The following is a 108,532-nucleotide window of genomic DNA, read 5'->3' as shown; positions in this document are numbered from 1 at the left end:
GGCTCGGCATCGAGCCCGAGGCGATGGGCAAGTATCAGCGCGTGCTCACGGGCCCGGCCGAAGTCATCTAAGGGCCAGCCGGCGGTACTGCACAGGCATCAGTCGACAAGTGCGCGCTTGACGTCTTCCTGCAGACTGCGCAGATGCGCGCGCATCGCCGCGCGCGCCCGTTCGGCATCCCTCGCGCGCAATGCCGAGATGATCTCGCCGTGCTCTTCATGGTTTTCACGCTGGCGGTGCAGCGGGCTGTGCAGCCGGAACAGCCGTGCGTTCACGCGCAGTTCCTCGACCAGGCGCGGCAGCACCACATTGCCGCTGGCCGATGAAATGAGTTGATGGAATCGGTCGTCGAAGTGCCAGTGCTCGATCTCGTCATGCACCCCGGCGTCGAGGGTCTTTAGATCGGCGTCCAGTTCATCGAGCTGCGCTTCGGTGATCTTGTCGACCGCCAACGCGATGGCCTCGCACTCGATGATCTCGCGCGCCCGCATGCAGTCGAAGTACTCCTTGGTGCCCAGCGCGCGCACCGCGTATGAACGCGCGTCGCGTCGTACGAGCAACCCTTCGCCGGCAAGCCGGACGAGCGCTTCACGCATCGGCGTGCGCGAGATCCGCAGCTCGTCCGCCAGGCGCCCTTCCTGCAGCGGACTGCCCGCCGAAATCTTGCGATCGAGGATCAGCGTGCGCAGGCTCGCATAGGCCTGCTCGGCCAGGCTCGCGGAGCGGACTTCGAGCGGCGCGATGGTGATTGTGGCTGGCTGAGCCGGGCTGGGAAGGCTTGGCATGCGGGAGAAGTTGATTGCCACGAAAGGTGGGGAAACGCCTGGAAGGCCAGCCGCAACGGAGCTGAAAGCTTCACAGCCATTTGGCGAGCGGATTCTCGGCGTTGGGTGCGCGCGGGCGCAGGCAGGGCTGGAACTGTCCCGCACCTGCTTCCGCCGAGAACACGCCATTTTCCCATACCACCCGTCCCCTCGAAAGCGTGATTCCAGGCCAGGCCCGCATCTTCATGCCCTCGTAGGGCGTGTAGTCGGCCGCATGGTGGAGCATGTCGTTGCGGATGACTTTTTCGTGGCCCTCTTCGAACGTGTCCCACACCACCAGGTCCGCATCGCTGCCGACCGCGATCGTGCCCTTTTTCGGATACAGCCCGTAGAGCCGTGCCGGGTTGGTGGACGTGAGTTCAACGAAACGGTGCACGTCGATGCGCCCCGTCAGCACGCCTTCGCTCATCAGCAGCGGAAGCCGGGTTTCGACACCTGGAATGCCGTTGGGAATGCGGTCGAAGGACGCATCCTCACCGGCGACGCGCTTGCCGTCGCTGCCATGGATGTTGAAGGGCGCATGGTCGGAAGAGAAGATCGTGAAAAGGCCGCTCGAAAGAGCATTCCAGATGAACTGCTGGTTGGCCTTGTCGCGCGGCGGCGGGCTGCAGATGCAGCGTGCGCCGTGCATCGGATCGTCGGGGTTCACGCCCAGGTCTTCCGCGCTCAGGAAAAGGTACTGCGGGCAGGTCTCGGCATGGATCGGCAACCCGCGCCCGCGCGCCCAGTGAATCTGCTCGACCGCCTCGCGGCCCGAGACGTGGACGATCAGGATCGGTGTATCGATCAGCTCGGCCAGCGCAATCGCGCGGTGCGTGGCTTCGCGCTCCACCGCCATCGGCCGCGAGCTCCCGTGATAGCGCGGCGCCGTCAGCCCGGCATCGAGCAACTGCTCGGTGAGCCAGGCGATGCAGTCGCTGTTCTCGGCATGGATCATGGTCATCGCGCCGTGCCTGCGCGCCACCGCGAGCACCTCGATGATCTGCCGGTCGTCGAGCTTCAGATCGTCGTAGGTCATGTAGATCTTGAACGAGGTGTAGCCCTTCTCGATCAATGCCGGCAGCTCGCGCTGTGTCACGTCCTTGGTCGCGTCCGCGACGATCAGATGAAACGCATAGTCGATCACCGCCTTGCCATCGGCGCGCCGGTGATAGTCGTCGACAGCTTCCTGCATGCTGCGCCCCTTCTGCTGCGCGGCGAACGGCAGTACCGTGGTGGTGCCGCCGCAGGCCGCCGAGCGCGTGCCGGTGAAGAAGTCGTCCGAGAAGCGCGAGCCGTCGCCGGTCGGCTGGTCGAAGTGGCAGTGGCCGTCGACGCCGCCGGGCGTCACCAGCCGGCCGGCCGCGTCGATCTCTCGCGCGGCACTGCCGTCCAGTCGATGGGCGATGGCGCTGATGCGCCCGTCGCGCACACCGATGTCGGCGCGGTAGCGGTCGCCCACGGTGGCGATGTCGGCATTGCGAAGAATCAGGTCGTAGGAGCTCATCGTCGGGTCCCGGTCAACGTTGTTCGAGCACGGCATCGGCCACCACCGGCGCGTCGGCGGTGGTCGTGCCGTTGCGGTAGGCGCGGCCGTAGTGGCGCTCGATGCGGCGCTGGATGAAATCCCACGCCGTGGTCATCAGCAGGTAGTAGATGGCGGCGACGATGAACAGCTCGAGCACCATGAATTTCTCCTGGATCAGCACCTGCGTGCGGCGCAGCAGTTCTTCCATCGAGATCACCGAGGTGATCGAGGTGGTCTTGAGCAGTCCGTTGATGCTGTTGCCAAGCGTCGGGATGATCAGCCGCATCGCCTGCGGCATCACGATGTAGCGCATGCTCTGCGCACTGCTGAAGCCCATGGCGCGCGCCGCGTTGGTCTGGCCCACCGGCACCGACTGGATGCCGCCGCGCACCACCTCCGCGAGGTAGGCGGCCTCGTTGAGGATCAGCCCGAGCAGCGCCGACTCGATCACCGACATCTTGAGCCCGAGCTGCGGCAGCCCGGTAAAGATGATGATCAACTGCACCAGGAGCGGCGTGCCGCGGAAGACCCAGATGTAGAAATGCGCCGGTGCCACCAGCCAGCGGTGGCGCGACAGGCGGGCCAGGGCCAGCGCACATCCAACGACCAGGCCGCCCGCGATCGACGCGAGGGTGAGCCAGAGCGTGGTGAGCGCGCCGTTCAGGATGTACGGATTGAACAGGTAGTCGGCAAACCCCGACCAGCTCCAGCCTTGTCCCATGGACTTTCCCTCTCGAACTCAGTGGTGGTGCGGTGCGCTCAGCTGGCGGGGCCCTTGACGACGACGGCACCGTCGATCGCCTTGACGCCGTATTGGTCGAACAGCTTCTGGAAGCTGCCGTCGGCCTTCATGTCGTTGAGCGCCTTGGCCATCGCAACCGACAGGTCCTTGTTTTTCGCGGCCAGCGCCACCGGGGTCGGGAACAGGCCGCTCAGCACACGATCGAAATCGCCGCGCTTCTGGTACTCGGCACCGGTGGAGTCGATCGACAGCGCCACCTCCACCTGCCCCGCGCGCAGCGCCTGGAAGGCCATCGCGAAGTTTTCGAAGGTCCGGATGGTCATGCCCTTCATGCCCTTGTCGGTCAGCTGCTTGTCGAGCTCGCGCGCCTTGCGCTCCTCGAATCCGCCGAGCTCGACGCCGATGCTCTTGCCCGACAGGTCCTCTGGCTTGCTGATCTTGAGGGGGTTGCCGCGCGCGGTGCTGATGCTGATCGCCTGGTCCTCGTAAGGCAGCATCTGCATCAACTTGGCACGCTCGTCGGTGTAGAAGATGCCGGTGTTGATCACATCCCAGCGGCCCGCCTGCAGGCCGGGAATCATGGCTGAGAACTCGATGCGCACATATTCGGGCGTCAGGCACAGGCGCTTGGCAATCGCTTCGCCGAGTTCCACCCGCATGCCCTTGAGGGCGCCGGTCTGGTCGACGAACTGCATCGGCGGCAAGGTCGGATTGACCGACATGATCAGGGTGCCCTTCTTGATCAGCGCCGAGTCGGGCACTGGCGACTTGCAGGCCTGGGCGTTCGCGATGCCCATGCCGAGGATGAAAAGAACCGTGGCCGACGTGAGAGCGGGAAGCAGTTTCATGGTGATTTCCTGGTGGAGATGGAGCGAGGCGCGAGATGGGGGATTGAAGGAAAGGACGGGCGCTCAGGCCTTGATCGAACCGAGCAGGCCGAGGCGGTCGAGCTCGCGCCGCAGGTCGATGGCGTCGGCTTCGGGCAGCGGCAGGCGCGGCGCGCGCGGCTGGCCGACCGGCAGGCCCATCATTCCGAGTCCGTGCTTGGAGGCCGCGACATAGCGATGGCCGCCGACCCAGCGCACGATTGGCAGCATTTCCTTGTAGAGGGCGAGGGCCGCGGGCATGTCCTGCTCGTCGGCGACCAGCTCGAACAGCCGCGCCGACATCTTCGGAATCAGGTTCGAGCAGACCGCGACCCAGCCCTGCGCGCCCAGCCAGAACGACTCGTAGCCCAGGATGCCCGCGAACACCGTCATGCGGTCGCCGCACAGCTCGATGATGTCGCGCACGCGCGTCACCTCGAGCGTCGATTCCTTGATGTACCTGCAGTTGTCGATGCGCGAGAGCCGCGCCACCAGTTCCGGCTTGAGATCGACGTTCGCCGTGGCCGGGTTGTTGTAAACCATGATCGGCACGCCGATCGCCTCGCCAACCTTGCGGTAGTGCGCGAACAGTTCGTCGTCGGTGGGCGTGCTGTAGAACGGCGGAATGATCATGACGCCGTCGGCGCCCATGCTCTCCGCCTCGCGGCTCAGCCGCACGCACTCGTCGGTCCACTCGGCGCCGGTGCCGATCAGCACGGGCACGCGTTTTGCTGCCGTCTGCACACAGATCTCGATCACCAGCTGCCGCTCCTCGGCCGTCAACGACAGGAATTCGCCAGTGCTGCCCAGGGGAATCAGCCCGTGGATCCCCTCTTCGATCTGCCAGTTGACGAGCCTCTTCAGGGCCGGAACGTCCACCTGCTTTCCGTCGGCGGTCATGGGGGTGATGAGCACCGTATAGGTGCCTCGGAACGCTGTCATTCCAGTCCTTGTTGAAAAATTGGGGCGACGAAGTATTTGTATACGTTCAGTATACGTATACATTAGACCATGTCCAAGTGGTTTTTTGCTTCGCACCTGTTTCAATGAGCGCCCGACTGACCCATTCCTCCATCGCTGCCGGCGGACGCCCGATCCGCTTCTGGTACGACGGCCAGCCCGTGGACGGACTCGAAGGCGAAACGGTGGCTGCCGCCCTCGCGGCGAGCCATCTCCGGCAGATGCGGCACACACGGGGCGGCGGACGCCGCGGCCTGTATTGCGGCATGGGCGCCTGCTTCGACTGCCTCGTGACGATCGACGGCCGGGCCAGCCAGCGCGCCTGCCTGACGAAGGCCGCCGACGGCCAGCAGATCCGCTCGACCATGCCGGCGGGGACGCCTGCGGATCCATTGACGCCGCTGGCACCCGACGCGGGGGCCCGGCCGCTGGAGCGCGAGGTCGACGTGCTGGTGATCGGCGCCGGCCCGGCCGGCCTCTCGGCGGCACTTGCGGCCCGGCGCGCGGGCGCCGGCGTGCTGGTGCTCGACGAGCGGCTGCAGTCCGGCGGCCAGTTCTTCAAGCCGCTGGCACCGTCGCACCAGGCCGCGGCGCCGCCGGACCGGCAGTTTGCGGACGGCCTGGCGCTGGAGCGCGAAGTGCTCGCCGCCGGCGTCACGATCCGGCAGGACGCGCAGGTCTGGGCCGCGTTTTCGCCGCACGACGTCAGCGCGCTGATCGACGGGCAGGCCACCCACATCCGATGCCGGCAGCTGGTGATCGCGCCGGGTGCCTACGAGCGGCCGGTGCCCTTCCCGGGCTGGACGCTGCCGGGCGTGATGACCACCGGCGCCGCACAGACCCTGGCGCGGGCCTACCGCGTCGCGCCGGGACAGCGCGTGGTGATCGCCGGCAACGGACCGCTCAATCTGCAGCTGGCTGCGGAACTGCTCGCCGGCGGCGCCCAGGTCGTCGCAGTGCTCGAATCGGCGGCCCGCCCGTCCGCGCGCGACTGGCGCCAGCTGCTCGCCGCCGCCCGCACCGCGCCCGATCTGCTGCGCCAGGGCTGGGGCTACCTACAACAACTGCGCGCCCACAAGGTCCCGCTGCTGTGGGGCCATGCAGTGGTCGGCGCCGAAGGCGCGGCCGAGCTGCAGGCGGTGCAGGCGGCGCGGCTCGACGCCCACGGCCGTGCCACGCCTTCCCCGGCGCTGCGCTTCGAGGCCGACACGCTGTGCCTGGGCTACGGCTTCATCCCCTCGACCGAGCTGGCGCGCATGCTCGGCTGCGAACACCGCCTGGCCGACCGACACCTGGGCTACCTCGCGACCGTGACGGGCACCGACGGCGCCACCAGCCTGCCCGGTGTGTTCGTGGTCGGCGACGGTGCCGACATGGGCGGCTCGCGCGTCGCATTGGCGCGCGGCACGCTGGCGGGCACGGCGGCGGCACGCAACATCGGCCTGACCGCCTCCGAACCGTCCGGTGCCGGGGACCGGTTGCGCCGCGCCGAGCGCTTCCAGCAGGCGCTGTGGTCGCTCTACCGGGCGCCGCCCGTGGCGCTGGCCACGGTCAGCGACGACACGCTGCTGTGCCGCTGCGAAGAGATCAGCTTCGGTTCGGTGCGCGAGCAGATCCGGGCCGGCCGCGACACGCTGGCCGCGCTGAAGCGCAACACCCGGCTCGGCATGGGCCGCTGCCAGGGCCGCTATTGCGCGGTCACCGCGGCCCGGTTGATCGGCGAGATGACCGGACGCCCGACCGCGGTCGAGCAGTACTTCGCGCCGCGGCCGCCGGCCAGGCCGGTGCCCGCGGGCGCGCTCGGCTTCGAGAAGCCCGAATGGGGCGGCCACAAGCCGGCGATCACGCCGAACCTCGCACGCCCTGTGGAGCGCGCGCCCTTTCACATCCTCCGCACCGACGTGCTGGTGATCGGCGCCGGCGTGCTCGGTTCCTGCCTGGGGTACTACCTGGCGAAGGCCGGCCAGGACGTGACGGTGGTCGACCGCGACGACATCAATCTGCAGGCCTCGGGCGCCAACGCGGGAAGCCTGCATGTCCAGCTGCTGTCTTTCGACTTCGGCGCCAAGGCGCAGCAAGGTGGCGGCCCGGCCGCGGCCACCCTGCCCCTCGGCCCGATGTCGGTGCGGCTCTGGCAGGAGATCCAGGCCGACTGCAGCGAAGAAGACCTCGAGATCAAGATCACGGGCGGGCTGATGGTGGCCGACAGCGAGGCCGGCATGCGCTTCCTCGAGGCCAAGGCCGCACTCGAACGCAGCCATGGCATCGACGCGCAAGTCATCGACGGCGCTGAACTGCGCCGGCTCGCACCCGCGCTGTCCGGAAAACTGCTGGGCGCCGACCTGTGCCCGATGGAAGGCAAGATCAACCCCCTGCGCGCGACCTATGCGGTGGCCTCGCGCGCGCAGCAGCAGGGCGCGCGCTTTCTGCGCGGCTGCGACGTGATGCGCATCGAACGCCGGCCTGGCAGCGGCGCCGGCTTCGTCGTTCACACCTCGCGCGGCACCATCCACGCAGGCCGCGTGGTGAACGCCAGCGGCGCCTGGTCGAGCACGGTCGGCGACATGCTCGGCATCAGGATTCCCGTCAAGGGCGCGCCGCTGCAGATGATCGTGACCGAGCCGGCGCCGCCGCTGATCAATCACCTGGTCGCGCATGCCGACCGCCACCTGAGCCTCAAGCAGGCGGCCACCGGCGGCCTGCTCATCGGCGGCGGCTGGACGGCCGCCTTTCACGAGGGCATGCGACTGAACCGCGCCGAGCGCGACAGCATCGAAGGAAGCCTCTGGGTCGCGCGCCAGGTGCTGCCGGCCGTGAGCGGGCTGCACATGGTGCGCTGCTGGGCCGGCATGAACGTCAACATCGACGGCGCGCCGATCATCGGCGGCGTATCCGGCCTGCCCGGCTTCTACAACGCCGTGACCTCCAACGGCTACACGCTGGCACCCATCACCGCTCACCTGGTGGCCGACCTGATCGTGCGCGGCCGCACCGACATCGACATCACTCCTTTCCACATCGACCGCTTTCTTTGACGCCATGACAGACCTTTCAACCTCGCGCGACACGCTGCGCCAATTCATCGACACCCATTTCGACCATCAGGTCCAAACCCTCGCGCGGCTGGTGCAATGCCCCTCCGACAACCCGCCCGGCGACTGCGCCCCGCACGCCGAACTCACGGCCCGGCTGCTCGAGGCCATGGACCTGAAGGTCGAACGCCATCCGGTGCCGGCCGCGTTTGCAGAGCAGCACGGCATGCGCAGCGTGACCAACCTGATCGTGCGCGAGCGCTTCGGCGACGGGCCGGTGATTGCACTCAATGCACATGGCGACGTGGTGCCGCCCGGTTCAGGCTGGAGCGGTTCGCCCTATGGCGGCGAGGTGCGCGACGGCTGGCTGTACGGCCGCGGCGCCGCGGTCTCGAAGTCGGATTTCACGACCTATGCTTTCGCGATGCGTGCGCTCAGGCAGTTGCAGTCGTCGGGCGCGCCGCTGGCCGGCACGGTCGAGCTGCACTTGACCTACGACGAGGAAACCGGCGGCATGACCGGCCCCGCATGGATTCTTTCGCAGGGCCTGAGCCGGCCGGACTACGTGATATCGGCCGCGTTCTCGCATCACGTGGTGGTGGCGCACAACGGCTGCCTGCATCTGGAAGTGACGCTGCGCGGCAAGTCCGCACATGCGGCGAGGCCCGACACCGGCGTCGACGCGATCGAGGCTTCGGCGACCTTGCTGCCGGCGCTCTACCGCTATCGCGACCAGTTGGCGCAGCGGCCCTCGCAAACGCCTGGCATCACGCATCCGACGATGGTCGTCGGCCTGATCGAAGGCGGCATCAACACCAACGTGGTGGCCGACGCGCTGAGCCTGCGGATCGACCGCCGCATCGTGCCCGAAGAAGTGCCCGAGGACGTCGAGGCCGAACTGCGCCAGGTTATCGAGCAAGCCTGCAGCAGCCTGCCCCGCATCTCCGTCGAGATCCGGCAGATCCTGCTGGCCCGGCCGTTCGCGCCCGCCCCCGGCGCACAGGCCTTCGCGGAGCTGATGTGCCGCGAAGCCAGCGCCGTGATGGGCAAGCCGGTCACGCCGATCGGCGTGCCGCTCTACACCGATGCACGGCTTTACAGCGAAGCCGGCATTCCGACCGTGATGTACGGCGCCGGTCCCGCGTCGCTGCTCGAAGCCAACGGCCATCGCGCCGACGAGCGCGTGCCGCTCGATGAACTGCACAAGGCGACCGTCGTGGTCGCCAACACGCTGCTGCAACTCCTGACCCAGCCGGAGAAATCACTGCTCGGGCCGACGCCATAGCCAGATCGCGACGGCCGCCATGAAGAGCGGCGCGCCGATCTTCACGGCGATGGGTGCGCCGGTGGCAAGCAGCACCAGCGCGCTGAAGGTCATCATCACGGTCGCGGCCCACTTCGCGCGGCGTGGCACCGCGCCTCTTTCCTGCCATCGCCGGATGTACTCGCCGTAGCGGGGGTGTTCGAGAAGCCAGCGCTCCAATGCAGGCCAGCCGTGGCCTGCCGCCCAGGCGGCCGCGAGCAGAAAGGGCACCGTCGGCAGAACGGGAAGAAAGGCGCCGAGCAGGCCGAGGGCGACAAACACCAGCGCCAGCACGCGCCAAAGCAGCCTCGCGACGGGACCTTGGGGCCGCATCAGGACGCGTGCACTCCGAAATGATCTGCGGGGGAGTGCGAAGCGAGCATCGCGGGATGGTAAGCCAACGGTCCGCCCGGACGATGCGCTTCAAGCGGTATCGGGCCCGCCATCCTGGTTCCAGTAGCCGCCGTTCATCAGGCTGGCGCGCACCATGGCCCGGGCGCGATGCAGCCGGCTTTTCACCGCCTCCACGCTCAGCCCCAGGCTTTGCGCGACCTCGGGGGCGGTCAGCTCCTCGACGTCTCGCAGGATCAGCGCAACGCGATAGGCTTCCGGGAGCGCGGCAATCGCTTTCGTCAGGTCCAGGCGAAGGTCGGTCGGAATCCTCGGTGCCGCCAGTTCGTCGGCCAGCGGCTCCGACAGCCGGCCCTTTGCCGCGCTGCGCCTGAAGATCCGGTAGCACTCGCGCTCGATGATCCGAAACAGCCAGGTGGCAAAGGCGGCCACGGTCCCGAGCGTGCCGATCTTCCGGTGCAGCTGCCACAGCGCCACCTGCACGGCGTCTTCGGCGTCCTCGCTGTTGGCGCAGGTGCGGCGTGCAAAACGCTTGAGATCGGGCTGGCATGTGCGCAGCAGCTGCGACAGCGCCCGTTCATCCCCCGCACAGGCAGCCTCGATCAGCGGCGCGGACGCGCGAATCATTTCAGCGGCCCGACGGCCCTGCGGCCGAGCATTGCGCAGGCAGGGCAGAACCCGACCACGGCCGTGGCGCCAAGCATGCCCGCTGTGGCGACGCCCAGCGCCCGGAGCACTCCGGGCGGCAGATAGTAGAACGCGCCCAACGCGGCGATGACGCCCAGACACAGGCGGATCGCGCGTTCCCAGGCCGGGATGTTGCGTTTGAGATGAAACACGTTGCAGCTCTCCAAATGATGTTGACCCCTGCATGGAGGGCCGCGCGTGGTGCAAAGGATTCAGCGGAGGAAAGAGAAATTTACAGGCGTGTCGAGGGGAGCTCCGGCGCCGCTTGGCGAAGGATGTTGCAGTCGCGCGACGGCCGGAGACCCCCGATCTCTGTGACTTATTACCGAAGTTCACCTTTAGAAACATTACATTTGAAAATGAGAACTTAATAACTCACACAAATGTATTTTTCTCGTTACACTGCGGTCTCCCTTCCGCCTCCACCTAGCCCAAAAGCATTCATTTTCATGAAAAAACTTCTTCTGATCGCCGCAGCGGCCGCCACCCTGGCTCCCTTCGCCAGCCAGGCCGAATCCAATTTCGTGACGGCCTCTGGCTCGACCACGCCGGCCGCCAGCGCCAAGCTCGACTTCAAGATCGTCGTTCCGAAGGTGCTCTTCCTGCAGGTTGGCACGGGCACCAGCATGGCGGACAACACGACGGTGGATAAGCTCACCTTCACCGTGCCCGCAAGCGATATCGGTAACAGCACTGCGGTGGCAGGCACGGGCGGCGACCTCTCCGCCGGCGCCGTCACGGTTCGCGTGCTCGGCAACAGCGGCAACGTCACCCTGACCAATGCGACCACGGGCCAGCTCAGCAACGGCGTGAGCGGCGACCCGACCGTGCCGTGGACCGACATTACCGTGACGGCCGGCGCATTGTCGGCGACCACGACCGGCTACACCAACGCGGCCATCGCCCATCCGCCGTTCAACAACGGCGCTACCGGCGGTGCGTCGGCAACGGCCACCACGCTGACCGCATCGGGCGGCCTCGTTCGCCGCGAAGGCAGCTGGACCTTCGCCTATGCCAACACGTCCGTGATGCCGGCCGGCACCTACGGCGACACGACGGGGAACAACGGCCGCGTGACCTACACCGCGACCGCCCCCTGAGCGCCAGCACGACCTTCCGATACGCGCAGCTTTCGACACACGACGACCGAAGGCGGGCTGTTCCCGCCTTCACGGTTTGTCGAGAACGAGCGGCATGAAATCTTCGTCATTCCCGCTGTCCCGCGCCCAACGCGCCCTGCTGGGGCTCGCCTTGGTGTGCGGCGCCTGGCTGCCCAACGCGCACGGCTTCACGGTCGGCATCACGGCCGGGCAGCGCGCGCTGTTTCTGCAGGTAGGTGTGGGCACCATGACGGGCGCCTCCTTCAACAGCGGCGGCACGCCAGGCAACAACTCGACGGTCAACAGCGCATCGGTCACGGTTCCGGCGGCCCAGCTGGGCACGGGCGCAGCACAGCTCATGACGACGGACAGTACGGTCACGGCCAGTCCCTGGGATGGGCTTGCTTTCTGCACATCGCCCGCCACCACCGGGCAGGTGTATGTGGGCGGATTCTTCCGCCGGCCCGGGGTGGGGAGCGGAGGCAACGAAGCCATATTGACGGTCACTACGCCGGCCGCCCTGATCAACGGCAACGGCGACACGATTCCGTTCAGCAGGATTGCATGGACCTCTTCGGGCATCGGTGACGCCACCGCGACCATCCCGAGCGGCACTTTCGTCGGCGGCTCGCAAGACTTGCTGACCGTCAGCCGCAACACGTGGTTCGAGAGCTGTCTCGCCTTTCGCTACCTCAATTCAGAGATCGTCCCAGCCGGCACCTTCACCGGCACGGCGACCTTCACGCTCACGGCCCCATGAGAGTCCAACGCACGCTTGCCATGCTGGCCGGCCTGCTGGCGCTGGGGGCAGTGTTCCCCGCCGCTGCCGCCACCTTCCGCATCGACGACACCGGCACCTTTGCAAGCCAACCGGTTACGCAGATGCGCTGGCGCCAGCTGGCACCCGGCCGCGCGGGCGACCACACGGTGGAGGGCCGCGTGCCCGTGTCGCTGCGGCTCAACCTGTCGCAATGGCTCAACCGGCCCGCGCGCATCTACCTGTCGCTGGCGCCGACCGACGGCGAACAGCTGGTCGCCACGTGGCGCACGCAGGGCCGCCTGCTTCCGGGCACGGTCCGCGGGGGCGGCCGCACGCTGGTGTTCGAAGGCGTGGTGCGCGACTCTTTCCTGCAGGAAAGCATCGTGATCGATCTCACGGCTGATGGCCGCAAGGTCGAACACGCGCAGTCCCTGCAATTCTTTTTCGAGATCGAGGTATCCCCGTGATGCGCCGAGCCGCAATTCTTTTCCGTGGCCGCTGCGCGGCCGTTTTTCTGCTTGGGGCCCTGGCGATGGGTACGACGGCGCAGGCACAGTTTTCCCTTGCCGTGTCGCCGCCGCGCTTCGAGCTGTCGACCAAGCCCGGCGAGCGCGTGCGCGAGGTGATCGAACTCACGCACCGCGACACGCCGACCGGCGCCTACAAGCTCAAGACAGCCGACTGGACCTTCCGCCCGGATGCCTCGGTCGATTTCAGCGACGAGTTGGTGCCGGGCAGCTGCCGGCCCTGGGTGGCCATCGAGCGCCGCGAGCTCAGCATCACGTCCGGACGCCCCTACCGCTTTCGCTTCGAGGTGACGCCGCCGGCCGACGCGCCGCCGACCGAATGCCGCTTTGCGGTGTTGATCGAAGGCCAGCAACCCGCGACGGCCCCGGGCGTTCCGGTGGCGCTGGGCGCGCGCATCGGCGTCATCGTCTATGTGGCCGTGGGCAACGTGGCGCCGGTGCTGGAGCTCGTGGGCAGTTCGGTGCAGACGATCGACGGGCGTCCCACGCCCATGCTCAAGATCCGCAACACGGGCACCGCCCATGGCCGCCTGGCCGGCTTTCTCTCGGGCACCGATGCGGGCGGAACGGCACTCGAGCTACAGGCCGGCACCACGCCCATCATGCCCGGCGAAACGCGCGACATCGCGCTCGCGGCCAACAAGCCCGGCGACACCGAAACCACCGTCGCAGTGCGTTTCCCGATCACCATCGCCGGCAAGCTGGAGTGGGGCAAGAGCGGCTCGCTGCCGATCAATCAACGCTTCGCCCCATGAGGCGCTGGCTCCGTTACGGCGCCCTCGGGTTGTGCGGCGCGGGGCAGGTGCTGGGCGGCACATCCGCATGGGCGCAGCCCGAAGCGGCGCAATACATCGACCGCGTGCTCGACGACAGTCCGCAGGCCGCGCCGATCGATGAGCCCCAGGTCCAGGGCAGCGGCTGGCCGCGCGGCTGGACCATCGAGGGCCAGTCCACCCAGCAAAGTGGGTCCGCGCGCTCACGCAACGATTCGCTGCTGTTCTCGGGCTACCTCGACACGCCCGACTACGGCACGCTTTCCGCCAACCTGAACCTGAACCGAAATTCCGTGCCGGTCAGCGGCATTGCGCTCTATGGCACCACCGGCACGCCGGTCACGCAGGTGCCATACACCTACCTCAGCGGCAGCACCTGGCGCATCGACCAGCGCGCCATGCCTTTCAACGGCGGCTGGTTTGGCAACAACAGCATCGGCAACATCAACATGGCGAGCACGCCGCTCGCACGCGGTGTCGGCCGGGTCTACCTGCCCAGCCTGCCGATCGAGGGCGCGTCGCTCAGCATCGAGCAGCCGGGGCGGACCATATTGAATGCGTCGGCTGGCCGGCTGGGCTATTTCGACGGCATTTCGTCTCAGGGCTTCACGTCCGGGCGGGGCACCGCGGCGGGCGCCGGGGCCCAGACCCAACTGAGCGGCAGCGACGGGCCCTACGCGCTGGGCCGCACCGATGCGGCGGTCCAGTTGGTGGAAACGCGCAATTTCAACGCCAACGGCGTGTCCGGCTTTGCCCAGGACACCCGCTCGGTGTGGAGCGCCGTCTCCTGGCAAGGCCAGGCCCCCTGGGCCGAGTCGGTCGGCAAAGGCTATGGCGGTGTTGGCGAACGCGTGGGCGGCCTGCGCGTGCAGGCCAACCTGGCGCACAGCAACGGGCAGCCCTCCGACGCCTCGTCACGCGCAGCGCGCGATTCGGCCACCGGCGGCTGGGTCGATGCGACCTGGCGCACGGAGCTGATGCAGCAGAGCGCATCAGTGTTCTATTTTCAGCCCTCGCTGCGCTGGGGCGGCGACTCGCTGCCCAGCGACCTGCGGGGTGCCTCGTGGCGCGGCGACGTCTCCTCCCGCCAATGGCAACTGGGCGGCAACATCGAGGTGAGCGACAGCGTGAGCGGGCTGCAGCGCCGCTCGCTGTACGGCAACCTCTTCGGCCGCTTTCGCTTCGATTCGCGCGACTCGATCTCCGGCAACGTGGCCGCCCGCACCGGCAGTTATGCCGCCCAGTCGGCGCAGCTCACCTGGGAACACAAGTCCGACTGGGGCTACAGCCAGTGGCGCACCGACGTTGCGCACGGCACCGACCTGCGCGTGCTGCGCACCGGCGTCGACCACGCCTGGGCGGTCAGCGAGGACCAGACGCTCTCGACCTCGCTGGCCTACGAGCAATCGCGCCAGGCCGGGGTCGATTCGCGCACCGTGCACTGGGGCGTGCTCGGCAGCACGCCGCTGGCCGCTGGCGCCCGGCTCGACCTGAGCCTGCGCGGCAGCAACGGCATCGGCGACACCGATTCGCGCTTCTTGAGCGCCAACGCGCGCCTGAGCTGGCCGCTGGGCCTGGGCTGGTCGTTCATCGCCCAGTACGCCGCCTCACGCGGGCAGGAGTCGCTCAACCCGGCCGTGGTGTCCGCACTGACGACGGCCATGCAGCAGGCCGTGCGCGTGCTTCCCTCCAACCGCTCGTTCATGGTGGCGCTTCGCTACGAGAGCCGCGCGGGCGTGGCCAGCGCACCGATCGGCGGCCTCCCGGGCGCCGGCGCGGGCAAGCTCGAGGGCTATGTCTTCTTCGACCAGAACAACAACGGACTGCGCGAGGCCAGCGAAGGCGGCGTTCCGGGCGTGACGGTGGTGCTCGACCGCGGCTACGTGGCCCGCACCGACGCCCAGGGCCGCTACAGCTTCCCCTCCGTGGCCGCCGGCAGCCACCAGATCGAGCTGGTCCAGGACAACCTGCCCCTGCCCTGGAGCAGTGCCGGTTCCCCATCGCGGCGCGTCAACGTCTACGTGCGAGACGCCGCCATGACCGACTTCCCGATCCAGAAAGACCGGTGAATCCGACGAAAGGCAGTTGCGCTCACCGCGCGTGCTGTATTTACTTGCCCCTGCGGTCTTCACTTTTGAAGCCCGCTGCCGATATACGAAGGTCGGGCATCGCCAAGATGCCTGCAGCCCAGTGTTTTTCGGGGGGTAAACCTTATGTCCGGGAGCAGGATATTTACAGGGGTGTGCATGGAAGGCGCCCTGTCCGCATTGCTTCTTCTGCCGCCTGCCTGCGCGGCGGAGACCATGCCCGGGGCGACGGCCGTCAGCGCCACGCGCCAGCTGAGCTTCAAGGTGGTCGTGCCCCCGGTAATGCGCGTGGTGCAGGTCACTCCTCTCAAAGACGGCTACGAATACCGCATCTGGACCAACACCAGATCAGCCTCTTTCAACGGCCGCGAGTACCACTTTTCCAGGGTGGGCGAGTACACGCTGAAGGTGCCCTCGTCCCCGCGCGGGGTGTACCTCATTCACGGCCTCTGAACCCCCGGACCGCGGTTACCGGCGACAGTCGGCGCCGGGTTGCCATGGCCGCGCAGGGCCGGCACCAGCCATTTCACAGCCTGCATAGCAAATGAAGACCTCCTATTGGACCCGCATGTGCGAGAACTGCGGGCACGGCCGGCTGGTGCTGCAGCACGACATCACGAATCATCGGATCTATGCGCACTGCGAAGACTGCGAGATGGGATGGCTGCGCGCAGCCGACCAGGCCGACGTCAGCAAGGGATTCCTGGCGATGCTCGGCGATTTTGGATCCGTGGATCCGACCTTTGACGAGATCGCCCGGTCCGAATGGGTGGACCATGTCTGCGGGTCGTTCGACAAATGAGGGAGAAGTCGCCTAGGACGTGACAGCAGTCGTCTTCGGCATGGCCCCGCGGTGGAGAGGCAACCAGAGCGTGAAGCGGGTTCCGGCGCTGCTCGACTCCCAGCTCACGGTGCCGCCGATGGCCGATGCGCGCCGCTCCTGGTTGCGCAGCCCCCGGCCACTTCGACGCAGGGCCTCGTCCACGGCGAAGCCCGCCCCGTTGTCTTCGATCACCACGCGCACGCCCTGGCCATCCGTGGCGGTACTGAAGCAGATGCTGGTGGCCTGCGTGTGGCGCAGCACGTTGGCCACGCATTCCTGCATGATGCGCAGAATGTGCAGCGCGCTGCCCGGGTCCAGCCACGGCAGCGCTGGCACCGACTGCACTTCCCAACGCAGCGAGAGTCCGGCGCTCTCGATGCGCGGCGCCAGGCGAAAACGCAAGGTCGCCAGCAACAGCAGCAAGTCGGCGTCCACGCTTTCCATGGAGTCGATCGCCAGCCTCAGGTCCTCCATGCAGCCCTTGAGCACGCCCGAGACCTCGACCTTGTTCATGGCGCCCTGCTCGACCGAACGGATGGCGCTGATCAGCGACGAACCCAGCCCGTCGTGCATGTCCTGCATCAGGCGCCGCCGCTCGGCACCGAGCATGTGCTCGTTCTCGATCACGCGCATGCGCTGGTAGCTCTGCTCCAGCTCGGCTTCGCGCGCTTGCAGGCGCTGGGCCAGACCCTTGTTCAGCCGGGCCACCTCGGCAAACGCGCCCGTGTACAGCTGGAACATGATGTACGAGAAGATGAAGAACAGGCCGATGATGGCGTAGGGCGAGGTGTACACGCTCTCCGGGCTGACCAGGTTGTTCTGCAAGAGCCCGTCGTACGAGGTGAAGGCGACCGCCAGCACGGCCCAGCCCGCCACCAGCCGCCCCTCGGGCAATTTGGCGCGCAGCGCCTTGCGCATGTTCACCGCAAAGATCAGCACCGCCACCGGCAGCACCATCAGGTTGAGCAGCGGCGTGAGCAGATACAGGCTGGCGAACGACGCATGAGGCAGCGTCGCGATGCTGCTGGCCGCCGCCAAGGCCACCGAAGAACGGGTCAGCCAGGCCGAGGGCTGCTGGTGCAGGCGCTGCAGAAACAGGTGGATGAGAATGATCAGCCAGAGCAACGAGGCCACGGTGATCCACTCGAACCACTCATCCGAGATCGGGAGGTTCTCGCCGTTCACGTAGTAGTGAAGCGTACGCAGGAAAGCCATCGTCGAGATCGCAAAGAACAACAGGTAAAGCGATTCGCGCCTTTTGCCCAGCCACACCGCCAAGGCGAATGCACCCACCGCGAGGAACGCGGCGCTGCCCATGAACGGCAACTGCACCTGCAGCAACTCGCGCGCCTGGTAGCGCCAGATCAGCGAGTCCTTGTCGCCGACCCATACCGTCGAAAATCCGCTCCCGCTGCTGCGCAGCCGGTCGACGCGAATCAGCACGGACGCCGGGGACAACGCATGGGCCGCTGCATTCAACGGCAGCAACAGCGGATGGTTGTAGGCGTTGTGCACGGGGCTGCCATGCGATTGATAGAGCAGCATGCCGTCGCCATACACCGCGATGTGGCCCAGGGTCTTCCAGCGCGGAAGGTAGAGAAAACGCTGCCGTACCGACGGCGCCAGCTGGGCCAGATCGATGCGGTACCAGTCGGTGACGGTTCGCTCGCCACCCGTCGACGTGGGCACCAGTTCGCGACTGGCCGTATGCGGAAGAGCGACCGTCTTCCACCCGACACTCGGCAACCCGGCATCGTCCGCACGCCGCGGAGGGGCGGAATAGCCCGAACCGGAAATGGAGAGCAATTCGGCCTGGGTGATGTGAAGAACGCTGTCGCCCTGCTGCACCTCGTCAGCGGCCGGTGGCTCATTCGCGTGCGCGCAAGGCAAGGCTGCCAGCGGCAACGCCAGCCACAGCTTTGCCATCCACCGGCCCGCCCACCAACCACCGCTGCGGCCGGGCTTCATGAATTGCGTCTGCCTTGGAAGCAAGCATCGACCGCCACCATCGCGACGCGAAGAGTGTGGTGGCCCAGGGCAACGGAAGATGCTTTCATCAGGTCACAATTATGTGCCCGGCCAAACCAGGCGCTTATCGAGTGGGCGGATCTGCTTCGGCCCCACGTCTGGTACAAAGCCGCATGAGCAGCGTCCCACTCGCGGCCTCCCTCGTCGATCTCTTGCTTGGGCTGGAACTCGGAGCTTCCGACAAGGCCGCTCGCGATCGCTGGTCGCTCGAGGGCGTCACCTGGCAACCCAAACAAGACGGCGTAATCGGAGTCGGCGCGCGGCAATTCGAGGCGAGCGCACTCCGGCTTGCTTCGGGGGCACTGGTGCTGGAGATCGACCGCATCGTCGTGCATGAATTGGTGGCGCAGCTGCGGACCGATGCCGGCCCACCGCGTCTGTCTGCCATCCAGGCGGTCGAGGCAGAGCTCTCGGGCGTGAAGCTGCATGGCCCGTTGACCGTGCCGCCGCCGATTCGCGCCGCGTGGGACGCCTTGCGGAGTGCGGGCGCGGCCGCACCCGACACGCCGCCGGCCGACGCGTGGAGCCTCGGCCCGCTCGGTGAGGCAGACGGCACGGTCCGCGGAGAGATCACCGACGCGCATCTGCTGTTCGATGCCGAGGTGACGGTGCCGATACGACAGGGGCAGATCGACTTCAACGATGCGACGGTCGAGCATCTGGGCCCGGATTCGCGCATGGGCGTGAGTCGCCTGGGCCTGTATGTCGATGCGCCGAATGGGCGCAGCTATCTTTATCAGTTCGCATCGGCACCGCTCGCGGGTGTGGAATTCGAACGCCGCGGCGCGTTGCTGAGCCCGTGGGTCTCGGAACGCGGCAAGCTGCAGCTGAAGGCTTTCGCCGAGACGATGCTGCGCCAGAGCGGTGGGGGCCAGGGCCAAGGACTGACGGAACAGGCGCGCCTGTTGCTGGGCCGCACCGCGATTTCCGGCGAGGTGCAGCTCGGCGATGGACTCCTTGCCGTGCCGGGCCTGCAAGTGCGATTGGAGGGACGAGGCGAAGGTCGCAATGCGGTTGGATTGCACTCAGACGCCCTCGGCCAGGGCCTGGCCGTCGAGATGGCTTCATTGTCAGCCGGCGATGCAGTGGCCAATTGGCGGGGCGCGCAGCTGGGCTGCGACAGGATCACGGCGCGGCTCAAGCTCCAGATTCTTGTCGACGGGCCGCATATGCGCTTCATCCTCGACATCGGGAACTGCAAAGTTGCAGGGGCGCGGGTCGATCTTCGTCCGCATCCGGACGTGCCGCACACGTAGTTGCGGCAAGCAGCTCGGCTGTGGGCGCCTTCGAAGACAATCGGAAAAGCCCAGTTCGAAAATCACAGCCACGACCATGCCCCGTCTCGACGACCCCCTCCACGACGCCGAAATCGGCTCCCGCGACAGCACGCTCGACACCACTCGCATCGACGACGTGCGCATCGGCGCCGTTCGTCCGCTAATGACCCCTGCCCTGCTGCAGGAACGCGTGCCGGTGCGCGACAACACGCTGGCGCTGGTCGAAGGCAGCCGCGCGGCCATTGCCGACGTGCTCCACGGTCGCGATGACCGGCTGATCGTGGTGGTCGGCCCCTGCTCCATCCACGACCACGACCAGGCCATCGAATATGCGCAGCGCTTGAAGACGGTGGCCGATTCGCTGCAGGACGACCTTCTGATCGTGATGCGGGCCTATTTCGAGAAGCCGCGCACCACCGTGGGCTGGAAGGGCTACATCAACGACCCGCACCTGGACGGCAGCTTCGCGATCAACGAAGGGCTGGAGCGCGCGCGCCGCCTGCTGCTCGAGCTGACCACGCTGGGCCTGCCGACGGGCACCGAGTTCCTCGACCTGCTGAGCCCGCAGTTCATTGCCGACCTGATCGCCTGGGGTGCCATCGGCGCGCGCACCACCGAGAGCCAGAGCCATCGGCAGCTCGCATCGGGCCTGAGCTGCCCGGTCGGCTTCAAGAATGGCACGGACGGCAGCGTGAAGGTCGCAGCCGACGCCATCCTCGCCGCCCGCGCGCCGCATGCCTTCATAGGCATGACCAAGATGGGCATGGCGGCGATCTTCGAGACGCGCGGGAACGACGACTGCCACGTGATCCTGCGCGGTGGCAAGGCGCCCAACTATTCGGCCGCCGATGTCGCGGCCAGCTGCGACGCGCTGGTGGCGAACGGCCTGCGGCCCCAGGTCATGGTCGACGTCTCGCACGGCAACAGCAGCAAGCAGCACCAGCGGCAGATCGTGGTCGCCGAAGACGTGGCGGCGCAGATCGCGGCTGGCGAGCGGCGCATCACGGGCATCATGATCGAGAGCCATCTCGAGGAAGGACGCCAGGACCTGAAGCCTGGCGTCGCGCTGAAGCACGGCGTCTCGATCACCGATGCCTGCATCGGCTTCGCTCAGACGGTGCCGGTGCTCGAGGGTCTGGCTTCGGCGGTCAAGGCGCGACGGCGCCTGTCGTGAGCCGGCCGGGCGGGCGGACTGCACTTGCCGCGCCGCGCGGGCTGACCAGCAGCCCTGCCTAGACGCGGCGGTCTTCCACTACTCCTGCGGTTCCAGTGCCATGGGGGTCCGTCCGATGACGCTTTTCTTTCGGGCCTGAAGGACGAAAGCGACCACCTGCCACACGACGAAGACCCCGATCATGCTGAGCAAGGTGCCGCTGATGGGACGCGACACGAAGGTGCCGAAGCTTCCGCGGCTCAGCAGCATCGCGCGGCGGAAGTTCTCCTCCAGCATCGGGCCGAGGATGAATCCGAGCATGAGCGGCGCGGCGTCGAGTTCGAGCCGCATGAACATGTAGCCCATGAAGCCGAAGGCGGAGGTGATGAAGACATCTTCGAGGTTGTTGTTCACGCTGTAGGTGCCGATGCAGCAGAAGAACAGGATCGACGGGAACAGCACGCTGTACGGAATCTTGAACACCGAGAGCCAGTAGCGCACCAGCGGCACGTTCAGCACCAGGAGGAACACGTTGCCGATCCACATGCTGGCCACCAGGCCCCAGAACAGCTCAGGGTGGGCGCCGATCATGTTCGGCCCCGGCTGGATGCCCTTGATGATGAAGGCCGCCAGCATCAGCGCCATCACGGCGTTTTCGGGAATGCCGATGCTCATCAGCGGGATGAAGCTCGTGCGCGCCGCCGCTTCGTCGGCCGCGGCCTGACCGGCCACGCCCTCGATGCAGCCGGTGCCGATCTCGTGCTTGTACTTGCTGACCTTCTTGTCGAGCGCGTACGCAGCGAACTGCGCGATGGTGGGGCCGCCACCGGGCAGGATGCCCAGCAGCGAGCCGACCACGCTGCCGCGCAGGGCGCTGGGGATGATCCGCTTGAATTCCGCCCAGGTGGGAATGAGGTTGATCTTGCCGTTGAAGGGCGAGCGCTCTTCGCGGGAGTCGAGGTTCTTGGTGATCTCGGCAATGCCGAAGCAGCCCAGCGCGATGCTCACGATGCCAACACCGTCGGTCAGAAAGGGCATGTCCAGCGTGAAGCGCGCCATGCCGCTGTTCACGTCGGTGCCGATCGTTCCCAGCAGCACGCCGATCATGCACATCGCCAGCCCGTTCAGCAGGCTGCCGGTCGTGACGAAGCTCACGCACACGAAGCCCACCAGCATCATCGCGACATAGTCGGCCGGGCCGAACAGGAAGGCGACCTCACCCAGCATCGGCGCGAAGAACGACAGCACCAGGATGGCCACCGTGCCGCCGATGAAGCTGGAGAAGCCTGCCGTGAAGAGTGCGAGGCCCGTCTGCCCCTTCAGCGTCATCGCATACCCGTCGATGCAGGCCACGATGCTGCTCGCATGCGGGATCTTCATGGTGATGGCGCTCACGCTGTCGCCATATTGCGCACCGTAGTAGATGCCCGCCAGCATGATGAGCGCACCGGTCGTGGGAATCGAATAGGTCAGCGGCAGCAGCAGGCTGATGGTGGCCAGCGGGCCAAGGCCGGGCAGCAGGCCAACCAGTGTGCCCACCGTGCAGCCGATGGCGCAGAACATCAGGTTCTGCCACGTGAGGGCGTGCGAGAAACCAAACGCCAGGTTGTGGAGGACTTCCATATCTTTGCCTTCAGAAAAGCGGCAGGTTCAAGCCGAGAAGTTTCTGAAGCGCGAACGCCATGGCGATCAGGCCGGCAGAAATCTTCACGTTGCGCACCCACGAGTTCGAGCTGCCGGCGAAGGCCGAGCAGAACACCATGAAGACGATGCCCACGACCATGTCCAGGTACATCGAGATCAATGCGAAGCCGCAAAGGCTCCCGAGGATGAGTGCGATGTTCTTGAAGTGGAGGTCCAGCCGCACCGGCTCGACGAAGAACGAACGGACCACCGTCGAGACGCCGATCAGCAGCAGCAGGCTGCTCACCATGACGGGGAAGAGACCCGGCCCGGCGCGGCTCAAGTCTCCAATGGGGTAGCGAAGCGCGGTGAGGCCGAAGGCCAACGCGATTGCCATGAGGAAGAGTCCCCTGACAAGATTTCTGTTTCTCATACGTTCCCGATGCAGTGGGTTGTTGAACGCAACCGGCGCGGGTGAAGCCGGCCGGGCTTGTCTCCATCCGGGTGAACTCCGGACGATCGAATGCTCTTTCGCCGAGCTGATTGCAATCTGACCCCGAGGCGAGGGGAACTACGTACCCTCGTGTTCGAAAGGCCACCACGACGCTCCCCGGCGCACGCTGGTTCGACCCGGCTGCGGTCGACAGTTGGGCCGCCCAACTCCCGCCCGACCGCGAGCTGGTCGTCTATTGCGTTTACGGCCATGAAGTGGGGCACAGCACGGCCATGCGGCTGCGCGCCGCGGGTCTGAATGCCCGCTCTCTGCGCGGCGGCATTGATGGCTGGAAGGCTGCGGGTCGGCCGCTCGAGGCCAAGCCCGCCGGGAAGGAAACCTCGAGATGAACGGCGCCTCGACAAATGCGATCGAGCAGAGCCGCCAATGAGAAAAGCATCTCGACTCGCGTGGCTTTTACATGGGGCGTCGAACGATCAACAATGCTGTGATGAAGCGCCTGTCCGATAGCTCCCAGTTCGACCGCTCGATCATGCGGTTGGCGTTCGAGCGTCTCGAACGGATCGCAGCTTCGGCGCTGCTGTTCGTCGGCGCTGCCGCACTGATCGGCTGGATCGTTGTCGAGCTCTACGTCACGGCTGTCACGGCGGATTGACAAGCAAGGGCAGGCACTGCCTCAGTGAACATGCCGGTGGTGGGCATTGGAAACGTGGGGTGTGCGGGACGGGCCGGCTCGTAGATATGCGGATGGCTGGGCGATTTCTGGTCTGAGCGCGAACGGGATGTTGTGGCCCGGATGCTGTCCGGCGAGCCACAAGACGCGGAAATCCGCACGCCGACGAACGCCGAGACCATCGCAAGCGGTCAAGCCTGCCCTCGGATGATCGCCAGTCGATTCGATGGCGCGTCCGGCGCCATGAAATCCGGGATCGTGCGCGGCGTGCGGCGAGGCCGCGAGAGGAACTCGACCTGCCACTCCGCGATACGCCTCTCCTTCACATGCCGATACGCGCCTGGAGTGGGCTCGTCGATGTACTCCTCCTGCACGATCAGAGCCAGCGGCTTTTCCGCGCCTTCGGTGGCCTCGGCGAAGGAGAAAGCATCCGCGAATGACGCGAACGAGTAGTAGTAGTCGCTGCCATCATCAAGATCCACGGCACCGCGTTCCGGATGGCACCAGACCCGATACTCCAGGACAGCGTCCCAGACGTAGCCGCCGCCGGACATCGCCGAGGCGGGGTAGGTGCCGACCAGTGCGGGGTCGAGGACGTCGGGATAAGAACGTTTCATTGGCGTCGGCCTGGCAGCACTTCAGAAAAGAATCACCCATTCGCCGCGAATGTACCGGTACTGGTAGCTGGGCCCTGAGAAGGTGGTGCTGCGACTGTAGCCGGCACCAAATCGAAACACCTGCGACCCTCTGACAGGACTTTGCAGACTGAAGTCCAGCAATTTAGTTGGCTGGCTCAGATCGTGATTGATGGTCTCATTGCCGAGCCCCGCCGTCACGGCCGCGGTCCATCCCTGGAAACGGTGCCGCCAACTGACCGCCAGCATCGATTCGGCGTAGTTCTTCGGATTGAAATAGGCCCTGTCGACATCCTCGTGGGTACTTCGGTATGTTCGATAGCGCGCTTGCAAGGTCAGCCCCAGATCGAGCGACGGTTGATAGATCAGCCGCAGGCGGCCGTGGTCCCTTCGATTGCCATCGGAGAAATACTGCTGTGCTACCAGGCCCACCAGGGTCACGTGGCTTCCGAGCCCCTGATCCACGGCCACCCCAACGAAGGAAAAATCGATTCCGCGGTCCAGGGACTTCGGGGTTTCGACCCAGTCGCGCGTCAGAAGAAACTCCACCGCCGTGCTCTTTGTCGGGGACATGCGGTAGCTGCCGTCGAGTGTCAGCAGCGTATGCCCTCCCTGCTGGAACAGGCCCGCCTCCATCGCCCCTCCGTCGCCCGTCCTGGTTTCGACCGAGCGGGCTAGAAACGAGATCTTCTGTCCATTTCTTCGCCAGTTGTCCTGCTTGTATTGGTAGTCACCCAGCCGGACTCCCAGAAAGCGATCTGCATTTTCAAAGGCGGGAAAGAACTCCACGGACACACGCCGCGATTGAAAATGATCGCTGTCATTGGTCAGATAGAAGTCCGTTCCAAATGCCATGCCAGCTGCTTTTTCCTCTTTTTTCTCTTCCTCTGCCCTGCAAGGGGAAACCAACGCCGCGAAACCCAAAAGACCGGCCAAGCCGCACTTGAGCCCTCCGCTCATTTCGTGCCCCACGATTTGGGCTTTCTGAGCAATTCGTCCAGATATCCCAGAATGCTGGCTGGCTGAAGAATGAGGCTGTACAGCAGCACGTAGACAAAGAATCCCTGCATGTTTTTTCGCACGACCAAGCCTGTTTTCTTGAACATCCTGCGTTCGATCGAAAACATCAGAAGACTCAATGCAAAAGCGGCCGGCAGCAGCGCAAGGGTCATCAGTCCCACAATCCAGTAATAGCCGAAGAAGGCCAGTATCAATCCAGGTATGAATCCGAAGGTGAACGCCAGGTCCAGCCATGGGAACAACAGGTTCCAGTAGACGAAAAAAGTCGACAACCGGGATTTGAGGAGGATCCCCGGATGCTTGATGAAAGCCTCCGTCATGCCGCGCGCCCATCGCTGGCGCTGCTTGACCAATTGCCCGACGGTGCTGGGCACGTTGGTAAACAGGCATGCGTCCTCGCAATGGCCGACCCTGTAGCCGGCCTTCAGCAGCGCCCACGTGAGCACGATGTCTTCTCCCACGCACTCCGGCCATCCGCCCACCTCCGCCAGCGCGGCCCGGTCGTATACGGAAAAAGCGCCCTGCGCGACCAGGGTGCCCTGGAACAGCGATTGAACCCGCTTGATTGCAGAAATACCGTGGAAATAATCCCATTCCTGGCAACGGGTGATCCAGTTTTGCCGCGAATTTCGGACCAGGATCTTTCCCGCAACAGCGCGCGTATTCGGCGGATCAGCTTGATAGCGCTCGACGATATTGGTCAGCGCCCCTCGGTACAGAAACGAGTCCGCATCCACCGTGATGACAAGGTCGTGAAGCACTTCCTTGAGCCCGATGTTCAGCGCGCGAGCCTTGCCTCCGTTCTTTTTCAGGTCGACAAAGGTCAGCCAGGGGTACCGGTCCTGATTGCGCTGAACAACAAGAGAAGTGCCATCCGTGGATCCGTCGTTGATCACGATGACCTGCAGTTCGCCAGGGTACTTCTGGTGGCCGATGCTGACGAGCGTCTCCTCGATCGAGGCTTCCTCGTTGTACGCGGCAACCAGAATGGAGATCGGGGGATAAACGGACAAAGTGCGGTGCGGCGGCCTCTTGTCCAGCATCAGGCTTATCGCCAGGAATGCATTCATGAAGCCCGGAATGATGGCAATGCCATACACCAGGAAAATGGCCAAAACGGGACCGACATGATCTTGCAAATCGGCCAGCCACGGCCCCGCCGCCCATATAGAAAATCCCATCCAGGCGCTGGCACCAATCAATGCGATGAGAAATTTGCCCGATACCGGCAGGTAAAGCATCCGCCGCAGCGCTTTTTGGCCATCTTCGTTCATGTCACCCTCGATAGTCCCCAAAAATGTAACGCGCATAGAGCCTAGGGAACAGTCTGTTTACACTGTTCGAGGCGCGTTAACAACTATGAATCGAGGGAAATACTTCGCCCGGTGCCAGGGGGCGCCGGCAACGGACCGTTTGGGGGTGCGACGATTCAACTCAGCGAAGAGCTCCGCATCCTGTTTCGAGCTATCTGGAGCGTCCTGGCCATTCGTCGGGGTTCGTTGAGCATCTTGTTGATTTCCGCCATGCCGTCTTCCGTGATGCACGTCACGGTGGCTGTTCGGGCGACGTTGTACTTGCCCGCCGCGTCCGATGCGGGTGCGATCTCTGCTTCAATGAGACCGGTCGCCTTCAGCACGCTCACATGCTGAACGTCTTCGGGTCTCGTCACCACCTTCGGCAGGACGACGTTCTGCAGGCTTAGCAAATAGAACAAGGGCATGGCCGTTACCTCATTCGATGCGTTTTGTTGTCGAGATTGAGCGCTTGCTCGCGTCGCTCCTTCGTTGGAGAACCCGACGATAGGCCACTGCCCCGGCCGGCATGTCGGACGCCAACCAGCAGCTCTGTAGCCCACGAAACCTCTTCAGGGCTGCCGATCTCTCCGTCGAACATGCTTGGATCAACGACTTTGACTAGGTCTGCTACGGACAGTGAACCTCGGGTTTGAGCGTCGAATTCCGCAGCCTCCGGATATGAGCAAATTCTCAACTCGGCCCCATGACCCAGAGCGACATAGTTGGTCGAGATTGCCTTGAGGACGGCCAGCACCATAGGGTCGTCAATGCCGATCGGAATCCCGTTGATCTCGTCGCAGATTCGTTTTGCCTGCTTGTATTGAAGCTCTGCGACTTTCGCAGCGTACGCGATCCGGCGATTCGCCAATTCGGAAAGTTCGACTTGAGAGTCGTCACTCATTTGCTTCTCCTCGTTGCGAGGCCCTGCGGCACATGGTCGAGCAGGAGTGCCGCCAATCGTGTCGTTTCCCACGCCACCATTCAGCGGATCGCTCCCCGCTCCACCGCTGACGGTGTCGCTGGCGACCGTGCCGGCGAGAAGGACGTTGCCATTGGAGTCGGTCATATGCTTCCCTGGTGAACGCCGGAAGGCCGGCGCGTGTCGTCTCGACGCTTTATTGGATTGCGCCAGCGACAGAAGCACATGGAAGGAATGTCCTTTTCTTCTCGTTCGAAAGTACTGAAACGGCACTGAAGAACTGGGACTTTTATCCTGTTGCCGCATCCGCCCGCGGGCGTGTTGGCACTTGCGGACGTGGACAAGCGGTTGGTGAGCACGGCTCCAACCGTCGCGCTCGGTCGCGGGGTTTAGCGTCTCGATTTCCGATGGATGCCGGCCCGCGTACACGCCGCCCCAAGTCCTACATCTGGGCTCGTCTTGGTAGAGCAGGCTTTTTGACGCTCGGCGCTGACTCGCACGTCGCAGCAGTCAAGCTCGGCAAGGAGATCGACATGGACCACACAAGACGCCTTCTGACTACCGGCCTCGCCCTTTCCGGCGCAATCGGCTTTATCGATGCGAGCTTCGCCAAGGGAAAGCATCACCACCACAATGGCGCGCAAATGGGACGCGACAAGCTCAAGAGTAACGGCCAGCACGTCATCGACAAGAAGGGGCCGCACACGGTTTCCGTGGACATCAAAGACACCAAAATCGCGGCGTTCCACGTCAAGCATGCAAACAAGGGCGACCTGCCGGTCAAGAAATACAAGACGAACAAGAAGATGGCTCAGACGGGTGGAATGCAGTACGCCTCCTTCATCCAGGTTCAAGACACGTACCTGGGAACGACATACATCGGGTACAGCTATGTCGACGACTACGGCGACGAGGAGATCTACTGGTATCCCTACGACATGATCCTGGACGGGGATACCGGCGCGGTCGAGTACGTGCCTATCTGAACCCGCAATCGTTCCTATGCGGGCGCCGAGCTGCGTTAGCAGCAGCTCCTGACGACGACGAGGCCCACTTCGAAATCCGGCTCGGATGATTATTCGCCGAACCAGAACACGAGCCAGGACGACAGCGCGGTCAACGTCGTCATCAGAAGGAGAGCATCCCTCTGACGCGGCAAACCACGGCGATACAGCCGGCGTAGGCTGGATAGCATTCGACCTCCTCAAGCGACTACCGCTGAGTTTGGCGGGGCGGCCTAATGATCGTCAATCCAACAATAGTTCGAAGACTTGCGCTTGTTGCAGAACAAAAGGCCGCGAATTGGAGTGCAGCAACCCAAATATGAGCCGAACTGAATTTTTTAGCGAGCTCGGGGCTCAGCGAACCACTCTCGTGCCGCGCGGGCGGGCCGCACCGCGACGACGCAGCCTGCCCCGATGCCACGCCATCAAGCTGGTCGCCACGCTGATGGCAAACAGCCCGGCCACCTGCTGTATGAGCTTGGCGGTGGCCACCCGCGTACGTTCCTCCAGCACCCGCCGGGTGTCCTCGACGTTCTCGAGGGTTTCGAGGCCCGCGGATTCGTGCTGCTGCACGGCGGCGCTTTCGGTACCCTGCTCGGCTTGCCGCGCCGCGAGTTCCGTCGCGGCCTGTGCCTTGCTCGCGGCAACCGAACCATGGGCGTTGGCATAGACCTTGGTGAATTCCGCGCCGAGCAAAAAGACCTGCGCCGCGTAATACACCCATGCCAGCAGCACGACCAGCGATCCCGCCGCGGCGAACGATTCGGTCACGCTGCTCTTGCCGAGATAGAGGCCGATCAGCACCTTGCCGACCTCGAAGAGCACGGCGGTCACTGCCGCGCCGATCCACACGTCGGGCCATGCGATTGGTGCGCTGGGCATGAGCTTGTAGATCATCGCGAACAGCAGCGTGAGAATGCCCAGCGTCACCAGTGCATTGACGGACTGCAGCAGCAGCTCCCACCCCGGAAAAAACCCGACGCTCCAGTTCCCCAGCGCCGCGAGCACGGCACTGACGACGAGCGACACCATCAGCAGGAACGCGAGCCCCAGGATCAGCCCGAACGACAGCACCCGCGCACGCAAAATGCCCCACAGGCCGCTCGGCTTGACGCGCTCGGGCACATGCCAGATGCGGTCGAGCGCGCTTTGCAGTTCGGCAAACACGGTGGTCGCACCGACGATCAGCACCACGATGCTGATCGCGCCGGCAATCAGCCCGCGCGACGGCTCGTTCGCGCTCTTGACCAGCGCTTGCACCGCCAGCGCACCTTCCTGCCCGATCAAGCCGGTCAGCTGCGCGGCGATCTGACCCTGCACCGCTTCAGCCCCGAAGAGTGCGCCCGCCACTGCGATCACGATCACGAGCAGCGGCGCCAGCGAGAACATCGTGTAGTACGAGATCGCCGCTCCCATGCTCGGCGCGAAATCGTCCACCCAGGCGACGGCGGCCTCCTTGCACAGGCGCAGCAGATGCTTGAGCTTGTTCATGGCCAACCGAAGGTCGCGCTTCCACGCAAGATTCGCTGTAGGTAGACACCGCTTCAGCGTGCAAGGTCCGCGCCGTCGATCCGCATCCGCATCCGCAGCCTAGGCAGGCACCGACCGCATCGATGCGCATACGCGGTTGCGGCCACCCGCCTTCGCCGCATACAAGGCCAGGTCCGCGGCGCGGATCAACTCTTTCGGCTGCGCAGCGCCGGGCTCGGGCGTGAGCGCATCCACGCCGGCGCTCAACGTCACGAAGCCGTCCTCGGCGCCGGCATGAACGATCTTCAGGTCGCGAACGGCGCTGCGAATGCGTTCCGCCAGGATGACGGCGCCCGCCACATCGGTGTTCGGCAGCAGCACCACCAGTTCTTCTCCGCCGTAGCGCGCCGCAAGATCCCCCGGACGACGGCCTGCAACCTTGGCGATGGTGCGGCCGATCGTCTGCAGGCACTCGTCGCCGGCCGCGTGGCCGTAGATGTCGTTGTACTGCTTGAAGCAGTCCACATCCATCATGATCAGCGCGAGCGTGCTCGCATTGCGCATCGCGCGGCCGAACTCGTTGTCGAGCGTCACGTCGAACTGCCTGCGGTTCGCAAGCCCGGTCAGTCCGTCTTCCATGGCCAGCGTGTTGAGCGTCTTGTTCAGCGTCTCGAGCGCGTCGCGCGCCTGCCGCAGTTCGTCCTCGGTCCGGGTCTGGAGCTCGAACTGCTTGACCAGCCGCCACCCGACAAGGCCGACCACCAGCGCGAGCAGCATGACACCTGCCGAATGCCAGAGCGTCTCGCGCCACCAGTCGGCGAGGATCTCGTCCTTCGACAAGGCCGCCGCCACGAACAGCGGGTAGTTCTCCAGGCGCCGGAAACTGTTCAACCGCATGGTGCCGTCCTGCGACGACTTGATGTACGCGGAGCCGGCCGCGCCCTGCTCGCGGTATGCGCGATAGAGCCCGGTCTCCCGCATGTCCCGTCCGACCATCTCGGGCCCGTAGGGCCGGCGGGTCATCATGGTTCCGTTGTCGAGCACCAGTGCCACGGCGCCGGCCTCGCCGATGTCCAGGCTGTCGTAGAACTTCATGAAGAAGTCGATGTCGATGGTCGCGAGCGCCACCCCCGCAAAGCTGCCGTCCGCATGGTTGATGCGCCGCGAGACCGGCACCAGCAGTTCGCCGCTGGTGCGGCTCTTCACCGGAATGCCGATGTGCGGTCCGCGCTCCTCGTGCGTGCGATGAAAGATGAAGTATTCCCTGCTCGCGTTGTTCAGGTTCTGCGGCGGTGTACGGCGCGAATTGGCGACCCAGTTGCCGTCCTGGTCGTAGATGTGCAGGCCGTCGAGCTGCGGAAATTCATCGACCTGGGCGGCCAGCACCTTGCGAAGCCGCTCGACGGCCGCCGGACCGGTGCCGTCGTGTTCGACGCGCTCCACGATGCCGACCAACGCGGAGTCGGCCGCCTTGAGCGTGTCGTCCGCCTGCTGCGCCATGGCTCGCGCAAGGTTCGACGCGGCCGCGTTCATCTGCCGCAGCTGCACCGTGCGCGACTGCCAGCTGTTCCAGCCGTCGATTGCCAGCAGGCTGAGGCAGACGATGGCCACGAAGGCCATCGTCCGAAAGGTGATGGAGGGTCGGCGAAGCACGATGCGTTTTCAAGGGAGGCCGTAACGGCCATTCGCACTTTGACACATCTGCGCCCCGATCACCTCAAATTACGGCGAATCCGCCCGAAACCTGGGCAGCAGGCTTCAGGGTTTGCCCTATTTTTTAGTTATCACATAAAACTATATTGGTTATTTCGTATAACTTCATCACCGCCGGGCTCGGCCCGGCTAAGGAGACACCGATGAGCCGGATCATGTTCTCTTCATGCCACCCGACATGGGCTGCATTGGCCGCGGCCTCGCTGCTTGCCGCATGCGGCGGCGGTGGTGGTGGCGGCGGCGCAAGTGGCTTTGGCTTCGTTCCGACCGCGTCCTCCCCCCCCGGCGGCTCCGGTTTGTCGGAGGCACGCCCCGGCACGCTCCAGTCATGCACCGATCTCGCAAGCAAGGCGGCGTTCGGCAACACCGCCTACACCAGCGTCACGTCGGTCGCCGCGGGCACGCTCGTCGTCGCCGGCGTGAGCACGCCCGTGCCGGAGCATTGCCTGGTGCAGGGCCAGATGAACCAGCGCACCAGCAGCGTGGACGGCAAGACCTACGCGATCGGCTTCGAGATGCGCCTGCCGGTCAACTGGAACGGCCGATTCTTCTACCAGGCCAACGGCGGTCTCGACGGCAGCGTCGCACGTGCGACCGGCGGCATCGGCGGCGGCGCACCCACGAGCACGGCGCTGCACCGGGGCTTCGCGGTGATCAGCTCCGACGCCGGGCACTCCGGCGCGCAGATTCCGACCTTCGGCATCGACCCGCAGGCACGCCAGGACTACGGCTACAACGCAGTCGCGCAACTGACGCCCATGGCCAAGAACCTGATCGCGAAGGCCTATGGACGCGGGCCCGACCGTTCCTACTTCGGCGGCTGCTCCAACGGAGGCCGCCATGCGATGGTGGCCGCGGCGCGGTCCGCGAACCAGTACGACGGCATCCTGGCCGGCAACCCAGGGTTCAACCTGCCGAAGGCCGCGGTGGCCCAGCTCTATGGTGTGCAGCAATATGCCAAGGTGACCACCGCCACCACGGCGGCCGGCAAGCCGGATCTGCAGACCGCCTTCACGCCGGCCGAGATGACCACAGTGGCCAACGCGGTGCTCGCGCGCTGCGACGCCCTCGACGGCGCCACGGACGGCATCGTGGCCGACGTGCAAAGCTGCAAGCAGGCTTTCGACCTGGCCAGCGCCGTACCCACCTGCGGCGCCACGCGCACCGGCAGCTGCCTCACGGCCACGCAGAAAACCGTGCTCGACAACATCTTCTCGGGCGCGCGCAACAGTGCGGGCACGGCGCTCTACAGCGGCTTTCCTTACGACGCCGGCATCAAGGGCGCCGACTGGCGCCAGTGGGAATTTGCCAATTCGCAGAACCTGGACACGGCCGCCGTGGGCTTCGTCTTCAGCACGCCGCCGCTGGGCACGAGCCGCCCGCCGGGCATCGACTTTGCGCTGGGCTTCAGCATGGACACCGACGCGCCGGGCATCTTCGCGAGCACGACGCTTTACACAGAGTCGGCGATGTCGTTCATGACGCCGCCGAATCCCACCAATCTGTCGGCGCTTCGCGATCGCGGCAGCAAGCTCATCGTCTACCACGGCACCAGCGATGCAGTCTTCTCTTCGGACGACACGACGAACTGGTACGAGCAGCTGCGCGCGGCCAACGGCGGCGACGCATCGGGCTTTGCCCGCTTCTTCCCGGTGCCCGGCATGAACCATTGCGGCGGCGGCCCGACCACCGATCAGTTCGACATGCTGGCGCCGCTGGTGGCGTGGGTGGAACAGGGCAAGGCGCCGGCGTCCGTCACCGCCAACGCGCGCGGGCCCGGCGCCAACGTGGTCAATGCCGAAGTGCCGGCCGACTGGTCGCCTGCCCGCACGCGGCCGCTGTGCCCGTACCCGCAGACGGCGGTCTACATGGGCGGCAGCCTCGAATCGGCCGCCAGCTTCGCCTGCCGATAGCCGTAGCCTGTTCCCGCCCAGCCATGCGCCAGGCGCAGTGCTTCAGGCGGGTTCCATGCCATGGCGGCGCTTGGTGTCGGCGCTGTCCGCCGAGCGCATGAAATCGAGCAGCGCGCGCACGGCCTCCGGCGGCGCACCGCCGCCGATGCCCGGCGCGGCCGAGAAGACGGTGGTGATCTGAACCGCCGGCGGCAGCGGTCCGATCAGCTCGATGCCGCAGGCGCCGATCAGCTCGCTCAGTTGCTGGAACCCGAGTTCGGCATCACCGCGCGCCAGCAGCGAGCCCACCGGCACGCCCGGCGGCGCCTGCACCAGGCGGCTGCGGATGTCGCCGGCAATGCCCCAGCGCTCGAACAGCGCCATCAGCGCGACGCCGCTCGGGCCGGTCGAGTAGGCGATGCGAGGTGCCGTCAGCACGGCGCGGCGCAGCGCCTCTTCGGTGGAAATGTCGGGGCGCGGCGCACCTGCGCGCACCGCCGCCGCCACGCCCGAGCGCACCAGGTCAATCTTGCCGTCGGCATCGAGTTTGCCCGCCGCCACCAGCTTGTCGATGGCGTCCGAGGCCAGCACCACCACGTCGAACGATTCGCCCGCCGACACACGCCGTGCGGCCTCGACACCGCCGATCGCCAGAAAGGAGACCGGTACGCCCGTGTGCTGCGCAGTCGTGGCCGCGAGTTCGTCGAGCAGGCCGCGTGTCGCCATCGAGCAGAGGCCCTGGATCAGTGTCGTCATTCGTTGCCTCGCTCGCGTGGTCAATCGGGCTTGATGTTGGCTTCGCGGATCAGCTTGCCGTAGCGTGCCGCATCGGTCTTGAGCAGCTTGTCGAACTGCGCGGCCGGTCCGGGCAGGGTGACCCCGCCGGCTGCGGCAAGCTGGTCGCGCACCTCGGGCGATTCGAGTGCCTTCTGCACCGCCTCGTGCAGCTTGGCGAGCACCGGCTGCGGAAGCTTTGCGGGCGCGACGAAGCCATACCAGACGCTCGATTCGAAACCCGGATAGCCCGACTCGGCCACCGTCGGCACGCCCGGCAGCACCGCGGCGCGCTCGCCGCTCATCACTGCGAGCACCTTCAGCTTGCCCGACTTCGCGAGCGGCAGTACCTCGAGGGCGTTGACCGCCACCACGTCGACATGACCACCCAGCACATCGGTGAAGGCCTGCGCGCCGCCCTTGTAGGGCACGTGGCGCAGCGACATGCCAGCCGTGTGCTGGAACAGTTCCATCGCCAGATGCGGCGTGGAGCCGTTGCCCGGCGTGGCGACGGTGACGCCGCCCGGCTTGGCCTTGGCCGCGGCCACCAGTTCGGGCAGCGTCTTGATGGCCGAGCCCTCCCGCACCGAGAACACCACCGGCACACGGCCGACCGAGGCGACCGGCGTCAGGTCACGCTCGAGGTCGTAAGGCGCGGGCTCGAAGAGCGAAGGGTTCACCGCCAGCGCGTTGGCTGCGAGCAGCAGCGTGTAGCCGTCGGGCGGGCTCGCGATGAGCGCCTTCACCGCGATGTTGGTTCCCGCGCCCGGCTTGTTCTCCACCACCACCGGCTGCCCGAGGATGGCCGACATGCGCTGGCCGACCGAGCGTGCAATGGCGTCGACCGCGCCGCCGGCGCTGTAGCCGACCAGGATCTTGATGGGCCGGGACGGATAGGCATCGGCGGCACCGGCGTTCACGGAGGCGCCGAGCGCCAGCACACCGGCCAGGGCCAGCACGTGGCGGCGAATGAAAGAAGTTGTCATCATCGTTTTAAGGTGCGCTCAGTCGACGTAGCGCAGCCCGGCCTTGGCCAGCGGCTCGCGCATGGCGTACATGTCCAGGCCGAGCTCGCCGGCCGCGAAGCGCTCGCGCTTGGCCGTCTCGTTGGCCTCGCGCGCTTCGGCCGCATCGGCCACTTGCTGTGCGCGCGCGGCGGGCACCACCACCACGCCGTCGATGTCGGCGACCACCACGTCGCCCGGATGCACCAGGGCGCCCGCGCACACCACCGGCACGTTGACCGAGCCGAGCGTCGCCTTGATCGTGCCCTTCGAATGGATGGCACGGCTGAACACGGGGAAGCCCATCGCATTGAGGTCGCGCACGTCGCGCACGCCGCCGTCGATCACGAGGCCCTTGCAGCCGCGCGCCTTGAACGAGGTGGCGAGCAGGTCGCCGAAGAAGCCGTCGGTGCTGTCGCTGGTGCAGGCCGCAACGACCACGTCGCCGGGCTGGATCTGCTCGGCCGCCACATGCAGCATCCAGTTGTCCCCGGGCTGCAGCAGCACGGTGACAGCCGGGCCGCAGAAGCGCGCATCGGGATGGATGGGACGAATGCGCGGCTGCATCAGCCCGAGCCGGCCGAGCGCCTCGTGCACGGTGGAGACGCCGAAGCGCGAAAGCTTTTCGACGGCGGCGGCATCCGCGCGCACCACGTTGCGGTGAACGACGCCGAGCTGTTGGAGAGTGTTGGAAGCAGACATGAGATCAGAGCCCCTTGGCGATGAGTGCGCGGTCCAGGCGCGGGTACACGCGGCGTGCGTTGCCTTCGAACACCTTGTGCCGCGCCTTCGCGTCGAGCGTGGGTGTCGAATCGATGTAGCGCCGCGTGTCGTCGTAGAAGAAACCTGTCTCCGGATCGATGCCGCGCACCGCGCCGATCATTTCGCTTGCGAACAAGATGTTGTCGACCGGGATCACTCGGGTCAGCAGGTCGATGCCCGGCTGGTGGTACACGCAGGTGTCGAAGAAGATGTTGTTCAGCAGGTGGTCCTTCAGCAGCGGCTTCTTCATCTCCTGCGCCAGCCCGCGAAAGCGCCCCCAGTGGTAGGGCACCGCACCGCCGCCGTGCGGAATCACGAAGCGCAGCGTCGGGAAGTCGGTGAACAAATCCGACGTGAGGCACTGCATGAAGGCCGTGGTGTCGGCATTCAGGTAATGCGCGCCGGTGGTGTGGAAGCAGGCGTTGCAGCTGGTGCTCACGTGCACCATGGCTGGAATGTCGTGCTCGACCATCTTCTCGTAGAGCGGATACCAGTGGCGGTCCGACAGCGGCGGTGAAGTCCAGTGCCCGCCGGAAGGATCCGGGTTAAGGTTGATCGCCACGAAGCCGTATTCGCGCACGCAGCGCTCCAGTTCCGGAATGCAGCTGCGCGGGTCCACGCCCGGCGACTGCGGCAGCATGGCCGCGCCGATGAAGTGATCCGGGAACAGTTCGCTCACGCGAAAGCACAGCTCGTTGCAGATGGCGGCCCAGGTCGATGAGGTTTCGAAATCGCCGATGTGATGCGCCATGAAGCTCGCACGCGGGCTGAAGATCGTCAGGTCGCTGCCGCGTTCCTTCATGAGGCGCAGCTGGTTGCCCTCGATCGACTCGCGCAGTTCGTCGTCGCTGATCCGGAGGTCGGCGACGCGCGGCTTCAGCGCGGGATCCGCGAGGCCCGCGATCTGCTGGTTGCGCCAGTTCTCCAGCGCCTTGGGCGCCGTGGTGTAGTGGCCGTGGCAGTCGATGATCATTGGCAGTTCCGTGAATGGCTTGGTGGTGCTTTCGCCGGCAAATGAGGGAGTGCGCCAGCCCTTGCGGCAAGTGTGGTTCGCGGGGCTGCCGCGTGGCGTGAGTTCGGGTTGCCCTACCATCAGACTTTTTTATCGATCAGGGTTTCCCCTAAATCTCGCAGGGCCCTCGGGCGAGGGAACATCTCAAAAAAGCGAAGCCCGTGCACCCACGAGACAAAGTTATCGACCGGACCCACGCTGGCGCGCTTGGCATCAACCTGCGGCACCTGCGCGCGTTCTCGGCCGTGGCCGCGGCCGGCAGCATCGCCAGGGCCGCGGACGAGCAGCTGTTTCGCGTCGCCTCGGGCGTGACGCGCTCCATCTCCGAGCTCGAAGGCGCGCTGGGCCGCCCGCTGTTCGACCGCGGCTCGCGCGGCATGGCGCTGAACTCGTATGGCGACCTCGTGCTGGTGCGCGCGCGGCGCATCGAGCGCGAGTTCGAGGATGCGCGCGCGCAACTCGTGGCGCGCGGCGGCATCGGCGCTTCCGCCGACGTGCATTCGCTCTTTGCGTCAATCCTCAACGGTCGGCGCCTCGCGGTGATCGCAAGCCTGGTGGAGAAGCGCAACATGCCGGCGGTCGCGCGCGAATTCGGCATCACCCAGCCCGCCATCAGCCGCGCGCTGAAGGACCTCGAAGGCGGGCTCGGCGTCGCGCTGCTCGAGCGCAGGACGCGCGGGCTCGTGCCCACGCCGGCGGGCGAGATCGTGGCCTTTTACTTCAAACGGGTGCTCGCGGAGCTGCGCCACATCGGCCCGGACATCGCGGCCAGCGAGGGCATGCTGCAGGGCAGCGTGAACGTGGGCGCGCTGCCGCTCGGCCGCACGCAGATCCTGCCGCTGGCGATTGCCTCGCTGCTGGCGCGCCATCCGGGGCTGCACATCGCCACGGTCGAAAGCCCTTACGACGCGTTGGCGGCATCGCTGCGAAGCGGCGACATCGACTTCATTCTCGGCGCGCTGCGCAGCGGCGCCGAGGCCGGCGGCCTGCAGCAGGAAGCGCTGTTCGAGGACCGCATCTCGGTGATCGCCCGCGCCGGCCATCCGCTAGTGCGCGCCTCACGCGTCGACTTCGATGCCTTGCGCCAGGCCACATGGGCGCTCTCGCGGCACGGCACGCCCTCGCGCGAATTGCTCGAGCGCTTTTTCTTCGCCGCGCGGCAAGCGCCTCCCATTCCCGCGGTGGAGACCGGCGACCTTGCCGTGCTGCGCGGACTGCTGCTCGAAAGCGACATGCTCACCGCGATCTCGGCCCACCAGCTGCGCTACGAGATCCGCGACGGCAGCCTCGTCGTGCTCGACTTTCCGCTCGACGAAACGCGGCGCGAGATCGGGCTCACCCAGCGCCTCGGCGCGTTCCCCTCACCGGGTGCGCGCGCGCTGATGGAGGAGATCCGCGCGGTGGTCGGGTGCTCGCCCTATTTCCACATGCCAAGCTGAATCAGTACACTGAACACCCGCGCGAAGGCTCTGCAGAGGTGCCCATCATGCAAATCGCGATGCCCGAAATGACCACGGACGTGCTGCAAGCATTTGCCGACGCGTGGAATCGCCACGATGTCGATGCGCTCATGTCCTTCATGACTGACGACTGCGTCTTCGAGTCGTCTGCCGGCGCCGATGCCTGCGGCACCCGGTACGTCGGCGTCGAGGCCGTGCGAGCTGGTTTCGCGGAGGTCTGGGCCGTCTTTCCCGATGCCCACTGGGGCAACGCGCGCCACTTCGTCCACGGAGACCGGGGCGTATCGGAGTGGACGTTTACCGGAACGCGCACGGACGGCACGCGCGTTGAAGTCCACGGCTGCGATCTGTTCACTTTCAGGGCCGGCAAGATCCTGCTGAAGAACTCCTACCGCAAGAACCGCCTGCCCCCTGCCGCACCAACGCGCTGAGGTGTGGCCGGCAAGCTGCCAAGCGTACCGTTCAAAACCTCGAGGAGATCTCCTATGGCTGAGAGCGACAAGGTGTTTTCGGGCTCGATCCCGAAGTTCTACGACACGCTGATGGTCCCCCTGATCTTCGAGGCCTATGCCTCCGACATGGCGGAGCTTGCCGCGGCCTCCTCTCCCGGCTCGGTGCTTGAAACGGCAGCCGGCAGCGGCGTGGTCACGCGGGCGCTTGCGCCAAAGCTCGGCGCCAATGCGCGCTACGTGGTGACCGATCTCAACCAGCCCATGATCGACTATGCCGCCAGTCGGCAGGGGCCCGACAGCCGCATCGAATGGCGGCAGGCGGACGCGCTGCAACTGCCGTTCGAAGATGCCTCGTTCGACGTCGTTTGCTGCCAGTTCGGTGCGATGTTTTTTCCCGACCGGGTCGCCGGCTACACCGAGGCACGTCGCGTGCTGAGGCCGGGCGGGCGCTTTGTCTTCAATGTCTGGGACCGCATCGAAGACAACGCCTTTGCCGACGACGTCACCAACGCCGTGGCCGCGGTGTTTCCGCACGATCCTCCGCGATTCCTCGCCCGCACGCCGCACGGCTATCACGACGTCGCACGGATCCGCGAGGAACTGAGCCGCGCAGGGTTCGCCGACATCCAGATCGAAACGCGCGAGAAGACGAGTCGCGCGCCCTCGGCACGCGACGTTGCCACCGCCTATTGCCAGGGAACGCCGCTGCGCAACGAAATCGAGGCGCGCGACGCCAGCTTGCTCCAGCTCGCGACGGACCGTGCCGCGGAAGCGATTGCCAGCCGCCATGGCAAAGAAGGCCCGGTGACCGGCAAGATTCAGGCGCACGTCATCGTGGCGGCGGGATAGGAGTCTCGGGTCTCGCTCATTGATGAAGCTCCAAGCTGCAATGGCTAGAGTCGGCCTGCGTTCGCCGATTTACCATCGAGGCATGACTTTCAGCCTCAAGACGGACCACGAGCAGAGCCTTGCCGCAATGGTGACTGAATCCGACGAGTTGATGGCCGCGCTGCGAGTCGTCCGCTCGCTCGGACTGCGATCTTGGTGTATCGGCGCCGGGGCCATCCGGTCATTGGTATGGGACACCCTTCACGAATTTGACCAGCGCTCGGCCGTCGAAGACATGGATGTCGTCTACTTCGATGCGAAGGCCGCTCCAGAGCAGGATGCAGAGCTCGAGAACCGGCTTCATTTGGCCATGCCAGGCTTTCGTTGGGAGGTAACGAATCAGGCCGGCGTGCATCGTTGGTTTTCCGCCGCCCTCGGTCGGGTTGTGCCTCCTCTCGCATCCCTGGAAGAAGGCGTCGCGACGTGGCCGGAATTTGCAACCTGCGTCGGGGTCTACCTGAACGAGGACGATTCGTTGGGCATAGTCGCCCCGCACGGGCTTGACGACCTGTTCGAGCTGCGTGTTCGGCACAACCCACTCAGGGCGAGCGCCGCGACCTACCGGGAGCGGGTTGCGGCAAAACGGTTCGGTGAGCGGTGGCCTCGGCTTTCGATCGACACAGCCTCGGCCCAGAACGCGGCCTGAGCCAGACACTCGATTGCACCTTCGATGGCCCACAAACCTGCGACGTTCCCCGATTTCATCGAGACCGCACGCCTGAAGCTTCGCCCACCAGATGTTGCTGATGCACAGGCGATGTTCGACTCATACACCCAGGATGCAGATGTAGCTCGGTACATGGTCTGGCGGCCGCATTCCTTCCTGGAGACCACACGCGAATTCATCGCCGGCTGCGTCGCTCAGTGGGACGCTGGCTCCGCGCTCCCATACGTCGTCACCCTGAAGTCGAGTGGCCAACTCATCGGCATGCTCGACGCCCGTCTCCACAGCCATGTCGTCAACATTGGCTACGTGCTCGCACGCAGCCAATGGGGTCAAGGCCTGATGGTCGAGGCCGTAAAGGCGTTTACTGCTCACGCCCTGGGTGCGCCAGGAATTTTTCGCGTCGAAGCGACCTGCGACGTTGACAACCGCTCTTCCGCCCGGGCGCTGGAGAAAAGCGGCTTCCTGCTGGAGGGCCGCCTTGCCCGCCACACGATCCATCCGAACATCTCCGCTGAACCACGCGACTGCTTTATCTACGCAGCATGCCGACGGTAGTGATCCGGCTTGCCGTCATTGGGAAACATGCGCGGATGGTTATGTCGTTCTCCCACAATCTCATTGGATGTGGAGGATGGATCTGGCGACAATCGCGCCGCTTTGTCCGGCCCCACAGAAAGTTTCTCAAGTGCAATTTACCCTTCGCTCAGTGCGCCTCTCGATGGCTGTTGCCACCGCGGTATTCATGACGGTCGCCCAGGGCGGCCAGATCGTTGTGGGCCAAGTGGGCCCGATGTCGGGTCTCGAGGCCGGTCAGGGGCGCGCCTATGCCGCTGGCATGCAACTGCTTTTCGACACCGTCAACAAGGCGGGAGGCGCGAATGGCAACACTTTCATCCTGGCAACTCGAGACGACGGCGGCAGGCCGGAAGATACGGTCAACGTGACCCGGCGACTCATTGCCGAAGAAAGGCCGCTCGTGCTGGCCGGCTATTTCGGGAATCAGAACATCACCAGCCTCATGGATTCCGGTGTCCTCGAAAAGGAGAAGATTGCGCTGGTGGGATACCGCGCGGCCGACCTGCGCACCAGTACGCCTTACCTGTACAGCATCCGCGCTGGTCTGCATGACGAGATCGGCAAGATCACGGAACACCTTGCCACGATCGGGGTCACCCGCTTGGGGCTTCTCTATGAAGACGGCCCGGATGCCGCAGGAGTCATTGCGGCATCAGACGAAGCGGCAGCAAAGGCACACGTGGCCATCATGGCCAAGGCCTCCTATCCGCCAGGCACCGCCCGCGTCTCTGGAGCAGTCGAAGTGTTCGCCAAAGCATCGCCGCAGGCAATCATCATGGTGTCGAATGGCGCCCCCGCAGCCGCGTTCATCGAGCAATACCGCGCGAGCGGAGGGTCTGCGCAACTGTTCGCAAGCTCCAGTGCCGATATCGAACAACTGTCCAAGCGACTTGGCAAGGAGCAGATGCAAGGAGTGGCAATTGCTCAAGTAACGCCCAGCCCCTATCGGATTTCAAGCCGACTCGCGAAAGAGCTCAATGACGCTGCCGAACGGGCCGGCAAGCTGGATGTGCCCATGAGTTTCGCCATGATGGAGGGCTTCATCGCCGCAAAGGTGATTGTGGAAGCGGTTCGGCGCCAGAACGCGAAGGTCACCCGTGAAGCCATGCCCGCGACGCTCGAGAGCATTGGCAACTATGACGCGGGCGGCTATGTCGTCGCCTTCAAGCCGGGGATGCATGTCGGCTCGAGGTTCGTCGAACTCTCGATCGTCAGCAGCGCGGGCAAGATCAGGCAATAGCCCAGCAAACGCCCGAGTCTTGAAAGCGGGCGCGTCAGTCCAGATGCGCGCCGACTTTCTTGATGACTTCGGCGAACCGGGACGATTCAGCGGAAATATGCTGGGCGAATTCCGAGGGCGTTGCGGAGAAGGGTTCGTAGCCGAAAGCGGCGAACTTGTCGCGAACATCCTGCTCGCTCAGGGCCTTGGCGACATCGCGGCGGATTTTTTCCAGCACCGCCGGGGACACGCCGCGCGGCGCGGCGAAGGCGGTCCAGCCGCTGACTTCGAACCCCGCAGGCCCGCCTGCTTCCGCGACCGTCGGCACGTCCTTGTACGCCGCGAGCCTTCGGGGAGCCGCGATCGCAAGAAACTTGAGCTTGCCGGCCCGATAGAGCGCCCCCGCCGTGGCGCTGGTCCCCAAGGCGAAGGTCAGTTCCCCGTTGGCAACGCCGCTGTAGAGCTGGCTCGTTTCCTTGTAGACGACGTGCTGCATTTCGGTGCCCGTCATCGTCTCGAAGAGTGCCGACCCCAGGTGTGCAGGATTGCCGACCGACCAGGAGCCATAACTCAGCCTGCCCGGGTTCGCCTTCGCATCGGCGACCAGATCGGCCACGTTGCGGTACTTGCTGTTGGCCGAAGTGGTGATGAAGAAATGGGTCTTGAACAGCGGGGCGATGAGTTCGAAATCCTTGTTGCCGTCGAAGGGCAGCTTCTTGAAGAGATACGGGTACGCCGTCAGGTGCACGTTCTCCAGATGGATCAAGTCGTGCCCATCTGTGGCGCCGTGCTTGAAGGCGTTGATGGCGATGAACCCATTGCCGCCCGGCTTGTTCTCGACCGTGACCGGTTGGCCCCAGGCGCGTGCGAGCTTTTCCGCGACGAGACGCGCCACTCCGTCGGGCCCGCTGCCAACGGGGAACGGGCTGATCAATCGCACGGGCCGCGAGGGAAACTGCGGCTCCTGCGCGAAAGCCGCCGCCCCGGGGAGCAAACAGGCCGCCGCGAGCAGCGCGGTTCGGCGGTTGAAGATGGTGGGCGTTTTCACTCGGTTTGCTCCTGGTAGTTGTCGTGAGGAAATCGCCTCAGGCCAATCTGATGGCCCCGGCGATCAAGCTGGCGCAGCGGTCGAATGCTGCGGCTGGCCGGCAGCCATCCGGGCCGTCACCGACGCCACGCGCTCGCCGAACAGGCGCGCCGTCTCCAGGTCGCCCGCTGCCATCTCGCCGGCGCCCGCGTCGGAAGGCGACTGCGCGATGGCGCCGCTGAAGGAGACGAGGTAGTTCACGTCATTGCGCTTCGCGTCCTTGGTGTTGCTGGGCATCAGCCCCTGGCTGACCCAGATCATCCCGTGCTGCATGGCCATCGTGAACAGCGCGGTGAGCGTCGACTGCTTGTCGCCGTTCACGCCGGCGCTGTTGGTGAATCCGGCGGCAATCTTGTCCTTCCATTCCTGCGCATACCAATACTTGGACGAGGCATCGGCGAATTTCTTGAACTGCCAGCTGACGCTGCCCATGTAGGTGGGCGTGCCGAAGATGATGGCGTCGGCCGCCTTGAGCTGCTCCCAGCCGCCGACCGGGAGGTTGCCCTCAGCGTCGATGGCGATGAGCTCTGCGCCGGCGCCTTGCGCCACCGCCTGCGCCATGCGTTGAGTGTGGCCGTAGCCGGAGTGAAAGACGACTGCAATGGTGGGCATGCAAAATTCCTTTGATTTGGTTTCGTTGGGTTGGGGATGTCAGGCGGGGGTCGCGTAGGAACTCAGGTCCTTGGCGACGAGCCGGTTTCTCAGCTCGCCCAGGCCGGTTGCACGGACGACCACCAGATCGCCCTCCTTGAGGAACACTGGCGGTGTCCGTGCGTTGCCGATCCCGCTGGGGGTGCCCGTGAGGAGCACGTCGCCCGGCCTCAGGGTCATTCCAAACGAGAGTTCGCTCACCAGCTCGGCAATGCCGAATGCCATCTGCGATGCACTGGCCTGCTGCATGACGGCGCCGTTCAATTCGCATTCGAGAGTGACATTCGCCAGTTCGACGTCGTCGCGCAGCGTGAGCCACGGGCCGAGGGGCATGGTGCCGTCGATGCTCTTTCCTTTGAGCCACTGGCCGCCGTGCCGGCGTTGCAGGTCGCGCTGGGAAACGTCGTTCGCAAGGCAATAGCCGAACACGTGCGCCATCGCGTGCTCGCGAGGGATGCTGCGCCCCTCCTTGCCGATGACAAGCGCAATCTCGGCCTCGTAGTCCCACTTTCCCGAAATGACGGCGTCGAACGCGATGTCGTCGTGCGGCCCGATCAGGACATCCGGTCCCTTGGTGAAAAAGGTCGGAGCTTCGGGTTTCGGAACGTCCTGCCCTTCGCGCTTGCCCTCGCTCTCGTAGAAGTGGTCCCAGTAGTTCCAACCCGTGCACAGCACGTCACGGCGCAAGCGGCGGATCGGAGACAGAAGCCGCAGCTCGGAGAGCGCAGTGCCTTCGGACTGCGGAGACTCGCAGAGCTTGCGCAATGCCGGAATCGCGCTGTCGCATGCGTCGATCACGCGTTGCATGTCACCGAACTCACGCGGAGCTATCACCACGTTGCCGTCCGCGCGCAGACAGGCGAGGCGCTCCTCGCCGGTGCGCAGTTCAACAGTTCCTAGTTTCAAGAATTTTCCTCAGAGTTTGAGCCGGCTGTCCCAGGGCGACTCGCCGCCCCAGTTGATGCACACGCTCTGCCGGCGCATGTAGCCTTTCCAGGCATCGGACCCGGCCGTTCGCCCGCCGCCCGTCTCCTTTTCGCCGCCGAACGCCGCACCGATGTCGGCGCCCGTCGTTCCCATGTTGACCTTGGCGATACCGCAATCGCTGCCCGCGGCCGAGAGGAACAGCTCGATGTTGCCCAGGTTCGTGCTGTGGATGCCGGACGCCAGGCCCTGGGGCACGCCGTTGTGGATGTCGATGGCCTCCTCGATGGTGTCGTACGCCACCACGTACACGATGGGCGCAAACGTTTCGTGTTGAACGCAAGGCCACTCTGGCCGAACCTGCGTGATGAGCGTCGGCTCCACGTAGTGGCCGGGACGGTCGATGCGCCGGCCGCCGAAAACGACCTGGCCGCCCAATGCAGCGGCGTCGCGCACCGCGCTTTCGAAGTGGCCCACGGCGGCTTTGTCCACGAGCGGCCCGACCACGACGCCGGGCTCGCGCGGGTCGCCGATCCGGATCTGTGCAAAGGATTTCTTCAGCAGTTCCACGAGCTCGCCTTCGACGGAACGATGCACGATCACCCGGCGCGTACTGGTGCAGCGCTGCCCGGTCGTACCCACGGCGCCGAAGGTGATGCTGCGCGCGGCCAGCTTGAGGTCTGCCGTTTCGTCCACGATGCAGCCGTTGTTGCCGGAGCACTCCAGCATGTAGCGCCGTCCGAGCGTGCGGCCCACGACGCTGGCCACCTTGCGGCCCACCGTGGTGGACCCGGTGAACGAGACCAGTGCGACACGCGCGTCGGCCACGAGCAATTCGGCGAGCTCGTTGCGCTCTGGAATGAAGAGCGTGAACACGCCTTCGAAACCCATCTCCTCCATGGCGATGTTGCTCAGGTGCTGAAGCGCCAGGGCCGTGAGCGGCACCTTCGGACTCGGCTTCCAGACCACGGTGTTGCCGCCGATCGCGGCCAGGAAGCCGTTCTGGGCCCAAACGGCCGCGGGGAAGTTGTAGGCCGAGATGACGCCCACCACGCCCAGTGGAAGCCACTGGTCGTACATGCGGTGCTTCGCGCGCTGCGACTGCTGCGTGAAACCGTAGAGCATGCGCGACTGGCCGGCGGCGAAGGTCGCCATGTCGACCAGCTCTTTCACCTCCGACCCAGCCTCCATCAGTGACTTGCCCGTGTCGAGCGCGACGATGGCCGCCAGGCCTTCGAGGTGTTCGGTTGCGAGCTGTCCGATGCGCAGCACCAGTTCACCGCGCCGCGGTGCCGGCACCATGCGCCAGGACTGCTGCGTGGCGACGGCCGCGGCCATGACCGTCTCGTAGTCGACGGCATTCGCACCGGCAACGCGGGCGGTCACGGTTTCGTCGGCTGGATTGACCGCGTCGATGAGCGCGCGGTCTTCGGTGGTGCTCCAACCCTGGGGGCCGGAGCAGGCGCCGGCATGAATCGGCTGGATGCCGAATTGGCGCAGCACTTCTTGCGTGTCAAACATTTGCGTGAGTTCCTCAGGTTTTGGAAAGGAAGCCGGAGATGGACTGGTCCGTGTGGAACGCCGGCTTCTCGTAGTAGTGGGGGCCGTCGTAGATTTCGATCAGCACGCTGCGCTCGTGCGCGACCGTAGGGCCGTGCGGATGGTCCTTCGGGTTCATGTAGAACGAACCCGGAGTCAGCCGAAGCTGGCTGTCCGTGTACTCGTAGTCGCCTTCCAGGCAGTACATGAACTGGTTGGACGCATGCGAATGCTTCACGGGGATGCGGCCGCCCTTCTGGTACTCCAGCAAGGCGATGCTGGCCCCGGTGTCCGCGTTCTTCCAGAGAAAGTACTGGCGAAATCCGTACTCGGAAAAGTCGATCCACTTGGCCGGATCGAGCTCCTGCGTGCGGATCAGCAGTTCAAGGGTCTTCATCGTGGCTTCGTTGGGCGAATTCATTGCAGAACCTCCAGTGAGGGACGCCCGGCCGCGACCCAGCCGTCGTATTCCTTGCGGCTTTCCGGGGTCGCCGGAAACAACCCGAAGATCGGGCGCCCGCGTGAGATGTGCAGTGCCGCGAAACGCTCGTAATCGACTGCCTCCAGTGCTTCCTGGGCGATCTCGTCAACCAGGTGCTGCGGAATCACCACCACGCCCTCGGCATCGCCCACCAGCACATCGCCCGGGTACACCGCCACGTCTGCGCAGCCCACCGGCCCATTGAGCTCGACCGGGTGCATGGCGATGGGCGTAGCCGGCGGCGCGGCCTGCCGCTGATAGGCCGGCAGGTTCGTGGCGCGGATACCGGGCGTGTCCCGGAAGCCTCCGTCGGTGACCACGCCTGCCACGCCACGCTGGCGCATGCGCAACGCCATCAGGTCGCCCGCGGCAGCCGAGCGCACGCATCCGCCCGTGTCGATCACCAGCACGTGGCCGGGCGGACACTCCTCCACGGCGCGGCGGTGCAGGTTGTCGTCACGGCCGTAATTGGCCATGGTGTCGATGTCCTCGCGCGCCGGCATGAAGCGCAGCGTGTAGGCGGGGCCCACCATCGACTCCTGCATTCCGGAAACCGGATGGAGCCCCAACAGGTAGGCGTTGCGGAACCCGCGCCTGAGCAGCGAGTTGGCGATGTTCGCAGTCCCCACCTGCGACAGTTTCTCGCGTGTGGCTGGCGACAGACCGGGTGCGGCGTCGCTGTGGATCGGTTGTTCCCTGAGGTTCATGATGGCCTCCCTCCATGTCCCAGCACGGCGACCGCTTCGATCTCCACCAGGATCGCGGCCTGCGCCAACGCGCTGACTTCCACCAATGTGGCGACCGGAAACGCGCCCTCGAAGAATTCGCGGCGGGCCCGCCAGACCTGATCGCGATTTGCGATCTGCGTGACGTAGATGTTGAGCTTCACCACGTCGCGCATCGTGCCGCCCGCGGCGGTGACCAGATGCTGGATCCGCTCGAAGATCAGGCGGGCCTGGTGGTACTCGTCGCCGCCCGCGGGCTGCATGTTGCGATCGCGGGCCGTGAGGCCTGCGACGTACACCGTGTCGCCCACCTTGAGGCAGTTGGACCACGTGCCCGGCGCGGGTTCGGTGACCTCGGGGCTGCTGATGCGTTGTATCGTCATGCGCTTTGTTTCCGTCATGAAAAGAAGTCCAGAGGCGGTTTCGCCCCCCATTGGGTGGTCTCGTCCGCGGTGCCGGCGAAGACGCTGGCGCGGTGCAGGTGATTCACCACGTCCCCGTCGGTGTAGTGCTCGATCCGGAAGCCGAAGGGATCGCGCCAGTAGTCGAAGATCTGGCTTCCGAGCAGGTGCCTGCCGACGCCGCAGTCCAGGGCGTAGCCTCGCTCCAGCAGGAAGTCGTGCGCGCTCATCACCGCATCCAGCCCGTCCATCTCGAACGAGCAGTGGTGCACGCCGACCACCGGCGCCTGCAGCACGAGCATGCAATGGTGGTCCACCCACGCTTCTCCTGCATCCACCCGCAGGAAGCTGCCGATGGTGCGCCCCGGTTCGCCTGGCACGGCCAGGTAGTCCGAGGCGATGAGCCCGAAGCGTTCGCGCAGCCAGGCCACCGACGCGTCGTGATCGCTGACATGCAGTACGAAATGGCCCAGGCGCCGCACCGGTTGCGTCTGCCGTGCCACCCGCACCGGCACGTTCTTGCGCGGCTTGGCTGCCGCGGCGTTGAAGTCGTCCACCCGCGGAAGATGCAGCGGCTGCGCGGGCACAGCGCCGTGCAAAGCATCGATCTCGAAGCCGTCAGGCATGCGCATGCGCACGCGCTCGCCACCGCCGGGAAGTTCGGACACCGGCTCAACCGCGCTCGAGCCCGGCAAGCGCGCCAGTGCAGCGAGGTCGACGCGCGATGCCACCTGCAGTCCGGCGCCGAGGAAGCGAGGTTTGCTGCCCAGTACGGCCTCGTAGACGAACGGCGCGGTGCCGCTCCCGCGCATCAGCAGTCGCTTGCCGTCGCAGGGCGCTGCCGGATGCATGCCGAAGTCGAGCAGGAAGGTTTCCAGTCGCGACAGATCCGGCGTCTGGTAGCGCACGTAGGCCAGGTCGATCGCCTTCATTGGAGTGCCTCCTCTTGCGCGCCGGCCTCGGCAGGCGCATGTCCCAGAATGGTGGCAGCCAGGTCGCCGCGCGCACGCGCGGCATTGGCGCTGCCCGACCAGACCAGCCGCCCGGAGTCCAGGACGTACACGCGATCCGAAAACGCGAGTGCCTTGGACAGGTTCTGCTCGACCAGCAGCACCGCCAGCCCTTGCTGCTTGAGCTGATGAAGAGCCGCATAGCAGATGTCCACGTTCTTCGGCATCAAGCCCAGCGATAGCTCGTCGATGAGGATGAGATCTGGCTGCGCCATCAGCGCGCGGCCGATCGCTACCATTTGCTGCTCGCCGCCCGAGAGCGTGCGTCCCATCGATCCGAATCGCTCCTGCAGCCGGGGGAACATGTCCAGCACGCGTTGCATGTTGTACGCAGCCACGCGGCCGGGCTGCGAATAGCCTCCCACCAGCAAGTTCTCGCGCACCGTCATGTCGCCGAACAGCTTGCGGCCCTCGGGCGAGATGGCGATGCCGGCACGCACCCGCGCCTGCGGCGTCAAGGCGGTGATATCCCGGCCACCGAAACGCACATTGCCGCTGGTCGCGCGCACATGGCCGGCGATGCATTGCAACGTGGAGGTCTTGCCTGCGCCGTTCGGCCCGATCAGCGCGACGATCTCTCCCCTCTTCACCGTCAGAGAGAGTTCATGCAGGACCACGGCGGCGCCATACCCGCAACTCAAGCGTTCGACTTCAAGCATGGACTGCTCCTTCGCCGAGGTAAGCCTCGACCACGTGCGGGTTTGCCATCACCTCGGCGGCGCGGCCGTCGGCGATCTTGCGGCCGTTGTCCAGCACGACGATGCGCGGACAGATCCTCATCACCTCGGTGAGGTTGTGTTCGATCAGGAGGATCGTGGTTCCCAATGCGTTCAGCCGCTGGATGAGGTCGGCCAGTCGCACCGCCTCGTCGTGCCCGAGGCCCGCCAGCGGTTCATCCAGCAGCAGCAACTGAGGCCTCGTCGCCAGGGCCCGGGCAACCTCCAGGCGCTTGAGCACCCCGAGCGGTTGCGTCGAGGGCATGCTGTTCGCCAACGCCGCGATGCCGACCAAGTCCAGACAGCGCAGCGCTGCCTCGCGCAGGCACTTGCGATCCAGCGTGGCGACGGCGCGCCATGGTGTGAGGGTGATCTCGGCACCGGCGGCCAGCACCACGTTGTCCAACAGGGTCATGTTGCGGAATGGACGCACGATCTGGTGCGACATCGCCATTCCGAGCCGCGCGCGCGCAGCCGCGGCCAGCCGGCTGATCGACCGGCCGCCGAATCGGATCTCGCCCGATCCGGGTGCTACCGCTCCGGAAATCAGCCGCAGCAGGGTGGTCTTGCCGGCCCCGTTAGGTCCGAGCAACCCCACCAGCTCCCCCGTTGCGAGTTCGAACGAGACACCGTTCACCGCAACGACTCCGCCGAAGCGCACGCCCAGGTCGCGCACCTGCAACAGCTTCGTGCTCATGCGATCTCCTTTGCCCGCAGCAGGCGCAGTTGCTGCACCAGCCAGGGAAACAGTCCTTGCGGGGCGATCCGCATGATGGCGAAGAGCAGCAGCCCGAACACCAGAAGCTTGTAGTCGTTCACGAAGCGGAACCACTCGGGCGCAAGGGTCAGCAGTGCCGCGGCAAGTACGCTGCCCCACAGCGAACCCATGCCGCCGATCACCACCATGGCGAGGATCATCACGGAGACGGGGAACCCGAATGCCTCGGTGCCCACGTTGCCCAGGTGATACGCGTACAGGCAACCGGCCAGGCCTGCCAACGCCGTGCCGATCGTGAACGCCGCCAGCTTGTAGAGCGGCGTGTCGATTCCAAGGCTGCGCGCAGCCGGCTCATCGGCGCTGACCGCTTCGAAAACATAGCCCAGCCAGCTGCGCTTGACGACCCAGCAGACCAACCCTGTCGATGCCGCGCAGGCAACCACCAGCAGCGGGTAGGCAGAACCGAGGCCGGTCGCAGGTATTTGCGAGATGCCGAGCTCTCCCCCCAGAGCATCGGTCGTGCGCACCGCGCCGACGAACAGGAAGCCCGCCGCCATGGTCGCGATCGCCAGGAAATCATCCCGCACCCGCAGGCTGCAGAAGCCGACCACCAAGCCGACGATGCCAGCCAGCAGCAAGGCAGCGGACACGGTGACAGCCATGCCGAAGCCGGCCTTGGCGAGCAGCGCGGTCGCATACGCGCCCACGCCGAAGAACGCCGCGTGCCCCAGGCTCACCTGCCCGCACAAGCCCGTGATGAGGTTGAGACTCAGCGCCAGGATCACGTGGATGGCCACCAGGGTCAGGAGTGACGTTTCATAAGCGCCCATTGAGTCGCTCCTTTCTGTTTCATAAGCTGCACCAGCCGGCGACGCCAGTGGCCGCCGGAGAAGAGGCCTTCCGGCTTGACCAGCAGCACGGCGAGCATTGCGGCGAATGCCACGCTGTCGCGGTCCAGCACGTTGGCGAGGTAGGTCGATCCGAACGCTTCCACCAGGCCCAGCAGAAGTGACGCCACGAGGGTGCCGCCCATGTTGCCCAGGCCCCCTATGACGATGATTGCCAGGGCCTTGTAGGTAGGCACCGCGCCCATGGAGGGCTCCACCAGGTTGTTGAGCACACCCACCATCACACCGGCGGCCGCGGCGAAGGCGGAGCCGATCGCGAAATTGAGATAGCGGACCTGCCGCAGGCTGATTCCGCACGACGCCGCCATGCGCGGCTCGCTGACGCTGGCGCGCCAGGCCATGCCGACCCGTGTGCGCGCGGCAAAGACTGCAAGGCCCACCAGCAGAATGACGGCCATGGCGACGGCGCCCAGTTCGGCGTACTTGATCTGCATGCCAGCGAGCACCACGGCGCCTTGCAGCGGCGGCACGCGGTAGGACAGGCCATAGTCGCCGAACACCAGCCGCAAGAGCTCCTCGATGGCGAGAAACATGCCCACGGAAGCGATCAGGGGCACGTACGGCGGCTGCTCGAGGATCGGCTCGTAGCAGAACCGGTACATCAGCATTCCGCAGGCGGCCACAGCCACCATGCTCAGGACCATGCCCAATGCGAAGCTGCCCGTGGCATTGGTGATGACCAGTCCCAGGTAGCCTCCGAGGGTGAACAGGCCCGCGTGCGCAATGTGCAGCACCCGCAGCAACCCGAACACCATGGCCAGACCGATCGCGACCAGCGCGTAGATCGCGCCGTTGATCAGTCCCTGGGTGGTGAGATTCAGAATAAGGTTCATGGAAAGCGCACTTCTTGCTTGAAGATGGATCAAGTAGAGGCCAGGGCCTCAAGCGCGAAGAACCGGGCAGCCCCGATTGCGCGAGTGGGACTCGCGGGCATTCAGGGATGTCACGTCGAATCCCGCCCTGGTGCGGAATGCCTCGGCACGCTGCGCGATCTCGGCTGCCGGGATGACATCGTCGATGTCGCCGAACCCGTCGGGCGCACGCTCGTGCACGAGGTCCATGATGATTTCGTGCGACAGGTTGCGGTTGGAAAGGCAGATGTCGCGCATCGGCGCCAGCCGCTCCGCTTCGTATTCCTGCAGCGCGAACTCGGGGCGATCCGGATGATCGGCCAGATGCTTGGCGAGCACGCGGCCGTCCACGACGGCCTGCGAACCGGCCTGCGATCCGACAGGGTGCATCGGGTGCGCCGCATCCCCCAGCAAGGTGACGCGCCCGAACGACCAGCGTTCGACCGGGTCGCGATCGACCTTCGGAAACTCGAAGATGCTGTCGGCCGCCTGGATGAGCGCCGGCACGTCGAGCCAGTCGAACTTCCAATCGGCGAAGGCGTGCGCGAACTTGGCCTTGTCGATCCTGCGGTTCCACTCCTCGCGCGGCGGACCGTCGCCCGACTGCCCCAGCTCGAAGATGAAGTTGCCCAGGACCCGGCCATCGGGCAATTGACGCATCGGATAGGCCACCAGCTTCTGGTTGCGGTGGCCGACCATCGTCATGGTGTTGCCCCCGAGCCAGGCGTCGACGGCCACGGCCGTGCGCCACATCAGCTGGCCGCCGAACCGCAGCCCCTGCTGGGGATAGAAATGCTTTCGCACACCCGAATGCAATCCGTCCGCGGCCACCAGGATTCTGCCCTTCGCGGACGGCAGCCGCTGCCGCGTCTCGCTGTTGATGAAGTGCAGCGTCACGCCATCCTTGTCTTGCTCGAACTCGGTCAAGGTGTGATTGGTGACGATGTTCTGCTCCCCGATGCGTTCCCTCGCAGCCTTGAGCAAAAGCACTTGCAGATCGCCTCTGTGCACTGCGCACTGGGGCCAGCGGTAACCGGAAGCGCTGCCGCGCGATTCGCTCCAAATCTTCTTGCCGTGCACGCTGTAGAAGCCCAGGTTCTCGATGCCGACGGAAATCGCCATCAACGCGTCACCCAAGCCCAGTTCGGTGAGTTCACGCACGGCATTGGGCTGCAGGTGGATACCGAGACCCATCGCTTCGATGCGGGGCGCTGCTTCATAAACTTTGACGGGAATTCCCGCATCGTGCAGGCTGAGTGCGGTACTCAGTCCGCCAATGCCTGCCCCAACAACAATCACTTCCATATCTTCTCCTTCAGGAACCCGGATCACCGGACTTCCACAATCGTTTCGACTTCCATCGCCGTGTTGCTCGGATTGGCGCTCACACCCTCGAGGACGCGAGGATGCTTGCCGGCCTCGCCGAACACCGCGGTGTAGAGCGTCGAGCAGCCTTCCGCGATCGGGGTGAGGTCGGAGAAGCCTGGATCCACGGCAATGTTGAAGCGCACATAGGCGATGCGCTTGACCCGGTCCAGGTCCCCGAGCACCTGCTTCATCCGGGCGATCTGGCGCACGCACGCGCGGCGCGCGAGCATGGGCGCGTCCTGCACCGAATGCCTGGACGGGATTGCTCCCTTGACCCATTGGCCATTGGCGTCCTGCGGTGCGGCGGACGAGAGAAACAGCAGGTTGCCGACCACGGCGCCGTGCAGCCAGGGACCGCTGTCGGGCAGCAGGTTCGGCAGCTTGCCTTCGGGGTACCCCATGGCGGTCAGTTCGGCCTTGAGCCTGGACTCGACCGTGCTTGTGGCCTGAGCCGACGCAGTGGCGGCTGCCAGCATCAGTGTGACCAGCACGAAGGCCGGTCGGATCTTGGAACGGATTGCGGTTTTCATCATGTCTCCTGGATTGAGTCTTGTGTCGACGCTTGCCTGCCGGCGGGTCAGACGTCGCCGAAGTTTTCCTTTGCCATCAACACCGAGGCGCTGAAGCCGCCATCGACATTGATGTTGGCTGCGTTCCACCAGGCGGCGTAGTCGTGCTGCAGCAGGACCAGCGCCTTGGCGACGTCCTCCGCGCTGCCGGCATCGCCGGTGCGCTCGGCATCCTTCTTCAGCAGGGCCTCGCCGTGTGCCTGCACGAACTCCGCATGCATCGGCGTGTACGTCAGTCCCGGGCTCAAGGCATTGATGCGGCGGCCGGTGCCGATCCATTCGAGCCCCGTCTTCATGGTCCAGATGATCAGCGCCTCTTTCGACCATGCATAGGAAATCGGGCTTTCCTGGGGATTCGCCTCGAGCCACTGCAAGCCCTCTTTGAAACTCTTGGTCTCGACCAGCGGAGTGAAACGGTCCAGGTGCTGCTCCCAGCGCACTGCGGTGCTGGAGGCGACGTTGAACACGGCCGACTTGGCCTTGAGCCTCGGCACCATCGCCAGGGTGAGGTGCCGCGTGCCCAGGAAGTTGACGCGGAACTGCATGTCGGTCGAAGCGAGCGACGACACCCCCGCGACGTTGATCAGCGCGTCATAGCCGTCACCTGCCGCTGCAACAGCGCGATCGATCAGTGCGGGATCGCTCAGATCCAGGTGATGAAAGGCAGCGAGTGGCAGCGGCTTGCTCAACTCGGCGCGATCGGCGCCCACGACTTCGGCGCCGGCTCGAATCAGCAGCTCGGCGGTGGCGTGCCCGATCCCTGACGCAACGCCAGTGACGAAGAATTTCTTGCCGGAAAGATCTAGATCCATGTTGTTCTCACGTAGTGCATGTCAATGAAGATCCAGCGGCCGCTTGCAGCGCTGCGCGCACTTCGTGCCGCTGGACCAGTTTTTCTCGCGCTTTACCGGAGCGCGCTCCCGTTTGTTTTTCGAATGCGTCCAGCCTGGACCACGCCTGGAAGTCCAGGAAGTCGACGCCGCGGTTGCGAAGCAGGTCGGCAATGTCGTCGCCTGCCGCCGGCTCACCCAGCGCGCCGGCCTGCAGGTCGGCCAACAACGTCGCCACGGTTTCCACGCTGTCGTTGCGGTTGGTGCCGATGACACCGGTCGGGCCGCGCTTGATCCAGCCGGTGCAATAGAGGCCCGGCTGTTGCACGCCTGTTTCGTCGACGATCCTGCCGTTCACATGGCGCACGGTCGCTGCGCGTGCGTCGAAAGGAACGTTGGCCGGTGCAACGCCCTTGTAGCCAACGCTGGCAAACACGGCATGGCAGGGCATGAGGAGAAACTCGCCCGTGCCGCGCGATCCCTGCTGGAAGGCGGATCCGGTCAGGGCCGTACGTTCCAGCACCAGCGCTGCGACTTGTTCGTTCCCCTCCAGCCTGACGGGTGCCAGGCAGAACCTGAATTCGATGCACCGCTCGTTGGGAGAGACGGCATCGGCGGCCACGTCGGCGAACTTGCGCAGAAGCGCCACGTTCCTGCGGGCCTCGTCTCCTGCCGGACTCTCCAGCTCCAATCGGCTGGCCTCGTTGAATGCCATCTCGTCGTCGCGCACCAACGCAGTAACGCCTGCAAGCTGCTCGAACTCGGCCAGCTCCTTGTTGGTGAACTTGGCCTGAGCCGGTCCGCGCCTGCCGACCACGCACACCTTGCGCACCTTGCTGTTGCGAAGCGCTTCCAGCGCGTGGCTGGCGATCTCGGTAGAAGCCAACTCGTCGACCGGCTTGAGCAGGATGCGTGCGACATCCAGTGCTACGTTCCCATGGCCGACCACGATCGCCGTCTCGCCTGACAAGTCGAACTGAAGGTGACGGAAGTCGGGGTGGCCGTTGTACCAGGCGACGAAGTCCGCGGCGTTGTAGCTTCCCGGCTTGTCATCCCCGGGGATGCCGAGCCTTCTGCTGGCCTGGGCGCCGGTAGCGAGCACGACTGCGTGATAGCGCCGCGTGAGGTCCTCCAGCTGGATGTCTCGCCCCAACTCCACCTGGCCGAACCATCGCAGGCCCGGCTTGCCCGCGACCATGTCGAAAACCTTGGTCACCGACTTGAGCTTTTCGTGGTCGGGGGCCACTCCGTAGCGCACCAGACCATAGGGCGCATGCAGGCGTTCGAACATGTCGATGGCCACGCCAGGCACCTTCTTCTGTACGGCTTCTGCAGCGTAGAAGCCCGAAGGTCCGCTACCGATGATCGCGATGCGCATGGGGTTCACTCCCGCGTAGAAAATCGGCTCAGCCGCCATAGCCCATGGCCTGCTGGCGGCCGAGTGCCGTCGGCAGTGGCTCGAGCTTCTCGGAGATGTTTGGCAGGCCAGCGGCACGCTCGGCGTTCACCCCTCTCCAGTGCTCGAACTCGGCAGGCAGGTCTCGCGCTTCGTAGATGGCATGGACCGGACACACCGGGATGCAGGCACCGCAATCGATGCATTCGACTGGGTTCACGTACACCATCGTGCCGTCGGTATGGAAGCAGGCCACAGGGCAGACGGTCACGCAGTCGGTGAACCGGCATCCATCGCATTTTTCCGTGACGATGACAGTCATGATCAGAACTCCACTATGTTGAAATCCGACTTCTTGTCGCCGCAGTGCGGGCACTGCCAGTCCGCCGGGATGTCCTCCCAGCGCGTTCCCGCGGCGAGCCCTTCCTCGGGCAAACCATCGCTCTCGTGGTACACCCAACCACAGCTCAAACAGATATAGCTCTTGAAGTCCATGTTCTTTCCAGTCAAGGGATGAGGTCGATCAGCGCAGACGGCGGCGCATGAACTGCGCTGCATTGCTCAGGGCTTCGTCTGCTTCGGGCAGCTGCCCGGAAAAGATGGGCCAGACGTGTGGCATGTCCTTCCAGACTTCGAGTTCGACATCGACGCCGAGCTTGTCGAGCCTGTGCGCGAGAACCGCGGCATCGTCATGCCACATTTCGGTACTGCCGCAGGCGATGAAGCAGGCCGGCATGCCTCTCAGGTCCGCGCCCAAGGGCGACGCGAGCGGATGGGCCCAGCTCTCCTCCCCCATGTATTGCGCGACCCACGTATCGACGATATTGACGTGCACGAACTCGTCGAGCTGCGCATTCGTGCGAAACGACGGCAGCGAAGAAGTCAGGTCGAGCCACGGCGAGAAAGCGACGATGCCCCGCGGCTTGGGCAGACCTGCTTCTCGCGCCCTCAGCAGCGCGCCGAAGGCCAGGTTGACGCCGCAAGAGTCGCCGCCGACGAACAGGCTGCCTGGGTCGACTCCCTCCACCTCGATGAGGTATTTGTATGCGGCCAAGGCGTCGTCCGCCGCGGCAGGAAACCTGTGTTCCGGGGCCAGGCGGTAGTCAGGCACGAACACCTTGGCATTTGCGAGACGCGCCAATGGAACCGTGATGGTCCGGGCGGTTTGCGGGTTTCCAAGGAAATAGGCACCGCCGTGGAGGAACAGCAGATTGCAATCGGGTTTCGTCCCCGAGATGCTGACCACCTCGGCCGGTACACCGTCCATGTCGACCGAACCGAAAACGTCGCTCTCGCGCCGCACGTACTGGCTGTAGCCCTCCTCCATCATGCCGATGATGGCCAGCCTGCGTTCCTGCACCGACACCGCGTCGGGGCGCTCGCAGCTCGCGCGAAAGCCGCGCGTGTTCTCACGCACCGCTTGCGACTGCGGACTCGATCGTTCGATGCTCGTGTATTTCACGGCTCAGGCCCTCACCACATCCGCTTCGATCAGGACAGGCACGGAATCGAAGCCGTGCTCGTTGCCCGTTCCCCCAAGGTGGGGCTTCACGGGGCGATCGGCGTCCAGCTGGATGGAAGCGACCGTCTCGAACAAGTGCGTCATGGCCTTGGACAGCTCGCGCCGCGCGAGGACGGCTCCGATGCAGGTGTGGACCCCGCGGCTGAATGACAGATGCTCACTCACGTTCGGCCGGTCGATGTTGAACTCCTCGGGGTTTTCGAAGACGTCTTCGTCCATGTTGCCGCTGCCGGTGCACAGCTTCACGATGGAGCCCTTGGGAATCGTCACGCCGCGGATCGTGATGTCCTCAGCTGCGATGCGAGGGTTCGACTGCAGCACGGGCCGGTAGCGCAGCGTCTCGTCGATGAAGGCCGGGATGCGCGAACGATCGTCCTTGATGCGCCTGAACAGGGCCGGGTCCTGGCCCAGGATGCCGATCGCACTGCTGAGGGTGAAGGTGGTCGTTTCATGTCCGCCCGTGAACAGCATGTTCATGAAGTCGGCCACGTTTCGCACGGACAATTTGCCGCCCGGTGCCGCGTTCTGCGCGAGCAGCGAACCGATGTTGTCTTCCGGATGGGCGATGTAGTCGCGCACCACACCTTCGAGAAAGGCGACAAGGTCCGCCTGGCCTTTGTGGTCTTCCGGCTTGCCTGGCAAGCCGAAGGCCTGGCCCATCGCCCTGAGCGAGCAGCCGATCCAGTAGTCGATCTGTTGCGGGTCGATCTTGATCCCGAGCATGTGGTTGACCACTGCCGCCGGGAACAGCTGGCAATACGTGGCCGCGTCGCCACCCCGGCCGTCCAGCAGGTACTGGAAGGTCTCGCGGTTGATGCGGTCGATGGCCGCATCGATCAGATCGATGCCCTTCTTCGACAGATGCGACTGCACGCTGCTGCGGATCGTCGTGTGCTCGGGCGGATCCTTGAACATCAGCCAGCCGACGGTATCCGTGACCGCGGCGGAAAACCGCTTGTGATCCAGTGCCGCCGCCTTGATGTCGTCGTACTTCGTGATCATGTAGACGACATTGCCGTTCGGCAGATCCACCCGGTGTACGGGGTCGTTTTCGCGGCACCAGCGATAGTGTTCGTACGGAAAGACCTGGTAGGTCTGCGTGCCGAAGTCCCAGACCAGGTCATCGTGGGCGACTTTGCGTGTACGGGCGTGATAGGTCATTTGCGTTTCACCTTCATTGACGCACCAACGGGTGCGATGGTCTCTTCCGGGGGTTTCACTGCTCAGGAGGTGCCAGCAGTCCGGCGTCGTCGATGACGCCGAAGCGTTGCCACTTGCCGTTGCGGACGATTGACAGCGGAAAATTCTTTTTAACTTCGCGCAACTTGTTGAAGCTGACTCGACCCATGACGGTCATGACTTCGGTGGTCTCCAGCGCCGCGCGGATCCTGGCGGGTTCATCCGACTTCGCGTTGCGCAAGGCGGCCAACAGGACGGTGGTCGCGGCATGCGTCGTTGCGGCCACTGCCGCTGCGGGCGTCCCGGTCGCCGCCTTGTAGCGGTTGAGGAAGTCCACGATTGCCGGGTCCTGCGAACCCCAGTCGATGACGTTGGTGATCACCGTGCCTTCGGCCGCAGGGCCGGCGATGTCGATGAACTGCTGTGGACTGAGCGATTCCGCACCCATGATGTCGGCCGTCACGCCGGCGCTGCGCAATTGCGCCACCAGCGGGCCTCCGGTGAAATAGAACCCGGTGGCATAGATCGCTTGCGGGTTGTCTGCCTTGATGGATGCGATCAGCGGCCCGAACTGGCGATCGGTCGGCGCGTATTCGTACTCCTTCACGATCTCCAGCCCAAAGCGTGGCGCTGCTTCCTTGAAGCCGGCGACCAGCGCCTTGCCGAAGTCCGTCTTCACCGTGAGCAGCACGACGCGCTTCTTGTGCAGCAGCTCGCCCATCGCCTTGGCGGCGGCGCGGCCCTGCACTTCGCCCACGCTGGTGACGCGGAACATGTAGTTCCCGCCGCGCGTGATTTCGGGCGCCGAGGACACCGCGACCACGTAGGGCAGCTGCGCCTTCTGGAAAACCGGCGCGGCGGCGCGCGCCGGCGCGGAATAGGCGGCGGAGATCACCGCGCGCACGCCCTCGCCGATCAGGCGGTTGGCAACCTGCGCCGCGTGTTCAGGCTTGCCCTGGTCGTCCTCTACGACGAGTTCAAGCTTCCTGCCTCCAATGCCGCCTTGCGCGTTGCTCTGCTCGATCGCCACCCGGGCCGCTGCGAGGGCGGCATTGCCGTCGGCAGCGGCGGGGCCGGTAAGGCCGGCGTGAAAGCCGATCTTGATTGGGGCCTGAGCCCAGGCGCCAGAGACCAGGCTGGCGGCAAGCACCAGGCCGGCGGCCCAGCGCGGCGACGGATTCAACATGTTTTCGTGCTCCTTCAGAACGTATGGACGGGCTGGCGATCTGTGTACTTTTGGGGGCCTTTTTGCTTTCCCCTGGAGCCGAATGATGGGCGAGCCGGGTCGCCATGACAATTAGAAAAATAAGTGCCAGATATAATGTTTTTGGTAAAACACGGGGCACAAATCCGGGCTCACCCCTATGACTGCGATGATCCGGTCCTTACCGCTTTCGCGGGAATGCACATAAGGAGAACCCGATGGCCAAGCTGGATTGGTACATTCGCGCCGGTTTGAAGCTGCGCCACCTGCAGGTACTCGTGGCCCTCGACGACCTTCGTCATCAAGGCAAGGTCGCCGCCGCCATGAACGTGACGCAGCCGGCGCTGTCCCGCACACTGACGGATCTGCAGGGCGCCATGGGCCATGCGCTGTTCGAGCGCACCGGTCGCGGACTTCGGCCGACGCCCTACGGTGAATGCCTGATCCGGCATGCCCGCAAAGTTCTGCAAGACCTCTCGGAGGCCGGCGAGGAACTGCACGCGCTGGCCACGGGAACGTCCCGCAAGATCCGCGTAGGCGTGCTGCCGGCGTCCGCCGGCTGGCTGCTTCCCAAGGCGCTGATGCTGTTCAAGCATGCCTCTCCCAAGTCGTCGATCATGGTCCGCGAGGCCACCATGGACGTCCTGCTGGGAGAACTGCGACTTGGGCACCTTGATCTCATCGTCGGCACGCTGCCATCCCAGTTGGCCGCAACGAACCTCGAGGAAAAGCCGCTGTTCGAGGATGCGACCATGCTGGTCGCGCGCAACGGCCATCCGCTGGCGCGCGGGGAATTCAAACCGAGTTGGCGCCAACTGGTGGAATGTCCATGGGTGCTGCCGCCGCATGACTCGCTGCTGCGCCAGCCCCTGCTGATGGCATTCGAGGTGAACGGCGTCGAACCACCCATCAGCTTCATCGAGACGCTTTCGCTGAACGTCACGCTTGCCTATTTGCAGGGCAGCGACGCGATCGCGACCCTGCCCGCTTCACTGGTCCGCAAGTATGCGGAGCTAGGCACGCTGGCCCCACTGCACACCGAGATGCCGCGCCTGGTCCGCCCGGTGGGGCTGTTGTGGTTGCGCGGACACTCGCCCTACACCGGCGATCCCTCCTTTGCCGAGTGCGTGGAGCAGGCCGCGCGAGAACTTCTCATCGACGCATGAGTCGTTCGGGAGGTCCGCGTCGCAGCAGCGAAAGCGGTCATCAGTCAGGCGTGAAAAGGACCGTGCCGTGAGCGAGAACACTGGTCCGGTCGTCTGCGCCCTTCATTGAGCCTTGCAATTCGAGGACGCAGCCGCCCCTCGAGCGGGCTGCAATCGAAGTCACGTGCCATTCGATGGAAACCGTCTCGCTTGCCAGCACAGGACGCAGCAAATCCACCGAGAAGTTGATCCCCAGCACAGTTCCCTTCTGGGCGAAGTGACTGGCCGTCAATCCCATCAACAAAGACGCGGTGTGAGTCCCGCTGGCAATCAAACCACCGAAACGCGTGCCTCGTGCGAACTCCACATCATGGTGCAGAGGGTTCTCGTCGCCTGCTGCCAGTGCGAATGCCCGGACTTGCTCTTCGTCGAAGGTATGGAATCGCGAGAAACAATAGCCCGGTCCGATGGGTGCAACGGCAGCGATTTCGAACTCACCCATGGCTCGCGAGCCTGGTGATGGCTTCCTGGCTTCCGGCCTGCTGGCGCAAGCGGAACTTCTGGATCTTGCCCGTGGCCGTCTTCGGCAAGCTGCTGAATATCACCCGGCGCGGACACTTGAAGTGGGCCAGCCGTTCACGGCAAAACAAGATGATCTCTTGCTCGGAAGGCGCCGAAACGCCTGCCTTGAGTTCGATGAACACGCACGGCACCTCCCCCCATGTCTCGTCGGGCTGGGCGACCACCGCGGCATGCAAGACCGCCGGGTGTCCATGGACGACATCCTCGACCTCCACGGAAGAGATGTTCTCGCCGCCGGAAATGATCACGTCCTTCGAACGATCGGTGATCTGCGCATACCCGTTGCCATGAAGAACCGCGACGTCGCCGGTTCGAAACCAGCCGTTGGCGAGCGCCCTGCGCGTCGCGGCCTCGTTCTTGAAGTAGCCCATCATCACGGTGTTCCCGCGCAGCATGAGCTCCCCTGCGGTTTTGCCGTCGTGAGGGACAGGCGCCAGCGTGTCCGCATCGCCAACCATGAGGCCTTCGAACATGGCGGCTCTTACGCCCTGGCGCACCCGCAACGCGCCTTGCTCGGCCGGCGCAAGATCGTCCCAGCCGTCTTGCCACACGCAACCCACCGGCGTGCCGGAAACCTCCGTGATGCCAAACACGTGCTCCACGTCGAAGCCCATGGCCAGAACAGCGTTCAGCACCGCAAGCGGAGGCGGAGATCCCGCGGTCAGTACACGTACGGCACGAGGCAGCTGGATGTTTTGCGCCGAATCCGCGAGCATGGCCATCACGACCGGCGCTGCACAGAGATGGTCGATCTGGTGCCTGTCGATGGCCTCCAGCACCGCTTCGGCGGAAACCCGGCGCAGGCAGACATGGGTGCCCGCCGCCGCTGTCACTGCCCAGGTGAAGCACCATCCGTTCGCGTGGAACATGGGCAGCGTCCACAGGTACTTGGGCGCCCGGGGCATCGCCCAGTTCGTGATCTGCAGCAGGCTCATGAGGTAGGTGCCGCGGTGGCTGGCGACGACACCCTTGGGATCTCCGGTCGTACCGGAGGTGTAGTTCAGGGCGATGGGTTGCCACTCGTCGCTCGGCCACCGGCCGGGGAAGTCCGGGTCTCCCCCCGCCAGCAGGGATTCATAGTCGACCTCGCCGATGGCATCGCCTGGTGGTGCGAGGTGATCGTTGATATCGATGACCAGAGGGGGCTTGTCGAGAAGCTTCAAGGCAGCGGCCACCGTTCCGGAGAACTCGCGGTCGACCATCAGCAACTTGCATTCGCCGTGGCGCAGGATGAACGCGATCCCTTCAGGATCCAGGCGGTGGTTGATCGCGTTGAGCACGGCGCCTGCCAGGGGTACGCCGAAGTGCGCCTCCAGCATGGCGGGCGTGTTGGGCGACAGCACTGCAACGGTGTCCCCTGGCTGGATGCCCCTGCTCACCAGCGCCGACGCAAGGCGATGGCAGCGTTCTCGGGTCTGCTCCCACGTTCGCGATAGATCTCCGTGCACCACAGCCAGGCGTTTCGGATGCGCCAGGGCGGCGCGATCGAGAAAGCCGAGGGGCGTCAGCGGCACATGATTGGCCTCGCAGCGATCGAGGCCTTTTCCATAGGATTCCGCGCTCATGCTTTTGTCTCCTTTGCATCGTTGTGGAACGTCGTGAATGTGGAAACCGGCTCACGCTCCGTGGCGAGCGAGTTTTCAATCGCGGACTCGTCGACGTAGCCCAGGCTCATGCCGCAGACAAGCATCTGGCCGGCGGGAATTTGCAGGAACTCGGCGATCTGGCGGTGAAACTTCAGAAAGGCTGCTTGAGGGCAGGTGTGAAGGTTCCGGCCTCGCGCGGCGACCATCACGCTCTGCAAGAACATGCCGTAGTCCAGCAGGCTTCCTTCCTGGAGCTCGCGGTCTACCGTAAAGAACAGGCCCACGGGCGCATCGAAGAACCGGTAGTTGCGCCCGTGCTGCAGGTGCATGCGCTGCTTGTCGCCCTTGGCGATGCCAAGCAGCCCATAGAGATCCCAACCCACCTTGCGGCGCCGCTCCAGGTAGGGAGAGAACCATTCGCGCGGGTAGTAGTCGTAGGGCTCGAGCAGTTCCCCCGATTTTCCGGAGTCGTCATCGAGCGCTGCAACCGCAGCGGAGAGGCCGGCCTTCACCGGCCCGGTCAGGACATGCACATGCCAAGGTTGCATGTTCATGCCGGAAGCGCTGTAGCGTGCGGTCGAGAGAATCGCTTCGATCTCTTCTCGTGGCACTGGCTCGGGCAAATACGCCCTCACGCTGCGTCGGGTGGCAATTGCCCAATCGACCGCTCTTTGCAGCATTTCTGCACCGAGCGGCGGCGCCATCATTCGATTCATTCCTGGGTCCCTTGCCTCAAACAAACTCGCGGCGCCGCGGGTGCGGCGGCGAGAGGAGATTAGTTCTGCAAGGGCTCGGCGCCCATGCCCGGACGCCTCGATTCAAGCGGGGCTTTTGGGCATGGAGCGATAGGCGCCCGGGCTGACGCCCGTCCATTTCTTGAAGGCACGATGGAAAGCGCTTGTTTCCTGGAATCCGGTTCGGGCGGCAACCTCGGCCACCGTCAACGACGCGCTCGACAACAGATCGATGGCGATGTCCCGCCGCAGATCGTCTTTCACCCGCTGGTAGCTCATGCCCTCCTGTTGCAAGCGGCGCTGGAGCGTGGTGCCGGAAACGCAGAGCTCTTGCGCCAGCTTCTCCAGCTCCGGCCATGTATCGGGCATCTGGCCGCGCAATCGGCCGCGTACCTGCGCACCGGTACTCGCGTCGTTGCGGTACTTGACCAACAAGTTGGCAGGTGCTGCCCGCAGAAAGGTGTCGACTGTCTCTGGAGATTCCGCGATCTTCAAATCCAGCAGCTCGCTGGCGAAGGTGATGTGCGTGGTCTTGCCGTTGAATGTGACGTTCTCGCAGAACCGTGTGCGGTAGTGGCTGTCGTCGCCGGGAGGCGGGCAACGGAACTGCATCTCGCGCAAGGGAATGCGCCTGTGCACGAGCCAGCATGCCAATCCGTGAACCAGGATGAACCAGGTGCCATAGCCAAACAGCCGGCGCAGCACGCCACCGTCATGCAGGATCAGGCGGGCCTCATCCGCCGAGCGGGCGAGTTCCCCGTGAAAGTCGTCCAGTGTGGCGTGGAGGAACCTGAGGATCCGGCGCAGCGCGTGCTCCAGGTTTTCGGCGCTGACCGCCGCGCGTGTCATGAGCGCATAGCTACCACGGCGAAGTCCGTGGCTGTCCAGGCCGAAGAACTCGTCGTCCATCAAATCGGCCAAAGCCACCCACATGCGTGAGTACGCAGCCGCTGAGATGCGGGCACGCGGCGCGTTCAGCAGCTCGCGGTCGAGCTTTGCACTTTCAAGCACGCTGCTGATGTCCATGTTCCTGAGCGCCGCGGCGTGAATCGCCTCGTGCACCAACTCAATGGAAACTGTTCCCTTCAAGCCTGCTGACTTCATACGAACTCGCCAAAGAATCGTTGATTGGGACGAGCCCTTTATACGCGCGTATTGCGTCGCACCGGGTCGTCGTCCCCGCCGCGATCGCCCGTGAAGCTCAGGGAGCGACGTGCGTGTGATAGATCTTGCTAACCACAATCCACTTGCCATCGACCTTCAACAGATTGAAGAAGTCGGTGAAGCAGAAACCGGAGACGTCGTTGGTGTCGATGCGAGCGCTGGCGGCGGTGCCGACGATGTCGATCCTGACGATCGCCCCTTGAGCTTCGGGCGACGGGCGAAAGGCGCTGTCGATGCCGTCGAACAGATTCTGGATCGCGCCACCTGTCAGCTTGCCGTCCGCGTCGACGCCAAAGATGGTCGCCTGATCGCTGAAGGCGGGCTTCATGATGCTGCTCTTGGCCTGCTTGCAGCCATCGTTGTACTTGTTCAGCACTTCGACGATGGCCTTGTACTCCAGGACGTAGGTAGGTTTGTTCATGGTTTCACTTCCGATTGAGGTTGGGGAATTCAAGGATCGCAAGCACTGCCGCAACCGGCTCGGGCGCAGGTCATTTCTGTAGCGCGCTCTTCGACTGAAGCCCGGGGGTGTTTGGGACACGTTCGAATCTAGAGCAGAAGCTCCACTGCTTGCTCGATATTTAGTCGCGGTCAGCACCGGTAAAAATCTTGCTCGCTCCCCCGCATGACTCGAATTCCGGCTGCAATCGAAGAAATCTGTGAGCCGCCTCGTTGTACTTTTCAAATCCTTATCGATCGATTTTTATGTTGCTCAGCAATGAAATAAATCACTTTCAATCATTGAAAGCCGAACCTAAAGTTGCGCCTACTGCAACTCTCCCGATGGGAAACTTTCATGTCCACCGCAACTACTCGCATCCCTTTTCATCTAGCGTTTCCCGTCCGAGATATTGCTGAAGCTCGTGCGTTCTACGGCGAACTGCTCGGGTGCCCGGAAGGTCGCAGCGCGCCGGAATGGGTCGACTTCGATTTCTACGGTCATCAAATCGTGGCGCACCTGGCACCGGATGAATGCGGTCATCGCCAGAGCAGCGCCGTCGACGGCCACGACGTGCCGGTGCGTCATTTCGGCGCGATCGTTCCAATGGACCAGTGGCAGCTCATGGCCGACAAGCTGGTGGCGCGCGGGACCAAGTTCGTTATCGAACCGTACATCCGCTTCAAGGGAGAGCCCGGCGAGCAGGCAACGATGTTCTTCCTTGACCCCTCCGGCAATGCCATCGAGATGAAGTCCTTCGCCGACCTGAGTTCGCTGTTCGCACGCTGAAAGACCGCCATGATCAAGAGCAATGCAAGGTCCGTGGCACTTGCTGCCATGCTGGCCGTTGTCTGTGTGTCCGCCTCGGCCCAGGCCGAAACATTGGGCAAGATCAAGGAGTCGGGCGCCATCACGATGGGCGTGCGCGATGCCTCGGGCGCCATGTCATTCACGCTGGGGCCCGGAAAATACACAGGCTTTCATGTGGAGATCTGCGAGCGAGTCATCGCCGACATCAAGAAGGCGGCGCAGCTCGACAAGATCGAGGTGAAATACCAACTCGTGACGCCGCAAAATCGAATCCCCCTCGTCCAGAACGGCACGGTGGACATCGAGTGTGGAACGACGACCAACAACGCCGCGCGGCAGAAGGATGTCGCATTCGCGCCCACGTTGTATGTCGAGGGCATCCGGATCGCTGTCAAGGCCAGCTCGGGCATCGCCTCCTCCGCACAGTTGGCTGGCAAGACGGTCGCGGCCACCACCGGCAGTACGTCCGTGCAAGCGCTGCGAAAGCTCGGACGCGACGGCGTGACTGGCGTCTCCGAGGTGCTGTCCAAGGACAACAGCGAAGGCTTCCTGCTTCTTGAGGGCGGCCGCGCTGAGGGATTTGTCGCCGACGGCCAGATACTGGCAACGCTGATCTCCAAGAGCAAGGAGCCCGAGAAGTACAAACTCCTGGATCAAGTCCTCAGTGTTGAACCCATTGCCATCATGTTCCGCAAGAGTGATCCGGCATTCAAGAAGGTCGTCGACGACAGCATTCTGGCGCTCGCCAAGAGCGGCGAAGTCTCTCGCATCTACGACAAGTGGTTCATGCAGCCAATCCCTCCAAGTGGCTCGAAGGTGGGGCTGCCGGCCAACGCGATGACCAAGGCCGCTTGGGCCGCTCCATCGGACAAGCCGCTGGAGGCTTACGAGGCGCGCTGATGCGCTTGATTGCATCGAAAAGAAGTGCAGCTTGCTCCATGTCTTTGCGCAGAGCGCGTATCCACCCCGCAGCCTTCTGCGATGAACGATCCGGTGCGAGCTTGGCCGGGTAACGCGCTTCAGAGTCCTCGCTACGACGTGCGCGGCCGGCCCAACTTGCCCGCGCGGTGACGCTTCGGCACGAGCAAATTGCTCGGCTGCTCATCGGCTGCTTCACGCAGATGCTGGGCAAAATGCGCCACGATCGGTGGACTGGCCCGTGGCTTGCGTTGAAGCAGGCCAATCTCCCGGTAGAACGTGAACTCCCCGAGGGAAACGACACGCACTCCCGAAGGCAGGGGAAGGTGCGCCTCAACCAGCGGAACAAGCGCAACCCCCAGCCCCTTGGAAGCAAGGTGGATCAATCCCGGGATCTCATCGATCTCGATCGCATCATTGACCGAGATGCCTTCGCGGCGAAGAAATCCCTCGACCATCCGCCCGCCGAACGAGGCTCTGTCATAACGAAGGAACGGCTGCTCCTGGATCAGTGTGCGCCAGTCTCTCGTCTGGGGTGCAGCCTTGGGTACGACAAGCACATAAGGCTCGTGTATCAGCGCTTGCCAGGTCAGATCGGGAGGCATGCCAAACGGGGGGCGGATGATCACCGCCGCATCGATCTTGCCGGCGTCTAGCTCATCCATCAGGCGCATCGACACGCCTGGCGACACATGGACGCGTACCAAGGGAAAGGCTTTGCGAAGCTTCTCGAGCGCACGTGCCAGCAACGTCGGCTGCGCCGAGGCAATCGAACCTATCCGCAGCAATCCTCTGGTGGCATCGTCCTCGGGTAGCTCTCCGAGCTTCGCGAACAGCGCACAGATCTCTTCTACGCGCGGCAGGGTCGTCTGACCCGCGACGTTCAAGGTGGCAGAGCGCCCCGTTCGATCGAACAGTTCGAATCCCAGGGCCTCTTCGAGCCGCTTGATCTGGCTGCTCACGGCGGACTGGGTGAGACCAATGCGGTCTCCAGCAGCGGCAAAGGTGCCGTGCTTGCACACCGCGATGAAGGTCTTGAGTTCACTGATCACCGGCTGAGCATCTCAAATATCGATGGCCGGGTCAATCACACATCGAGCATGTCGTTCAAAACCAAAGGTCGTTCCAGTGTTTTTGGCGCTACGGCAATCAATGATTTCAGAGCTTTTCATTCATCGAATTTATTGATGTTGAGTACGTATTTATATTGCTTTTCTTTGACATTCAGCATTCATAAACTTCGCGGTATCGGCAAGGAAGAGGCCGAGAACACCACGAAGGCATGCGAGCGCGAGTTTCCTTCGATCTTCTTGATGTGCATCGGGGCGGCGCAACATGGAATTGCAAGTCACATGTGAGCCGAGCACCGTTTCGAACCACCGAAACAGGCGCCAGAGCATGAAGAGAATCTTGATCGCCAATCGAGGCGAAATCGCCTGAGTGAGCACGGGGGATTTCCTCACACAGGGGTGGAGCGCGTAGGCACAGTTGAACTGCGGTCAAATTGACTGTGATGCATGTTTCCGAGCTGGCCGTAGAGCGGGTCGAGATGATGCTTGGCGCATTCGACTGCAGATGAAGGGTGCACGTGATTCTCGCTCGCTTGCGGTATGGTCCGCGGTCAACCCATTATTAGAACGAGTCGGCCGCACGGAACATCAGGCGGCGCTTGAAGGAACGCTGATGCCCAGCTCGAATCTCGAAGAAATCTTGAATGAACTCCGCGCACGGGAGCCCATCTTTCATCGCCGGGAATTCGGGACCGTTCGTGAAGATCTTCTTCGAATGACGGCTGACGATTTTTGGGAGATTGGCGCGAGTGGCAAGATATACGAGCGTGAGTTCGTTATCTCCGAACTTCTGGAGCGCTACAAGTCGCCAGAGCACGGCGACTTAACGTGCAGGGATTTCTCGATCCGTCAAATTGCCGAGGATCTCTATCAACTCAATTACGTCTTGCAGCAGCCCGAGCGCTTGACGCGCCGAACGACCCTTTGGCGCAAAACGAGCGCGGGCTGGACGATCGTATTCCACCAAGGGACCGTCATAGCCTGACACGGCTTTTTCTTCGTCGCTGTTCAGGCTGTGCTTCGAGCCCATTTCCTTCCCGAAGCGCGGCAGCGCGAGAGATACATCCCGAGCACGCCGAGGCGAAACGTCAGGGCCGCAATCGCTTCTTTTCGGAGTACCGCGTGCAGGTCTGCGATGTGCTTCGAGACACGGCGGACCGAAAATCCGCGGCTGCTGCGAACGGCGGCGGATAGTTGGCCACACAGCAACTCGGTACGGAAGAAACCGAACGCTTCGCAGCCTCGCGCCACGCTGCGTATGCCTACCGATGGAGCAAATGCATGGCGCGCTGGCTGTTTCAATTTTGGAGCATTGAATGCCGCCGCGCCGAGGATCGTGACCGCATTGTTCCGCGCTACTGACACAGACCAGTCACACCTCCAGTTGTCGCTACAAGGTTGTGCGCTCTGCTGCTTCGAGCGTCTGCGAGATAAGGGTCGAGATTGTCATCGGCCCGACGCCGCCTGGCACCGGAGTGAGCGCCGTACATCGCGCGGCAAGGCCATCAGTCTGTATGTCGCCAACGCCACCATCGTGATACCCGGCGTCAATGACGATGGCTCCGTCCTGGATCCAGTCGCTCCGGATAAAGTGGGGTCTGCCCACTGCTCCAACGATCACCTCCGCACGCCGGATCTCATCCGCAAGATTTGAGGTCTTCGAGTGGCAGATGGTCACAGTCGCGTTGGCGTTCAACATCATCATGGCCAGCGGCATGCCGAGTATCGGGCTGCGACCAACGACCACTGCATGTCTCCCGGCGACGCTGATGCCGTAGTGCGCAAGCAATCGCATGATGCCTGCTGGAGTCGCCGAGCCGAATGCAGGTCTACCCAGTGCCATCAAGCCGAAGCCGTGACTGGTTACACCATCCACGTCCTTGTGAAGCGAGATGCGATCAAAGCACTGCCGCTCATCCACCTGCGCAGGGACTGGATGTTGAAGCAAGATGCCATGCACGAGTTCATCCGCGTTCAACACGTCGATCTCATGAAGCACCTCAGACGTTGTTGCACTCGCGCCAAGCTTCACGACGCGTGAATCCATTCCGATACGCCGGCACGCGTTTCCCTTCATCTTCACGTAGGTTGCAGATGAGGGGTCTTCGCCAACCAGGATCGTTGCGAGAATCGGTGTGCGAGAGCCGTTTCTGGCCTTCAATGCCGATACTCGAAGTTGCAGCTCGTCTACGTTCGCGGCGGCGACAGACTTCCCGTCAAGGAGCGTACATTCTCTTTGCACGGTCATCGCGCACCTCCGATATCAATCGGCGAGAACTGACGTGAATGCGGTGGATTGAGATACTTGCGCTGGCGCAGTAGAGGCTTGCGGACACTCATCGTCGGAACTCCCAGGAAGACGATAGATATGCCCAGGCGATCGGCGTGACAATGTCCGCGCTCCCCGATGGTGCTCCATCTTTTCGCCAGTTGCGCGGCGACCCGATTTTATCGCACAGTCGCTAAAGAATCAGCCGAGGCAAGCCAATTCATGAGCTCAGCTATGGGATACGGATTCCGAGGGGCAACGCCAGAGAGCGCCGACAAGAGATGCGACTCGCAAGAACTCTTTCAATCAAGCGGCGAAGAGGGCTCTAGCCCTCGACATAGAAGTAGCGGTCTGCGTTCTCACAAAGATGCCTGACCAAATGGGGAATGCGCTCCCAGTCGTCCTTGTAGGGATTGTCCACCGCGTTGTACTCCGCCTCGATTCGATCGTGGTCGAGCGGCGTCTTGGCGTACTGCTCGAGCATGCGACGAAGCGCTACGGCTTCTTCTGACATGCCGACTTCGGCATAGCTCGCGGCCGCGACGTGGACCAGCGCCTGGCCCGAGTTGTGCACACCCGTCGTGAATCCTTCGCCCGCCCGGCTCTGCTCCCACATGAAAATCGAGTACACGATCCTGTAGCCAGGTGGGAGTTGATCGAGCAGATGGTCGGGGTCGCGAACGTCCAGTTCCGTCGCCAACTGATACATCCCTTCCTCCGGGATTCCCTCGCTGTCCGACTGCCAGAAGGGAGAAACTTCTGAGTGAGCTGAACTGGAGGCCTCTTCGACCATCCCCAGAACGAGCGCTGGAATGATGCGGGTCATCTATGCCTTTCTTGTTTCGCCGTAGGCGTTTTGGTCATGCGATTCTGGCATCGGCCCCACATAGCGCCCGCGCGGGCGGATGACTTGCGCCACGCCCAGTTGCTCCAGGCTGTGCGCCAACAGCCCGACGCTGCGCGCGGTTGCGAACAGGCCAAAGGCCGCGTCGGCAGGAAGCCGGTGGTGAGCGACCAGGGCGGCCAGGGCGACGTCGATGTTCGGCTGCAAACCGGTCAGCTTCGTCACCTTGCCGATGAAGCGCGAAATTACCTTGGGCGGCTCGAACAAGGCCAGCAATGCGGCCGCACGCGGATCGCCGTCGGGGTAGAGGTGATGGCCGAATCCGGCCGGCGACAAGCCGTTCGACAGGTAGTGGGCCAGCACCTGGTCCTCACCCAGTCGTTCCACCTCGCTGAACAGCGCCCGGACGCGGCCTGAGGCATCGCCATGCAAGGGGCCGGAAAGAGTGGTCAATCCGGCCAGCAGGCATGCCGGCAAGGAAGCACCGGTCGAAGCGGCAATGCGCGCGACAAAGGCTGAACTGGTCAGCTCGTGATCGGCCAGCAGCACCAAGGCCGTTCGCAGCAACTCGGCCACCTTGGCAGGTTGCTTCCACCCTTTCGCGAGGCGCAGATGCAGCGGTTCGGCGCCCGGCCAGGCGCCGAACGCGTTGGCCAACTGGCCCACCAGATTCTGCCCCTCGGCATGCAGCACGCGGGTCAGGCGTCCTCCGGTGGAATGCCCCGCGGCCGCCAGACTGGCCAACGCGGCGAAAGCCGCGTCTCGCCCAGGCTTTCCGGAGCGCGTTGACTTCAAGGACGAAAAATCGACGGCACGCTCTGCGCCCCACAACAGTTGAGCCGCGTCTTCCAGCGTGGCCGTGCGGGCCATGCTCACGGCGTCCCGCCCCTTGTAGTACGGCCGCCCGCGAGAGAACGCACAAAGCGCCGTCGGAATACTGGGCTCCGACCCGAACAGCGTGTTCGCGGCCAGCGTCTCGTGCTTGCGGCCGGCCTGTTTGCGCTTGGCCAACACGGCCACGTCCTCGGCGCGGTACAGCCTGCGTCGCGTATCGGCCGGATCCGGCGCGACTTCCAGCTTGCCGCGGCTCACATACGCATAGAGCGTTTGAGGCTGCACACCCAGAAGCTTGCACGCCTCGCTCATTGAAATCCAGGAAGCCATGGCCGCGCCGATAGAAGAGTCAATTTACATTGATTATATAGATCAATATTGACCGCTATGTCAATCCATTACTAGCATGCGTCCGAGGTCGTGGAGAGCCCCTCTCGCAAAGCTGGGCCGCCCGGCTACCGTGAACGAACAGTGAATATGAAACCCCAAGTCCTTCAACTCAATCCGATCCTGATCCCTGCGATCAACGAGAAGCTCGCTTCGCTCTACGTCGTGCACAAGCACTTCGAGCTGCCCGATCCGGCGGCCTGGCTGCGTGAACACGGCGCGTCGATCGATGCCGTGATCACCGGCGGGCACACCGGCATTTCGCGGGCGATGCTGGAGCAATTGCCCAGCCTGAAAGTGGTGGCCGTCAATGGCGTCGGCACCGATGCCGTGGATCTGGCGTACTGCCGGGAGCGCGGCCTGCCCGTTACCGCAACGCTGGGTGCGCTGACGGAAGACGTGGCCGACCTGGCCATCGGCTTGCTGATCGCGGCTTGCCGAAACCTGTGTGCCGGCGACCGCTTTGTGCGAGACGGCCAGTGGGAACTCCATCCCCAGCCCAGCGCCCTTCCGCTCGCCCGGCGGTTCAGCGGCATGCGCATCGGCATCGTCGGCATGGGCCGCGTGGGCCGCGCCGTCGCAGTGCGAGCGGCCGCCTTCGGTTGCCTCGTCCGCTACACCGACCTGCGCGCCATGGACGACGTCGCACACCGCTTCATACCGAGCCTGTTGGCCCTGGCCCGCGAGTCGGACGCATTGGTGCTGTGCGCAGCCGCGGACCAGGCCGAAGGAATCATCGACGCGGCCGTGCTCGACGCGCTGGGGCCGCGCGGCTTCCTGGTCAACGTCGCCCGCGGCCGGCTCGTCAACGAAGCCGACCTGACAGAAGCACTGGCCGCCGGCCGCATTGCGGGTGCGGGCCTGGACGTGTTCGTCGACGAACCGCGCGTGCCGATGGCGCTGCGCCAATCCGACAGCGTGACCCTGCAGGCCCACCGCGCCAGCGCCACCTGGGAGACCCGCACCGCCATGGGCGAGATGGTGCTCGCAAGCATTGCCCAGGCCCTGGCGGGCGAGCGTCCCGCCATGAGCCTGACCACTTGAGCCCCTGCTTTCCCGGCGCTGGCCGCGCTGCGAGACGGACACCGGCCGCCGCGACAAGCCGGCCTTTCAAACGACAGATCCACCCGAAGAGGAGACATCCATGCAGCTCACATCCCTGATCAAGGCTCTTGCAATCTCGGCGTCGCTGGCGGCGGTGCCGACCGCGGCGTCGGCCCAGGCGGCTTACCCGAGCCGAGCCATCAAGATCATCGTGCCCGCCCCGCCGGGCGGTGCGATCGACACCATTGCCCGCGTCGTCGGCGACAAGCTCGCCATGTCGATGGGCCAACCGGTGATCGTCGACAACCGGCCCGGCGCATCCAACAACCTCGGCACGGACGTGCTCGCCAAGTCGGTGCCTGACGGGTACACGATCGGCATCGTGGGCGGCAGCCACAACACCAACAAGTTCCTGTTCAAGAACCTCGGCTGGGATCCGGAAAAAAGCTTCGAGCCCATCGTCTACACCCACGAGGTTCCGCTGGTGTTCGCCATCTATCCGCAGCTTCCCGCCAAGACGCTGCCCGAGTTCGTGGCCTGGATGAAGGCCCATCCGGAGGAGGCCAAGGTTGCCACCTCCGGCCGCGGCAGCGCGCAGGAAATGGCGGCCGAGATGTTCCGCATGGCAAGCGGCGCGCAGATGCTGCTGGTCCCCTACAAGGGCTCATCCGCCGCGCACCCCGATCTGCTGGCCGGACGCACCGCGCTCTTCATCGACACCATCAGCGCCATCCTGCCGCAGGTGAAGGCCGGCAATGCGCGGGCCGTGGCGGTGTCGACGCGCAAGCGGACGAAGTCCCTGCCGGACGTGCCGACCGCGGACGAACAGGGACTCAAGGGCTACGACGCCAATACGAACGGCGGGTTCCTGGCGCCGGCCGGCACGCCCAAGGCGATCATCGCCAAGCTGAACGCCGAGATCAACGCGGCGCTGAAGCTTCCCGATGTGCGGACCAAGCTGGAAGCGGCCGGCATCGAGATACAGGGCGGAACGCCGCAGGAGTACGCCGCGGTGATCAAGTCCGACCTCGCCAAGTGGGGCAAGGTGGTCAAGGAGGCGGGGATCCAGGCGGAGTGAAGTCGGCCCGGTGCTGGAAGACCTTGAAGAATTCGAAAGCCGCGGCTTGATAATCCTTGCCATGCCCATCAACGAGCTTCGGTCCATCACCATCTTCGCGAAGATCGCGGAGCTGGGCAGCTTGCGCAAGGCCGCGGAGGCGCAGAACATGACGCCGACGCGCTTGCCGCACACCCGTGCAGCGCATTTCGCAGTCCCGCCACCGGACGCGTGATCCCCTGGCGGATCAAGACCGAAAAGGGCTTCGAAGAGCACCAGATCGAGCGCTCCCTGTGCGTGAACGACGAAGAGCTCGAAACGCAAGCCGTGCTCGCGGGGCATGTGATGGGACAGCTCACGGCCGTGGCCGCGGCTTCGCACATCCGCACCGGACGCCTGGTGCCATTGCTCACCCAGCATGTCGATGAGCAGGTGGGCACTTTCATCTACTACGGCAGCCGGTCCGCCCAGCCGGCTCGCGCGCGAGCGTTCATCGACCTTGCCGTGAAGCGACTCGCGGGAAATTCCGAGTGGGTCCTGACGGCCAAGGAACTTCATGCTGCGGAAGCCAAGGGCCGCAAGGCTGCCGGTTGAAGTTGGCCGCATGCATGCGGCCTCTTGACGCTTTTCGCCAATCGCCCGGAGCGGTGCTGCCATTGCCGCGTTGCCTTGCACCCCCTAGATTGCAGGGAACATGACCTCTTTCCCTGAATCCACGGCGAACGCCCCCAAGGGTGCCCCGCTCGCAGGCGTGCGCGTGCTCGACCTGACCCGCTTGCTGCCGGGGCCGCTCGGCACCATGCACCTGGCCGACCTCGGCGCCGACGTCGTCAAGATCGAAGACACCGGCGCCGGCGACTACGCGAGCCCCTCGGTGCGCGCGCTCGTCAACCGCAACAAGCGCGCGATCCGCATCGACCTGAAGCACGCGCAAGGCGTGGCCACGCTGCTTCGCCTGTGCCGCGATGCCGACGTGCTGGTCGAAGGCTTCCGGCCCGGCGTGATGCAGCGGCTGGGCGTGGGCTACGAAGCGGTGGCGGCGGTGAACCCGCGCATCGTTTACTGCAGCATCAGCGGCTTCGGCCAGACCGGCCCGCTCAGCGACACGCCGGGGCACGACCTGAACTACGCGTCGCTCGCGGGCGTGGCCGACCAGATCGGCAATGCAGCGGGTTCGGCCCTTTCAAACCTGCCCGTGGCCGATCTGCTGGGCGGCACCATGACCGCGGTGGCGGGCATCCTGGCCGCGCTGTTCGATGCCGCGCGCAGCGGACGCGGAAGGCATGTCGACATCGCCATGGCCGACGGCGTGCTGGCGCATGCGGTGCTGCCGCTGGCCGGCCTGCACCAGCACGGCCACGTGGCGCGCATCGGCCAGAGCGCGCTGACGGGCGCCCTCGCATGCTACGGCTACTACCGCACGGCCGACGACCGGCAGGTGGCGGTCGGCGCGCTGGAACCCAAGTTCTGGCACGACCTGTGCCGCCTGCTCGAGCGCCCCGATCTCGCACCGCTGCATCGCAGCGGCGATGCCGCCACGGAAGAGCGCCTGCGCGCCGAACTGGCGGCCATCTTCGGCGCACGGCCGCTTGCGCACTGGCGCGGCCTGTTCCACGACGGCGTGGGCTGCGTGACGCCCGTGCTGCGCATCGACGAGACACTGGAACATCCGCATTTCCGCGCGCGCGGCATGCGTGTTGCGGCCGACGATGCGGCGCTGCCGCAACTCGGCTGTCCCATCAAGATGACCGGCTTCGAGCCCGCCATGCCACGCCCGGCTCCGCGCGCCGGCGAGCACACCGACGAAATCCTGCGCCAGGCCGGGCTCGACGCATCGGCCGTGGCCGAACTGCGCGCGGCCGGCGCCATCGATTGAGCCGGTTCCCCCCGCGGGGGCGCTGCCTACAATCCCAACGGCCGCATTGCAGCGGCCGCGAACGATGACGCTCACCCACCACACCGTTGCCATCCAGCAGGTGCACAGCATCCTGATGGGGGCGCGCCACCGCGGCATTGACGCGACGCGCGTGCTGGCACGCGCGGGCATCGCGGCCTCGCTGCTGGAGTCGCCGCTCGCGCGCATCTCGCAGCGCCAGTACGCGCTGCTGATCCGCGCGCTGCGGCGCGAACTGCGCGACGAAATCTGGGGCCTCTTGAGCGAGCCGCTGCCGCCCGGCAGCTTCGGCCAGTGCATGCGCCAGCTGGTGCGCTGCGCCACCCTTGGCGAGGCCCTGCGTGACGGCTTTGCCGCCTACCACCTGCTGCTGCACGACTTCGTGCCGCGCCTCACGGTGCAGGGCGGCAGCGCGCGCGTGCAGTTCGTGCTGCGCCGCGACGCCGATGCGCGCATGGACTACGCGGTGAAGGCCTTCATGCTGTTCGCCTTCAACGCCTCCTCTTGGCTGGTGGCTCGGCGCATTCCGCTGCTCGAAGTCGACTACACGGCGGAGCAGACGAACACCGAAACCTCGCGCGTCTACCAAGTGCCGATCCGCTACGGCCAGGCGCATGTCGGCATGTCGTTCGAGGCGCGCTGGCTCGATCTTCCGGTGGTGCAGTCGCCGCAAAGCCTGCGCGAATTCCTCGCCGGATCGCCGGCCAACCTGATCGTGAAGTACCGCGACACCAGCAGCCTCACCGAGCGCATCCGCCGGCTGCTGCGCAAGGGCCTGGGCAGCGAGCTGCCGTCGCTGGAGGAAGTGGGCGATGCGCTCGCCGTCACGCCGCAGACGCTGCGCCGGCGGCTGCGCGACGAAGGCCGAGGCTTCCAGCAGATCAAGGACGAGCTGCGGCGCGATGCCGCCATCGAATACCTGCTGCACACGCCGCTGCCGCTGCTCGACATCGCCAACCGCGTGGGCTTTTCCGAAGCCAGCACCTTTCACCGCGCCTTCAAGCAGTGGACCGGTGTGGCGCCCGGCGAGTACCGGGCGACGCACGGCCCCGAACGCTGAGCGGTTTCGCCAAGCCCTTTGGCGCTTCCCGCCATGGGTGCGGCGCGCGGTGCGCCATAAGCTGTGCCGCATCTTCGTTATCCCTCGGCGGCTTCCATCGTGTACCTGACCCAAGGCCTGCATCGCGCGCTCCAGCGCAACTCCGGCATGACGGCGCTCACCCATGTGAGCGACAGCGGCGTGCGCCGCCAGACGCACGTGCAGCTGGCGGGCAGCGTCGCACGGCAGGCGGCCGCCCTGGCACAGCGCGGCATTGCACGCGGCGACCGCGTGGCGCTGCTCGCACCCAACAGCGACCAGCTGGTGCGCGCCATCCTCGCATGCTGGTGGCTCGGTGCCGTCGCCTGCCCCTTGAACATCCGCTGGAGCACGCCCGAGCTCGCACATGCGCTGCAAGACAGCGAAGCGTCGCTGCTGCTCGTGGACGATTCGCTGCTGGCGCTCGCACCGGCCGGCGAGACCCCGCTGCTGCGCCTGGGCGCGCTTGAAGAAGAAGCCGCCGGGCTCGAGCCGCTGGCCGACACGCGCACCGGCGGCGACGCGCTCGCGGCCATCCTCTACACCGGCGGTACCACCGGCCGCTCCAAGGGCGTGATGCTGAGCCACGCGAACTTCTGGACCGCGTCGATGACGCGCGGCGCCGAGCTCAACAACGCGCCCGACTCGGTGTCGCTGCTGGTGGCGCCGCTGTTCCACGTTGCGGGCCTCGGCCGGCTGGTGGGCCAGCTGATCGTCGGCGGCGGCTGCGTGACCATGGCGCAGTTCAGGCCTGCGGCGGTGATCGAGGCCATTGCCGAGTACCGCATCGGCGACATCATCGTCGTGCCGAGCATGCTGCAGTCGCTGCTGGACGATCCCTCGTTCACGCCCGAGCGCGTGCGCAGCCTCACGCGCATTGCCTTCGGCGCCGCGCCGATGCCGCCCGACCTGCTCGACCGCGCGCTGGCCGCCTGGCCGCATGCCGAGTTCTTCCAGGCCTACGGCCTCACCGAAACCGCGGGCGCGGTGTGCATCAACCTGCCGGCCAACCACCGACCCGAAGCGCGCGCGCTCGGGCGGCTCAATTCCGTCGGCCGCGCCGGGCTTGGCGCCGAGATCATCGTCGCGGACGAGAGCGGCCGCGAGCTGCCGCGCGGCGAAGTGGGCGAGATCCTCGCGCGCGGCCCGATGGTGATGCAGGGCTATTGGCGCAACCCCGAGGCCACTGCCGCCGCGCTGCGTGATGGCTGGCTTCGCACGGGCGATGCCGGCCGCATGCTGGACGATGGGTACCTGTTCATCGTCGACCGGCTGAAGGACATGATCATCAGCGGCGGCGAGAACGTCTACTGCGCCGAGGTGGAGGCCGCGCTGCGCAGCCATCCGCAAGTGCGGCAGGCGGCGGTCATCGGCGTGCCCGATGCGCGCTGGGGCGAGTCGGTGCACGCGGCGGTGGTGCTGGACGAAAGCACAGACGGCACAGTCGCCACGGCCGACGCGCTGCGTGCCTGGTGCCGCGAGCGCCTGGCCGGCTACAAGTGCCCGCGCAACATCAGCTTCATGCGCGAGCTGCCGCTGTCGGCCGCGGGCAAGGTGCTGAAGAACGTGCTGCGCGAGCGGGTGCAGGCATGATGAAACCCGTCACGGGCGCGGACCGCCGCCACCTGTTCGGCCAGGTGCCGTTCATGCGGCTTCTGGACGCGCGCCGCGAGTTCTCCGAAGGCGGCCGCGCGCGCCTCGTTCTCGACGAGCGGGCCGAGCTCGGCAACGTCATCGGCGCCGTGCATGGCGGCGTGCTGGTCACGCTGCTCGACGTGGTCATGGCCAGCGCGGCCGTGTCGCTGTTCGACTTCGAACGCACCGCCGTCACGCTCAACCTCAACACCAGCTTTCACGAGCCGGGCCGCGGCCGCCTCACAGCCGACGGCGAAGTGGTGCAGCACGACGCCAGCGTGGCGTGGTGCCGCGCCTCGGTCAGCGACGACGCGGGCCGCGTGATCGCGCGTGCGCAGGGCTCGTTCCGCTACCTGCCGCTGCCGCAGGCCGCCTGAGCCGCCAATTTCAAACGATAGGAGACAACACCATGACGAAGATGCATCGCCGCGCGGCCCTGGCCCTGGTGGCCGCCTGCGCGCTGGCCGCGCCGCTGGCGCAGGCGGCCGACCCCTACCCGCACAAGCCGATCCAGCTCGTGCTGCCCTTCCCGCCGGGCGGTTCCTTCGACCCGATCTTCCGCACGCTGGCCGAGGCCGCCTCCCGGGACCTGGGACAGCCCATCGTGCTGATGCACCGGCCGGGCGCGGGCGGCGTCACCGGCACCGCATCGCTGGCGACCATGAACGACGCCGACGGCTACACGATCGCGGTCATGCACAACTCGGTGATCCGTGCGCCGCTGGTGCAGAAGGTGACCTGGGACCCTCTCAAGGACTTCACCTACCTGATCGGGCTGGCCGGCCTTACCACCGGCATCGTGGTGGCCGCCGACGCGCCCTGGAAGTCGCTGCCCGAGCTCCTGGCCGATGCCAAGAAGCGCCCCGGCGTCGTGAGCTGGGGCAACGTCGGTGCGATCAGCATCAACCGCATCTACGCCGAGCGGCTCGCCAAGCAGGCGGGCACCTCTTTCAACCTGGTGCCCTACAAGGGCGGCAGCGAGGCTTTCCAGGCGGTGATCGGGCGCCATCTCGACGTTTACGGCGATCCCGGCTTCGGGCCGCAGGTGCAGGGCGGCAAGGTGCGCCTGCTCGCCACCTTCACCGCGGAGCGGCTGAAGCGCTACGACGCGCCGACAGTGAAGGAGCTGGGCCATGACATGGTGATCGAGTCGCCGGTGGGCCTGGTGGCGCCCAAGAACCTCGATCCGAAGATTGCCGCCAGGCTGCACACGGCCTTCAGCAAGGCTGCGACGGACCCCGCCTACCTCCAGCAGCTGGAGCTGTTCGACATGCAGCCCAAGCTGATGACCGGCGAGAGCTACGCCGACTACGCCCGTGCCCAGTTCGAGCGCGAGCGAAAGATGCTGGCCGAGATCGGCTTCAAACCCGAATGACAGGAGCAATGAATTCCATGGACTTTTCCGCTTTCGATTTCAAGGGCCGCCACGTGGCCGTGGCCGGTGGTTCCAGCGGCATCAACTTCGGCATCGCGCAGGCCTTTGCGCGCGCCGGTGCGCGGCTCACGGTGCTCAGCCGTTCGGCCGACAAAGTAGCCAGGGCTGCGCTGCAGCTCGAGGCCCTCGGCACGGAGGCACTCGGCATTCCGGCCGACGTGCGCCAGCCCGAGGCGCTGGAGCGCGCCTTCGCGGAAGGCGCCGAGCGCTTCGGACCGATCGACGTGCTGGTCTCCGGCGCCGCGGGCAACTTTCTCGCGAGCGCACTCGACATGTCACCCAACGCCTTCAAGACCGTGGTCGACATCGACCTGCTGGGCAGCTTCAACGTCGCGCGGCTCGCGCATGCGCACCTGCGCAAGCCCGGTGCCTGCGTGATCCAGATCTCCGCCGGACAAGCCTTCACGCCCACACCGTTCCAGGCCCACGTGTGCGCGGCCAAGGCCGGTGTCGACATGCTGACGCAGGTGCTGGCGCTGGAGTGGGGTCCGCAGGGCATCCGCATCAACTCCATCGTGCCGGGCCCCATCGCCGACACCGAGGGCCTGAAGCGCCTCGCACCGACCGACGACACCATGGCCGCGATGGCGCAGCGCGTGCCGCTCAAGCGCCTGGGCCGCATCGAGGACATCAGCCGCATGGCGATGATGCTCGCGAGCGACTGGGGCTCGTACATCACGGGCGCCATCATTCCCGTGGACGGCGGCCTCGCGCTGACCGGGCCGCGCGACTTCACCGCGGCGGCCGCCGCGTCGAAGCGGGGAGCCGCGACATGAGCCTGCACCTTGCGAGCGCGTCGCCGGAAAGCGACGACCGGCCGCGCAGCGGACCGCAGCGCTATGTGCCGTTCTCGGAGCACCTCGGCCTCAAGGTCGAGCGGGCCGAAGGCGGCGAATCGCTGGTGTCGGTGGCGCTGCGCCCCGAGCTGCTGAACAACCATGCCGCCGGCCACGGCGGCGTGCTGATGACACTGCTCGACAGCGCCATGGCGCATGCGGCGCTCTCGCGCGTCGGCTATGCGCGCGAGGTCGTCACCGTCGACATGCACATCGCCTTCATGCGGCCCTCGAGCGGCGTGCTGCAGGCCGAGGGACGCGCCACCGGCGGCGGCCGCTCGGTGTGCTTTTGCGAGGCCACCGTCACCGACGCCAGCGGCGAAGTGGCGGCGCGCGCCATGGGCACCTTCCGCTACCGCGACCCGGCGTGAGCGCAGCGCCAAGGGTGCACCAGTGAGCGTTTCGGCCAATCGTTTTGGACCGATCCGCGATTGTTGAATCCGGCGCATCGGCCGAGACTTCATTCCATCGTCACCGCGTCCCATCAGGAGTTTCAATGACACGTATGCAACGCCCCGTCCATGTGGTCGGCGTGGGTATGATTCCCTTCACCAAGCCCGGCGCCAGCGACCCATACACCGTAATGGGTGCGCGCGCCGCCAAGCTCGCGCTCGACGACGCCGGCGTCGACTATTCGCTGGTGCAGCAGGCCTACGTCGGCTATGTCTACGGCGACTCGACCGCCGGGCAGGCCGCCATCTACGGCGTCGGCCTCAGCGGCATTCCGGTCTTCAACCTCAACAACAACTGCTCCACCGGATCCAGCGCGCTGTTCCTCGCGCGCCAGGCGGTCGAAAGCGGTATGGTCGAATGCGCGATTGCGCTCGGCTTCGAGCAGATGCAGCCCGGCGCTCTCAAGGGTGCCTACGACGACCGGCCCTCGCCCATGGCGCGCTTTGCCGACGTGATGGCGGAGAAGCAGGGCTACATTCCCGAAGCGCCGCGCGCCGCGCAGTTCTTCGGCGGCGCCGGCCGCGACTACATCGCGCAGCACGGCATCCGCCGCGACACCTTCGGCCGCATTTCGGTGAAGGCGCGCCAGCACGCCGCGCGCAACCCGCTCGCGGTGTTCCGCCAGACGTTGACGCTCGACGAGGTGATGGCCTCGCCGCTGGTGTTCGATCCGCTCACGCGCTTCCAGTGCTGCCCGCCCACCTGCGGCGCCGCCGCGGCCATCGTCTGCTCGGCCGAGTTCGCCGAGAAGCACGGCCTCGACAAACGCGTGGTGATCGCCGCGCAAGCCATGACCACCGACACGCCCTCCACCTTCGAGAGCAAGGACATGCGCAAGCTGGTGGGCTACGACATGACGGCCGCCGCAGCCCGGCAGGTGTACGAGGACGCCGGCATCGGCCCCGAGGAGCTCGACGTGGTCGAGCTGCACGACTGCTTCACCGCCAACGAGCTCATCACCTACGAGGCGCTGGGCCTCACGCCCGAAGGCACGGCAGAACGCTTCATCGTGGAGGGCGACAACACCTACGGCGGGCGCTTGGTGACCAACCCTTCGGGCGGCCTGTTGTCCAAGGGCCATCCACTCGGCGCCACGGGCCTCGCGCAATGCGCGGAGCTGGTGTGGCAGCTGCGCGGCCGCGCGGAGCAGCGCCAGGTCGAAGGCGCACGCCTCGCGCTGCAGCACAACCTCGGCCTGGGCGGCGCTTGCGTGGTCACCCTCTACCAAGCCGTTTGACATGATCGACCGCCGCCGCATCGGCCACACGCTCCCGCCCTTCCAGGTGGAAGTGGAAAAAGGCCGCCTGCGCTTCTTCGCAAAGGCCACGGGCCAGACCGATCCGGTCTACATCGACGAGGCCGCCGCGCGCGAGGCGGGGCATCCGGGCCTGCCGGTGCCACCCACCTTCTTCTTCTGCATGGAGATGGAGGCGCCGAATCCGGCCGCCATTCGCGAGTTGCTGGGCATGGACTACCGCAGCCTGCTGCACGGCGAGCAGGGCTTCAGCTACTACATCATGGCCTACGCCGGCGACACGCTGACCTTCCGCCAGCGCATCGAGGACATCTACGACAAGAAGAACGGCGCGCTCGAGTTCGTCGTGCGCAAGACCCGCGTCAGCAACCAGCAGGGTGAACTGGTGGCCGAGCTGCGCTGCGTGACCGTGGTGCGCAACCCATGACCGAAAGCCCTGCGATGACCCACGTCACCCTTCTCGACTGGAACGCGCTGCAGCCCGGCGACGCCCTGCCCCCGCTGGAACTGCCGCCGATCAGCCGGCTCGACCTGGCGCTGTACTGCGGCGCCTCCGGCGACCACAACCCGATCCACGTCGACATCGACTTTGCCAAGTCCGCGGGCATGCCCGACGTATTCGCACACGGCATGCTGTCGGCGGCCTGGCTCGCGCGATTGTTGACCAATTGGGTGCCTCAGCCTGCGATCCGTTCGCTCGACGTTCGCTTTGCCGCCCTCACCCATGTGGGCGAGCGCATCAGCTGCACCGGCACGGTCGCCGAGAAGTTCGAACGCGAAGGCCGGCGCAGCGTGCTGCTCAAGGTCGCAAGCGCCAACGCGAACGGCGTTATCAAACTGAGCGGCGAGGCACTCGTCGCCTGGCTCTGACACATCCCCCGAGGAGACAACCCATGAACAGCAGCAGCAACAACAGAAAACTCGAAGGCAAAGTCGCCATCGTCTCCGGCTCCGGCCGCGGCATCGGGCGCGAGATCGCGCTCAAGCTGGCGAGCGATGGCGCGCGCGTCGTCATCAACGACCTCGACGCCGAACCGGCCGCACAGACCGTCAACGACATCGTGGCCGCGGGCGGCAGTGCCATTGCCTGCGCCGGAAGCGTGACGGACAGCGGCTTTGCCGACCGCTTCGTGCGCACCGCTGTCGACAGCTACGGCGGTCTGGACATCATCGTCAACAACGCCGGCTACACCTGGGACAACGTGGTGCAGAAAATGAGCGACGAGCAGTGGGAAGCCATGCTCGCCGTGCACCTCACGGCGCCCTTTCGCATCCTGCGCGCCGCATCCAACTTCATCCGCGATGCGGCCAAGCGCGAAGCCGACGAAGGACTGGAAGTGTTCCGCAAGGTGGTCAATATCTCGTCCACCTCCGGCGTGTACGGCAACGCGGGCCAAGCCAACTACGCGGCCGCCAAGGCGGGCATCAATGGCCTGACCAAGGCCATGGCCAAGGAATGGGGCCGCTACAAGGTCACGGTCAACAGCGTGGCCTTCGGCCTCATCAAGACCCGGCTGACCGACGCCGATGCCAGCGCGGGCGCGAGCATCGACATCGAGGGCCGTCAGATCAGGGTCGGCGTCAATCCGCAGATCCTCAAGAACGCCGAAGCCATGATCCCGCTCGGCCGCGGCGGCACGCCGCAGGAAGCGGCCGGCGCGGTCTACATGTTCTGCATACCGGAATCGAACTACGTGAGCGGCCAGGTGCTGGTCTGCGGAGGCGGGCGGCCATGACCGGCGGGGCCGTTGCCACGCGGCCGTGGATGAACGAAGAGCTCGAGATGCTGCGTGACAGCGCACGCCGCTTCTTCGAGCGCGAGTGCGTGCCCCATGAACCGCGCTGGCGCGCGCAGCACCACGCCGACCGCGAGATCTGGACCAAGGCCGGCCAGGCCGGCCTCCTGTGCGCCAGCATCCCCGAGGAATACGGCGGCGGTGGCGGCAGCTTCCTGCACGAGGCGGTGATCTGCGAAGAACAGATGCGCGCGATGGCGCAGAGCTTCAGCAACAACGTGCACAGCGGCATCGTCGCGCACTACCTGCTGGCCTACGGCACCGAGGCGCAGAAACTGCGTTGGCTGCCGCGCATGGCCAGCGGCGAGCTGGTGGCCGCCATCGCGATGACCGAGCCCGGCGCCGGCACCGACCTGCAGCGCATCAAGACGCAGGCACGGCGCGACGGTGACCACTGGCGCATCAGCGGCAGCAAGACCTTCATCACCAACGGCATGCATGCCGGCCTGGTTTGCGTCGCGGCCAAGACCGATGCGGCGGCCGGTGGCAAGGGCATCTCGCTGCTGATGGTCGAGACCGAAGGCACGGCGGGCTTTCGCCGCGGGCCGCTGCTCGACAAGATGGGCCAGAAGACGCTGGACACCACAGAGCTGTTTTTCGACGACGTGCGCGTGCCGGCCGACAACCTGCTGGGCGGCCAGGAGGGCTCCGGCTTCGCGCAGCTCATGGCGCAACTGCCGCGCGAGCGCATGCTGATCGCCGTCGGCGCGGTGGCGACCATGCAGCGCGCCATCGCCGACACGCTGGAGTACGTGCGCGACCGCCAGGTGTTCGGGCAGCCACTACTGAAAATGCAGAACACCCGCTTCAAGCTGGCCGAGTGCGAGACGCAGGCCCAGGTGGCGCGCGCCTTCGTGGACGACTGCATCGCCCGCCTGATGCGCGGCGAGCTCGACGTGCCGACGGCAGCCATGGCCAAGTGGTGGACCACCGACGCCTGCTGCCGCATCGTCGACGAGTGCCTGCAGCTGCACGGCGGCTACGGCTTCATGAACGAATATCCGATCGCGCGGCTCTATGCCGACGTGCGCGTCGGCCGCATCTACGGCGGGGCCAACGAGGTGATGAAGGAAATCATCGCGCGGGCCATGGAGAAGCAATGATGGTGAGCGCCGCACGGCCGCCCGAAGGCGCGAAGCCCCCCCTGGGGGGCACTGTTCCCGAACTTCCGCACTTCCGCTTCTGGCCCAAGGGCGTCGCGCGCGAGTTGGTCGTGCCGCAGGCAACTCTGCCGGAGTACCTCGAAGTTGCGGCGCGGCGCTATCCGGACAAGGCCGCGATCGTCTACTGCGGCAGCGTCGTCCGCTATGCCGAGCTCCAGCAGCGCGTGGCTGCGATGTCGGCCTGGCTGCGCGACACGCTCAAGCTGCAGCGCGGCGACCGCGTGCTGGTGGCCAGCCAGAACTGCCCGCAGTTCGTGGTCGCCAGCTACGCGATCCTGCGCGCGGGCGGCGTCGTGGTGCCCGTCAATCCCATGAGCAAGGCCCAGGAGGTTCGGTACTACGCCGAGGACAGTGGCGCGCGCATTGCGTTCGTGGCGCAGGAGCTGCTGGAGCACTTCGAGCCGGGGCTGTTCGACCGCATCGTCGTGCACGCGTACAGCGAGGCCGTGGGCGATGCCTCCGACGAGATGCCGGATTGGGTGCGCGAGCCGCTGCGTCCGATCTCGCGGCCCGACTGCGCAGGGTGGGCCAGCGTGCCGGCCACCGGCGATGGTGCCGACCCGGGCGTGCGCCCCACGGACCTCGCCGTCCTGCCCTACACCTCGGGCACCACCGGCCATCCCAAGGGCTGCATGCACACCCACCAGACGGTGATCGCGTCCCTGGCCGCCTCGCACGTCTGGAAGGGCCTGCATTGCGAAACCGTGGTGCTGGCCGTCGCGCCGCTGTTCCACATGCTCGGCCTGCAGAACGGCATGAACATGCCGATTTTCCTGGGCAGCACCTCGGTGATGCTCCCGCGCTGGAATCCGGCCCTGGCCGCCCGGCTGATCGAGCGCCACCGCGTCACGGCGTGGACGGCCCCACCGGCGATGATCCTGGACTTCTTCGCGAACCCCGAGGTGGCGCAGCGCGACATCTCCAGCCTGACGCTGCTCTCCGGCGGCGCCGCGGCCATGCCGGAAGCGGTGGCGACCATGATGCAGCAGCGCTACGGCATCACCTACAACGAAGGCTACGGCCTGACGGAGACCGCATCCTTCTTGCAGGCCAACCCGCTCGCGCGCGGCAAGCGCCAGTGCCTGGGCATTCCGGCGCAGGGCGTGGACACCCGCATCGTCGACCCGCTGACGCTGAAGGAACTCCCGCAGGGCGAGCTGGGCGAGCTGGTCACCCACGCGCCGCAGAACACCGTCGGCTACTGGCGCAACCCGCAGGCCGACCACGATGCTTTCTTCGAGCTGGAAGGCAAGCGCTTCTTCCGTACCGGCGACCTCGCCTACGTGGACGAAGAGGGCTACTTCTTCATGCGCGACCGCCTCAAGCGGATGATCAACAGCTCGGGCTACAAGGTCTGGCCGGCCGAGGTGGAGAACATGCTGTACGAGCACCCTGCGATCCACGAGGCCTGCATCATCGGCGTGCCCGACGCCAGGCAGGGCGAGGCGGTGAAGGCGATCGTCTCGCTCAAGCCCGCCTTCCGCGGCGAGGTGCAGGCGCAAGACATCGTCGATTGGGCACGCGAGCGCATGGCGGTCTACAAGGCACCGCGTCTCGTGGAATTCGTGGATGCCCTGCCGAAGTCCGGCACCGGAAAGATTCTTTGGCGCGAACTGCAGGAAGCGCATCGCGCCGCTACGCCCCAGGAGCCAACTTGATGAACGATTTCACCGCACTGCGCTACGAGCGCCACGGCAGCACCGCGCTGCTGACGCTCGACACGCCCGCCAACCGCAACGCCTTCACCCCCGCCATGCGCGACGACCTCGCACGGGCCATTGCAGAAGTGCGCGCCGACACCGAAGTGCGCGCCCTGGTGCTCACCGGCGCCGGCGGCCAATTCTGCTCGGGCGGCGACCTGCGCGGAATCGCCGATGCCAAGCTCGACAACGCCGGCTGGCGCGGCCGCATGCAGGCCACGCAGCGCTGGTTCAGCGAACTGGTCCTGCTCGACAAGCCCGTGATCGCGGCCGTCGACGGCGCCGCCTATGGCGCAGGCTTCAGCCTCGCGCTCGCAGCCGACTTCGTGCTTGCGAGCCCGCGAGCGCGCTTCTGCATGTCCTTCCTGAAACTGGGCCTGGTGCCGGACTGCGGCGCCTTCTACACGCTGCCGCGCGTGGTGGGTGCGCAGCGCGCACGCGAGCTGATGCTGTCGGCACGCGAGGTTGGCGCGGCCGAGGCGCGCGAACTCGGCATCGCCATGGAACTGCATGCGCCCGAACAGCTGCTGCCGCGCGCATTGGTGCTGGCCGAGAGCTTTGCTGGCGCCTCGCCGCTCGCGGTGAGCCTGGTGAAGCGCGCCACCGGCGATGCAGGCGCCCTGGCCGCGATGCTCGACACCGAGGCGAATGTGCAGGCGCTGGCCTTCGGCAGCGCCGAGCACCGCGACGCGGTGAACCGTTTTCTGGACAAGAAGCCGCTGGCCTTCCAGTGGCCGGCGAACAAGGAACAATCTCAATGAACACCGACACCACCACCGGCGTGCAGGCCTTCCACCAAGGCGAACTGGACGCCGGACGCTTCCTGCTCCAGCGCTGCGGCGACTGCGGCCGCCACGTCTATTACCCGCGCGAGAGCTGCCCGCACTGCGGCGGCGCGGCACTCGAATGGAAGACGCCCGGCGGGCTCGGCATCGTTCATGCAGTGACGACCGTGCGGCGCAAGCCCGCCGACGGCGGCGACCTCAACGTCAGCCTGGTCGAGCTCGACGAAGGCGTTCGGCTCATGAGCCGCATCGAGAATCTCGCACCCGCCTCGGTGCGCATCGGCCAGCGCGTCAAGGCGCGGGTGCAGGTGAAGGACGGCCGCGGGCTGGTGCTGTTCGACGCCGTCGAAGGAGCCGCGCGATGAGCGCCGCGCCGGGCCGCCCCAAGCAAGCTCGCTCCCGCCTGGCGGGAAGGCGCACAGCGCCAAGGGTGCACCAATGACCACCGGATTCAAGGCATTGCGCGGCAGCGCCGCGATCGCCGGCGCCGCCACCTTCGGCTGCGGCGAGACGCCGGGCTTCACCGACATGGAACTGCTGGCTCGCGCCGCTCGCGCGGCCGTGGCGGATGCGGGCCTCGAGATGCGCGACATCGACGGCCTCTGCACCGCGAGCGCCTCAGCTGCAATGTGGGCCTTGCCGGTGGTCGAATACCTGGGCCTCAATCCGCGCTACATCGACGGCACCATGCTGGGCGGCAGCAGCTTCATTGCCCACCTGCTGCCTGCCATGCAGGCCATCCAATCGGGGCAGTGCAGCGCGGTGCTCATCTGCTACGGCAGCGCACAGCGCAGCGCCGCCTTCGGCCGGCGCGAGATCGTGGCGGCGCGCCGCTTTCTCGACCCGCAGCCCTACGAGCATCCTTACGAACCGATGCTGCCGGTGTCGGCCTACGCGCTTGCGGCATCGCGCCACATGCACGAGTTCGGCACCACGCGCGAGCAGCTCGCCGACGTGGCGGTGGCAGCACGTGCCTGGGCCGGGCTCAACCCCGAAGCGTTCATGCGCGAGCCTCTCACGCGCGAAGAAGTGCTGGGCGCGCGCATGGTGTCGGACCCGCTGAGCGTGCGCGACTGCTGCCTGGTGACAGACGGTGCCGGCGCCTGCGTGCTGGTCAGCGCCGAGCGCGCCAGGGACCTGCCGAAGAAGCCGGTCTATGTGCTGGGCAACGCCACGGCGGTGTGGAACCGTCAGATCTCGTCGATGGCGGACCTCACCACCACGGCCGCCAGCCAGTCGGGCCGCGAGGCCTTCGCAATGGCCGGGCTCGCGCCCAAGGACATGGACGTGGTGCAGCTGTACGACGCCTTCACCATCAACACGCTGCTGTTCCTCGAAGACCTGGGCTTCTGTCCCAAGGGCGAAGGCGGCCGCTTCGTGGCCGACGGTGCGATTGCGCCGGGCGGCCGGCTCGCGGTCAACACCAACGGCGGCGGGCTCTCGTGCGTGCACCCCGGCATGTACGGCATCTTCGCGCTGATCGAGGCGGTGCGGCAGCTGCGCGGCGAATGCGGCGAGCGCCAAGTGAAGAACGCGCGCACGGCGGTCGCACATGGCAACGGGGGCATGTTGTCCAGCCAGGCCACTTCCATTCTCGGCACCCAGGAGGCGCTTTGAATTGCATCTACTCCCTCCCCCTCTGGGGGAGGGCAGGGGTGGGGGCACGCGGCGCTCGAACTGCCCCCACCCCAACCCTCCCCCGAAAGGGGAGGGAGAAAGACAAGGAGACTCCCAAATGATCCGCGACCCGCAAATCCTCGAAGCCCTGCTCGACGCCGTCAACCGCTTCGTGCGCGAGCGGCTGGTGCCGGCCGAAGCCATCGTGGCCGAGACGGACGAGATCCCTGAAGACATCGTGCGCGAGATGAAAGAGCTGGGCCTGTTCGGCCTGACCGTGCCCGAAGAATACGGCGGCCTGGGCGTGACGATGGAAGAAGAGGTGATGGTGATGCTGGCCATGGGCCAAACCTCGCCCTGCTTTCGCTCGCTGTTCGGCACCACCGTGGGCATCGGCTCGCAGGGCATCCTCTTCGACGGCACAGAGGCGCAGAAGAAGAAGTACCTGCCGCGCCTTGCCACCGGCGAGCTCATTGCATCGTTCGCGCTAACCGAGCCTGACACCGGCTCTGACGCGGCGTCGCTGCGCACCAGCGCGATCCGCGAAGGCGACCACTACATCGTCAACGGCACCAAACGCTTCATCACCAACGCGCCGCATGCGGGCATCTTCACGCTGATGGCGCGCACCAACCCCGAGGACAAGGGCGCGGGCGGCGTCTCTGCCTTCATCGTGGAAGCGGATACGCCGGGCATCACGATCGGCAAGAAGGACCGCAAGATGGGCCAGCGCGGCGCCCACACCGCCGATGTGATTTTCGAGAACTGCAAGGTGCCCGCGAGCCAGCTGATCGGTGGGCGCGAGGGCCAGGGCTTCAAGACCGCGATGAAGGTGCTCGAGAAGGGCCGCATCCACATCGCCGCCATCTGCGTGGGCGTGGCCGAGCGGATGCAGCGCGATGCGCTCCACTATGCGATCGAGCGCAAGCAATTCGGCCAGCCGATTGCCGAATTCCAGCTGGTGCAGGCGATGCTAGCCGACAGCCAGGCCGAGATCTATGCCGCGCGCTGCATGGTGATCGACGCGGCGCGCCAGCGCGACGAGGGCCGCAACGTGGCCACCGAGGCTTCGTGCTGCAAGCTGTTTGCCTCCGAAATGTGCGGCCGCGTGGCGGACCGCGCGGTGCAGATTTTCGGCGGCGCCGGCTACGTCTCCGACTACGGCATCGAACGGTTCTACCGTGACGTGCGGCTGTTCCGGCTGTACGAAGGCACCACCCAGATCCAGCAGATCGTCATCGCGCGCAATCTCGTGCGCGAAGCGATGCGCTGAGTTTTTCCCGATCCACCCGAGGAGACAAACACCATGAAGACATCGAAGATGATGCGAAGACTCTGCCTTGCAGCCGGCCTGGCCGCGCTGCTGCCCGCGCCGGCCTTGGCGCAGACGGCCTACCCAGCCCAGCCGCTCAAGCTGATCGTGCCCTACCCCGCCGGCGGCGCCACCGACACGCTCGCGCGCACCATCGGCCAGAAGCTGCAGGAAGCCTGGGGCCAGCCGGCTATGGTGGACAACCGGCCCGGCGCGGGCGGCACCATCGGCAACAGCTTCGTTGCGAAGGCGCCGCCAGACGGCTACACCGTGCTCATCGGCATCACCGCGCTGATTCAGCAGCCGATGCTCATGGAGAAGCTGCCCTACGACCCGCTGAAAGACCTGGCGCCAGTCACGATGATTGCGCGCAGCCCCAGCATGCTGGCCGTGCCGCTCGACTCTCCCGCGAAGGATCTGAAGAGCTTCATCGCAATGGTGAAGGCCAGTCCGGGCAAGTACAACTTCGGTAGCTACGGCGCAGGGACCTCCTCGCACATCCAGGGCGCGCTTCTCAACATGCAGGCCGGCATCGACCTGGTGCACGTGCCGTTCCAGGGCGCCGCACCGCTCGTGACCAATCTCGTAGGCGGCCAGCTGGCCTCGGCCTTCGTCGACAGCGCGAGTGCGCGGCCGCACCTCAAGTCGATGCGGCCACTGGCCGTGACCGGCACGCAGCGCATGCCTGGCCTGCCCGACGTGCCCACCTTTGCCGAGCTGGGCTACCACTCGTTCGATCCGTATGGTTGGTTCGGCGTGTTCCTGCCCGCCGCCACGCCGGCGCCCGTGGTGCAGAAGCTCTCGGACGAGATCAACCGCATCGTGCACCTGCCCGAGGTCAGCGCCAAGATCGAGGCGCTCGGCCTGCAAGTGGCGGGCGGCAAGCCCGAAGAGTTCCAGAAGGTGGTGCGCTCGGATGCCGCCGTCTACGCCAAGATCATCAAGGACGCCAACATCCGCGTGGCGCAGTGAGGGCGGCGCCCTGAGGCGCCAAGGTTCGCATGAATGGGCCACGCACCTCGCCGCGTGGCTCTGGCGTGGGGTTTGCGACCCTCTTCCCCCGTTCGCAAACTCGCGAACGTGCACCGGCGCAGTGATCAGCGAGCGCACGGCCGGTGCGTGAGCACGACCTGCCGAACAACGAATACATCGGCGAGCTGGTGCGCGAACGGCTGGTCTACTACCCCACCGTCACGCGCGAGTCGTTCCGCAACCAGGGCCGGCTGACCGAAGTCATCGAATCGGGCCGGCTGTTCGGCGACACCGGGCTGCCGCCGCTCGACCCCGCGGTGGACCGCGCCATGATCTGCGGCAGCGCCGCCATGCTGGCCGAAAGCTGCAAGCTGCTCGATGCCCGCGGCTTCCAGATCAGCCCGCGCCAGGGCGAGCTGGGCGACTACGTGATCGAGCGCGCCTTCGTCGAGAAATAGCGCGAAGCATTGCGCGAGATGACGGCGGGTGTCGCGTCCGACGTTCTATGACTCGATGGCAAGGTCGAATCTGCTTCAAGCGGCTCGCGACCGCCTGACTTCAGCCAGGACCAGAAGCGCCGCGCCTGCAGTGATGGCGCAATCGGCCACGTTGAAGATGGCGAAGTCGTAGACCTCGCGCCAATAGAGATGGATGAAGTCGACCACATGCCCCTGCCATGAACGGTCGATCGCATTTCCCAGGGCCCCGCCGAGCACAAGTGCCAAGGCCGCTCTGAACAACCGTGTGCCGCTGGGCTGCACCAGCAGCTTGAAGATGAACGCAGCCGCCGCGATGGCAAGCGCCGTGAACAGCCATCGCTGCCAGCCCGAGGCGTCGGCCAAGAAGGAGAAGGCAACGCCCCGGTTGTGCGCCAGGACGAGGTCGGCAAAGGGCGTGATGGGAAAGACGTCGCCCCCGCCCAGGAATCGCGTGGCGAACGACTTCGATGCCTGGTCCAGCAGCACAACGGCGAAGGCAATGCCCAGATAGGGCGCCAGCCGAGCGGCTGCGGCGGGTATGCCTTCGCGGCGCCTGTCGGCAGACACGATGATCGTCATTGCGGGGCTCTCCTGATGTTGTCGGGCCGGATCCGGGTTCAAACACTCGTGGTGCACCCCGATGATCGATCGTCACCGGCGGTTCCAGGCGGCATTTTCGAGCTGGCTCGCGACGCCGCGCAAGAACCCCTTCATCCCCGCTCAAATTATCCTGCGTTGCCAGGCACAGGCGTGTTGAGCAGCTGCTGCTCCCACAGGAACGCGATGCCGCTGCCGCCGGCATGTTGGGTGATCACTTCCGTCAGTGCAACGGCTTGATCGGTCCGAGCCCAATCGCGCTGCCATTCGGCGGCGAGCGCCATCCAGGTCATCATGTTCGCACCGGCCGCGATCATGCGCTGAATGGCGACCTCATGGGCCTCGACTGAAACACCGCCCGAGGCATCGGTGATCACCGTAACGTCCCAGCCTTCGCCAAGGGCCTGGATTGTCGGCATCGCGACGCAAACCTCGGTCCAAAGGCCCGCGATGACCAGCTGCTTGCGACCCGTTGCCTTCACCGCGTCCACCACCTTCTGATCCTCCCACGTGTTGATGAACGTCCGGTCGATCACCTCTTGGTCAGGGAATACATCGGTGATCTGGGGGAAGAGGAGACCGCCTCGGGCGGCGATTACCGACGTCAGGATGGTAGGGACGCCAAAGGCCCTGGCGGCCTTCGCCAGCCCTGCCGTGTTATTGATCACCATCTGCGGTTCGTGGCTGTTCACGTTCGCAAGTTGGTAAGGCTGGTGGTCGATCAGAACGAGCACCGAATCTTCTGGACGAAGAAGTGAAGTAAGGCCGTTGCGAAAAGTCATTGATGCATCCTTTGTTGCCGCTTTGAGCGGGATTGATTTGCGAAAGCGTTCGCCGGCGGCGACGTTTGCCTGACGCATTGTGTTGTTCCCGAATCCGCTGCGGTAGTACCATTTCGGGGCGAGCTGTGTCGCGAAAAGAGGAACGCTCAGTTGGACATCGAAGAGCTACAGACCTTCGTAGAAGTTGCGGATGCAGGAGGGATTTCGTCGGCCGCGCTCCGGCTCGGCGTGGCCAAGTCCATCGTCAGCCGTCGCCTGTTGCGGCTTGAAGCGGAACTTGGTGTTCAGTTGCTTTCGCGATCCACTCGCGGGGCCGCGCTCACAGAAGCCGGGGCCACATTCCGCGACTATGCGGCCAGGGTCTGCGCCGAGATCGACACGGCCAGGGAGGCGATCCTGCCTGCCGGCGAACTTCGCGGCCGTTTGAGGGTTGCCGCGCCGCTTTCTTTCGGCCCGACCCACTTTGCTCCCATCCTCGCGGAAATGGCACGACGCCATCCTCAGCTTCACATCCAGGCCTGCTACAGCGATCGGTTCGTCGACCTCATTGCGGAAGGCTACGACTGTGCGATACGGGTTGGCTATCTTCAGGACTCCGGCTTGATCGCAAGACGCATCGGTCGTATCCATGGGAAGCTGGTCGCAAGTCCGGACTATGTCAAGGCGCATGGGTCGCCCGAGACCCCAGAGGAGCTTGCCGCCCACCAAGCCCTTATGCAGGGAACCGAAGCCTGGCAACTCATGGACGGCGACAGGATCATCACGGTTCATCCGCAGGGGCGCTTCAAGAGCGACAACGGTACCGCGTTGGTCACTGCCGCCACTGCAGGACTCGGAATCGCTTACTTGCCGGATTGGCTCACCCATGAGCATTTGGCGTCCGGGGCACTCGTGCCGGTGATGACACGTCATCCGCCACCCCCGGCAGGTGCCTATGTCATCCGCCCGCCCGGTCAGCATCCCGCTCGGAAGATTCGGGTCCTGACCGAACTCCTGATCGAGCATTGCGACCGGTCTCCACACCTTGCGGGAGCTGCACCGGTCTGAGTGCGGATCGACGTTGATGCGTGGTTAGGGTGGCTTCGGGATGCGAGGGGTGAGAACCTCGCCGGCGGAGGCGCTTGTCGAGGGCAGCATCAGTGAGGGCATTTGTCTCCCCGGAAAAAGGTGCGTACCGCTCATGCGCGCGTGCGGCGCAATTTCTACAGTGGTTTCACGGCGAAACGCTTTGCCCCAAGACAGGTAGACAAGCGGCGCCAGCTGTCCACTTCACTGGAGAACGCACATGGCCAAACAGTTCGCTCAGCTCCTGGTGTCTTCGTATTTGCTTGTATTCCTCGCTTTGTGGTTCATCATCTGAACGTGAAGCGGCCGACCCAACCAATTGGCAACGTGCAGCCTAGGGTCGGGGCGCAGACACCTTGCGGTCGGCCGTGCATCGCTTCGTCCGCGCCCCCCCTCAGCCCGCCGGCAAGGGGGCGGCGTTGATCGCCAGTTGCGCGGCAAACGCCCGCTGGTAGGCCGGCCGCGCTTCGCCGCGAGCGACATAGGCAGCCAGACTGGGAAACTCGTTCAACAGGCCGGACGGACGGAGCCGCAGCAGCACCGACACCATCAGCAGGTCGCCCGCGCTGAAGCCGCCGTCCAGCCAGTCTCTGTCGCCCAGGCGGGCAGCCAGCTGGTTCAGTCGGACGCGCACCCGGTCCTCCACGAGGGGCAGGCGCTCGGCTTTCCAGGGCCTGTCGCCTTCCGCCAGCTTGACGGTGACGAGTTCGAGAATGGGAAGCTCGACCGTATTGAGCGCCGCGAACATCCACGTGATGGCGCGCGCCCTTGCGTTGGCATCGGCGGGGAACAGGCCCTGTTGGCGCTCGGCGATGTGCAGCACGATGGAGCCGGTCTCGAACAGCGCGAGGTCGCCTTCTTCGTAGGTGGGGATCTGGCCGAAGGGATGCAGCGCCAGATGCGCGGCCTCCTTCATCGCGCGAAAGGACACCAGGCGCACCTCGTAGGGCAGGCCGGCCTCCTCCAGTGCCCAGCGCACGCGCGTGTCGCGCGCCAGACCCTTGCCCCCGTCGGGTGACCGTTCAAAGGCGGTGATGGTGATGGTCATCGTGGTGTCCTTTCGACGTGCGGCAAGCGCGGCGCAGGTTGCAAGCGGCAGGTATGGCCCGCATTCTGTCCTGGCTGGCGAGGTCAGGAGTAGACCTAGCGCGCCTGCTGCCCCGTGGCATGCCTACAGAGAAATGAACGCTGCAACCACCAAAGCCGCACCGCCAACAATTGAGGCGATCGCGCCAAGCATGTTGCCGAGATAAACAACACGTTCGAATCCCTCGCCGGCCGAAAGCCCGCGACGCCCGGTCAACGCGGCCAGCGGTGTAGAGACACAGAATCCATATGCTGACACGATAAGTGCGATGGCAACGATCCACGCAAGAGGCGCCGGAGCAGAGACGGATGGCAGCCATGCCGCAACCGCGAACATCAAGGTTGCACCGATCGGCAGGCTCAAGTGAGCGACTCGCCAGGAGTTCACAACGTGCGCAGCCGCATTGCGCTTGATCGCTCGCGCATAGGGGGCGCCCAGCAGCAATCCGAACAACAAGACGATGGAGCCGTGGAAGGCGAGATGGCGGGCGGCAGACAGCATGGAGTACGAAAGAACATCAAAGCCGCGAGCTTAACGTGCAGCGACCTGCTGCGAAGGCACAAGTCGCCCAGGGAGGAACGGTGAGAGGGTGACGGCTGGACGCTCGACCTGCGCATCTCGTGCCGCTGGTCGAAATCGCCAAGGGAGAAAGTACCAGCGACAGCACCGTCGACAAGCTGCATGCGGTCTTCGCGTCACTGGGCCGGGCACCCGTTCGAGTCAACCGCGGGCGCAATGTGGACGCGGAAGTCTTCGAACGGAGCATCGGTCGTGTGCCCGCTGAACTAGTGTCAAATCAAGGCGATTTTTTTGCCGGCTTTCAGCTGGACGCTTGACCCGTTGGAAGTTCGTTGTGAAATTCTTCAAGTGCATCGCAGGCTTAGCTACACAGGCGCTGTTCGCCGCAAGGCACTCGGCCATGTGGGTGGCAGTGTGTATGTTCTCCGGCGGATGCGCCACCGCAACGCCCGCCGTGCCCGTGGTCTTCCCCGGAGCATCCTGGTCGGCGGCGTATGAAGCGGAGCCGGGCAGCGCCTGCCGCCGCGACCTGGACGCTACTCGCGACTACATACGCACGCTGGACACCACCTCGCTCATGGCCGTGCAGGACGGCCGCGTGCTGTTCAGCGAGGGCCCGGTCCAGACCGTCAGCATCGTGTTCTCGGTGCGCAAGAGCGTGCTCTCGATGATGTACGGCAAGTACGTGGCCAACGGCACTATCGACCTCGACCGCACGCTGGCTGACCTGGGCATCGACGACGTGGGCGGCTTGCTGCCGATCGAGCGGCAAGCCAGGCTGCGCGACCTGCTCGCCGCGCGTTCAGGGGTCTACCACGCGGCCGCCAATGGCGGTGACGACGCGGCGGCAGCGCCCCCACGTGGATCGCATGTGCCCGGCAGCTACTTCTTGTACAACAACTGGGACTTCAACACTGCAGGCACCATCTTCGAACGCCTGACCGGGCAAAACATCTACCAGGCTTTCGCGGACGAGCTGGCCACGCCTCTACAGCTGGAAGATTTCGATCTTGCCCGCCATGCACGCAGCGGCGACGCGCGGCGCTCGCAGCACTTGGCCTACCCCTTCTACCTGTCCACGCGTGACATGGCACGCCTGGGTTACTTGATGCTGCGCCAGGGCGATTGGCGCGGCCAGCAACTCGTGCCGGCCGACTGGGTCGAACAAATGACGCACCAGACCACGCCCGCTGCACAGATGCATCCGCCGCACACGGCACGGCGGGGCTTCGGATATGGCTATCTGTGGTGGCTGCTCGAAGAGCCGCAAGACTCGCCGCTGAGCGGCGCCTACATGGCGTGGGGCGTGCATGGCCAGTACATTCTGGTCGTGCCGAAGCGGGAAATGGTGATCGCGCACAAGCGCGAGGTGCCGGTCGCGGGCAACTGGAATGTCAGCTGGGTTGGTCCGGCGGCATTCCTGCGCGCAGCGCGGATGTTGGCCGCAGCACCCTGTCGCATAGGGGAGCGGTAGGTATGCTGCTCGCATGGCGAACGGCGACAAGCAGCCGCCCGCCATCGAGATTTGCGATCACATTTATCAGTCGACCTTGACCAAGTCCTTAAAGATCAGTTGACCCCAGCTATTTCCGCGCGCCTGCACAAGCAGTCCACCTTCCGAAAGCCCGCCAAGCTTGATCGGCGAGAACCCGAGATTTTCCGCGAGCGCACCAATCTCCGCTGCTGCGCCGTCATCGTCGCTGGCCAGGAACACGACCCTCTTGCCACCATGTACGGTGGGATCTCGGCCAAGAACGGCAGCGACCAAATGGTTGAAGCCTTTGACCAGTCTTCCACCAGTGAAGGCCTGCGCGACGACCGTGGAGGAAGGCTGTCCTCCCAGCTGCTCAGGGGGCACGCCGTAGGCATTCGTCACATCGACGATGGTCTTCCCCTGCCAGGTGGACAGCGCCTTCGCGACATCCGGGTGCGACTCGAAGCGCACAGCCAAAAAGACGATGTCGGCCTTGACCGCTTCTGCCAACTTTCTGGGAATGATCGTAGGTCCGATCGCGGCCGCGGCGGAGGCAAAGCTTTCCGGGTCACGCGTGGTTGCGACAGACACTTCGATGCCCTTGCGGGCAAACGCCTTGGCCAGGGCCTGGCCGACAGGGCCGAAGCCGATGATTGCGTAGCTCATTGTCTTCCTTTGGTTTGTCACGCCCTGCCGGCTCCGAACGATCGAGCGACCCTCGGGCGTAGTGCGTCAGATTTGTGCCAGGCCGCCGTCAACGGCAACCTCGCTGGCGGTCATGAAGCTGCTGTCGGACGAGGCGAGAAAGACAGCCGCAGCCCCGAGCTCCGCCGGATCGGCCATGCGCTGGAGCGGATTCATCGCGGCGAAGACTTTCATCCCCTCTTCGCCCAGCGCGGCCTTCGCGAGTTCGGTTGCCGTCGGCCCGGGCGACAGCACGTTGACCCGGATGCCGGTGCCCTTCAGGTCCTCCGCCCAGGTCCGCGCGAGGTTGCGAACTGCGGCCTTGCTCGCGCTGTAGGCGCTGAACGCCGGGGCGCCCGTGGTGCCGGCGCTCGATCCGGTCAGGATGATCGAACCGCCCTCGCCCATCAGCGGCAGCGCCTTCTGGACCGTGAAGATCGTCCCCTTCACATTGGTGTCGAAGGTTTCATCGATGTGCTGGGCGGTGATCTGGCCGAGCGGAAGCGGGCTTCCCGCCCCGGCATTGGCGAACACGATGTCGAGGGTTCCGCGCTCAGCCTTCACCGCCGCGTAGAGCCGGTCGAGGTCGGCCGGATGGGAGACCGAGCCCTGCACCGCGCGGGCGTTGGGCCCGAGGTCTGCCACAGCGGCATCGAGCGCCTCCTGCCGGCGGCCGAAGATGAAGACGAAGGCGCCCTCCTCGATAAAGCGCTGTGCCGCGGCGCGGCCGATGCCGGTGGCGCCGCCGGTGATCACGGCGGTCTTTCCATTCAGTCTGGTCATGTCATGAATCCATAGTTTCGAGTTGCACAGAAGCAGGAATTGCTTGAGGACAAGTATGGAGTTCTGATAACCTAAGGACAAGTATGCACTTTTTGGTAAGTATCAAATAATGACGACGACGCCTTCTCATCCAACCTGCGGTACCGGCGGCTTTTCCTGCGGGCTCGACGCCACGCTGCGCATCATCTCGGGCAAGTGGAAACCGCTGATCCTGTTTTTCCTGCGCGACGGTCCGAGGCGTTATGGCGAGCTCAAGCGCTTGATCGAGGGTGTCAGCGACAAGGTGCTGATCCAGCATTTGAAGGATCTGGAGGCCGACCACGTGCTGGCGCGGACCGACTACAAGGAGGTGCCGCCGCGAGTGGACTACGCGCTGACCCCGCTCGGCCGCAGCCTGGCCGAGGCGATCGTCCCGCTGTGCACCTGGGGAACCGAGCACATGGCGGAAGTGGCCAGCATCTTCGCCAAGCGCGGCACTGTGCCCTAGCAGGGCGCTGAAGAAACGCTGAGTCGCTGCCCGCACCGCCTTCGCGTCCAGGCGAAGTCCGACACACCAACCGACATGAACATCATTGCGCCTGCGCGGCGGCCGATACCGCGGCACGCAGACCGAGCATGTAGCTGTCGACGCCAAATCCGCAAATCTGTCCTTTCACAATTTCCGCGAACACCGAGTGGTGGCGGAATTTCTCGCGCGCATGGATGTTCGACATGTGCAGTTCGACGACCGGTACCGTAAGGATCGCCAGCGCGTCGCGGATGCCGTAGCTGTAGTGCGTCCATGCGCCGGCGTTGATGAGCACCGCGTCCACTCCCTCGACGAAGCCGCGGTGGATGCGCTCGCACATCGCGCCTTCGCTGTTGGTCTGGAAGCTCTCGACCTTGGCGCCGAGTTCCTTGCCCAGTGCTTGCAATTTCGCGTCGATTTCGGCCAGCGTCATCGTGCCGTATTGCTTCGGGTCGCGCTTGCCGAACATGTTGTGATTGATGCCGTGCAGCATGAGGATCTTCATGGGGTTGTCTGCGTCTCGTTGCATCAGACCAAAGGAATGGTCATGCGTTCGATGGCGCTGCGCGTATCGGGACGCACGCCACGCCACCACAAGAAGGCTTCCGCCGCCTGTTCCACGAGCATGCCGACGCCGTCGGCCAGCTTCGGCACGCCGGCGTGCTGCGCCAGACGCAGGAAGGGCGTAAGACCCTTGCCATAGGCGAGCTCGTAGGCCAGCTTCGCACCTTGAAGCGTCTCGGCGGGCAGGGGCGGCAGCTCCCCCTTGAGGCTGGCCGAGGTGCCGTTGATGACGATGTCGAATCGCTCTCCTGCCAGATCGCCGTAGCCGCAGCATTGCACGTGGCCGTGCCCAGCGAACTGCCTTGCAAGATCGGTGGCCTTTGCCTCTGTGCGGTTCGCCAATACGACGACGTTCGGTTGTTGCGCGAGAAAGGGCAGCAGTGCGCCACGCACCGCACCGCCAGCGCCGATCACCAGCATGCGCGCCCCCTTGAGCGAGAAGCCCAGGTTGCGCTGGATGTCGTTGGTCAGGCCCACGCCGTCGAAGTTGTCGGCAATGATGCGGTCGCCCTCGAACTTGAGCGCATTGGTGGCGCCGGCGAGTTCGGCGCGTTCGAGCCGTTCGGTGGCCAGCGCATAGGCCTGCAGCTTGAAGGGCGCCGTGACGTTCATTCCTCGCCCGCCTGACTTCCGAAATGCGTGCACGTCGTCGGCGAAGCGGTCGAGCGAGCCCTCGATCGCGCTGTAGTCGATGTCCTGGCCGGTCGCTTGCGCGAAGCTGCCGTGGATCATCGGCGACTTGGTGTGTCCTATCGGATTGCCGATCACGGCGTACTTGTCGGTCATCAGCGTCTCCTTACTTGCTGTAGAGCACGCCATCGGCCTGCATGTCGGCGATCTGTGCCGCGTCGAAGCCGAGGCTGGCCGCGATTTCCGCGTTGTGCTCACCCAGTTCGGGCGCTGCCTGCGTGATCGAGGTGTCGCACCCCGACATGCGAAAGGGCAGGTTCGGCAGGCGGATCTTCCCGAGCACCGGGTGGTCCTGCTCGACCACCATGCCGCGCGCACGGATCTGCGGATCGGCCAGCACTTCGTCGATGCGCTGAACCTTGGCCGCCGGCACGTCGATGCCCTCCAGCAGCTTCAGCACCTGCGCGACCGGCTGCGCCGCAACCCACGGCTTCACCACTTCGAGGATCTCCGCGCGATGGGCATTGCGCCCGGCTGACGCGTGCAGCCGCGTGTCGCTGCCGAACCCCACAGGGCCACCATTCTTTTCGACCAGCGCGGCAAAGCGCTTCCACGCGTCGTCCACCTGCGCGGCGATCACGAGGTCACCATCTTGCGCGCGGAACACGCCGTAGAGCGTGGAATTGGGCATGTCGTGCCCGGTCTGCACCGGCACTTCCTGTCCGTTGGAAAGCGTGTAGCACTGCACCGCGTACTCGTGCATCGACACCAGCGTGTCGTACAGCGCCATGTCGATGTGCTGCCCGCGGCCGGACTTCACGCGCCCCAGCAGCGCTGCATTGATCGCGGCGACCGCATGGATGCCGGTGTACATGTCGCCCAGCGAGATGCGCAGCAGCGGCGGCGCCTCGCCAGGGTTGCCCACCATCTGCATGATGCCGCTCTTGGCTTCGGCGATCAGGCCGAAGCCAGCGCGGTGCGAGTCGGGGCCGGTGTGGCCGTAGGCCGAGATCGAGCAGTACACGAGGCCGGGGTTGGTTTCGGCGAGTTCGGCATAGCCCAGGCCGAGCTTGTCGAGCGCACCGGGGCGGTAGTTCTCGACGAACACGTCGGCACTGTCGACCAGCTTCTTCATCAGCGCGCGGCCGCGCGGATCTTTCGTGTTCACGCTGAGCCCCTTCTTGCCCATGTTCTGCTGCAGGAAGTAGCCGCTGTGGTCGCCGACGAACCACGCATGCTGACGCCCCGCATCGCCCGTGCCGGGGCGCTCCACCTTGATGACCTCCGCACCGAGCGCGGCGAGGCAGCGCCCGACATAGGGGCCGGCCAGGAAGTGGCTGTAGTCGATGACGCGGAAGCCGGCCAGCGGCAGCGCTTGTTGTGACGCTGCGCTCATACCGGCTTCCTCGGCACCATCACGCGGTGCTCGCCCTTTTGCACGACCTCGTCGCGCTGGTTGATGAGTTCGGAAGGCAGCACGAGGATGCCCCAGCCCGGCTTGCTTTTCGATTCGCGTTTGCTGCCGACGTGGAATTTCACGCGCACCGTATCGCCGAGCTTGATGGGGGCTACAAAGCTCCATTCCCATCCGAGGGACATGCCCGGCATGAAGCGCATGTCGCTCTTCGTCTTGAGCCCATCGGCCACCGACAGGCCGAACAGTCCGTGCGCCACGCGGGTGCCGAACGGTGTGGTGCGCGCATAGGCTTCGTCGGTATGAACGGGGGTGTGGTCGCCGGTGAGGTCTGCATACGCCATCACGCGGGCCTCCGTCACTTCATAGGGCGGGCTTGTGCATTCCTGGCCGACGACGGCGTCGTCCCAGTACTTGTCTTCAATGGTCAAGGCGGTCATGGTGTGTGTGTCTCTGTATTGGGATGACGGTTCTTCAGGCGCGGGGATCGATGGCAAGCGCGCGCGCCACGGCGCCAGCGCTGGCCTGGATGAATTCGACGGCCAGGCCGTCCGGCAGGCGCAGCCAGTTGCGGCCCTGCGGCATTTCGGTCACGCCGAAGGTCTCTGCTGCGGTGAGTGCGGCTTCGAGGTCTTCGCACATCACGCCGAGATGGCCGAGGCGGCCTTCAGGCCCTGCGTAGTCCGGCTTGGCCATGAACTGCATGCCGCCGAGGGTCCAGTACTGCACCGGCTCTTCGAGCGTGCCCTGTACTTCGCGCATCGTCATGCCGCAGACGTCGTGGAAGAACTTGATGTGCCAGTGGATGTCCTTCACCCAGATGGCGACGTGTTCCACATAGGCGCGCGGCGTGCTCATTTCACCTCCAGCCGGCGTTCGATGCCCTTGATGGCGGCAACCAGCGTCTGGTTCACCGGCGTCGGCACGTTGTGCTTGAGTCCGGCGCGCACCACCGAGCCGTTGATGAAGTCGATCTCGGTGATGGAGCCTTTCTCCAGGCTCTGCAGCATCGAGGTCTTGAATTCGTAGGGCAGGCCTTCGGCGGCCATCACCCATGCATCGCGCGGGGACTTGATCGACAGCTTCACGCCGATCGCCTGCGCGACGGCCATTGCCTCGGTCACGGCCGCGATGGCCGTGGCCTCGATCTCGGGCACCGCGTAGAGGCTGCCGTACACCTGGCCCGTGATGCCGCTCAGCGCGCCCGTCGAGACGTTGATGAGCAGCTTGTCCCACATCACGCCCATGATGTTGTCGCTGACCTCGCAAGGCAGCCCGGCACGATCGAACTCGGCTGCGATGGCCCTGGCGCGTTCGCTCACGTTGCCGTCGAGCTCGCCGATCACCGTGCGCTTGCCGCGCGTGCCGGCCATGATGCGGCCCGGGCCGAGCAGAACGCCGCCAACGTAGGTCTTGCCGGCCAGCACATGCGCGCGGCCGGCGACGTCGGCCAGGATCTCCTCGTGGCCCATGCCGTTCTGCAGCGACATCAGCGCGGTGTCGGGCCCGATGATCGACAACGCGCCTTCGATGGCGGCGCGCGTGTGGAAGGACTTGACCAGCACGACCACCAGGTCGGCTGGTGCCAGGCCCTCGACGCTTGTCGATGCGCGCACCTTGACGCGGCGTTCCGAGTCGCCCTCCTTCATGAGGAGACCGTCGCGATGGATGGCGTCGACGTGCGCCTGGAACGGATCGATGAGCGTGACGTCCGACCCGCCGGCCGCAAGCGTGCCGCCGATGGCACAGCCGAGGGCGCCTGCGCCAAGGAAGTAGATTTTCATGCCTGTCTCTCGAAGGGGTGTCTCGAAGGGATGTCTCGAAGGAATGCCCTGAAGATAAGTTTCGATGAACATTTCGTCCATGACATGGGACGAATGGTCTACATTCCGTTTTGAAATGAATGCAGACGATGACAACCTCGATGCGAGCGCGGGCTTGCTCAGCCTCAAGCTGCTGCGCCTGTTTGACCTGATCTACACCACGCAGAGCGTGACGCGCGCGGCCGACCAGCTCGGCCAAAGCCAGCCGACGGTGAGCAACTGGCTGGGCCGGCTGCGGAGGCACCTGGGCGACGAGCTGTTCGTGCGCACCGCGGCAGGCATGCAGCCCACGCCGCGCGCGGAAGAACTGATCGTTCCGGCGCGCGAGGCACTGGCGGCGCTGCGCCGTGTGGCCGCGCCGCCCGAAGCGTTCGATCCATCGACCTCAAGGCGGCGCTTCCGTATCTGCATGACGGATGCCAGCCACATCACGCTGCTGCCGCAACTGCTCGCGCACGTTCGCGCCGTGGGCCCCGGCATCCGCCTGGAGGCTGCGCGCATCGATGAGGAAACCGGACAGGCGCTGCAGTCCGGCCAGGCCGACCTTGCGATCGGACTGGTGCCATGGCTCGAGTCAGGCTTCTATCAACAGGTGCTCTATCCGCAAGACTGGGTGTGCCTGGTCAATGCCAAACACCCGCGGGTCGCAGCAAAAGGCATGGGCTTGCGCGACTTCAAGGCCGAAGCACACATCGGCATCGTCGGCGGTACGGGCGTTCAGCTGTTGGAGGCGGCGCTGTTGCGGCACCGCGTCGAACGGCGCATCTTGCTGGAGTTGCCCGGTTTCCTGGGACTGGCCGCCATCGTGTCGACCACCGACCTCGTGGCCACGGTGCCCCGCCAGATCGGCGAGACACTGGCACGCACCAACGGGCTCGCTGTCTTTGATTGCCCGGTGCCTGTGCCACCCTTCACCGTCAAGCAGCACTGGCATGCGCGCTACAACCAGGACCCGGCGAATCGCTGGTTGCGTGGCTTGTGCGAGCGGCTTTTTGCCAGGAAATCGAACGCGCGTAAATAGAGGCCTTTCGCCGGCGGCGGCCGGCTCTACCGCGGTCGACTACGCGGGCGCCCTGCCCTTGACCGCCCACGCCAGCGCCGCATACGAGCGCGCACCATCGGCTTCGCCGTCGAGATAGGCCGCCTGTACAGCCTCGCGCAGACGCGAGCGCGCGTCCGCCTCCAGTGTGGCGACGTATTCCGCGCCAGGGCCGTCCTTGCCCTCGTAGGGACCCCAATAGTCCGCGAATGACGTGAACTCCATCCGGATCGTGAGCGTCGCTTCTTCCACGCCCCTGAACCCGGCCTCGCGCCACGCCTTGGCGAGTTCGCCGGGCCGCGTCATGGGCCGTGTGTAGTTGCGGGCGCGGCGCGCGCCGGCCTCGGGGTCGAGCATGGCGGCGGTGTCGAAGAACATGCGGTTGGAGACCCAGCCGCCCCTCACGTCCCACACCGCCGCACCGACCACGGCGCCGGGCTTCGCGACGCGGCGCATCTCGGCAATAGCCTTGCCCGGCTCCGGAACAAAGTGCAGCACCAGCAGCGAGAGCACGCGGTCGAAGCTCTGCGCCGGGTACGGCAGCGCGCAGGCGTCGGCCACCTCGAAGGAGATGCGCGCATCCTCGTTGTGGCGCCTGGCCTGTTCGATGTAGGGCTGCGCGAGGTCCACGCCCCGCACTTCTCCGGCGCCGGTGCGTCGCGCCACGGCAAAGGCCAGGTGGCCGGTGCCGCATCCGACGTCGAGGATGCGGTCGCCGTCTGCGGTACCGGTGAAGTCTAGAAAAGGCAGCGCGAGGAGGCGGCTCCATCGGCCCATCAACCGTTCATAGCCCTCGCCGTCGGTGGCGACGAAGGTCGAAGAAGTGGTGCTCATGGCAATCCCTCCGCACGGCCGGGCGCATTGGAAATTGCCGTGCAGACAGATGCTATGCCTCGGCCGATGGTGGCGTCAACGCCGCAGGTTCGCCGCAACAGGTGGAGTGCGTCAGATGCGAAGGCCTCTGACGAACGCGCGACGGCAGGATCTGCTTGTAGCCACTCGCACAACCGCAGCCTGCTTCGTGCAAGACCCTCATTGCAGCATCGGCGCGAGGGAACCGCGGCCTAAACTTTTAGCCATCCATAGGCCCGTCCTCAGCCCCTTCATGTCGCACCCCGCCGCATTGCCCAACATTCCTAGCCACGCTTCATGGATGGCAGTGAACAACCCTGACCTCGTTTCGAAAAGGCCCACTCCATGAACTCCTCCATCGTCGAGCACCTCAGGCGCGCTGGCCACCTGGACCGCATCTTCGTCGACGGCGAATGGGTCCTGCCCGACACGCAAGCGCGCAGCGCCGTCATCGACCCATCGACCGAAGAGCCTGTCGCCGAGATCGCACTGGGCAGTGCAAGGGATGTCGCCGCGGCCGTGGTGGCCGCACGGCGCGCCTTCACCACCTGGTCCGTGAGCTCCGCCCAGAGCCGGGCCTTGCTGCTGGACCGCATCCACGCCCTGATCCTGGAGCGCGTCGAACTGTTCGCCCAGGCGATCTCGCTGGAGATGGGCGCGGCCATCGGCTTCGCGCGCCTCACACAGGTGCCGTCCGCCGCGGAGCACATCCGCGTGGCCCGCGACAACGCGCGCAGCTATGCGTTCGTCACCCATCGCGGTGACATGGCCCTCGTGCGCGAAGCCATCGGCGTGTGCGGCCTGATCACCCCCTGGAACTGGCCGCTCTACCAGATCACCGCCAAGGTCGGCGCCGCCCTGGCCGCCGGCTGTACGGTGGTCCTGAAGCCCAGCGAGCTGTCGCCCCTGAGCGCCCTGCTCTTTGCCGAGGTGATGCACGACGCGGGCGTTCCGCCGGGGGTGTTCAACCTGGTGAACGGCAGTGGAGCGGAAGTCGGCGCCGCCTTGGCCGAGCATCCGGACGTGG

119 protein-coding genes, 1 pseudogene and 1 riboswitch (2 of these 121 running past the window's edge) are annotated in these 108,532 nt (G+C 65.4%); of the genes and pseudogenes, 55 read left to right on the top strand and 65 right to left on the bottom strand.

Annotated elements, in window-relative coordinates:
• Positions 1–71: the end of a tyrosine-type recombinase/integrase gene (locus tag BLR24_RS06035; protein WP_093014112.1), read on the top strand. Its footprint begins 943 nt before the window's first position; the window shows 71 of its 1,014 coding nt (coding positions 944–1,014); its start codon lies off the left edge, out of view; the stop codon is at positions 69–71.
• 27 nt (positions 72–98) lie between these two features.
• Here the strand turns inward: BLR24_RS06035 and BLR24_RS06030 are convergent, their stop codons facing one another.
• The 5 genes from BLR24_RS06030 to BLR24_RS06010 all read right to left on the bottom strand — a co-directional run bounded on the left by BLR24_RS06030 (position 99) and on the right by BLR24_RS06010 (position 4,881).
• Positions 99–785 carry a GntR family transcriptional regulator gene (locus BLR24_RS06030; RefSeq protein WP_093014109.1) on the bottom strand — a complete coding sequence of 229 codons (687 nt, stop codon included), beginning with the start codon at positions 783–785 and terminating at the stop codon, positions 99–101.
• A gap of 70 nt (positions 786–855) precedes the next feature.
• A complete protein-coding gene (hydA, locus tag BLR24_RS06025; protein WP_093014107.1) occupies positions 856–2,310 on the bottom strand; it encodes a dihydropyrimidinase in 1,455 nt (484 codons plus the stop codon).
• Between the two features lie 13 nt (positions 2,311–2,323).
• Positions 2,324–3,052, bottom strand: a complete 729-nt coding sequence (locus BLR24_RS06020) for an amino acid ABC transporter permease (RefSeq protein WP_093014104.1) — start codon at positions 3,050–3,052, stop codon at positions 2,324–2,326.
• 38 nt (positions 3,053–3,090) lie between these two features.
• Positions 3,091–3,921, bottom strand: a complete 831-nt coding sequence (locus BLR24_RS06015; RefSeq protein ID WP_093014101.1) for an ABC transporter substrate-binding protein — start codon at positions 3,919–3,921, stop codon at positions 3,091–3,093.
• A gap of 63 nt (positions 3,922–3,984) precedes the next feature.
• A complete protein-coding gene (locus tag BLR24_RS06010) occupies positions 3,985–4,881 on the bottom strand; it encodes a dihydrodipicolinate synthase family protein (RefSeq protein ID WP_093014098.1) in 897 nt (298 codons plus the stop codon).
• Between the two features lie 104 nt (positions 4,882–4,985).
• Between BLR24_RS06010 and BLR24_RS06005 the strand changes: the two genes are divergently transcribed.
• Complete coding sequence (locus BLR24_RS06005) at positions 4,986–7,934, top strand: FAD-dependent oxidoreductase (protein ID WP_093014095.1); 2,949 nt, start codon at positions 4,986–4,988, stop codon at positions 7,932–7,934.
• Between the two features lie 4 nt (positions 7,935–7,938).
• Positions 7,939–9,216, top strand: a complete 1,278-nt coding sequence (locus BLR24_RS06000; protein WP_093014092.1) for a M20/M25/M40 family metallo-hydrolase — start codon at positions 7,939–7,941, stop codon at positions 9,214–9,216.
• Here the strand turns inward: BLR24_RS06000 and BLR24_RS05995 are convergent.
• From BLR24_RS05995 to BLR24_RS05985, 3 genes are all read right to left on the bottom strand, one after another.
• Positions 9,193–9,567: a YbaN family protein gene (locus BLR24_RS05995; protein WP_093014089.1), complete on the bottom strand. Its 375-nt coding sequence runs from the start codon at positions 9,565–9,567 to the stop codon at positions 9,193–9,195. The two genes, BLR24_RS06000 and BLR24_RS05995, sit on opposite strands and share 24 nt — an antisense overlap.
• Positions 9,568–9,657: 90 nt before the next feature.
• Positions 9,658–10,212, bottom strand: coding sequence for an RNA polymerase sigma factor (locus BLR24_RS05990; RefSeq protein ID WP_093014086.1), 555 nt, complete (start codon positions 10,210–10,212; stop codon positions 9,658–9,660).
• The gene (locus BLR24_RS05985; RefSeq protein ID WP_093014770.1) at positions 10,209–10,424 is read right to left on the bottom strand and encodes a YgaP family membrane protein; all 216 of its coding nucleotides are present in this window, start codon (positions 10,422–10,424) and stop codon (positions 10,209–10,211) included. Before BLR24_RS05985 ends, BLR24_RS05990 begins: the two co-directional genes overlap by 4 nt.
• 297 nt (positions 10,425–10,721) lie before the next feature.
• Between BLR24_RS05985 and BLR24_RS05980 the strand changes: the two genes are divergently transcribed.
• The 7 genes from BLR24_RS05980 to BLR24_RS05955 all read left to right on the top strand — a co-directional run bounded on the left by BLR24_RS05980 (position 10,722) and on the right by BLR24_RS05955 (position 16,321).
• Positions 10,722–11,372, top strand: a complete 651-nt coding sequence (locus tag BLR24_RS05980; RefSeq protein WP_093014083.1) for a hypothetical protein — start codon at positions 10,722–10,724, stop codon at positions 11,370–11,372.
• 94 nt (positions 11,373–11,466) lie between these two features.
• The gene (locus BLR24_RS05975) at positions 11,467–12,132 is read left to right on the top strand and encodes a hypothetical protein (protein ID WP_093014080.1); all 666 of its coding nucleotides are present in this window, start codon (positions 11,467–11,469) and stop codon (positions 12,130–12,132) included.
• On the top strand, positions 12,129–12,599 hold the full coding sequence (locus BLR24_RS05970) for a hypothetical protein (RefSeq protein ID WP_093014077.1): 471 nt from the start codon (positions 12,129–12,131) through the stop codon (positions 12,597–12,599). The genes BLR24_RS05975 and BLR24_RS05970 overlap by 4 nt, the downstream gene beginning before the upstream one ends.
• Positions 12,599–13,414: a hypothetical protein gene (locus tag BLR24_RS30305; RefSeq protein WP_139188726.1), complete on the top strand. Its 816-nt coding sequence runs from the start codon at positions 12,599–12,601 to the stop codon at positions 13,412–13,414. Before BLR24_RS05970 ends, BLR24_RS30305 begins: the two co-directional genes overlap by 1 nt.
• Positions 13,411–15,501, top strand: coding sequence for an SdrD B-like domain-containing protein (locus BLR24_RS05965; RefSeq protein WP_139188725.1), 2,091 nt, complete (start codon positions 13,411–13,413; stop codon positions 15,499–15,501). The genes BLR24_RS30305 and BLR24_RS05965 overlap by 4 nt, the downstream gene beginning before the upstream one ends.
• Before the next feature lie 177 nt (positions 15,502–15,678).
• The gene (locus tag BLR24_RS05960; RefSeq protein ID WP_093014072.1) at positions 15,679–15,972 is read left to right on the top strand and encodes a hypothetical protein; all 294 of its coding nucleotides are present in this window, start codon (positions 15,679–15,681) and stop codon (positions 15,970–15,972) included.
• Positions 15,973–16,063: 91 nt separating this feature from the next.
• Complete coding sequence (locus BLR24_RS05955; RefSeq protein ID WP_093014068.1) at positions 16,064–16,321, top strand: hypothetical protein; 258 nt, start codon at positions 16,064–16,066, stop codon at positions 16,319–16,321.
• Between the two features lie 12 nt (positions 16,322–16,333).
• Here the strand turns inward: BLR24_RS05955 and BLR24_RS05950 are convergent, their stop codons facing one another.
• A complete protein-coding gene (locus BLR24_RS05950) occupies positions 16,334–18,310 on the bottom strand; it encodes a sensor histidine kinase (RefSeq protein WP_093014064.1) in 1,977 nt (658 codons plus the stop codon).
• A gap of 173 nt (positions 18,311–18,483) precedes the next feature.
• On the opposite strand from BLR24_RS05950, the gene BLR24_RS05945 reads away from it, so the two are divergent.
• Positions 18,484–19,626 (top strand): hypothetical protein, encoded by a 1,143-nt coding sequence (locus tag BLR24_RS05945; RefSeq protein WP_093014061.1) that lies wholly within the window; start codon positions 18,484–18,486, stop codon positions 19,624–19,626.
• 76 nt (positions 19,627–19,702) lie between these two features.
• Positions 19,703–20,821: a 3-deoxy-7-phosphoheptulonate synthase gene (locus BLR24_RS05940; RefSeq protein ID WP_093014058.1), complete on the top strand. Its 1,119-nt coding sequence runs from the start codon at positions 19,703–19,705 to the stop codon at positions 20,819–20,821.
• 78 nt (positions 20,822–20,899) lie between these two features.
• On the opposite strand, the gene BLR24_RS05935 is transcribed toward BLR24_RS05940, so the two are convergent.
• Positions 20,900–22,423, bottom strand: a complete 1,524-nt coding sequence (locus tag BLR24_RS05935) for a tripartite tricarboxylate transporter permease (RefSeq protein WP_093014055.1) — start codon at positions 22,421–22,423, stop codon at positions 20,900–20,902.
• A gap of 10 nt (positions 22,424–22,433) precedes the next feature.
• Complete coding sequence (locus BLR24_RS05930; RefSeq protein WP_368086188.1) at positions 22,434–22,856, bottom strand: tripartite tricarboxylate transporter TctB family protein; 423 nt, start codon at positions 22,854–22,856, stop codon at positions 22,434–22,436.
• A gap of 110 nt (positions 22,857–22,966) precedes the next feature.
• Here BLR24_RS05930 and BLR24_RS05925 point away from each other — a divergent pair, with 110 nt between their 5' ends.
• Together BLR24_RS05925 and BLR24_RS30610 are read left to right on the top strand one after the other, a co-directional pair.
• Entirely contained in the window at positions 22,967–23,266 is a 300-nt protein-coding gene (locus tag BLR24_RS05925) for a rhodanese-like domain-containing protein (RefSeq protein ID WP_254787183.1), read from the top strand.
• A 101-nt stretch (positions 23,267–23,367) separates the two neighbouring features.
• Entirely contained in the window at positions 23,368–23,532 is a 165-nt protein-coding gene (locus BLR24_RS30610; RefSeq protein ID WP_175543192.1) for a hypothetical protein, read from the top strand.
• Positions 23,533–23,741: 209 nt separating this feature from the next.
• Here BLR24_RS30610 and BLR24_RS05920 read toward each other — a convergent pair whose 3' ends face one another.
• The 5 genes from BLR24_RS05920 to BLR24_RS05900 all read right to left on the bottom strand — a co-directional run bounded on the left by BLR24_RS05920 (position 23,742) and on the right by BLR24_RS05900 (position 27,566).
• Entirely contained in the window at positions 23,742–24,167 is a 426-nt protein-coding gene (locus BLR24_RS05920) for a GCN5 family acetyltransferase (protein WP_093014048.1), read from the bottom strand.
• A gap of 21 nt (positions 24,168–24,188) precedes the next feature.
• A complete protein-coding gene (locus BLR24_RS05915) occupies positions 24,189–25,145 on the bottom strand; it encodes a porin family protein (RefSeq protein WP_093014045.1) in 957 nt (318 codons plus the stop codon).
• Positions 25,142–26,479: a glycosyltransferase family 2 protein gene (locus BLR24_RS05910; RefSeq protein ID WP_093014043.1), complete on the bottom strand. Its 1,338-nt coding sequence runs from the start codon at positions 26,477–26,479 to the stop codon at positions 25,142–25,144. The genes BLR24_RS05915 and BLR24_RS05910 overlap by 4 nt, the downstream gene beginning before the upstream one ends.
• Positions 26,480–26,634: 155 nt before the next feature.
• A complete protein-coding gene (locus BLR24_RS05905; RefSeq protein ID WP_093014041.1) occupies positions 26,635–26,925 on the bottom strand; it encodes a hypothetical protein in 291 nt (96 codons plus the stop codon).
• Between the two features lie 5 nt (positions 26,926–26,930).
• Complete coding sequence (locus BLR24_RS05900; protein ID WP_093014039.1) at positions 26,931–27,566, bottom strand: calcium-binding protein; 636 nt, start codon at positions 27,564–27,566, stop codon at positions 26,931–26,933.
• A gap of 260 nt (positions 27,567–27,826) precedes the next feature.
• Here BLR24_RS05900 and BLR24_RS05895 point away from each other — a divergent pair, with 260 nt between their 5' ends.
• A complete protein-coding gene (locus BLR24_RS05895; RefSeq protein ID WP_139188724.1) occupies positions 27,827–28,405 on the top strand; it encodes a hypothetical protein in 579 nt (192 codons plus the stop codon).
• Between the two features lie 372 nt (positions 28,406–28,777).
• Here the strand turns inward: BLR24_RS05895 and BLR24_RS05890 are convergent, their stop codons facing one another.
• Together BLR24_RS05890 and BLR24_RS05885 are read right to left on the bottom strand one after the other, a co-directional pair.
• Positions 28,778–29,914 carry a YihY/virulence factor BrkB family protein gene (locus BLR24_RS05890; RefSeq protein ID WP_093014034.1) on the bottom strand — a complete coding sequence of 379 codons (1,137 nt, stop codon included), beginning with the start codon at positions 29,912–29,914 and terminating at the stop codon, positions 28,778–28,780.
• A 99-nt stretch (positions 29,915–30,013) separates the two neighbouring features.
• A complete protein-coding gene (locus BLR24_RS05885) occupies positions 30,014–31,546 on the bottom strand; it encodes a GGDEF domain-containing protein (RefSeq protein ID WP_093014031.1) in 1,533 nt (510 codons plus the stop codon).
• A gap of 203 nt (positions 31,547–31,749) precedes the next feature.
• On the opposite strand from BLR24_RS05885, the gene BLR24_RS05880 reads away from it, so the two are divergent.
• A complete protein-coding gene (locus BLR24_RS05880) occupies positions 31,750–33,519 on the top strand; it encodes a tannase/feruloyl esterase family alpha/beta hydrolase (RefSeq protein WP_093014028.1) in 1,770 nt (589 codons plus the stop codon).
• 42 nt (positions 33,520–33,561) lie between these two features.
• Here BLR24_RS05880 and BLR24_RS05875 read toward each other — a convergent pair whose 3' ends face one another.
• Genes BLR24_RS05875 through BLR24_RS05860 form a run of 4 tightly spaced genes read right to left on the bottom strand, consistent with a single transcriptional unit; the run spans position 33,562 to position 37,011 of the window.
• Positions 33,562–34,254 (bottom strand): substrate-binding domain-containing protein, encoded by a 693-nt coding sequence (locus BLR24_RS05875; protein WP_175543191.1) that lies wholly within the window; start codon positions 34,252–34,254, stop codon positions 33,562–33,564.
• A gap of 20 nt (positions 34,255–34,274) precedes the next feature.
• Positions 34,275–35,261 carry a Bug family tripartite tricarboxylate transporter substrate binding protein gene (locus BLR24_RS05870; protein ID WP_254787182.1) on the bottom strand — a complete coding sequence of 329 codons (987 nt, stop codon included), beginning with the start codon at positions 35,259–35,261 and terminating at the stop codon, positions 34,275–34,277.
• Positions 35,262–35,276: 15 nt separating this feature from the next.
• The gene (gene ligK / locus BLR24_RS05865; protein WP_093014025.1) at positions 35,277–35,978 is read right to left on the bottom strand and encodes a 4-carboxy-4-hydroxy-2-oxoadipate aldolase/oxaloacetate decarboxylase; all 702 of its coding nucleotides are present in this window, start codon (positions 35,976–35,978) and stop codon (positions 35,277–35,279) included.
• Between the two features lie 4 nt (positions 35,979–35,982).
• A complete protein-coding gene (locus BLR24_RS05860) occupies positions 35,983–37,011 on the bottom strand; it encodes an amidohydrolase family protein (RefSeq protein WP_093014761.1) in 1,029 nt (342 codons plus the stop codon).
• Between the two features lie 200 nt (positions 37,012–37,211).
• Between BLR24_RS05860 and BLR24_RS05855 the strand changes: the two genes are divergently transcribed.
• The 6 genes from BLR24_RS05855 to BLR24_RS05830 all read left to right on the top strand — a co-directional run bounded on the left by BLR24_RS05855 (position 37,212) and on the right by BLR24_RS05830 (position 42,333).
• Positions 37,212–38,489 (top strand): LysR family transcriptional regulator, encoded by a 1,278-nt coding sequence (locus BLR24_RS05855; protein ID WP_093014022.1) that lies wholly within the window; start codon positions 37,212–37,214, stop codon positions 38,487–38,489.
• A 47-nt stretch (positions 38,490–38,536) separates the two neighbouring features.
• Complete coding sequence (locus BLR24_RS05850) at positions 38,537–38,941, top strand: nuclear transport factor 2 family protein (protein WP_093014019.1); 405 nt, start codon at positions 38,537–38,539, stop codon at positions 38,939–38,941.
• Between the two features lie 54 nt (positions 38,942–38,995).
• Positions 38,996–39,811: a class I SAM-dependent methyltransferase gene (locus tag BLR24_RS05845; RefSeq protein ID WP_093014016.1), complete on the top strand. Its 816-nt coding sequence runs from the start codon at positions 38,996–38,998 to the stop codon at positions 39,809–39,811.
• A gap of 127 nt (positions 39,812–39,938) precedes the next feature.
• Positions 39,939–40,496 (top strand): nucleotidyltransferase family protein, encoded by a 558-nt coding sequence (locus tag BLR24_RS05840; protein ID WP_093014758.1) that lies wholly within the window; start codon positions 39,939–39,941, stop codon positions 40,494–40,496.
• Positions 40,497–40,520: 24 nt separating this feature from the next.
• On the top strand, positions 40,521–41,072 hold the full coding sequence (locus BLR24_RS05835; protein ID WP_093014013.1) for a GNAT family N-acetyltransferase: 552 nt from the start codon (positions 40,521–40,523) through the stop codon (positions 41,070–41,072).
• 76 nt (positions 41,073–41,148) lie between these two features.
• Complete coding sequence (locus BLR24_RS05830; protein ID WP_368086187.1) at positions 41,149–42,333, top strand: ABC transporter substrate-binding protein; 1,185 nt, start codon at positions 41,149–41,151, stop codon at positions 42,331–42,333.
• 34 nt (positions 42,334–42,367) lie between these two features.
• On the opposite strand, the gene BLR24_RS05825 is transcribed toward BLR24_RS05830, so the two are convergent.
• The 21 genes from BLR24_RS05825 to BLR24_RS05725 form a co-directional block, all read right to left on the bottom strand.
• Complete coding sequence (locus BLR24_RS05825) at positions 42,368–43,324, bottom strand: Bug family tripartite tricarboxylate transporter substrate binding protein (RefSeq protein ID WP_254787200.1); 957 nt, start codon at positions 43,322–43,324, stop codon at positions 42,368–42,370.
• A gap of 99 nt (positions 43,325–43,423) precedes the next feature.
• The gene (locus BLR24_RS05820; protein WP_093014004.1) at positions 43,424–44,011 is read right to left on the bottom strand and encodes a flavodoxin family protein; all 588 of its coding nucleotides are present in this window, start codon (positions 44,009–44,011) and stop codon (positions 43,424–43,426) included.
• A 39-nt stretch (positions 44,012–44,050) separates the two neighbouring features.
• Positions 44,051–44,956 carry a fumarylacetoacetate hydrolase family protein gene (locus BLR24_RS05815; RefSeq protein ID WP_217636290.1) on the bottom strand — a complete coding sequence of 302 codons (906 nt, stop codon included), beginning with the start codon at positions 44,954–44,956 and terminating at the stop codon, positions 44,051–44,053.
• Between the two features lie 9 nt (positions 44,957–44,965).
• Positions 44,966–46,495 carry an aldehyde dehydrogenase family protein gene (locus tag BLR24_RS05810; protein WP_093013998.1) on the bottom strand — a complete coding sequence of 510 codons (1,530 nt, stop codon included), beginning with the start codon at positions 46,493–46,495 and terminating at the stop codon, positions 44,966–44,968.
• Between the two features lie 13 nt (positions 46,496–46,508).
• Positions 46,509–46,934, bottom strand: a complete 426-nt coding sequence (locus BLR24_RS05805; RefSeq protein ID WP_093013995.1) for a cupin domain-containing protein — start codon at positions 46,932–46,934, stop codon at positions 46,509–46,511.
• Positions 46,931–47,701, bottom strand: coding sequence for a ribonuclease activity regulator RraA (locus BLR24_RS05800; RefSeq protein ID WP_093013992.1), 771 nt, complete (start codon positions 47,699–47,701; stop codon positions 46,931–46,933). The genes BLR24_RS05805 and BLR24_RS05800 overlap by 4 nt, the downstream gene beginning before the upstream one ends.
• Positions 47,698–48,102, bottom strand: a complete 405-nt coding sequence (locus BLR24_RS05795) for a RidA family protein (protein ID WP_093014755.1) — start codon at positions 48,100–48,102, stop codon at positions 47,698–47,700. Before BLR24_RS05795 ends, BLR24_RS05800 begins: the two co-directional genes overlap by 4 nt.
• A 14-nt stretch (positions 48,103–48,116) precedes the next feature.
• Entirely contained in the window at positions 48,117–49,052 is a 936-nt protein-coding gene (locus tag BLR24_RS05790; protein WP_217636289.1) for a VOC family protein, read from the bottom strand.
• Positions 49,049–49,789, bottom strand: a complete 741-nt coding sequence (locus tag BLR24_RS05785) for an ABC transporter ATP-binding protein (protein WP_093013989.1) — start codon at positions 49,787–49,789, stop codon at positions 49,049–49,051. The genes BLR24_RS05790 and BLR24_RS05785 overlap by 4 nt, the downstream gene beginning before the upstream one ends.
• On the bottom strand, positions 49,782–50,543 hold the full coding sequence (locus BLR24_RS05780) for an ABC transporter ATP-binding protein (protein WP_093013986.1): 762 nt from the start codon (positions 50,541–50,543) through the stop codon (positions 49,782–49,784). Before BLR24_RS05780 ends, BLR24_RS05785 begins: the two co-directional genes overlap by 8 nt.
• Positions 50,540–51,394, bottom strand: a complete 855-nt coding sequence (locus tag BLR24_RS05775) for a branched-chain amino acid ABC transporter permease (protein WP_093013983.1) — start codon at positions 51,392–51,394, stop codon at positions 50,540–50,542. Before BLR24_RS05775 ends, BLR24_RS05780 begins: the two co-directional genes overlap by 4 nt.
• Positions 51,367–52,305: a branched-chain amino acid ABC transporter permease gene (locus BLR24_RS05770; protein ID WP_093013980.1), complete on the bottom strand. Its 939-nt coding sequence runs from the start codon at positions 52,303–52,305 to the stop codon at positions 51,367–51,369. Before BLR24_RS05770 ends, BLR24_RS05775 begins: the two co-directional genes overlap by 28 nt.
• A 48-nt stretch (positions 52,306–52,353) precedes the next feature.
• Positions 52,354–53,628 carry a flavin-dependent oxidoreductase gene (locus tag BLR24_RS05765; protein WP_093013977.1) on the bottom strand — a complete coding sequence of 425 codons (1,275 nt, stop codon included), beginning with the start codon at positions 53,626–53,628 and terminating at the stop codon, positions 52,354–52,356.
• 23 nt (positions 53,629–53,651) lie between these two features.
• Entirely contained in the window at positions 53,652–54,221 is a 570-nt protein-coding gene (locus BLR24_RS05760) for a RidA family protein (RefSeq protein WP_175543190.1), read from the bottom strand.
• 47 nt (positions 54,222–54,268) lie between these two features.
• Positions 54,269–55,072, bottom strand: a complete 804-nt coding sequence (locus BLR24_RS05755) for a coniferyl-alcohol dehydrogenase (RefSeq protein WP_093013971.1) — start codon at positions 55,070–55,072, stop codon at positions 54,269–54,271.
• Positions 55,073–55,079: 7 nt separating this feature from the next.
• Complete coding sequence (locus BLR24_RS05750) at positions 55,080–56,468, bottom strand: FAD-dependent oxidoreductase (protein ID WP_254787181.1); 1,389 nt, start codon at positions 56,466–56,468, stop codon at positions 55,080–55,082.
• A gap of 28 nt (positions 56,469–56,496) precedes the next feature.
• Positions 56,497–56,808, bottom strand: coding sequence for a ferredoxin family protein (locus BLR24_RS05745; protein WP_093013965.1), 312 nt, complete (start codon positions 56,806–56,808; stop codon positions 56,497–56,499).
• A gap of 2 nt (positions 56,809–56,810) precedes the next feature.
• The gene (locus tag BLR24_RS05740) at positions 56,811–56,981 is read right to left on the bottom strand and encodes a rubredoxin (protein ID WP_055798371.1); all 171 of its coding nucleotides are present in this window, start codon (positions 56,979–56,981) and stop codon (positions 56,811–56,813) included.
• A 28-nt stretch (positions 56,982–57,009) separates the two neighbouring features.
• Positions 57,010–57,948, bottom strand: coding sequence for an alpha/beta hydrolase (locus BLR24_RS05735; RefSeq protein WP_093013962.1), 939 nt, complete (start codon positions 57,946–57,948; stop codon positions 57,010–57,012).
• Positions 57,949–57,951: 3 nt separating this feature from the next.
• Positions 57,952–59,169, bottom strand: coding sequence for a cytochrome P450 (locus tag BLR24_RS05730; protein WP_093013959.1), 1,218 nt, complete (start codon positions 59,167–59,169; stop codon positions 57,952–57,954).
• A gap of 55 nt (positions 59,170–59,224) precedes the next feature.
• Positions 59,225–60,373: an ABC transporter substrate-binding protein gene (locus tag BLR24_RS05725; protein WP_093013956.1), complete on the bottom strand. Its 1,149-nt coding sequence runs from the start codon at positions 60,371–60,373 to the stop codon at positions 59,225–59,227.
• Positions 60,374–60,609: 236 nt separating this feature from the next.
• On the opposite strand from BLR24_RS05725, the gene BLR24_RS05720 reads away from it, so the two are divergent.
• Entirely contained in the window at positions 60,610–61,557 is a 948-nt protein-coding gene (locus BLR24_RS05720) for a LysR substrate-binding domain-containing protein (protein ID WP_093013953.1), read from the top strand.
• A gap of 40 nt (positions 61,558–61,597) precedes the next feature.
• Here BLR24_RS05720 and BLR24_RS05715 read toward each other — a convergent pair whose 3' ends face one another.
• The 5 genes from BLR24_RS05715 to BLR24_RS05695 all read right to left on the bottom strand — a co-directional run bounded on the left by BLR24_RS05715 (position 61,598) and on the right by BLR24_RS05695 (position 66,023).
• Positions 61,598–62,038 carry a MaoC family dehydratase gene (locus tag BLR24_RS05715; protein WP_093013950.1) on the bottom strand — a complete coding sequence of 147 codons (441 nt, stop codon included), beginning with the start codon at positions 62,036–62,038 and terminating at the stop codon, positions 61,598–61,600.
• Entirely contained in the window at positions 62,031–63,683 is a 1,653-nt protein-coding gene (locus BLR24_RS05710; protein ID WP_093013947.1) for an AMP-binding protein, read from the bottom strand. Before BLR24_RS05710 ends, BLR24_RS05715 begins: the two co-directional genes overlap by 8 nt.
• Positions 63,680–64,420: a nitroreductase gene (locus BLR24_RS05705; protein ID WP_093013944.1), complete on the bottom strand. Its 741-nt coding sequence runs from the start codon at positions 64,418–64,420 to the stop codon at positions 63,680–63,682. The genes BLR24_RS05710 and BLR24_RS05705 overlap by 4 nt, the downstream gene beginning before the upstream one ends.
• Positions 64,421–64,522: 102 nt before the next feature.
• On the bottom strand, positions 64,523–65,542 hold the full coding sequence (locus tag BLR24_RS05700; protein ID WP_093013941.1) for an AraC family transcriptional regulator: 1,020 nt from the start codon (positions 65,540–65,542) through the stop codon (positions 64,523–64,525).
• A 97-nt stretch (positions 65,543–65,639) separates the two neighbouring features.
• The gene (locus BLR24_RS05695; RefSeq protein ID WP_093013938.1) at positions 65,640–66,023 is read right to left on the bottom strand and encodes a nuclear transport factor 2 family protein; all 384 of its coding nucleotides are present in this window, start codon (positions 66,021–66,023) and stop codon (positions 65,640–65,642) included.
• 375 nt (positions 66,024–66,398) lie between these two features.
• On the opposite strand from BLR24_RS05695, the gene BLR24_RS05690 reads away from it, so the two are divergent.
• Both BLR24_RS05690 and BLR24_RS05685 read left to right on the top strand, forming a co-directional pair.
• A complete protein-coding gene (locus tag BLR24_RS05690) occupies positions 66,399–66,830 on the top strand; it encodes a VOC family protein (protein WP_093013935.1) in 432 nt (143 codons plus the stop codon).
• 9 nt (positions 66,831–66,839) lie between these two features.
• Positions 66,840–67,751, top strand: a complete 912-nt coding sequence (locus BLR24_RS05685) for an amino acid ABC transporter substrate-binding protein (RefSeq protein ID WP_093013932.1) — start codon at positions 66,840–66,842, stop codon at positions 67,749–67,751.
• A 131-nt stretch (positions 67,752–67,882) separates the two neighbouring features.
• On the opposite strand, the gene BLR24_RS05680 is transcribed toward BLR24_RS05685, so the two are convergent.
• The gene (locus BLR24_RS05680) at positions 67,883–68,821 is read right to left on the bottom strand and encodes a LysR family transcriptional regulator (protein WP_093013929.1); all 939 of its coding nucleotides are present in this window, start codon (positions 68,819–68,821) and stop codon (positions 67,883–67,885) included.
• Between the two features lie 48 nt (positions 68,822–68,869).
• On the opposite strand from BLR24_RS05680, the gene BLR24_RS30300 reads away from it, so the two are divergent.
• Positions 68,870–69,127, top strand: coding sequence for a hypothetical protein (locus tag BLR24_RS30300; protein ID WP_139188723.1), 258 nt, complete (start codon positions 68,870–68,872; stop codon positions 69,125–69,127).
• 325 nt (positions 69,128–69,452) lie between these two features.
• Entirely contained in the window at positions 69,453–69,824 is a 372-nt protein-coding gene (locus BLR24_RS05675) for a nuclear transport factor 2 family protein (protein ID WP_093013926.1), read from the top strand.
• A gap of 405 nt (positions 69,825–70,229) precedes the next feature.
• Here BLR24_RS05675 and BLR24_RS05670 read toward each other — a convergent pair whose 3' ends face one another.
• The 3 genes from BLR24_RS05670 to BLR24_RS05660 form a co-directional block, all read right to left on the bottom strand.
• Positions 70,230–71,087, bottom strand: a complete 858-nt coding sequence (locus BLR24_RS05670; RefSeq protein ID WP_093013923.1) for a tetrahydrofolate dehydrogenase/cyclohydrolase catalytic domain-containing protein — start codon at positions 71,085–71,087, stop codon at positions 70,230–70,232.
• A gap of 115 nt (positions 71,088–71,202) precedes the next feature.
• Positions 71,203–71,283, bottom strand: a riboswitch (ZMP/ZTP riboswitch).
• A gap of 150 nt (positions 71,284–71,433) precedes the next feature.
• Positions 71,434–71,934 carry a DMP19 family protein gene (locus BLR24_RS05665; RefSeq protein WP_139188722.1) on the bottom strand — a complete coding sequence of 167 codons (501 nt, stop codon included), beginning with the start codon at positions 71,932–71,934 and terminating at the stop codon, positions 71,434–71,436.
• Positions 71,935–73,116, bottom strand: coding sequence for a citrate/2-methylcitrate synthase (locus BLR24_RS05660; RefSeq protein ID WP_093013917.1), 1,182 nt, complete (start codon positions 73,114–73,116; stop codon positions 71,935–71,937).
• A gap of 147 nt (positions 73,117–73,263) precedes the next feature.
• Between BLR24_RS05660 and BLR24_RS05655 the strand changes: the two genes are divergently transcribed.
• The 22 genes and pseudogenes from BLR24_RS05655 to BLR24_RS05550 all read left to right on the top strand — a co-directional run.
• Positions 73,264–74,217: a 2-hydroxyacid dehydrogenase gene (locus BLR24_RS05655; protein ID WP_093013914.1), complete on the top strand. Its 954-nt coding sequence runs from the start codon at positions 73,264–73,266 to the stop codon at positions 74,215–74,217.
• 100 nt (positions 74,218–74,317) lie between these two features.
• A complete protein-coding gene (locus BLR24_RS05650; RefSeq protein WP_093013911.1) occupies positions 74,318–75,295 on the top strand; it encodes a Bug family tripartite tricarboxylate transporter substrate binding protein in 978 nt (325 codons plus the stop codon).
• 30 nt (positions 75,296–75,325) lie between these two features.
• The gene (locus BLR24_RS05645) at positions 75,326–75,868 is read left to right on the top strand and encodes a LysR substrate-binding domain-containing protein (protein WP_093013908.1); all 543 of its coding nucleotides are present in this window, start codon (positions 75,326–75,328) and stop codon (positions 75,866–75,868) included.
• Between the two features lie 100 nt (positions 75,869–75,968).
• A complete protein-coding gene (locus BLR24_RS05640) occupies positions 75,969–77,150 on the top strand; it encodes a CaiB/BaiF CoA transferase family protein (protein ID WP_093013905.1) in 1,182 nt (393 codons plus the stop codon).
• A 64-nt stretch (positions 77,151–77,214) separates the two neighbouring features.
• A complete protein-coding gene (locus tag BLR24_RS05635) occupies positions 77,215–78,228 on the top strand; it encodes an AraC family transcriptional regulator (protein ID WP_093013902.1) in 1,014 nt (337 codons plus the stop codon).
• A gap of 99 nt (positions 78,229–78,327) precedes the next feature.
• Positions 78,328–79,839: a class I adenylate-forming enzyme family protein gene (locus BLR24_RS05630; RefSeq protein WP_093013899.1), complete on the top strand. Its 1,512-nt coding sequence runs from the start codon at positions 78,328–78,330 to the stop codon at positions 79,837–79,839.
• On the top strand, positions 79,836–80,258 hold the full coding sequence (locus tag BLR24_RS05625; protein ID WP_254787180.1) for a PaaI family thioesterase: 423 nt from the start codon (positions 79,836–79,838) through the stop codon (positions 80,256–80,258). The genes BLR24_RS05630 and BLR24_RS05625 overlap by 4 nt, the downstream gene beginning before the upstream one ends.
• 32 nt (positions 80,259–80,290) lie before the next feature.
• A complete protein-coding gene (locus BLR24_RS05620; RefSeq protein ID WP_093013893.1) occupies positions 80,291–81,256 on the top strand; it encodes a tripartite tricarboxylate transporter substrate binding protein in 966 nt (321 codons plus the stop codon).
• Between the two features lie 17 nt (positions 81,257–81,273).
• Positions 81,274–82,092, top strand: coding sequence for an SDR family oxidoreductase (locus BLR24_RS05615; protein ID WP_093014749.1), 819 nt, complete (start codon positions 81,274–81,276; stop codon positions 82,090–82,092).
• Positions 82,089–82,523: a PaaI family thioesterase gene (locus BLR24_RS05610; protein WP_093013890.1), complete on the top strand. Its 435-nt coding sequence runs from the start codon at positions 82,089–82,091 to the stop codon at positions 82,521–82,523. The genes BLR24_RS05615 and BLR24_RS05610 overlap by 4 nt, the downstream gene beginning before the upstream one ends.
• 134 nt (positions 82,524–82,657) lie before the next feature.
• Positions 82,658–83,842, top strand: a complete 1,185-nt coding sequence (locus BLR24_RS05605) for a lipid-transfer protein (protein ID WP_175543216.1) — start codon at positions 82,658–82,660, stop codon at positions 83,840–83,842.
• A gap of 1 nt (position 83,843) precedes the next feature.
• Positions 83,844–84,287: a MaoC family dehydratase N-terminal domain-containing protein gene (locus BLR24_RS05600; protein ID WP_093013884.1), complete on the top strand. Its 444-nt coding sequence runs from the start codon at positions 83,844–83,846 to the stop codon at positions 84,285–84,287.
• Positions 84,284–84,730, top strand: a complete 447-nt coding sequence (locus tag BLR24_RS05595; protein ID WP_093013881.1) for a MaoC family dehydratase — start codon at positions 84,284–84,286, stop codon at positions 84,728–84,730. Before BLR24_RS05600 ends, BLR24_RS05595 begins: the two co-directional genes overlap by 4 nt.
• A gap of 23 nt (positions 84,731–84,753) precedes the next feature.
• Complete coding sequence (locus tag BLR24_RS05590; protein WP_093013878.1) at positions 84,754–85,596, top strand: SDR family NAD(P)-dependent oxidoreductase; 843 nt, start codon at positions 84,754–84,756, stop codon at positions 85,594–85,596.
• On the top strand, positions 85,593–86,759 hold the full coding sequence (locus tag BLR24_RS05585) for an acyl-CoA dehydrogenase family protein (RefSeq protein WP_093013876.1): 1,167 nt from the start codon (positions 85,593–85,595) through the stop codon (positions 86,757–86,759). Before BLR24_RS05590 ends, BLR24_RS05585 begins: the two co-directional genes overlap by 4 nt.
• Positions 86,756–88,477 carry a long-chain-fatty-acid--CoA ligase gene (locus BLR24_RS05580; protein WP_254787179.1) on the top strand — a complete coding sequence of 574 codons (1,722 nt, stop codon included), beginning with the start codon at positions 86,756–86,758 and terminating at the stop codon, positions 88,475–88,477. The genes BLR24_RS05585 and BLR24_RS05580 overlap by 4 nt, the downstream gene beginning before the upstream one ends.
• Positions 88,477–89,280 carry an enoyl-CoA hydratase/isomerase family protein gene (locus tag BLR24_RS05575; protein WP_093013873.1) on the top strand — a complete coding sequence of 268 codons (804 nt, stop codon included), beginning with the start codon at positions 88,477–88,479 and terminating at the stop codon, positions 89,278–89,280. Before BLR24_RS05580 ends, BLR24_RS05575 begins: the two co-directional genes overlap by 1 nt.
• The gene (locus BLR24_RS05570) at positions 89,277–89,669 is read left to right on the top strand and encodes a Zn-ribbon domain-containing OB-fold protein (protein WP_093013870.1); all 393 of its coding nucleotides are present in this window, start codon (positions 89,277–89,279) and stop codon (positions 89,667–89,669) included. The genes BLR24_RS05575 and BLR24_RS05570 overlap by 4 nt, the downstream gene beginning before the upstream one ends.
• A gap of 73 nt (positions 89,670–89,742) precedes the next feature.
• Entirely contained in the window at positions 89,743–90,921 is a 1,179-nt protein-coding gene (locus BLR24_RS05565) for a thiolase (RefSeq protein WP_093013867.1), read from the top strand.
• Between the two features lie 118 nt (positions 90,922–91,039).
• On the top strand, positions 91,040–92,194 hold the full coding sequence (locus tag BLR24_RS05560; protein WP_093013864.1) for an acyl-CoA dehydrogenase family protein: 1,155 nt from the start codon (positions 91,040–91,042) through the stop codon (positions 92,192–92,194).
• A gap of 33 nt (positions 92,195–92,227) precedes the next feature.
• Positions 92,228–93,205, top strand: a complete 978-nt coding sequence (locus BLR24_RS05555) for a Bug family tripartite tricarboxylate transporter substrate binding protein (protein ID WP_093013861.1) — start codon at positions 92,228–92,230, stop codon at positions 93,203–93,205.
• Positions 93,206–93,360: 155 nt separating this feature from the next.
• Positions 93,361–93,663 (top strand): annotated as a pseudogene (locus tag BLR24_RS05550) (ferredoxin--NADP reductase); the annotation flags it as partial.
• Positions 93,664–93,738: 75 nt separating this feature from the next.
• Here BLR24_RS05550 and lspA read toward each other — a convergent pair.
• Together lspA and BLR24_RS05540 are read right to left on the bottom strand one after the other, a co-directional pair.
• Positions 93,739–94,263, bottom strand: coding sequence for a signal peptidase II (lspA, locus tag BLR24_RS05545; RefSeq protein WP_093013858.1), 525 nt, complete (start codon positions 94,261–94,263; stop codon positions 93,739–93,741).
• Between the two features lie 146 nt (positions 94,264–94,409).
• On the bottom strand, positions 94,410–95,063 hold the full coding sequence (locus BLR24_RS05540; RefSeq protein ID WP_093013855.1) for a hydrolase: 654 nt from the start codon (positions 95,061–95,063) through the stop codon (positions 94,410–94,412).
• A 150-nt stretch (positions 95,064–95,213) separates the two neighbouring features.
• Between BLR24_RS05540 and BLR24_RS05535 the strand changes: the two genes are divergently transcribed.
• A complete protein-coding gene (locus BLR24_RS05535) occupies positions 95,214–96,110 on the top strand; it encodes a LysR family transcriptional regulator (RefSeq protein WP_093013851.1) in 897 nt (298 codons plus the stop codon).
• A 412-nt stretch (positions 96,111–96,522) separates the two neighbouring features.
• Here BLR24_RS05535 and BLR24_RS05530 read toward each other — a convergent pair whose 3' ends face one another.
• Both BLR24_RS05530 and BLR24_RS05525 read right to left on the bottom strand, forming a co-directional pair.
• Positions 96,523–97,176, bottom strand: coding sequence for a glutathione S-transferase family protein (locus BLR24_RS05530; protein WP_093013848.1), 654 nt, complete (start codon positions 97,174–97,176; stop codon positions 96,523–96,525).
• A gap of 123 nt (positions 97,177–97,299) precedes the next feature.
• Positions 97,300–97,716, bottom strand: coding sequence for a styrene oxide isomerase (locus BLR24_RS05525; RefSeq protein ID WP_093013845.1), 417 nt, complete (start codon positions 97,714–97,716; stop codon positions 97,300–97,302).
• A gap of 119 nt (positions 97,717–97,835) precedes the next feature.
• On the opposite strand from BLR24_RS05525, the gene BLR24_RS05520 reads away from it, so the two are divergent.
• Complete coding sequence (locus BLR24_RS05520; RefSeq protein ID WP_175543187.1) at positions 97,836–98,051, top strand: 3-hydroxyacyl-CoA dehydrogenase NAD-binding domain-containing protein; 216 nt, start codon at positions 97,836–97,838, stop codon at positions 98,049–98,051.
• A gap of 17 nt (positions 98,052–98,068) precedes the next feature.
• Positions 98,069–99,208: a serine hydrolase domain-containing protein gene (locus BLR24_RS05515; RefSeq protein ID WP_254787178.1), complete on the top strand. Its 1,140-nt coding sequence runs from the start codon at positions 98,069–98,071 to the stop codon at positions 99,206–99,208.
• A 66-nt stretch (positions 99,209–99,274) separates the two neighbouring features.
• Here the strand turns inward: BLR24_RS05515 and BLR24_RS05510 are convergent, their stop codons facing one another.
• Both BLR24_RS05510 and BLR24_RS05505 read right to left on the bottom strand, forming a co-directional pair.
• Positions 99,275–99,895, bottom strand: a complete 621-nt coding sequence (locus tag BLR24_RS05510) for an NADPH-dependent F420 reductase (RefSeq protein WP_368086186.1) — start codon at positions 99,893–99,895, stop codon at positions 99,275–99,277.
• 45 nt (positions 99,896–99,940) lie between these two features.
• Complete coding sequence (locus BLR24_RS05505; protein WP_093013836.1) at positions 99,941–100,675, bottom strand: SDR family NAD(P)-dependent oxidoreductase; 735 nt, start codon at positions 100,673–100,675, stop codon at positions 99,941–99,943.
• Between the two features lie 109 nt (positions 100,676–100,784).
• On the opposite strand from BLR24_RS05505, the gene BLR24_RS05500 reads away from it, so the two are divergent.
• A complete protein-coding gene (locus BLR24_RS05500) occupies positions 100,785–101,162 on the top strand; it encodes a winged helix-turn-helix transcriptional regulator (protein ID WP_093013833.1) in 378 nt (125 codons plus the stop codon).
• A gap of 82 nt (positions 101,163–101,244) precedes the next feature.
• Here the strand turns inward: BLR24_RS05500 and aroQ are convergent, their stop codons facing one another.
• From aroQ to BLR24_RS05470, 6 genes are read right to left on the bottom strand one after another with little or no spacing between them, the layout of a single operon-like run.
• Positions 101,245–101,688 (bottom strand): type II 3-dehydroquinate dehydratase, encoded by a 444-nt coding sequence (gene aroQ, locus BLR24_RS05495; RefSeq protein WP_093013830.1) that lies wholly within the window; start codon positions 101,686–101,688, stop codon positions 101,245–101,247.
• A gap of 23 nt (positions 101,689–101,711) precedes the next feature.
• Positions 101,712–102,533, bottom strand: coding sequence for a shikimate dehydrogenase (aroE, locus tag BLR24_RS05490; protein WP_093013827.1), 822 nt, complete (start codon positions 102,531–102,533; stop codon positions 101,712–101,714).
• A gap of 10 nt (positions 102,534–102,543) precedes the next feature.
• Positions 102,544–103,773, bottom strand: a complete 1,230-nt coding sequence (locus BLR24_RS05485) for a CaiB/BaiF CoA transferase family protein (RefSeq protein WP_093013824.1) — start codon at positions 103,771–103,773, stop codon at positions 102,544–102,546.
• Positions 103,770–104,222, bottom strand: a complete 453-nt coding sequence (locus tag BLR24_RS05480; protein WP_093014743.1) for a MaoC family dehydratase — start codon at positions 104,220–104,222, stop codon at positions 103,770–103,772. Before BLR24_RS05480 ends, BLR24_RS05485 begins: the two co-directional genes overlap by 4 nt.
• Before the next feature lie 43 nt (positions 104,223–104,265).
• Positions 104,266–104,649, bottom strand: coding sequence for a VOC family protein (locus BLR24_RS05475; protein WP_093013821.1), 384 nt, complete (start codon positions 104,647–104,649; stop codon positions 104,266–104,268).
• Positions 104,646–105,575, bottom strand: a complete 930-nt coding sequence (locus tag BLR24_RS05470) for a ketopantoate reductase family protein (protein WP_093014740.1) — start codon at positions 105,573–105,575, stop codon at positions 104,646–104,648. Before BLR24_RS05470 ends, BLR24_RS05475 begins: the two co-directional genes overlap by 4 nt.
• Before the next feature lie 115 nt (positions 105,576–105,690).
• On the opposite strand from BLR24_RS05470, the gene BLR24_RS05465 reads away from it, so the two are divergent.
• Positions 105,691–106,635, top strand: coding sequence for a LysR family transcriptional regulator (locus BLR24_RS05465; RefSeq protein WP_093013818.1), 945 nt, complete (start codon positions 105,691–105,693; stop codon positions 106,633–106,635).
• Between the two features lie 39 nt (positions 106,636–106,674).
• Here BLR24_RS05465 and BLR24_RS05460 read toward each other — a convergent pair whose 3' ends face one another.
• A complete protein-coding gene (locus BLR24_RS05460) occupies positions 106,675–107,487 on the bottom strand; it encodes a class I SAM-dependent methyltransferase (protein ID WP_093013815.1) in 813 nt (270 codons plus the stop codon).
• Positions 107,488–107,850: 363 nt separating this feature from the next.
• Between BLR24_RS05460 and BLR24_RS05455 the strand changes: the two genes are divergently transcribed.
• On the top strand, positions 107,851–108,532 hold the 5' portion of the coding sequence (locus BLR24_RS05455; RefSeq protein ID WP_093013811.1) for an aldehyde dehydrogenase family protein. The gene runs 800 nt beyond the window's last position; 682 of the gene's 1,482 nt are visible here — the first part of the coding sequence; its start codon is at positions 107,851–107,853; its stop codon lies beyond the right edge, outside the window.

It is taken from the genome of Variovorax sp. OV700 (assembly GCF_900099805.1).
Taxonomy (GTDB): Bacteria; Pseudomonadota; Gammaproteobacteria; order Burkholderiales; family Burkholderiaceae_C; genus Variovorax.
The sequence above is the reverse complement of the archived record's forward strand: the minus strand, read 5'-3'. Positions and strand labels throughout refer to the sequence as shown.

What these genes read in the sequence shown, in the direction of transcription:
- BLR24_RS06030 (WP_093014109.1), bottom strand. Translation starts at nt 785, where the DNA reads ATGCCAAGCCTTCCCAGCCCGGCTCAGCCAGCCACAATCACCATCGCG.
- hydA (WP_093014107.1), bottom strand. Translation starts at nt 2,310, where the DNA reads ATGAGCTCCTACGACCTGATTCTTCGCAATGCCGACATCGCCACCGTG.
- BLR24_RS06020 (WP_093014104.1), bottom strand. Translation starts at nt 3,052, where the DNA reads ATGGGACAAGGCTGGAGCTGGTCGGGGTTTGCCGACTACCTGTTCAAT.
- BLR24_RS06015 (WP_093014101.1), bottom strand. Translation starts at nt 3,921, where the DNA reads ATGAAACTGCTTCCCGCTCTCACGTCGGCCACGGTTCTTTTCATCCTC.
- BLR24_RS06010 (WP_093014098.1), bottom strand. Translation starts at nt 4,881, where the DNA reads ATGACAGCGTTCCGAGGCACCTATACGGTGCTCATCACCCCCATGACC.
- BLR24_RS06005 (WP_093014095.1), top strand. Translation starts at nt 4,986, where the DNA reads ATGAGCGCCCGACTGACCCATTCCTCCATCGCTGCCGGCGGACGCCCG.
- BLR24_RS06000 (WP_093014092.1), top strand. Translation starts at nt 7,939, where the DNA reads ATGACAGACCTTTCAACCTCGCGCGACACGCTGCGCCAATTCATCGAC.
- BLR24_RS05995 (WP_093014089.1), bottom strand. Translation starts at nt 9,567, where the DNA reads ATGCGGCCCCAAGGTCCCGTCGCGAGGCTGCTTTGGCGCGTGCTGGCG.
- BLR24_RS05990 (WP_093014086.1), bottom strand. Translation starts at nt 10,212, where the DNA reads ATGATTCGCGCGTCCGCGCCGCTGATCGAGGCTGCCTGTGCGGGGGAT.
- BLR24_RS05980 (WP_093014083.1), top strand. Translation starts at nt 10,722, where the DNA reads ATGAAAAAACTTCTTCTGATCGCCGCAGCGGCCGCCACCCTGGCTCCC.
- BLR24_RS05975 (WP_093014080.1), top strand. Translation starts at nt 11,467, where the DNA reads ATGAAATCTTCGTCATTCCCGCTGTCCCGCGCCCAACGCGCCCTGCTG.
- BLR24_RS05970 (WP_093014077.1), top strand. Translation starts at nt 12,129, where the DNA reads ATGAGAGTCCAACGCACGCTTGCCATGCTGGCCGGCCTGCTGGCGCTG.
- BLR24_RS30305 (WP_139188726.1), top strand. Translation starts at nt 12,599, where the DNA reads ATGCGCCGAGCCGCAATTCTTTTCCGTGGCCGCTGCGCGGCCGTTTTT.
- BLR24_RS05965 (WP_139188725.1), top strand. Translation starts at nt 13,411, where the DNA reads ATGAGGCGCTGGCTCCGTTACGGCGCCCTCGGGTTGTGCGGCGCGGGG.
- BLR24_RS05960 (WP_093014072.1), top strand. Translation starts at nt 15,679, where the DNA reads ATGGAAGGCGCCCTGTCCGCATTGCTTCTTCTGCCGCCTGCCTGCGCG.
- BLR24_RS05955 (WP_093014068.1), top strand. Translation starts at nt 16,064, where the DNA reads ATGAAGACCTCCTATTGGACCCGCATGTGCGAGAACTGCGGGCACGGC.
- BLR24_RS05950 (WP_093014064.1), bottom strand. Translation starts at nt 18,310, where the DNA reads ATGAAGCCCGGCCGCAGCGGTGGTTGGTGGGCGGGCCGGTGGATGGCA.
- BLR24_RS05945 (WP_093014061.1), top strand. Translation starts at nt 18,484, where the DNA reads ATGAGCAGCGTCCCACTCGCGGCCTCCCTCGTCGATCTCTTGCTTGGG.
- BLR24_RS05940 (WP_093014058.1), top strand. Translation starts at nt 19,703, where the DNA reads ATGCCCCGTCTCGACGACCCCCTCCACGACGCCGAAATCGGCTCCCGC.
- BLR24_RS05935 (WP_093014055.1), bottom strand. Translation starts at nt 22,423, where the DNA reads ATGGAAGTCCTCCACAACCTGGCGTTTGGTTTCTCGCACGCCCTCACG.
- BLR24_RS05930 (WP_368086188.1), bottom strand. Translation starts at nt 22,856, where the DNA reads ATGAGAAACAGAAATCTTGTCAGGGGACTCTTCCTCATGGCAATCGCG.
- BLR24_RS30610 (WP_175543192.1), top strand. Translation starts at nt 23,368, where the DNA reads ATGAAGCGCCTGTCCGATAGCTCCCAGTTCGACCGCTCGATCATGCGG.
- BLR24_RS05920 (WP_093014048.1), bottom strand. Translation starts at nt 24,167, where the DNA reads ATGAAACGTTCTTATCCCGACGTCCTCGACCCCGCACTGGTCGGCACC.
- BLR24_RS05915 (WP_093014045.1), bottom strand. Translation starts at nt 25,145, where the DNA reads ATGAGCGGAGGGCTCAAGTGCGGCTTGGCCGGTCTTTTGGGTTTCGCG.
- BLR24_RS05910 (WP_093014043.1), bottom strand. Translation starts at nt 26,479, where the DNA reads ATGAACGAAGATGGCCAAAAAGCGCTGCGGCGGATGCTTTACCTGCCG.
- BLR24_RS05905 (WP_093014041.1), bottom strand. Translation starts at nt 26,925, where the DNA reads ATGCCCTTGTTCTATTTGCTAAGCCTGCAGAACGTCGTCCTGCCGAAG.
- BLR24_RS05900 (WP_093014039.1), bottom strand. Translation starts at nt 27,566, where the DNA reads ATGACCGACTCCAATGGCAACGTCCTTCTCGCCGGCACGGTCGCCAGC.
- BLR24_RS05895 (WP_139188724.1), top strand. Translation starts at nt 27,827, where the DNA reads ATGGATGCCGGCCCGCGTACACGCCGCCCCAAGTCCTACATCTGGGCT.
- BLR24_RS05890 (WP_093014034.1), bottom strand. Translation starts at nt 29,914, where the DNA reads ATGAACAAGCTCAAGCATCTGCTGCGCCTGTGCAAGGAGGCCGCCGTC.
- BLR24_RS05880 (WP_093014028.1), top strand. Translation starts at nt 31,750, where the DNA reads ATGAGCCGGATCATGTTCTCTTCATGCCACCCGACATGGGCTGCATTG.
- BLR24_RS05875 (WP_175543191.1), bottom strand. Translation starts at nt 34,254, where the DNA reads ATGACGACACTGATCCAGGGCCTCTGCTCGATGGCGACACGCGGCCTG.
- BLR24_RS05870 (WP_254787182.1), bottom strand. Translation starts at nt 35,261, where the DNA reads ATGATGACAACTTCTTTCATTCGCCGCCACGTGCTGGCCCTGGCCGGT.
- ligK (WP_093014025.1), bottom strand. Translation starts at nt 35,978, where the DNA reads ATGTCTGCTTCCAACACTCTCCAACAGCTCGGCGTCGTTCACCGCAAC.
- BLR24_RS05860 (WP_093014761.1), bottom strand. Translation starts at nt 37,011, where the DNA reads ATGATCATCGACTGCCACGGCCACTACACCACGGCGCCCAAGGCGCTG.
- BLR24_RS05850 (WP_093014019.1), top strand. Translation starts at nt 38,537, where the DNA reads ATGCAAATCGCGATGCCCGAAATGACCACGGACGTGCTGCAAGCATTT.
- BLR24_RS05845 (WP_093014016.1), top strand. Translation starts at nt 38,996, where the DNA reads ATGGCTGAGAGCGACAAGGTGTTTTCGGGCTCGATCCCGAAGTTCTAC.
- BLR24_RS05840 (WP_093014758.1), top strand. Translation starts at nt 39,939, where the DNA reads ATGGTGACTGAATCCGACGAGTTGATGGCCGCGCTGCGAGTCGTCCGC.
- BLR24_RS05835 (WP_093014013.1), top strand. Translation starts at nt 40,521, where the DNA reads ATGGCCCACAAACCTGCGACGTTCCCCGATTTCATCGAGACCGCACGC.
- BLR24_RS05830 (WP_368086187.1), top strand. Translation starts at nt 41,149, where the DNA reads ATGGATCTGGCGACAATCGCGCCGCTTTGTCCGGCCCCACAGAAAGTT.
- BLR24_RS05820 (WP_093014004.1), bottom strand. Translation starts at nt 44,011, where the DNA reads ATGCCCACCATTGCAGTCGTCTTTCACTCCGGCTACGGCCACACTCAA.
- BLR24_RS05810 (WP_093013998.1), bottom strand. Translation starts at nt 46,495, where the DNA reads ATGTTTGACACGCAAGAAGTGCTGCGCCAATTCGGCATCCAGCCGATT.
- BLR24_RS05805 (WP_093013995.1), bottom strand. Translation starts at nt 46,934, where the DNA reads ATGAATTCGCCCAACGAAGCCACGATGAAGACCCTTGAACTGCTGATC.
- BLR24_RS05800 (WP_093013992.1), bottom strand. Translation starts at nt 47,701, where the DNA reads ATGAACCTCAGGGAACAACCGATCCACAGCGACGCCGCACCCGGTCTG.
- BLR24_RS05795 (WP_093014755.1), bottom strand. Translation starts at nt 48,102, where the DNA reads ATGACGATACAACGCATCAGCAGCCCCGAGGTCACCGAACCCGCGCCG.
- BLR24_RS05790 (WP_217636289.1), bottom strand. Translation starts at nt 49,052, where the DNA reads ATGAAGGCGATCGACCTGGCCTACGTGCGCTACCAGACGCCGGATCTG.
- BLR24_RS05785 (WP_093013989.1), bottom strand. Translation starts at nt 49,789, where the DNA reads ATGCTTGAAGTCGAACGCTTGAGTTGCGGGTATGGCGCCGCCGTGGTC.
- BLR24_RS05780 (WP_093013986.1), bottom strand. Translation starts at nt 50,543, where the DNA reads ATGAGCACGAAGCTGTTGCAGGTGCGCGACCTGGGCGTGCGCTTCGGC.
- BLR24_RS05775 (WP_093013983.1), bottom strand. Translation starts at nt 51,394, where the DNA reads ATGGGCGCTTATGAAACGTCACTCCTGACCCTGGTGGCCATCCACGTG.
- BLR24_RS05770 (WP_093013980.1), bottom strand. Translation starts at nt 52,305, where the DNA reads ATGAACCTTATTCTGAATCTCACCACCCAGGGACTGATCAACGGCGCG.
- BLR24_RS05765 (WP_093013977.1), bottom strand. Translation starts at nt 53,628, where the DNA reads ATGGAAGTGATTGTTGTTGGGGCAGGCATTGGCGGACTGAGTACCGCA.
- BLR24_RS05760 (WP_175543190.1), bottom strand. Translation starts at nt 54,221, where the DNA reads ATGAAAACCGCAATCCGTTCCAAGATCCGACCGGCCTTCGTGCTGGTC.
- BLR24_RS05755 (WP_093013971.1), bottom strand. Translation starts at nt 55,072, where the DNA reads ATGGATCTAGATCTTTCCGGCAAGAAATTCTTCGTCACTGGCGTTGCG.
- BLR24_RS05750 (WP_254787181.1), bottom strand. Translation starts at nt 56,468, where the DNA reads ATGCGCATCGCGATCATCGGTAGCGGACCTTCGGGCTTCTACGCTGCA.
- BLR24_RS05745 (WP_093013965.1), bottom strand. Translation starts at nt 56,808, where the DNA reads ATGACTGTCATCGTCACGGAAAAATGCGATGGATGCCGGTTCACCGAC.
- BLR24_RS05740 (WP_055798371.1), bottom strand. Translation starts at nt 56,981, where the DNA reads ATGGACTTCAAGAGCTATATCTGTTTGAGCTGTGGTTGGGTGTACCAC.
- BLR24_RS05730 (WP_093013959.1), bottom strand. Translation starts at nt 59,169, where the DNA reads ATGACCTATCACGCCCGTACACGCAAAGTCGCCCACGATGACCTGGTC.
- BLR24_RS05725 (WP_093013956.1), bottom strand. Translation starts at nt 60,373, where the DNA reads ATGTTGAATCCGTCGCCGCGCTGGGCCGCCGGCCTGGTGCTTGCCGCC.
- BLR24_RS05720 (WP_093013953.1), top strand. Translation starts at nt 60,610, where the DNA reads ATGGCCAAGCTGGATTGGTACATTCGCGCCGGTTTGAAGCTGCGCCAC.
- BLR24_RS05715 (WP_093013950.1), bottom strand. Translation starts at nt 62,038, where the DNA reads ATGGGTGAGTTCGAAATCGCTGCCGTTGCACCCATCGGACCGGGCTAT.
- BLR24_RS05710 (WP_093013947.1), bottom strand. Translation starts at nt 63,683, where the DNA reads ATGAGCGCGGAATCCTATGGAAAAGGCCTCGATCGCTGCGAGGCCAAT.
- BLR24_RS05705 (WP_093013944.1), bottom strand. Translation starts at nt 64,420, where the DNA reads ATGAATCGAATGATGGCGCCGCCGCTCGGTGCAGAAATGCTGCAAAGA.
- BLR24_RS05700 (WP_093013941.1), bottom strand. Translation starts at nt 65,542, where the DNA reads ATGAAGTCAGCAGGCTTGAAGGGAACAGTTTCCATTGAGTTGGTGCAC.
- BLR24_RS05695 (WP_093013938.1), bottom strand. Translation starts at nt 66,023, where the DNA reads ATGAACAAACCTACCTACGTCCTGGAGTACAAGGCCATCGTCGAAGTG.
- BLR24_RS05690 (WP_093013935.1), top strand. Translation starts at nt 66,399, where the DNA reads ATGTCCACCGCAACTACTCGCATCCCTTTTCATCTAGCGTTTCCCGTC.
- BLR24_RS05685 (WP_093013932.1), top strand. Translation starts at nt 66,840, where the DNA reads ATGATCAAGAGCAATGCAAGGTCCGTGGCACTTGCTGCCATGCTGGCC.
- BLR24_RS30300 (WP_139188723.1), top strand. Translation starts at nt 68,870, where the DNA reads ATGTCGTTCAAAACCAAAGGTCGTTCCAGTGTTTTTGGCGCTACGGCA.
- BLR24_RS05675 (WP_093013926.1), top strand. Translation starts at nt 69,453, where the DNA reads ATGCCCAGCTCGAATCTCGAAGAAATCTTGAATGAACTCCGCGCACGG.
- BLR24_RS05670 (WP_093013923.1), bottom strand. Translation starts at nt 71,087, where the DNA reads ATGACCGTGCAAAGAGAATGTACGCTCCTTGACGGGAAGTCTGTCGCC.
- BLR24_RS05665 (WP_139188722.1), bottom strand. Translation starts at nt 71,934, where the DNA reads ATGACCCGCATCATTCCAGCGCTCGTTCTGGGGATGGTCGAAGAGGCC.
- BLR24_RS05660 (WP_093013917.1), bottom strand. Translation starts at nt 73,116, where the DNA reads ATGGCTTCCTGGATTTCAATGAGCGAGGCGTGCAAGCTTCTGGGTGTG.
- BLR24_RS05655 (WP_093013914.1), top strand. Translation starts at nt 73,264, where the DNA reads ATGAAACCCCAAGTCCTTCAACTCAATCCGATCCTGATCCCTGCGATC.
- BLR24_RS05650 (WP_093013911.1), top strand. Translation starts at nt 74,318, where the DNA reads ATGCAGCTCACATCCCTGATCAAGGCTCTTGCAATCTCGGCGTCGCTG.
- BLR24_RS05640 (WP_093013905.1), top strand. Translation starts at nt 75,969, where the DNA reads ATGACCTCTTTCCCTGAATCCACGGCGAACGCCCCCAAGGGTGCCCCG.
- BLR24_RS05635 (WP_093013902.1), top strand. Translation starts at nt 77,215, where the DNA reads ATGACGCTCACCCACCACACCGTTGCCATCCAGCAGGTGCACAGCATC.
- BLR24_RS05625 (WP_254787180.1), top strand. Translation starts at nt 79,836, where the DNA reads ATGATGAAACCCGTCACGGGCGCGGACCGCCGCCACCTGTTCGGCCAG.
- BLR24_RS05620 (WP_093013893.1), top strand. Translation starts at nt 80,291, where the DNA reads ATGACGAAGATGCATCGCCGCGCGGCCCTGGCCCTGGTGGCCGCCTGC.
- BLR24_RS05615 (WP_093014749.1), top strand. Translation starts at nt 81,274, where the DNA reads ATGGACTTTTCCGCTTTCGATTTCAAGGGCCGCCACGTGGCCGTGGCC.
- BLR24_RS05610 (WP_093013890.1), top strand. Translation starts at nt 82,089, where the DNA reads ATGAGCCTGCACCTTGCGAGCGCGTCGCCGGAAAGCGACGACCGGCCG.
- BLR24_RS05605 (WP_175543216.1), top strand. Translation starts at nt 82,658, where the DNA reads ATGCAACGCCCCGTCCATGTGGTCGGCGTGGGTATGATTCCCTTCACC.
- BLR24_RS05600 (WP_093013884.1), top strand. Translation starts at nt 83,844, where the DNA reads ATGATCGACCGCCGCCGCATCGGCCACACGCTCCCGCCCTTCCAGGTG.
- BLR24_RS05595 (WP_093013881.1), top strand. Translation starts at nt 84,284, where the DNA reads ATGACCGAAAGCCCTGCGATGACCCACGTCACCCTTCTCGACTGGAAC.
- BLR24_RS05590 (WP_093013878.1), top strand. Translation starts at nt 84,754, where the DNA reads ATGAACAGCAGCAGCAACAACAGAAAACTCGAAGGCAAAGTCGCCATC.
- BLR24_RS05585 (WP_093013876.1), top strand. Translation starts at nt 85,593, where the DNA reads ATGACCGGCGGGGCCGTTGCCACGCGGCCGTGGATGAACGAAGAGCTC.
- BLR24_RS05580 (WP_254787179.1), top strand. Translation starts at nt 86,756, where the DNA reads ATGATGGTGAGCGCCGCACGGCCGCCCGAAGGCGCGAAGCCCCCCCTG.
- BLR24_RS05575 (WP_093013873.1), top strand. Translation starts at nt 88,477, where the DNA reads ATGAACGATTTCACCGCACTGCGCTACGAGCGCCACGGCAGCACCGCG.
- BLR24_RS05570 (WP_093013870.1), top strand. Translation starts at nt 89,277, where the DNA reads ATGAACACCGACACCACCACCGGCGTGCAGGCCTTCCACCAAGGCGAA.
- BLR24_RS05565 (WP_093013867.1), top strand. Translation starts at nt 89,743, where the DNA reads ATGACCACCGGATTCAAGGCATTGCGCGGCAGCGCCGCGATCGCCGGC.
- BLR24_RS05560 (WP_093013864.1), top strand. Translation starts at nt 91,040, where the DNA reads ATGATCCGCGACCCGCAAATCCTCGAAGCCCTGCTCGACGCCGTCAAC.
- BLR24_RS05555 (WP_093013861.1), top strand. Translation starts at nt 92,228, where the DNA reads ATGAAGACATCGAAGATGATGCGAAGACTCTGCCTTGCAGCCGGCCTG.
- lspA (WP_093013858.1), bottom strand. Translation starts at nt 94,263, where the DNA reads ATGACGATCATCGTGTCTGCCGACAGGCGCCGCGAAGGCATACCCGCC.
- BLR24_RS05540 (WP_093013855.1), bottom strand. Translation starts at nt 95,063, where the DNA reads ATGACTTTTCGCAACGGCCTTACTTCACTTCTTCGTCCAGAAGATTCG.
- BLR24_RS05530 (WP_093013848.1), bottom strand. Translation starts at nt 97,176, where the DNA reads ATGACCATCACCATCACCGCCTTTGAACGGTCACCCGACGGGGGCAAG.
- BLR24_RS05525 (WP_093013845.1), bottom strand. Translation starts at nt 97,716, where the DNA reads ATGCTGTCTGCCGCCCGCCATCTCGCCTTCCACGGCTCCATCGTCTTG.
- BLR24_RS05505 (WP_093013836.1), bottom strand. Translation starts at nt 100,675, where the DNA reads ATGACCAGACTGAATGGAAAGACCGCCGTGATCACCGGCGGCGCCACC.
- BLR24_RS05500 (WP_093013833.1), top strand. Translation starts at nt 100,785, where the DNA reads ATGACGACGACGCCTTCTCATCCAACCTGCGGTACCGGCGGCTTTTCC.
- aroQ (WP_093013830.1), bottom strand. Translation starts at nt 101,688, where the DNA reads ATGAAGATCCTCATGCTGCACGGCATCAATCACAACATGTTCGGCAAG.
- aroE (WP_093013827.1), bottom strand. Translation starts at nt 102,533, where the DNA reads ATGACCGACAAGTACGCCGTGATCGGCAATCCGATAGGACACACCAAG.
- BLR24_RS05485 (WP_093013824.1), bottom strand. Translation starts at nt 103,773, where the DNA reads ATGAGCGCAGCGTCACAACAAGCGCTGCCGCTGGCCGGCTTCCGCGTC.
- BLR24_RS05475 (WP_093013821.1), bottom strand. Translation starts at nt 104,649, where the DNA reads ATGAGCACGCCGCGCGCCTATGTGGAACACGTCGCCATCTGGGTGAAG.
- BLR24_RS05470 (WP_093014740.1), bottom strand. Translation starts at nt 105,575, where the DNA reads ATGAAAATCTACTTCCTTGGCGCAGGCGCCCTCGGCTGTGCCATCGGC.
- BLR24_RS05465 (WP_093013818.1), top strand. Translation starts at nt 105,691, where the DNA reads ATGAATGCAGACGATGACAACCTCGATGCGAGCGCGGGCTTGCTCAGC.
- BLR24_RS05460 (WP_093013815.1), bottom strand. Translation starts at nt 107,487, where the DNA reads ATGAGCACCACTTCTTCGACCTTCGTCGCCACCGACGGCGAGGGCTAT.